Annotated in this window: 114 protein-coding genes, 1 tRNA gene, 1 other RNA gene and 1 riboswitch (2 of these 117 cut by a window edge); of the genes, 26 read left to right on the forward strand and 90 right to left on the reverse strand. The window is 41.7% G+C overall.

All coding sequences use genetic code 11. From position 1 onward, the window contains the following. The 5 genes from ABEQ24_RS18195 to ABEQ24_RS18215 form a co-directional block, all read right to left on the reverse strand. Positions 1 to 151, reverse strand: the 5' portion of a protein-coding gene (locus tag ABEQ24_RS18195; RefSeq protein WP_430008121.1) for a hypothetical protein. It extends 62 nt beyond the left edge of the window; 151 of the gene's 213 nt are visible here — the first part of the coding sequence; the start codon lies at positions 149 to 151; its stop codon lies beyond the left edge, outside the window. A gap of 59 nt (positions 152 to 210) precedes the next feature. Then, positions 211 to 2,055, reverse strand: a complete 1,845-nt coding sequence (locus tag ABEQ24_RS18200) for a PAS domain S-box protein (RefSeq protein WP_430008122.1) — start codon at positions 2,053 to 2,055, stop codon at positions 211 to 213. Positions 2,056 to 2,186: 131 nt separating this feature from the next. Beyond that, entirely contained in the window at positions 2,187 to 3,299 is a 1,113-nt protein-coding gene (locus tag ABEQ24_RS18205) for a Ger(x)C family spore germination protein (RefSeq protein WP_430008123.1), read from the reverse strand. Next, positions 3,283 to 4,383: a GerAB/ArcD/ProY family transporter gene (locus ABEQ24_RS18210; RefSeq protein ID WP_430008124.1), complete on the reverse strand. Its 1,101-nt coding sequence runs from the start codon at positions 4,381 to 4,383 to the stop codon at positions 3,283 to 3,285. The genes ABEQ24_RS18205 and ABEQ24_RS18210 overlap by 17 nt, the downstream gene beginning before the upstream one ends. Then, a complete protein-coding gene (locus ABEQ24_RS18215) occupies positions 4,367 to 5,911 on the reverse strand; it encodes a spore germination protein (RefSeq protein ID WP_430008125.1) in 1,545 nt (514 codons plus the stop codon). The genes ABEQ24_RS18210 and ABEQ24_RS18215 overlap by 17 nt, the downstream gene beginning before the upstream one ends. Before the next feature lie 477 nt (positions 5,912 to 6,388). Beyond that, a riboswitch (TPP riboswitch) is annotated at positions 6,389 to 6,498 on the forward strand. 120 nt (positions 6,499 to 6,618) lie between these two features. Between ABEQ24_RS18215 and thiC the strand changes: the two genes are divergently transcribed. Beyond that, complete coding sequence (gene thiC, locus ABEQ24_RS18220) at positions 6,619 to 8,322, forward strand: phosphomethylpyrimidine synthase ThiC (RefSeq protein WP_430008126.1); 1,704 nt, start codon at positions 6,619 to 6,621, stop codon at positions 8,320 to 8,322. Between the two features lie 214 nt (positions 8,323 to 8,536). Here the strand turns inward: thiC and ABEQ24_RS18225 are convergent, their stop codons facing one another. After that, a complete protein-coding gene (locus tag ABEQ24_RS18225) occupies positions 8,537 to 9,871 on the reverse strand; it encodes an FAD-dependent oxidoreductase (RefSeq protein WP_430008127.1) in 1,335 nt (444 codons plus the stop codon). A 225-nt stretch (positions 9,872 to 10,096) separates the two neighbouring features. On the opposite strand from ABEQ24_RS18225, the gene ABEQ24_RS18230 reads away from it, so the two are divergent. Further along, the gene (locus tag ABEQ24_RS18230; protein WP_430008128.1) at positions 10,097 to 11,029 is read left to right on the forward strand and encodes an ABC transporter permease subunit; all 933 of its coding nucleotides are present in this window, start codon (positions 10,097 to 10,099) and stop codon (positions 11,027 to 11,029) included. Further along, on the forward strand, positions 11,026 to 11,910 hold the full coding sequence (locus ABEQ24_RS18235) for an ABC transporter permease (RefSeq protein WP_430008129.1): 885 nt from the start codon (positions 11,026 to 11,028) through the stop codon (positions 11,908 to 11,910). The genes ABEQ24_RS18230 and ABEQ24_RS18235 overlap by 4 nt, the downstream gene beginning before the upstream one ends. A 50-nt stretch (positions 11,911 to 11,960) precedes the next feature. On the opposite strand, the gene corA is transcribed toward ABEQ24_RS18235, so the two are convergent. The 5 genes from corA to ABEQ24_RS18260 all read right to left on the reverse strand — a co-directional run bounded on the left by corA (position 11,961) and on the right by ABEQ24_RS18260 (position 15,876). Further along, positions 11,961 to 12,917, reverse strand: a complete 957-nt coding sequence (gene corA / locus ABEQ24_RS18240) for a magnesium/cobalt transporter CorA (RefSeq protein ID WP_430008130.1) — start codon at positions 12,915 to 12,917, stop codon at positions 11,961 to 11,963. A gap of 15 nt (positions 12,918 to 12,932) precedes the next feature. After that, positions 12,933 to 13,700 (reverse strand): ABC transporter permease, encoded by a 768-nt coding sequence (locus ABEQ24_RS18245; RefSeq protein WP_430008131.1) that lies wholly within the window; start codon positions 13,698 to 13,700, stop codon positions 12,933 to 12,935. Next, positions 13,684 to 14,601, reverse strand: coding sequence for an ABC transporter ATP-binding protein (locus ABEQ24_RS18250; RefSeq protein ID WP_430008132.1), 918 nt, complete (start codon positions 14,599 to 14,601; stop codon positions 13,684 to 13,686). Before ABEQ24_RS18250 ends, ABEQ24_RS18245 begins: the two co-directional genes overlap by 17 nt. Positions 14,602 to 14,715: 114 nt before the next feature. Next, positions 14,716 to 14,937 carry a DUF3231 family protein gene (locus ABEQ24_RS18255; protein WP_430008133.1) on the reverse strand — a complete coding sequence of 74 codons (222 nt, stop codon included), beginning with the start codon at positions 14,935 to 14,937 and terminating at the stop codon, positions 14,716 to 14,718. 303 nt (positions 14,938 to 15,240) lie between these two features. After that, positions 15,241 to 15,876, reverse strand: coding sequence for a lysozyme family protein (locus tag ABEQ24_RS18260; protein ID WP_430008134.1), 636 nt, complete (start codon positions 15,874 to 15,876; stop codon positions 15,241 to 15,243). A gap of 238 nt (positions 15,877 to 16,114) precedes the next feature. On the opposite strand from ABEQ24_RS18260, the gene ABEQ24_RS18265 reads away from it, so the two are divergent. Continuing rightward, positions 16,115 to 16,552: a GNAT family N-acetyltransferase gene (locus ABEQ24_RS18265; RefSeq protein WP_430008135.1), complete on the forward strand. Its 438-nt coding sequence runs from the start codon at positions 16,115 to 16,117 to the stop codon at positions 16,550 to 16,552. Between the two features lie 136 nt (positions 16,553 to 16,688). Here the strand turns inward: ABEQ24_RS18265 and ABEQ24_RS18270 are convergent, their stop codons facing one another. Further along, positions 16,689 to 16,838, reverse strand: coding sequence for a substrate-binding domain-containing protein (locus tag ABEQ24_RS18270; RefSeq protein ID WP_430008136.1), 150 nt, complete (start codon positions 16,836 to 16,838; stop codon positions 16,689 to 16,691). Between the two features lie 107 nt (positions 16,839 to 16,945). Between ABEQ24_RS18270 and ABEQ24_RS18275 the strand changes: the two genes are divergently transcribed. Further along, positions 16,946 to 17,614, forward strand: a complete 669-nt coding sequence (locus ABEQ24_RS18275; protein ID WP_430008137.1) for a DNA alkylation repair protein — start codon at positions 16,946 to 16,948, stop codon at positions 17,612 to 17,614. 898 nt (positions 17,615 to 18,512) lie between these two features. Here the strand turns inward: ABEQ24_RS18275 and ABEQ24_RS18280 are convergent. From ABEQ24_RS18280 to gnd, 3 genes are all read right to left on the reverse strand, one after another. Further along, on the reverse strand, positions 18,513 to 19,319 hold the full coding sequence (locus ABEQ24_RS18280) for a 6-phosphofructokinase (protein ID WP_430008138.1): 807 nt from the start codon (positions 19,317 to 19,319) through the stop codon (positions 18,513 to 18,515). 209 nt (positions 19,320 to 19,528) lie between these two features. Beyond that, positions 19,529 to 21,061, reverse strand: a complete 1,533-nt coding sequence (gntK, locus tag ABEQ24_RS18285; protein WP_430008139.1) for a gluconokinase — start codon at positions 21,059 to 21,061, stop codon at positions 19,529 to 19,531. A 97-nt stretch (positions 21,062 to 21,158) separates the two neighbouring features. Further along, positions 21,159 to 22,058, reverse strand: coding sequence for a phosphogluconate dehydrogenase (NAD(+)-dependent, decarboxylating) (gnd, locus tag ABEQ24_RS18290; protein WP_430008140.1), 900 nt, complete (start codon positions 22,056 to 22,058; stop codon positions 21,159 to 21,161). Between the two features lie 237 nt (positions 22,059 to 22,295). On the opposite strand from gnd, the gene ABEQ24_RS18295 reads away from it, so the two are divergent. Further along, positions 22,296 to 23,141 carry a MurR/RpiR family transcriptional regulator gene (locus tag ABEQ24_RS18295; RefSeq protein ID WP_430008141.1) on the forward strand — a complete coding sequence of 282 codons (846 nt, stop codon included), beginning with the start codon at positions 22,296 to 22,298 and terminating at the stop codon, positions 23,139 to 23,141. Positions 23,142 to 23,549: 408 nt separating this feature from the next. Further along, positions 23,550 to 24,899: a GntP family permease gene (locus ABEQ24_RS18300; protein ID WP_430008142.1), complete on the forward strand. Its 1,350-nt coding sequence runs from the start codon at positions 23,550 to 23,552 to the stop codon at positions 24,897 to 24,899. 39 nt (positions 24,900 to 24,938) lie between these two features. Here ABEQ24_RS18300 and ABEQ24_RS18305 read toward each other — a convergent pair whose 3' ends face one another. Next, entirely contained in the window at positions 24,939 to 25,241 is a 303-nt protein-coding gene (locus ABEQ24_RS18305; protein WP_430008143.1) for a hypothetical protein, read from the reverse strand. Between the two features lie 145 nt (positions 25,242 to 25,386). Here ABEQ24_RS18305 and ABEQ24_RS18310 point away from each other — a divergent pair, with 145 nt between their 5' ends. The 3 genes from ABEQ24_RS18310 to ABEQ24_RS18320 all read left to right on the forward strand — a co-directional run bounded on the left by ABEQ24_RS18310 (position 25,387) and on the right by ABEQ24_RS18320 (position 28,283). After that, positions 25,387 to 25,821 carry a MarR family winged helix-turn-helix transcriptional regulator gene (locus ABEQ24_RS18310; RefSeq protein WP_430008144.1) on the forward strand — a complete coding sequence of 145 codons (435 nt, stop codon included), beginning with the start codon at positions 25,387 to 25,389 and terminating at the stop codon, positions 25,819 to 25,821. 4 nt (positions 25,822 to 25,825) lie between these two features. Further along, a complete protein-coding gene (locus ABEQ24_RS18315) occupies positions 25,826 to 27,049 on the forward strand; it encodes an MFS transporter (RefSeq protein ID WP_430008145.1) in 1,224 nt (407 codons plus the stop codon). A 220-nt stretch (positions 27,050 to 27,269) separates the two neighbouring features. Further along, the gene (locus ABEQ24_RS18320) at positions 27,270 to 28,283 is read left to right on the forward strand and encodes a YeiH family protein (RefSeq protein ID WP_430008146.1); all 1,014 of its coding nucleotides are present in this window, start codon (positions 27,270 to 27,272) and stop codon (positions 28,281 to 28,283) included. Between the two features lie 33 nt (positions 28,284 to 28,316). On the opposite strand, the gene ABEQ24_RS18325 is transcribed toward ABEQ24_RS18320, so the two are convergent. Beyond that, a complete protein-coding gene (locus ABEQ24_RS18325) occupies positions 28,317 to 28,796 on the reverse strand; it encodes a TlpA family protein disulfide reductase (RefSeq protein ID WP_430008147.1) in 480 nt (159 codons plus the stop codon). A gap of 109 nt (positions 28,797 to 28,905) precedes the next feature. Here ABEQ24_RS18325 and ABEQ24_RS18330 point away from each other — a divergent pair, with 109 nt between their 5' ends. Further along, a complete protein-coding gene (locus ABEQ24_RS18330) occupies positions 28,906 to 29,229 on the forward strand; it encodes a hypothetical protein (RefSeq protein WP_430008148.1) in 324 nt (107 codons plus the stop codon). 36 nt (positions 29,230 to 29,265) lie between these two features. On the opposite strand, the gene ABEQ24_RS18335 is transcribed toward ABEQ24_RS18330, so the two are convergent. Then, positions 29,266 to 30,036 (reverse strand): ImmA/IrrE family metallo-endopeptidase, encoded by a 771-nt coding sequence (locus ABEQ24_RS18335; protein WP_430008149.1) that lies wholly within the window; start codon positions 30,034 to 30,036, stop codon positions 29,266 to 29,268. A 1-nt stretch (position 30,037) separates the two neighbouring features. Continuing rightward, entirely contained in the window at positions 30,038 to 30,418 is a 381-nt protein-coding gene (locus ABEQ24_RS18340) for a helix-turn-helix domain-containing protein (RefSeq protein ID WP_430008150.1), read from the reverse strand. A 109-nt stretch (positions 30,419 to 30,527) separates the two neighbouring features. On the opposite strand from ABEQ24_RS18340, the gene ABEQ24_RS18345 reads away from it, so the two are divergent. Together ABEQ24_RS18345 and ABEQ24_RS18350 are read left to right on the forward strand one after the other, a co-directional pair. Continuing rightward, complete coding sequence (locus ABEQ24_RS18345) at positions 30,528 to 31,730, forward strand: BtrH N-terminal domain-containing protein (protein ID WP_430008151.1); 1,203 nt, start codon at positions 30,528 to 30,530, stop codon at positions 31,728 to 31,730. Continuing rightward, complete coding sequence (locus tag ABEQ24_RS18350) at positions 31,727 to 32,167, forward strand: SRPBCC family protein (RefSeq protein ID WP_430008152.1); 441 nt, start codon at positions 31,727 to 31,729, stop codon at positions 32,165 to 32,167. Before ABEQ24_RS18345 ends, ABEQ24_RS18350 begins: the two co-directional genes overlap by 4 nt. A gap of 176 nt (positions 32,168 to 32,343) precedes the next feature. Here the strand turns inward: ABEQ24_RS18350 and ABEQ24_RS18355 are convergent, their stop codons facing one another. The 10 genes from ABEQ24_RS18355 to ABEQ24_RS18400 all read right to left on the reverse strand — a co-directional run bounded on the left by ABEQ24_RS18355 (position 32,344) and on the right by ABEQ24_RS18400 (position 43,472). Then, positions 32,344 to 33,171: a carbohydrate ABC transporter permease gene (locus ABEQ24_RS18355; RefSeq protein ID WP_430008153.1), complete on the reverse strand. Its 828-nt coding sequence runs from the start codon at positions 33,169 to 33,171 to the stop codon at positions 32,344 to 32,346. 15 nt (positions 33,172 to 33,186) lie between these two features. Beyond that, a complete protein-coding gene (locus ABEQ24_RS18360; RefSeq protein ID WP_430008154.1) occupies positions 33,187 to 34,086 on the reverse strand; it encodes a carbohydrate ABC transporter permease in 900 nt (299 codons plus the stop codon). Positions 34,087 to 34,229: 143 nt separating this feature from the next. Further along, positions 34,230 to 35,480 carry an ABC transporter substrate-binding protein gene (locus tag ABEQ24_RS18365; protein WP_070877049.1) on the reverse strand — a complete coding sequence of 417 codons (1,251 nt, stop codon included), beginning with the start codon at positions 35,478 to 35,480 and terminating at the stop codon, positions 34,230 to 34,232. Between the two features lie 71 nt (positions 35,481 to 35,551). Next, on the reverse strand, positions 35,552 to 37,666 hold the full coding sequence (locus tag ABEQ24_RS18370) for an amylo-alpha-1,6-glucosidase (protein ID WP_430008155.1): 2,115 nt from the start codon (positions 37,664 to 37,666) through the stop codon (positions 35,552 to 35,554). A gap of 100 nt (positions 37,667 to 37,766) precedes the next feature. After that, a complete protein-coding gene (locus ABEQ24_RS18375; protein WP_430008156.1) occupies positions 37,767 to 38,786 on the reverse strand; it encodes a LacI family DNA-binding transcriptional regulator in 1,020 nt (339 codons plus the stop codon). 358 nt (positions 38,787 to 39,144) lie between these two features. Beyond that, positions 39,145 to 39,456 carry an iron-sulfur cluster biosynthesis family protein gene (locus ABEQ24_RS18380; RefSeq protein ID WP_430008157.1) on the reverse strand — a complete coding sequence of 104 codons (312 nt, stop codon included), beginning with the start codon at positions 39,454 to 39,456 and terminating at the stop codon, positions 39,145 to 39,147. A 12-nt stretch (positions 39,457 to 39,468) separates the two neighbouring features. Beyond that, on the reverse strand, positions 39,469 to 40,359 hold the full coding sequence (locus tag ABEQ24_RS18385; protein WP_430008158.1) for a YegS/Rv2252/BmrU family lipid kinase: 891 nt from the start codon (positions 40,357 to 40,359) through the stop codon (positions 39,469 to 39,471). A gap of 111 nt (positions 40,360 to 40,470) precedes the next feature. Continuing rightward, positions 40,471 to 41,202: an exonuclease domain-containing protein gene (locus ABEQ24_RS18390; RefSeq protein ID WP_430008159.1), complete on the reverse strand. Its 732-nt coding sequence runs from the start codon at positions 41,200 to 41,202 to the stop codon at positions 40,471 to 40,473. Next, positions 41,199 to 42,179, reverse strand: coding sequence for a DUF294 nucleotidyltransferase-like domain-containing protein (locus ABEQ24_RS18395; protein WP_430008160.1), 981 nt, complete (start codon positions 42,177 to 42,179; stop codon positions 41,199 to 41,201). Before ABEQ24_RS18395 ends, ABEQ24_RS18390 begins: the two co-directional genes overlap by 4 nt. A gap of 27 nt (positions 42,180 to 42,206) precedes the next feature. Beyond that, positions 42,207 to 43,472, reverse strand: a complete 1,266-nt coding sequence (locus tag ABEQ24_RS18400) for an ammonium transporter (RefSeq protein WP_430008161.1) — start codon at positions 43,470 to 43,472, stop codon at positions 42,207 to 42,209. Between the two features lie 270 nt (positions 43,473 to 43,742). Between ABEQ24_RS18400 and ABEQ24_RS18405 the strand changes: the two genes are divergently transcribed. After that, positions 43,743 to 44,693: an L-lactate dehydrogenase gene (locus ABEQ24_RS18405; RefSeq protein ID WP_430008162.1), complete on the forward strand. Its 951-nt coding sequence runs from the start codon at positions 43,743 to 43,745 to the stop codon at positions 44,691 to 44,693. A gap of 218 nt (positions 44,694 to 44,911) precedes the next feature. On the opposite strand, the gene ABEQ24_RS18410 is transcribed toward ABEQ24_RS18405, so the two are convergent. Then, positions 44,912 to 47,053, reverse strand: coding sequence for a heavy metal translocating P-type ATPase (locus ABEQ24_RS18410; RefSeq protein ID WP_430008163.1), 2,142 nt, complete (start codon positions 47,051 to 47,053; stop codon positions 44,912 to 44,914). Next, complete coding sequence (locus ABEQ24_RS18415; protein ID WP_430008164.1) at positions 47,031 to 47,414, reverse strand: ArsR/SmtB family transcription factor; 384 nt, start codon at positions 47,412 to 47,414, stop codon at positions 47,031 to 47,033. Before ABEQ24_RS18415 ends, ABEQ24_RS18410 begins: the two co-directional genes overlap by 23 nt. Before the next feature lie 144 nt (positions 47,415 to 47,558). Between ABEQ24_RS18415 and ABEQ24_RS18420 the strand changes: the two genes are divergently transcribed. Continuing rightward, positions 47,559 to 47,879: an ArsR/SmtB family transcription factor gene (locus tag ABEQ24_RS18420; protein WP_430008165.1), complete on the forward strand. Its 321-nt coding sequence runs from the start codon at positions 47,559 to 47,561 to the stop codon at positions 47,877 to 47,879. A 534-nt stretch (positions 47,880 to 48,413) separates the two neighbouring features. Here ABEQ24_RS18420 and ABEQ24_RS18425 read toward each other — a convergent pair. Then, positions 48,414 to 49,334 carry a cation diffusion facilitator family transporter gene (locus tag ABEQ24_RS18425; RefSeq protein ID WP_430008166.1) on the reverse strand — a complete coding sequence of 307 codons (921 nt, stop codon included), beginning with the start codon at positions 49,332 to 49,334 and terminating at the stop codon, positions 48,414 to 48,416. Between the two features lie 264 nt (positions 49,335 to 49,598). Here ABEQ24_RS18425 and katA point away from each other — a divergent pair, with 264 nt between their 5' ends. Then, a complete protein-coding gene (katA, locus tag ABEQ24_RS18430) occupies positions 49,599 to 51,056 on the forward strand; it encodes a catalase KatA (protein ID WP_430008167.1) in 1,458 nt (485 codons plus the stop codon). Between the two features lie 544 nt (positions 51,057 to 51,600). Here katA and ABEQ24_RS18435 read toward each other — a convergent pair. From ABEQ24_RS18435 to ABEQ24_RS18445, 3 genes are read right to left on the reverse strand one after another with little or no spacing between them, the layout of a single operon-like run. Beyond that, positions 51,601 to 52,581: an ABC transporter permease gene (locus ABEQ24_RS18435; RefSeq protein WP_430008168.1), complete on the reverse strand. Its 981-nt coding sequence runs from the start codon at positions 52,579 to 52,581 to the stop codon at positions 51,601 to 51,603. Then, entirely contained in the window at positions 52,574 to 53,491 is a 918-nt protein-coding gene (locus ABEQ24_RS18440; RefSeq protein ID WP_430008169.1) for an ABC transporter ATP-binding protein, read from the reverse strand. Before ABEQ24_RS18440 ends, ABEQ24_RS18435 begins: the two co-directional genes overlap by 8 nt. Beyond that, a complete protein-coding gene (locus ABEQ24_RS18445) occupies positions 53,484 to 54,290 on the reverse strand; it encodes an SGNH/GDSL hydrolase family protein (protein WP_430008170.1) in 807 nt (268 codons plus the stop codon). Before ABEQ24_RS18445 ends, ABEQ24_RS18440 begins: the two co-directional genes overlap by 8 nt. Positions 54,291 to 54,479: 189 nt before the next feature. Between ABEQ24_RS18445 and ABEQ24_RS18450 the strand changes: the two genes are divergently transcribed. Beyond that, the gene (locus ABEQ24_RS18450; protein WP_430008171.1) at positions 54,480 to 55,145 is read left to right on the forward strand and encodes a haloacid dehalogenase type II; all 666 of its coding nucleotides are present in this window, start codon (positions 54,480 to 54,482) and stop codon (positions 55,143 to 55,145) included. A 517-nt stretch (positions 55,146 to 55,662) separates the two neighbouring features. Here ABEQ24_RS18450 and ABEQ24_RS18455 read toward each other — a convergent pair. The 11 genes from ABEQ24_RS18455 to ABEQ24_RS18505 form a co-directional block, all read right to left on the reverse strand. Next, entirely contained in the window at positions 55,663 to 57,099 is a 1,437-nt protein-coding gene (locus ABEQ24_RS18455; RefSeq protein WP_430008172.1) for a hypothetical protein, read from the reverse strand. A 103-nt stretch (positions 57,100 to 57,202) separates the two neighbouring features. Then, positions 57,203 to 58,126 carry an FTR1 family iron permease gene (locus ABEQ24_RS18460; protein ID WP_430008173.1) on the reverse strand — a complete coding sequence of 308 codons (924 nt, stop codon included), beginning with the start codon at positions 58,124 to 58,126 and terminating at the stop codon, positions 57,203 to 57,205. Positions 58,127 to 58,150: 24 nt separating this feature from the next. Further along, positions 58,151 to 58,903, reverse strand: a complete 753-nt coding sequence (locus ABEQ24_RS18465) for a hypothetical protein (protein ID WP_430008174.1) — start codon at positions 58,901 to 58,903, stop codon at positions 58,151 to 58,153. A gap of 74 nt (positions 58,904 to 58,977) precedes the next feature. Beyond that, positions 58,978 to 59,742: a glycosyltransferase family 2 protein gene (locus ABEQ24_RS18470; RefSeq protein WP_430008175.1), complete on the reverse strand. Its 765-nt coding sequence runs from the start codon at positions 59,740 to 59,742 to the stop codon at positions 58,978 to 58,980. Then, the gene (locus tag ABEQ24_RS18475) at positions 59,739 to 61,217 is read right to left on the reverse strand and encodes an alkaline phosphatase family protein (protein WP_430008176.1); all 1,479 of its coding nucleotides are present in this window, start codon (positions 61,215 to 61,217) and stop codon (positions 59,739 to 59,741) included. Before ABEQ24_RS18475 ends, ABEQ24_RS18470 begins: the two co-directional genes overlap by 4 nt. After that, positions 61,205 to 62,146 carry a lysylphosphatidylglycerol synthase transmembrane domain-containing protein gene (locus tag ABEQ24_RS18480; protein WP_430008177.1) on the reverse strand — a complete coding sequence of 314 codons (942 nt, stop codon included), beginning with the start codon at positions 62,144 to 62,146 and terminating at the stop codon, positions 61,205 to 61,207. The genes ABEQ24_RS18475 and ABEQ24_RS18480 overlap by 13 nt, the downstream gene beginning before the upstream one ends. After that, positions 62,112 to 63,059, reverse strand: a complete 948-nt coding sequence (locus ABEQ24_RS18485; RefSeq protein WP_430008178.1) for a GDP-mannose 4,6-dehydratase — start codon at positions 63,057 to 63,059, stop codon at positions 62,112 to 62,114. Before ABEQ24_RS18485 ends, ABEQ24_RS18480 begins: the two co-directional genes overlap by 35 nt. Before the next feature lie 78 nt (positions 63,060 to 63,137). Continuing rightward, positions 63,138 to 64,331, reverse strand: a complete 1,194-nt coding sequence (locus ABEQ24_RS18490) for a hypothetical protein (protein WP_430008179.1) — start codon at positions 64,329 to 64,331, stop codon at positions 63,138 to 63,140. A 117-nt stretch (positions 64,332 to 64,448) separates the two neighbouring features. Next, the gene (locus ABEQ24_RS18495) at positions 64,449 to 66,056 is read right to left on the reverse strand and encodes an ABC1 kinase family protein (RefSeq protein WP_430008180.1); all 1,608 of its coding nucleotides are present in this window, start codon (positions 66,054 to 66,056) and stop codon (positions 64,449 to 64,451) included. A gap of 30 nt (positions 66,057 to 66,086) precedes the next feature. Further along, positions 66,087 to 66,683: a TetR/AcrR family transcriptional regulator gene (locus ABEQ24_RS18500; RefSeq protein WP_430008181.1), complete on the reverse strand. Its 597-nt coding sequence runs from the start codon at positions 66,681 to 66,683 to the stop codon at positions 66,087 to 66,089. A gap of 216 nt (positions 66,684 to 66,899) precedes the next feature. Beyond that, positions 66,900 to 67,514: a PH domain-containing protein gene (locus ABEQ24_RS18505; RefSeq protein WP_070874478.1), complete on the reverse strand. Its 615-nt coding sequence runs from the start codon at positions 67,512 to 67,514 to the stop codon at positions 66,900 to 66,902. Between the two features lie 203 nt (positions 67,515 to 67,717). On the opposite strand from ABEQ24_RS18505, the gene ABEQ24_RS18510 reads away from it, so the two are divergent. Next, positions 67,718 to 68,251, forward strand: coding sequence for a DUF6944 family repetitive protein (locus tag ABEQ24_RS18510; protein WP_430008182.1), 534 nt, complete (start codon positions 67,718 to 67,720; stop codon positions 68,249 to 68,251). Between the two features lie 57 nt (positions 68,252 to 68,308). On the opposite strand, the gene ABEQ24_RS18515 is transcribed toward ABEQ24_RS18510, so the two are convergent. Beyond that, positions 68,309 to 69,721, reverse strand: a complete 1,413-nt coding sequence (locus ABEQ24_RS18515; protein WP_430008183.1) for an MBL fold metallo-hydrolase — start codon at positions 69,719 to 69,721, stop codon at positions 68,309 to 68,311. 189 nt (positions 69,722 to 69,910) lie between these two features. On the opposite strand from ABEQ24_RS18515, the gene ABEQ24_RS18520 reads away from it, so the two are divergent. Next, positions 69,911 to 70,270 carry a YidH family protein gene (locus ABEQ24_RS18520; RefSeq protein WP_430008184.1) on the forward strand — a complete coding sequence of 120 codons (360 nt, stop codon included), beginning with the start codon at positions 69,911 to 69,913 and terminating at the stop codon, positions 70,268 to 70,270. A gap of 35 nt (positions 70,271 to 70,305) precedes the next feature. On the opposite strand, the gene ABEQ24_RS18525 is transcribed toward ABEQ24_RS18520, so the two are convergent. The 10 genes from ABEQ24_RS18525 to ABEQ24_RS18570 all read right to left on the reverse strand — a co-directional run bounded on the left by ABEQ24_RS18525 (position 70,306) and on the right by ABEQ24_RS18570 (position 75,461). After that, positions 70,306 to 71,082, reverse strand: a complete 777-nt coding sequence (locus ABEQ24_RS18525; RefSeq protein WP_430008185.1) for a sulfite exporter TauE/SafE family protein — start codon at positions 71,080 to 71,082, stop codon at positions 70,306 to 70,308. 49 nt (positions 71,083 to 71,131) lie between these two features. After that, a complete protein-coding gene (locus ABEQ24_RS18530) occupies positions 71,132 to 71,359 on the reverse strand; it encodes a sulfurtransferase TusA family protein (protein ID WP_430008186.1) in 228 nt (75 codons plus the stop codon). A gap of 25 nt (positions 71,360 to 71,384) precedes the next feature. Next, complete coding sequence (locus ABEQ24_RS18535; RefSeq protein WP_430008187.1) at positions 71,385 to 72,512, reverse strand: MBL fold metallo-hydrolase; 1,128 nt, start codon at positions 72,510 to 72,512, stop codon at positions 71,385 to 71,387. A 46-nt stretch (positions 72,513 to 72,558) separates the two neighbouring features. Further along, positions 72,559 to 73,125, reverse strand: coding sequence for a sulfurtransferase TusA family protein (locus ABEQ24_RS18540; RefSeq protein WP_430008188.1), 567 nt, complete (start codon positions 73,123 to 73,125; stop codon positions 72,559 to 72,561). A 50-nt stretch (positions 73,126 to 73,175) separates the two neighbouring features. Next, positions 73,176 to 73,463 (reverse strand): rhodanese-like domain-containing protein, encoded by a 288-nt coding sequence (locus ABEQ24_RS18545; RefSeq protein WP_430008189.1) that lies wholly within the window; start codon positions 73,461 to 73,463, stop codon positions 73,176 to 73,178. 13 nt (positions 73,464 to 73,476) lie between these two features. Next, a complete protein-coding gene (locus ABEQ24_RS18550) occupies positions 73,477 to 73,836 on the reverse strand; it encodes a rhodanese-like domain-containing protein (RefSeq protein ID WP_430008190.1) in 360 nt (119 codons plus the stop codon). Positions 73,837 to 73,863: 27 nt separating this feature from the next. Next, complete coding sequence (locus tag ABEQ24_RS18555; RefSeq protein ID WP_133312639.1) at positions 73,864 to 74,343, reverse strand: DsrE/DsrF/DrsH-like family protein; 480 nt, start codon at positions 74,341 to 74,343, stop codon at positions 73,864 to 73,866. Between the two features lie 177 nt (positions 74,344 to 74,520). Then, positions 74,521 to 74,742, reverse strand: coding sequence for a sulfurtransferase TusA family protein (locus ABEQ24_RS18560; RefSeq protein WP_430008191.1), 222 nt, complete (start codon positions 74,740 to 74,742; stop codon positions 74,521 to 74,523). A gap of 84 nt (positions 74,743 to 74,826) precedes the next feature. Then, positions 74,827 to 75,087 carry a metal-sensitive transcriptional regulator gene (locus ABEQ24_RS18565; protein ID WP_070874466.1) on the reverse strand — a complete coding sequence of 87 codons (261 nt, stop codon included), beginning with the start codon at positions 75,085 to 75,087 and terminating at the stop codon, positions 74,827 to 74,829. A gap of 17 nt (positions 75,088 to 75,104) precedes the next feature. Continuing rightward, the gene (locus ABEQ24_RS18570) at positions 75,105 to 75,461 is read right to left on the reverse strand and encodes a hypothetical protein (protein WP_430008192.1); all 357 of its coding nucleotides are present in this window, start codon (positions 75,459 to 75,461) and stop codon (positions 75,105 to 75,107) included. A gap of 236 nt (positions 75,462 to 75,697) precedes the next feature. On the opposite strand from ABEQ24_RS18570, the gene ABEQ24_RS18575 reads away from it, so the two are divergent. Together ABEQ24_RS18575 and ABEQ24_RS18580 are read left to right on the forward strand one after the other, a co-directional pair. Continuing rightward, positions 75,698 to 76,225 (forward strand): sigma-70 family RNA polymerase sigma factor, encoded by a 528-nt coding sequence (locus ABEQ24_RS18575; protein WP_430008193.1) that lies wholly within the window; start codon positions 75,698 to 75,700, stop codon positions 76,223 to 76,225. Continuing rightward, positions 76,209 to 77,510, forward strand: coding sequence for a DUF4179 domain-containing protein (locus ABEQ24_RS18580; protein WP_430008194.1), 1,302 nt, complete (start codon positions 76,209 to 76,211; stop codon positions 77,508 to 77,510). The genes ABEQ24_RS18575 and ABEQ24_RS18580 overlap by 17 nt, the downstream gene beginning before the upstream one ends. Positions 77,511 to 77,645: 135 nt before the next feature. On the opposite strand, the gene ABEQ24_RS18585 is transcribed toward ABEQ24_RS18580, so the two are convergent. Then, a complete protein-coding gene (locus ABEQ24_RS18585; protein ID WP_430008195.1) occupies positions 77,646 to 78,380 on the reverse strand; it encodes a PIG-L deacetylase family protein in 735 nt (244 codons plus the stop codon). Positions 78,381 to 78,500: 120 nt separating this feature from the next. Between ABEQ24_RS18585 and ABEQ24_RS18590 the strand changes: the two genes are divergently transcribed. Further along, a complete protein-coding gene (locus ABEQ24_RS18590) occupies positions 78,501 to 79,640 on the forward strand; it encodes an acyltransferase family protein (protein WP_430008196.1) in 1,140 nt (379 codons plus the stop codon). 464 nt (positions 79,641 to 80,104) lie between these two features. Here ABEQ24_RS18590 and ssrA read toward each other — a convergent pair. The 5 genes from ssrA to secG form a co-directional block, all read right to left on the reverse strand. Further along, positions 80,105 to 80,468: a transfer-messenger RNA gene (ssrA, locus tag ABEQ24_RS18595) on the reverse strand. Between the two features lie 167 nt (positions 80,469 to 80,635). After that, the gene (smpB, locus tag ABEQ24_RS18600) at positions 80,636 to 81,106 is read right to left on the reverse strand and encodes an SsrA-binding protein SmpB (RefSeq protein ID WP_070874458.1); all 471 of its coding nucleotides are present in this window, start codon (positions 81,104 to 81,106) and stop codon (positions 80,636 to 80,638) included. Between the two features lie 115 nt (positions 81,107 to 81,221). Further along, positions 81,222 to 83,606, reverse strand: coding sequence for a ribonuclease R (rnr, locus tag ABEQ24_RS18605; protein WP_430008197.1), 2,385 nt, complete (start codon positions 83,604 to 83,606; stop codon positions 81,222 to 81,224). A 20-nt stretch (positions 83,607 to 83,626) separates the two neighbouring features. Then, the gene (locus tag ABEQ24_RS18610; RefSeq protein ID WP_430008198.1) at positions 83,627 to 84,370 is read right to left on the reverse strand and encodes an alpha/beta hydrolase; all 744 of its coding nucleotides are present in this window, start codon (positions 84,368 to 84,370) and stop codon (positions 83,627 to 83,629) included. Between the two features lie 169 nt (positions 84,371 to 84,539). Further along, positions 84,540 to 84,773 carry a preprotein translocase subunit SecG gene (secG, locus tag ABEQ24_RS18615; RefSeq protein ID WP_133312645.1) on the reverse strand — a complete coding sequence of 78 codons (234 nt, stop codon included), beginning with the start codon at positions 84,771 to 84,773 and terminating at the stop codon, positions 84,540 to 84,542. 183 nt (positions 84,774 to 84,956) lie between these two features. On the opposite strand from secG, the gene ABEQ24_RS18620 reads away from it, so the two are divergent. Next, the gene (locus ABEQ24_RS18620) at positions 84,957 to 85,886 is read left to right on the forward strand and encodes a DMT family transporter (protein WP_430008199.1); all 930 of its coding nucleotides are present in this window, start codon (positions 84,957 to 84,959) and stop codon (positions 85,884 to 85,886) included. 154 nt (positions 85,887 to 86,040) lie between these two features. Continuing rightward, positions 86,041 to 86,892 (forward strand): nuclease-related domain-containing protein, encoded by an 852-nt coding sequence (locus tag ABEQ24_RS18625; protein ID WP_430008305.1) that lies wholly within the window; start codon positions 86,041 to 86,043, stop codon positions 86,890 to 86,892. 1,496 nt (positions 86,893 to 88,388) lie between these two features. On the opposite strand, the gene eno is transcribed toward ABEQ24_RS18625, so the two are convergent. From eno to rpoN, 8 genes are all read right to left on the reverse strand, one after another. Further along, positions 88,389 to 89,681 carry a phosphopyruvate hydratase gene (gene eno / locus ABEQ24_RS18630; RefSeq protein ID WP_430008200.1) on the reverse strand — a complete coding sequence of 431 codons (1,293 nt, stop codon included), beginning with the start codon at positions 89,679 to 89,681 and terminating at the stop codon, positions 88,389 to 88,391. Between the two features lie 25 nt (positions 89,682 to 89,706). Then, positions 89,707 to 91,242, reverse strand: a complete 1,536-nt coding sequence (gene gpmI, locus ABEQ24_RS18635; protein WP_430008201.1) for a 2,3-bisphosphoglycerate-independent phosphoglycerate mutase — start codon at positions 91,240 to 91,242, stop codon at positions 89,707 to 89,709. Continuing rightward, positions 91,235 to 91,996, reverse strand: a complete 762-nt coding sequence (gene tpiA, locus ABEQ24_RS18640; protein ID WP_430008202.1) for a triose-phosphate isomerase — start codon at positions 91,994 to 91,996, stop codon at positions 91,235 to 91,237. The genes gpmI and tpiA overlap by 8 nt, the downstream gene beginning before the upstream one ends. A gap of 114 nt (positions 91,997 to 92,110) precedes the next feature. Continuing rightward, positions 92,111 to 93,295 (reverse strand): phosphoglycerate kinase, encoded by a 1,185-nt coding sequence (locus ABEQ24_RS18645; RefSeq protein ID WP_430008203.1) that lies wholly within the window; start codon positions 93,293 to 93,295, stop codon positions 92,111 to 92,113. Positions 93,296 to 93,429: 134 nt separating this feature from the next. After that, positions 93,430 to 94,437 carry a type I glyceraldehyde-3-phosphate dehydrogenase gene (gap, locus tag ABEQ24_RS18650; RefSeq protein ID WP_430008204.1) on the reverse strand — a complete coding sequence of 336 codons (1,008 nt, stop codon included), beginning with the start codon at positions 94,435 to 94,437 and terminating at the stop codon, positions 93,430 to 93,432. Between the two features lie 50 nt (positions 94,438 to 94,487). Next, positions 94,488 to 95,516 (reverse strand): sugar-binding transcriptional regulator, encoded by a 1,029-nt coding sequence (locus ABEQ24_RS18655; protein WP_430008205.1) that lies wholly within the window; start codon positions 95,514 to 95,516, stop codon positions 94,488 to 94,490. 131 nt (positions 95,517 to 95,647) lie between these two features. Continuing rightward, positions 95,648 to 95,905 (reverse strand): glutaredoxin family protein, encoded by a 258-nt coding sequence (locus ABEQ24_RS18660; RefSeq protein ID WP_430008206.1) that lies wholly within the window; start codon positions 95,903 to 95,905, stop codon positions 95,648 to 95,650. A gap of 14 nt (positions 95,906 to 95,919) precedes the next feature. Continuing rightward, positions 95,920 to 97,239 carry an RNA polymerase factor sigma-54 gene (rpoN, locus tag ABEQ24_RS18665; RefSeq protein WP_430008207.1) on the reverse strand — a complete coding sequence of 440 codons (1,320 nt, stop codon included), beginning with the start codon at positions 97,237 to 97,239 and terminating at the stop codon, positions 95,920 to 95,922. 78 nt (positions 97,240 to 97,317) lie between these two features. On the opposite strand from rpoN, the gene yvfG reads away from it, so the two are divergent. Then, positions 97,318 to 97,536: a protein YvfG gene (gene yvfG / locus ABEQ24_RS18670; RefSeq protein ID WP_430008208.1), complete on the forward strand. Its 219-nt coding sequence runs from the start codon at positions 97,318 to 97,320 to the stop codon at positions 97,534 to 97,536. Between the two features lie 241 nt (positions 97,537 to 97,777). Here yvfG and ABEQ24_RS18675 read toward each other — a convergent pair. Further along, positions 97,778 to 97,853 (reverse strand) — tRNA-Arg (locus ABEQ24_RS18675). Between the two features lie 524 nt (positions 97,854 to 98,377). Between ABEQ24_RS18675 and clpP the strand changes: the two genes are divergently transcribed. Further along, positions 98,378 to 98,977, forward strand: coding sequence for an ATP-dependent Clp endopeptidase proteolytic subunit ClpP (clpP, locus tag ABEQ24_RS18680; RefSeq protein WP_430008209.1), 600 nt, complete (start codon positions 98,378 to 98,380; stop codon positions 98,975 to 98,977). A gap of 394 nt (positions 98,978 to 99,371) precedes the next feature. Here clpP and ABEQ24_RS18685 read toward each other — a convergent pair whose 3' ends face one another. From ABEQ24_RS18685 to ABEQ24_RS18770, 18 genes are all read right to left on the reverse strand, one after another. Further along, entirely contained in the window at positions 99,372 to 99,629 is a 258-nt protein-coding gene (locus tag ABEQ24_RS18685; protein ID WP_430008210.1) for an HPr family phosphocarrier protein, read from the reverse strand. Positions 99,630 to 99,654: 25 nt separating this feature from the next. After that, a complete protein-coding gene (gene whiA, locus ABEQ24_RS18690) occupies positions 99,655 to 100,605 on the reverse strand; it encodes a DNA-binding protein WhiA (protein WP_309193010.1) in 951 nt (316 codons plus the stop codon). Between the two features lie 127 nt (positions 100,606 to 100,732). Then, the gene (locus tag ABEQ24_RS18695) at positions 100,733 to 101,692 is read right to left on the reverse strand and encodes a gluconeogenesis factor YvcK family protein (protein WP_070876435.1); all 960 of its coding nucleotides are present in this window, start codon (positions 101,690 to 101,692) and stop codon (positions 100,733 to 100,735) included. Further along, positions 101,693 to 102,580, reverse strand: coding sequence for an RNase adapter RapZ (gene rapZ / locus ABEQ24_RS18700; protein ID WP_070876436.1), 888 nt, complete (start codon positions 102,578 to 102,580; stop codon positions 101,693 to 101,695). A gap of 52 nt (positions 102,581 to 102,632) precedes the next feature. Further along, the gene (locus tag ABEQ24_RS18705) at positions 102,633 to 103,091 is read right to left on the reverse strand and encodes an 8-oxo-dGTP diphosphatase (protein WP_070876437.1); all 459 of its coding nucleotides are present in this window, start codon (positions 103,089 to 103,091) and stop codon (positions 102,633 to 102,635) included. A 395-nt stretch (positions 103,092 to 103,486) separates the two neighbouring features. Beyond that, the gene (gene trxB / locus ABEQ24_RS18710) at positions 103,487 to 104,437 is read right to left on the reverse strand and encodes a thioredoxin-disulfide reductase (RefSeq protein WP_430008211.1); all 951 of its coding nucleotides are present in this window, start codon (positions 104,435 to 104,437) and stop codon (positions 103,487 to 103,489) included. Positions 104,438 to 104,540: 103 nt separating this feature from the next. After that, on the reverse strand, positions 104,541 to 106,010 hold the full coding sequence (locus ABEQ24_RS18715) for a tetratricopeptide repeat protein (protein WP_430008212.1): 1,470 nt from the start codon (positions 106,008 to 106,010) through the stop codon (positions 104,541 to 104,543). A 621-nt stretch (positions 106,011 to 106,631) separates the two neighbouring features. Continuing rightward, the gene (gene hisIE / locus ABEQ24_RS18720) at positions 106,632 to 107,264 is read right to left on the reverse strand and encodes a bifunctional phosphoribosyl-AMP cyclohydrolase/phosphoribosyl-ATP diphosphatase HisIE (RefSeq protein ID WP_430008213.1); all 633 of its coding nucleotides are present in this window, start codon (positions 107,262 to 107,264) and stop codon (positions 106,632 to 106,634) included. Further along, positions 107,261 to 108,019, reverse strand: coding sequence for an imidazole glycerol phosphate synthase subunit HisF (gene hisF, locus ABEQ24_RS18725; RefSeq protein ID WP_430008214.1), 759 nt, complete (start codon positions 108,017 to 108,019; stop codon positions 107,261 to 107,263). The genes hisIE and hisF overlap by 4 nt, the downstream gene beginning before the upstream one ends. After that, positions 108,016 to 108,753, reverse strand: a complete 738-nt coding sequence (hisA, locus tag ABEQ24_RS18730) for a 1-(5-phosphoribosyl)-5-[(5-phosphoribosylamino)methylideneamino]imidazole-4-carboxamide isomerase (protein WP_430008215.1) — start codon at positions 108,751 to 108,753, stop codon at positions 108,016 to 108,018. The genes hisF and hisA overlap by 4 nt, the downstream gene beginning before the upstream one ends. Then, the gene (hisH, locus tag ABEQ24_RS18735) at positions 108,750 to 109,385 is read right to left on the reverse strand and encodes an imidazole glycerol phosphate synthase subunit HisH (protein WP_430008216.1); all 636 of its coding nucleotides are present in this window, start codon (positions 109,383 to 109,385) and stop codon (positions 108,750 to 108,752) included. The genes hisA and hisH overlap by 4 nt, the downstream gene beginning before the upstream one ends. Continuing rightward, positions 109,386 to 109,973 carry an imidazoleglycerol-phosphate dehydratase HisB gene (gene hisB, locus ABEQ24_RS18740; RefSeq protein WP_430008217.1) on the reverse strand — a complete coding sequence of 196 codons (588 nt, stop codon included), beginning with the start codon at positions 109,971 to 109,973 and terminating at the stop codon, positions 109,386 to 109,388. 12 nt (positions 109,974 to 109,985) lie between these two features. Beyond that, positions 109,986 to 111,254 carry a histidinol dehydrogenase gene (gene hisD, locus ABEQ24_RS18745; protein WP_430008218.1) on the reverse strand — a complete coding sequence of 423 codons (1,269 nt, stop codon included), beginning with the start codon at positions 111,252 to 111,254 and terminating at the stop codon, positions 109,986 to 109,988. After that, on the reverse strand, positions 111,244 to 111,888 hold the full coding sequence (gene hisG, locus ABEQ24_RS18750; protein WP_430008219.1) for an ATP phosphoribosyltransferase: 645 nt from the start codon (positions 111,886 to 111,888) through the stop codon (positions 111,244 to 111,246). The genes hisD and hisG overlap by 11 nt, the downstream gene beginning before the upstream one ends. After that, entirely contained in the window at positions 111,881 to 113,056 is a 1,176-nt protein-coding gene (locus ABEQ24_RS18755) for an ATP phosphoribosyltransferase regulatory subunit (protein ID WP_430008306.1), read from the reverse strand. Before ABEQ24_RS18755 ends, hisG begins: the two co-directional genes overlap by 8 nt. Positions 113,057 to 113,638: 582 nt before the next feature. Continuing rightward, the gene (locus ABEQ24_RS18760) at positions 113,639 to 114,160 is read right to left on the reverse strand and encodes an acyltransferase (RefSeq protein WP_430008220.1); all 522 of its coding nucleotides are present in this window, start codon (positions 114,158 to 114,160) and stop codon (positions 113,639 to 113,641) included. Positions 114,161 to 114,162: 2 nt separating this feature from the next. Beyond that, a complete protein-coding gene (gene ppaX / locus ABEQ24_RS18765; protein ID WP_430008221.1) occupies positions 114,163 to 114,804 on the reverse strand; it encodes a pyrophosphatase PpaX in 642 nt (213 codons plus the stop codon). Continuing rightward, a protein-coding gene (locus tag ABEQ24_RS18770; RefSeq protein WP_430008222.1) for a nucleoside recognition domain-containing protein crosses the window boundary here: on the reverse strand, positions 114,794 to 115,343 show its 3' portion. 401 nt of this gene lie beyond the right edge of the window; only the last 550 of its 951 coding nucleotides appear in the window; its start codon lies off the right edge, out of view; its stop codon occupies positions 114,794 to 114,796. Before ABEQ24_RS18770 ends, ppaX begins: the two co-directional genes overlap by 11 nt.

Here is a 115,343-nt window from a genome sequence, read left to right on the forward strand (position 1 = left end):
CTGAGCATCTGAAATCCGGCTCAAGTCCATTGTCGAATCCGCCATCTTGATTTTGGTAAGCTTTAAGCTCCATTAGCACATCTTCTTTAGAGCCGTTCTCAAATTCAAATAGATATAAAGCACGGTCAACCTTTCGTGCTTTTTTAAGCATAAATTCCCGTGCTTTTAGAAATTGCCTCTTCGTAAACTGCTTTATAACTTCATCCCCCGCTATTTTTTCAATCTTATGATCACCTTTGTGCCCTTGCCAAGTTCACTTTCCATTTTGAATTCCCCGTTGTGCTCGGTAATGATTTTGTTGCTGATCGTAAGACCGAGGCCGATGCCTTTTTCTTTTGTGGTAAAAAAAGGTGTTCCGAGCTTTTCCAGCCGTTTTTCATCGATGCCTGTCCCATTATCTTCAAACGTCAGCTGATAATTGAACGCTTCTTTGCTTTCTCCTCTTATTTTAAGACGGCCGCCATCCGGCATAGCGTCCAGTGCATTTTTCATGACATTGATGAAAACTTGTTTAATTTGATTTTTTTCACATTCTATCTGTGCGGGATCTGAGTCAAACTGAAGGTCAATGTCCACATTTCTGAGGGAAGCCTCTGGACTCAGCAGAATCATTGTATCTTTAAGAAGCTGCACAATATTAGTGCTTTCTTTCAAATGGATCGCCTGCGGCCTTGCAAGTGCCATAAATTCATTGACAATCTGCTCAATCCGGTTTAATTCATCCATAATGACACTCTGATATTTTTTATCTTTCCCTTCACTGTCTTCTTCTGTCAGCAGTTTAAAAAATCCCTTTATGGATGTAAGCGGATTCCTGATTTCATGGGCAACACCTGCTGCAAGCTCACCTAATACCATAAGCTTTTCATAGTTGCGGATGTAATCCTCAACTTTTCTTTTTTCCGTTATGTCCCTCGATATAAACACAATGCTCTCAGGCTCCCCATGCTGATTCAAAACGGCCATTCCTTTTCCCTCAAACAAAACGGCCTGTCCTGATTGACTGATTTTGTGATAAGGAATTGTGACAGGTTCTTTTGTGGTAAAAAGAGTGCTCATCACTTCTGCTGCTTTTTCTTGATCTTCTAAAAGAATATACTTGAATACGTTTTGTCCTATCATACTCTCAGGCTCATAACCCAGAATTTTTTTATAGGAAGGTGATGCATATTTATAATTTCCTTTTAAATCGACTACACAAATTAAGTCGTTGCTGTGCTCTAAAATAATCCGGTATTTGCTTTCGCTTTTTCTCAGCTTTTCTTCAGTTTGCTTCCGCAGTGTAATGTTTCTGGAAATGACGATTGCATGTTTTAACGTTTCATTTTCAGTGACAGGAACTCCGTGCGATTCAAGCCATATATAAGTATTGTCCTTGCATAAATAACGATACTCAACCGTCAGCTGTCTATTTTCATTCAGCATTTTAAAAAATTGGTCTGCAATCTGTTCTCTGTCTTCCGGATGGACAAATTGAAACGGGCTATATCCTACTGCTTCTGCCATGTCATACCCAAGGACTTCTTTGTAAGAAGGCGAAACATAGGTAAACAGTCCATTTTCATCAAGAAGCCCTACGATATCACGCATGTTCTCCGTAATCAGCCGGAACTTTTTTATCGTTTCCTCATGCTCTTTTTCAAGCTTTTTCTTCTTAGTGACGTCTCTGATAATCACCTGGGTGGACTGCATGTCTCCCCATATGTTTGGGAGTGTCGTGACTTCCACATATATGGGCAAGCCTTTTTTGTTATACCAGATTTGTTCCATTGAGGTTGGCGTGAAACCATTTTTTGTATCCGTAATCCGCTGCTCGATCAATTCTCTATATTGCGGATCTATGGAATTCCAGATTGGTTTTCCGATTAGTTCCTCCATGCAGGTAAATCCAAGCAGCCTCATTGCAGAAGGGTTTATATATGTCCACTTTCTGTTTTCGTGAATTAAAAATGCGGTTGGAGAGTTTTCAAGCTGATTTAAGTAAACTTCCATTAATCCATCCAGTTTTTCCTTAGAAAGGACTTTCTCTTCATGAGTCTGCTCCAGATTCTTCATTGCGGTCCATCCTCCTCCAAGTACATTCATACCCATAATATATCAAATTTTCTGCTATTACTGAACTTTTATAAAAAAGCTATATGTAATAAAGCCAGGATCCTAAAGCAGATCCTGGCTGAAATCCATTGCTAATGCGTAATGCCATGATGAATAATTTCCACACTGAACTCGGGCTTGATGAGAATATTCGGATAGTCCTCCTCCCATTTTAACTTCTTCCAAAGAGAAGGATGATAGGCGATGAGTTCTCTTCCTATCCCGAGAAAATCGCAGTTTGCTTCCTGAAGCTTTGCAGCTGCATCCTCTGATTGCTGCTGAAGATGTTTTGTAATTTCAGTTTGGACTTTCTTTAAAAGCTTTGTGTCATATAAATGATCATGCGGGAATTCACTGATTTCTATTTTCACTTTTACAGGGAGGACAGCTTTCACTTTATGATTCAAATCCTTTTTAATTTTCATTTTTGCTTTGGTTTCTGCTACATCATAAGAAACAACAAGCTTTTCACCTTTATATGTTATCTTATGGCTCATATCCATCTTTTTATCTTTTCGATTTGCCATGATTAATAGCGCTTTTGATTGTGCCAAATCCATTGTCGTACCTGTAAATTTATCTTTGTGAAAAAGGGCCGTGCCGATTATTTCGGCTGTATGATTTTCTTTATCAAGCTTCATATATGGAAGCACAAGACCTTTCCCTTCATCGAATAATACCGTGCACATGGATTGAATGGTTTCAACAGGGATGACAGAAGACGTTTCAGAAGTATCAATAAGCCCCGCTAAATATTGTCCAATCAATTCTTCGCCAACCTTTTGCAGATTAAGTATTTCTTGAGGATTTTCCTCAACCACGACAAATTTCCCATTTAGAGGGTTTTCAGGCGTTCGGTATAGGACATCTGCTATTTGAAACAGCCCCTTTTCAGCGAGCTCATCCTCGATTAGAAAAATTTTATTTTTAGCGGTCATCACTGTTCCGGACATTTGCTGATTGAGCTTTATTTTTGCATTTCTTGTCGAGGTTGCTGTTACAAAAAATGTTTTATTGACCGGCTGCTGTTCTTTAGACGTATAGGAATGAATAGACGTAGTCGTCAAAATTTCATCATCTTCCGCGGTTTGAAAGGCAGTAGCGGACATAAACACTGTGTTTTTAAGCATTTTTTGATCCCAGCACCCTGTAATCACCGGCAGAATCAGGAGCACCGGGATCATCCGCTTAATAAGTCTGATCATGCTTTTTCTTCCCCTTTCTGAAAAAGGATACTATCAGCAAACAAACTGGGATTGCAAATACAAATATATAGGAGAGTTTGTCAACATAATCACCGAGTTTTCCTGCCAGCTGATCACTTTCAGCCGGGGATAAAGCAAGCAGGGATACAGCTAAAACGATTAACGGAACAAAAGAACGATGGTTTTTTTTATTAAACACATTCTGCATCCCTGTGCTTGCGATATATATGTACATCAGACCTGATGTAATAACAGAAACGACCCAAATGGCGAGGAAAACAAGATCCACCCTTTCAATAACAGAATAGGTAATGGCCTTAAGCAAATATAGAGTAGGTTCAGGTACAATCTTCATCTCTTTTGGGCTAAAAAAGACATAACTGGTAAATGCAATGTAGGAATAAAAAATGGTGACAATGATATTGCTCACCGTAACTGATTTCAATACCTGATTTGGCTGGCTGTTTATATATGGATAAAGAAACAGCATAATTTCAAAACCAAGAAAGGACATAATTGCTTCTTTGCTTCCCAGTAATATTTTTAACATTCCATTGTCTCCAATAGGAAAAATGTAGCGGATATCAGCTGTTTGGTAAGCGTTGAGTGTGAGCAAAAAAAGGAAAATCAGCAGAAAAGATACGATGACGAAAAAACGTGCCATTTTACGGATGTTCTCTTTTGCAAAATAGACCGCAACTGCCGCAAGGAGCAAAATCAACACCCATGCCGGAGTTTCATGGTAAATCCACCTCTTTAAAACATTTACATACAAGACAGCGATTAAGCTTGAAACAAAAATATAAAACAGGACATAGCCCAAATTAATCAAATTCCCTAAAATTTTGCCAAGCAACAGTTTATTGATGTCAAATAAGGACTTATCCGGATATTTTTTAACAAGCACCCAAAATAAAATCGTGAACAGCTGGGCAAATACACCTGCAATAATCACAGATATCCACCCATCAGTACCAGATACAAGATAGATATTATAAGGAAGCGACAAAACCCCGATGCCGATCTGAGTTTGAAGGACAAGGAAAAACATCTGTTTGTGAGTGATATTATGATTCGTTTTCATGCTTCGACCAATTCCTTAGCGCATTTTGTCTTCTCACCTTTTGAGGAGATGTATCTTTCGGACGATCATTCATATACCAATGATGCATTCTCAGCACAGAATCTTTAAGATTGCCAAATTGCATCGGAGCAAGGGGATAAAAGTATGGTGTTCCAAAGGATTCAAGGAGACTGAGGTGCATAAGCATAAGGACGAAAATAAAAACAATTCCCAGATAGCCAAATATCGCTGCACCAAACATCATTGGAAAGCTCATCAGCCTCAGTGCCGTGCTCATTTCATTTGAAGGGACTACAAAGGACGCAATAGCCGTTAAAGCAATGACAATAATCATCATATTGGAAACTAAATTTGCTTCTACAATCGCTGTCCCGATGACTAAACCGCCTACAACACCAATTGTTTGCGAAATGGATGTTGGCAGACGCAAAGCCGCTTCCCGCAGCAATTCCAAAATGATGACCATCAGGAGTGCTTCAGCTATTGGCGGAAGCGGAACATTTTCAAGCGAACTTTTAACAGTCAGTATTAAATCATTTGGAATAAGCTCATAATGATAAGAAATAGTTGCGATATACAAAGCTGGCAAACTTATGGAAATAAAGAAACCTAATATTCTTATAAGGCGATAAAATGACCCGAAAATCCAGCGGCTGTTATAATCTTCAGGAGTTTGAAAGAATGAAAAAAAATTAACAGGTGCAATCAGGGCAGAAGAACTTCCCGCCGGCAATATGACTGCTCTTCCTTCAAAAAGATTAGAAACAACCTTATCCGGACGCTCCGTACTTAAAATTTGCGGAAACAGGGAATAGGGTGAATCCTCAATCGATTCTTCTATAATTCCGGGTGCATCAACAGCATCAATTTTTATAGACTTTAATCTGGTGAGAACTTTCTTAATCAAATCTTTGTTTGTAAGATGGTTTAAATAAAGTACAGCTACCCTTGTTCTTGATATATTTCCAATCTCCAAGTATTTCACAACCAGACTTCCATCCATTATTCTTTGTCTGATTAAGTTGAGATTGATATCCATATTTTCCGTAAAACCTTCATGAGATCCGCGGACAACTTTTTCATTCTGAGGCTGTTCAACCGATCTTGCCTGATTGAGCGCAGAGTCAAAGGCATAAATACAATCCAAATCTTCTATCAAAAATAAACATGCACCCTTGCAAAGATAATGAATGGCTTCATGAATATCCTTCGTTTTTAAAATCGAGGCAATAGCAACAACATCCTCTACTTCTCCGGACTGTGCTTGCTGCAATGGTCCTAAAATATCCTGATTGATTTTTTCAGACTTCATGAGAGGCACAAAATACAGCAATAGCCCTTGCTTCCCTTTGAACATAACCTTTCTTTGCCCTAAATCATCCGTATGATCCAGGTGTGTCAGGATTTTTGCGATATTCACATTAAAATGGGAAGAAACAGGTATGTTGGTATCTCTGGGAGGTGCCGTATCATTAGGCTGCTGTGTCTTTTGCTTTGATTGTTTTTTTTTCTTGAATAAAGAAAACATAAGCTCACCCCTCCACTAGAATCTTTATTAGTTTCTTAGTATGTTGGTAAAAGTATGCATTCGAATATTTTAGAAAGAAAGCGGAACTGGCTGTTCTGACCGAGGGGTTAGGAGGTGGAGCCAGACACCACGAAAAGCGGAAGCCCTTGCTGATCCGTTCTGGCCGAGGAGTTGGGCGGTGTAGCTAGACACCACGAAAAGCGGAAGCGCCCGTTTAGCTCCGACAGGCAGATAAGGCTTCGACAGAAAAGGCGCTTTTTGCCTTTACTGGCGAAGCCGTTCTGGCCGAGGAGTTGGGCGGTGTAGCTAGACACCAATGCGTTATCCTTTCTTATCTCTAAAAATAGGTCAGTCAGAAAAACAGGCACAAGGAACCATAGCCTTGTTTCTGAATCATTTCCAACATTTTTAATTGTGAAAATACTCACTTGCATCTTGCTGTTTTTCCTGCTATATTGCTAACAAATGAATATTTTTTCATTCTGCTGGGGGAGTCCATGATGCTGGACTGAGAGAAGAACGCGAGTCTTTGACCCTTTGAACCTGATCTGGATGATACCAGCGTAGGGAAGCGGTGTGGCGTAGGGCGTTTTTTTGGCTTTTTACACATACTGTTCCAAGGGTTCTGTTTATAAACAGAACCCTTTTTCTATTCTTTCGCGGGTGCAGATCAAGACTCTACTAAACAATATGAGGAGGAGTTAAGATTGGATATCGCATTTACTAAACCGTTTGAGGGCAGCAAAAAGAGGTACAAAAAAGGATCTAGAGAGGACATTTGTGTACCTTTTCGGGAAATTGAACTCGCGCAAAATCATGAGCCTGTGCTTGTTTATGATACGAGCGGTCCTTATACGGATCAAGCCGCTGCCATTGATATTAAAAAAGGGTTGCCTGAAATCAGAAGAAGCTGGATTTTTGAACGGAGTGATGTGGAAGAATATTCAGGCCGCAAAGTGAAGCCTGAGGATAACGGCCGCCATATGACTTCAAATGAAAACGTCTTTACAGGCGAAAGAAGCGTACTGCGGGCAAAAAGGAATGCCGCTGTCACCCAGCTTCATTACGCCAGAAAGGGAATCATTACACCTGAGATGGAGTTTATAGCGATTCGCGAAAATATGGACCCTGAGTTCATAAGAAGTGAAGTTGCAGCCGGCAGAGCCATTATACCTGCAAACATCAATCATAGAGAAAGTGAGCCTATGATCATAGGCAAACATTTTCATGTCAAAATTAATGCAAATATAGGCAACTCTGCAGTAACCTCATCGATTGAAGAAGAAGTTGAAAAAATGACATGGGCAATCAAATGGGGCGCTGACAACATTATGGATTTATCGACTGGCAAGGATATTCACACTACCCGGGAATGGATTATCAGAAATTCACCCGTGCCGGTTGGAACAGTGCCCATCTATCAGGCGCTTGAAAAAGTAAAAGGCATTGCTGAAGATTTAACCTGGGAAGTGTACAGAGATACCTTAATTGAACAGGCGGAACAGGGAGTCGATTACTTTACCATTCATGCCGGTGTTTTGCTGCGGTACATTCCTTTAACCATTAAAAGAACAACCGGAATTGTATCACGGGGAGGATCCATTCTTGCAGGCTGGTGTTTAGCCCATCACGAAGAAAACTTTTTGTATACCCACTTTGAAGAGATTTGCGAGATCTTAAAGCAATATGATATTTCCATTTCCCTTGGCGATGGACTGCGTCCCGGTTCGATTGCAGATGCCAATGATGAAGCACAGTTTGCAGAATTAGAAACACTTGGAGAGCTTACAAAAATTGCATGGAAACATGATGTTCAAGTGATGATTGAAGGTCCTGGCCATGTTCCGATGCACATGATTCGGGAAAATGTAGAAAAGCAGCAGGAGATTTGTCAGGAAGCGCCATTTTATACACTTGGACCCTTAACAACTGATATTGCACCTGGCTATGATCATATTACTTCTGCTATAGGTGCAGCGATGATCGGCTGGTTCGGAACGGCGATGCTTTGCTATGTGACGCCGAAAGAGCACTTGGGATTGCCTAATAAAAATGATGTCCGTGAAGGGGTCATCGCTTATAAAATCGCTGCGCACGCCGCGGACCTCGCCAAAGGGCATCCAAATGCACAATATCGAGACGACGCTCTGTCTAAAGCAAGATTTGAATTCCGGTGGGAAGATCAATTTAATCTAGCTCTTGATCCTGACCGGGCAAAAGAATATCACGATGAAACGCTCCCGGCTGAAGGAGCCAAAACCGCTCATTTCTGCTCGATGTGCGGACCTAAATTCTGTTCGATGAGAATATCCCACGATTTAAGAAATACTGTTAAAGAACAGGAAATTGAAGAAGGACTGAAGCAAAAGTCGAAAGAATTTGTTGAAAAGGGTTCAGCGATCTATCAGTAGAACAATTTTGGCTGTGAACGTTGTACCGTTTTATTGAATTTAGGGCGGGGACATTGTATTACTTTCCAAAACGGCCCATTTACTGTCCGAAATGTCAGGAATACTTGCGAAATAAGGTAAAATACTTTCTAATTTGAATGAAATACTTTCTTTTTTACAAAAATCTCCTAAATCATAAAAAAACAGCGGAATGCACGCATTCCGCTGTTTTCATCTATTGCTGTATCGCCTGCAAACCAGCCTGATTCAAGAAGTTCCAAGGCTTGTTGTAATGCGGCTGGAAGAAAAAGTCGACAAAACCAAGCTCATCAATCGTCATCCCATTTTGGATGCAGACAGATAACGTATTGATTGATTGAGTCAGATCCGCTTTTGACATCACTTGTGCACCGACAATTCTTCTTGATTCTTCTTCATAAACGACTTTCAAAGTGACAGATTCATAGGATGGCATGAACTCAGGACGATCATTCTCTAAGATTGTGATACTTTTCACATTCATATCCATAAAAGAAGCGGCTGTTTCTGTCATTCCAGTTGAAGCGATATTGTTTTCATAAATCTTAATGCCTGATGTGCCTTGAGTACCCATATATTTGATTGTTTGTTTCACTAAGTTTTTTGCAGCTAAAGTTCCCATGCGTACAGCATTTGTAGCAAGCGGAATATATGCATGCTTTCCAGTTGGGTTATATAAAATCGCGCAGCTGTCGCCTGCTGCAAAAATATCTTCATTGCTTGTTTGCATATACTCATTGACGATAATAGCGCCATTATCCAGCATATCTACCTGTCCTTGCAGCAAACCAGTATTCGGTTTAAACCCAATGCAGAGTACAACTAAATCTGTTTCGTATTCGCCTTTTGTTGTCACCACTTTTGAAACATGGCCATTTTCGCCTTCAAATTTGCTGACTGTCTCACCAAGAGCAAGAGTAATGCCGCGGTCTTCAAATTCATTTTCAATGACTTCGGTATATTCCGGATCCAGATATTTGCTTAAAATGCGGTCTGAACTGTCTATTAAAGTCACTTCTTTTCCGTAAGCTTCAAACGCTTCTACAAGCTCAATCCCAATATAGCCTGCCCCAACAACTGTGATTTTCTGGGCATCCTTCGCTTTTTCAATAATCGTATTTGCATGAGTATAGTTTTTTGATAGGACGATATTATTCAATTGGATTCCTTCTAAAGGAGGAACAATCGGCCAAGATCCTGTCGTCATCACTAATTTGTCGTACGTATCTTCAATGACCTGCCCTGTTTCAAGGTTTTCAGCTGTCAGTGTTTTCGCTTCTGAATCAATAGAAGTTACGGCATGCTTCATTTTCATCGTAACGCCCATGTTCTCAAGTTCTTGAGGTGAAGAGTAAAATAAGCCCTGTGCGTCTTGGACAACTCCTCCTACATATAACGCGATCCCGCAAGATAAGAATGAAACATTATCATTTTTTTCATAAACCGTAATTTCTGCTTCCGGATAAAGCTTCGTCATATTTGAAACTGCTGCTGTTCCAGCATGTGTACATCCAATCACTGCGATTTTCATAAAGTAGTTCCTCCCCTGAGATTATCATTTGTGAATATTTTCACATAGTATTGTGAAGTGATTCACATACATTTCTTAATTCATATTATATTCCCCTATTTTTAAAAACGCAAGGGATATTGTGAAGTTTTTCACATAAAGTTTTTTCACTGCTCCTATCTATTCATCATCCAAACGTCATGGTAAAATTTTTATAATAATCTGAAAAGTACGCGAGGTTTTGAAATGAAATCTGTCATAGAAATCAGCAAGCACATTTTTCTGTTTCTCCTGATTGTTCTATCTCTCATTCTAGTCGTTCTTTTCCCCAGAGATGTTGAAATCAGAGCCGAGGGCAGAGCACAGACAGTCATATTTGACTATCAGTTTTCATGGTCTGCCTATCAAGAAAACATCACATCCTTTTTCAGCGGCCTTTATCAGGATAAAAGCCTTGGACTGACAAAATATGAACGTCCAGTAGAAGAAGAAATGAAACTGTATTTTTCCAGAAGCGTAAAAATCATTATGACTGCATTCCTCCTGAGCTTAATTTCAGGAATATTGAAAGGTGTATATGATGCCGTGCACCCCAGCCCGCTCGGAATGATTTTTGGAAAAGGATTTACATGGATGCTGCAGGCCGTTCCTGATTTCTTTCTGTTTCTCTGTCTGCAGTGGGTTCTCATCATCTATTTTAAAGACTATGTCGATCTTTTTGGACACGATAACCGGTACAGTTTTTTGTATCCCGCTCTTTTGGTGTCCATTTATCCTGCTCTGTACATGAGCCGCATTACTGCTGCATCCTTTCAGGAACAGTCAGGAAAGCAATATATTACGGTAGCCCGTTCAAAGGGTTTGCCTCAAGCTGTTATCACATTTAAGCATGTACTAAAAAACAGTGCGGTTCCAATCTTAAATCATACAGGCTCCATGATGATCTATATTCTTTCAAATTTATTAATTGTCGAATATCTGCTTGATTACAAAGGGGCTGCATACCGTCTGTTCGAAGCGTTTAATGTAATGCCTGTCATTAGTGTCGGCTTGAACACAGCAATTGAACCAAACGTCATTATTGCATTTGGCACTTGTTTCATGATATTCGTGCTTATTGTTCAAATCACGAGCTTGCTTATTAAAAGAATAATAGATCCAAGGGAGGGAGGGGTATGAGAAATAAATCCTTATTGTTCGGAACCATCATGCTTGCTGCCTTTATATTGATTTCTCTGACTGGTCCTCTTTTCCCAAATGTGCAGGAAGGGACCAAAGAACAGAGAATGGTTTTTATAAACAGCACGACCTATGAACGGGCGCCGTTCCCTCCCTCACTTCAGCATCCGTTTGGAACTGATGAAGACGGGAGAGACATCATCAGCCTCATTATCATGGGAGCTAAAGACACACTGCTCCTTATTTTCAGCATTACCGCCATCCGTTATCTTGCCGCCATTGTGCTTGCTTTTTTAGGCTCCAGTAAAAAAAGTCCTTTCAGGCTGCTGATTTACGGCTTAAACGGTTTTGCCGCAAGTCTTCCCTTAATTTTTGCAGCCGTACTTTTTATTACAATGCCCATGTTTACCTTCAGCCCTAATCGCGTCTTGTGGATTATTCTCTTTCTCTCGCTGACTGATGTCGGTAAAGCTGCTTATATCATTCAGGAATCAATGAGCAGCCTTTCGCATTCTCAATTTGTTGAAGCAGGAGTGACTGTCGGCAATAAACCATTAGGTCTTTTCACCCGCTATTATCTTCCGAATTTATTGCCGGAGCTGATTGTCCAATTTTTTATGGACCTCGGAAAAGTGGCTCTTTTACTCGGACAGCTCGGAATTTTATCTATCTTTGTTACACAGGTTTTCGTTCAGACGAACTACGGATACGGTGAACTGCAGAATACAAGCCTGAATTGGTCAACTCTGCTTGGGATGGCAAGGTCTGATATACTAAGAGGCTTCTGGATTCCATTTTTCCCCGCGCTTGCCCTTACATTCCTGATCTTCACTTTCAACTTCATCGGTGAAGGTCTTAGGCAGCATTTCAGCCGTGTATAAACGATTTTTAAAAAGCAAATGCCTGACTGCAGAAACAGTCAGGCACTCTCCTATATTTGGTCTTTATCAAACCATCCTTTCCGTTTAAACCAAATAAACATCATGAAACTTAGGAAGCCCATTCCTCCAAGGACATAAAAATAGCCGTATTCCCATCTGAGTTCTGGCATGTTGTCAAAATTCATGCCATAAACCCCGGCTATAAATGTCAGCGGCATAAAAATAGTTGTAATGACAGTCAGTGTCATCATTACCGTATTTGCACGATAAGAGTTGACCGAAATATAGTTTTCCCTTATTTCAGCAGTGAAATCCATATTGGCAGCAATCAGCTCTGACAGCTTTATCAGATGATCATACACATTCATGAAATAGGTTCTTTCACTCTTTGGGATATTCAGTCTTTCTGAATTTAATAGACGGTAAAGCAAATCTCTCATAGGATAGATAGTCCGCTTTAACTTAAGCAAGCCTGAACGCGTTTCAAACACCTGCTTCATAATCTGCTTGATTCGGAATTCCCCGCTCTCAAGCGCATTCAGCGTCTCTTCTATTTCCGTTATACACGGAAAATAGAAATCAACCAGTTTATCCAGCAATTCATAAAAGACAAAATTGGGTGTAAGAGATTTCACATGATTTACTTGTTTTATTTTTTCATAAAGAAGCGCTGTTTCTTCCGACTGATGTAAATGAAAAGTTACAATATACTTATCAGACAGGAAAACATCCACTTCCTCAGCGTCCATCGTTTCTTTATTAATAGAATGAAGAACAAAAAAATGATACCCGTCATAATAGTCAAGCTTAGGCCTCTGCAGAAAATGAAAACAATCTTCAATAGCTAAAGGATGAAAGTTGAAAAGATCCTTCAGCACTTTTCCTTCCTCATCTTTTTCAGGATAAATATCAAGCCATACCATTTTATAGGCTTCTAGTGAAAAATTCTTTAAATCGACTGAGTGAATGATGCTGCCGCTATGATCGACTGCCATCGTTTTAATCAAAATGTTCCATCTCCTTTAAATCGATACATCCCGCTTCGTAAAAGCTGCCCATGCCGCTGCAAAAAAGAGGCATAAATAAATACACAAAACAGCAATGGAAAATCCCATTGTTGTCCCCTCAAATAACGGTCTGTTCCCTTCAAGATGCTGCTTTAGGCTTGTATTGGCAAACAGGATGTACTTTCCCCACTCCAACTTGTAGTGTGCAAGCAGCTGTACGAAGGTTTTCCCCGAAAACGTGATGAACATTGACAATCCTATAGCAAGAGAGCTGTTCCTGAAAACAGCAGAGATCATAAAAGCAAATGTTGAAATCAAGATCATTTCAATGAATACGGTAAGGTAATTCAGACCGATGCTCTTTATTAACTGCGGCTCCCACGTTTCGCCTGCTGTCCCAAAGAAAATGAGCCCCAATAAAACAGACAGGGCAAAATAGAAGAGTAAAAAGTACAAGCCGAACAAAACAGAAGTCATGTATTTCGAGAGAAGAATTTTCGTGCGGACTGCAGGACGGATGAGCAGAAATTTAATTGTCCCCCAAGTAAATTCATTTGCCACAATAGCCCCTGCGATCACAAGTGCAAAGAAAGGCAGAACAAATAAAAAACCTGTAGTCAGTGATATATATCCCAATATATATTCATGTGTTCCTGCACCGGAAAACATTCGTTTTGATATGACTGCCATTAAGATGCTGACCACAGCAAGTGTAATAAAAAGGGCGCTTGTACTTTTCTGAAAAAGCAGTTTCATATGCTCGATTTTAATTAACTTCATCATGGAACATTTCCTCCGTAAGCTCGATAAAGGAGTCTTCCAATGACTTATAAACAGGCTGGATGGAATAGACATCGATTTTTTCCTGCACGAGCAGTTGATTGATCTTTGGAATCTCATTTTTATTGATTAATAGAGAGAGGCCATTATTGTAAATGACTGCAGAGTATCGGGGCTGTAAAATTTGCATAGCCCGTTTGCCATCTGATAATTCAAACCATACTTTAAGCTGTTCATCCTTCTGCCTGCCAATTTCATTTACTGCAGCGATCTGCCCTCTTCTGATAATGGCAGCTCTTGTACACAGTTCCTCTACTTCTTTAAGAAGATGAGAGGCAATAATAACGGAAACATTTTCTTTTTCACAAAGTTCTCTTAAATAGGTTCTAAGCTCTCTGATGCCGGATGGATCCAGTCCGTTTGTGGGCTCATCGAGTATGAGCAGCTTAGGTTTATGTAAAATGGCCTGTGCAATTCCAAGACGCTGTCTCATCCCAAGCGAGTACGTTTCCACTTTGTCGTGAATTGCATTCTTCATATGAACTAGACTGACAACATCATCAATCCTCTTTTTACTGATGCCCTCGTGCATATGGGCAAAGTGCGAGAGGTTCTGATAACCCGTCATAAAGGGATAGAATTCTGGATTTTCAACAATGGCTCCAGCATATGAAATCGCTTTTTCAAATTCTCTGTGAACCGAATACTGATTGAGTGTGATTTCTCCGGAATCGATCTTAACGAGTCCAAGTATGGACCTGATTAATGTCGTTTTTCCTGAGCCATTTGGACCCAAAAGCCCAAATATTTCTCCTTCAAATACGTCCAGGCAAATTTGATGAAGCAGCTGTTTTTGACCAATTGATTTGTCTACATTTTGAACGCTGAGAATGACCTTCTTCATGCAGCTTCCCTCCTCCTATCAACAGTATATACCGGAAGATAAAGATTCGGAAAGGTGCGGAACGGTGAACGAAAAACTGCCGATGCGAATGACTCAGACAGTTTTAAGGGATATTTATGCATCTTGAGGATGACCAGGAGGCCGAAAATAAGGCGGCACCTTAAGCAAGCTTCTCTCGATCATCAACCTTTTTAAATTGTCACTATATTGAATGACAGCAGTTAAAAAAGATAAAAACATGACGGCCACATCGTTCCGGACAGTCTGAGCGGGAGCTGTTCCGCAAAACGTGATATAGGTTGCAGTTTTCACACTAAGGAAATTGGCAATTTTCATTGTCAGTAAACCGGACTCCGTATGGAACATTGCCTGGATTTGATAACGGCTTCTCTTCTGAAGTAGAAGCCAGCGATATAGAGAACTAAAAAGGGAGCACGCTCCGTCACCTAAATGACATTTGCATACTCCCTGATCTAAACTATATCTCGGCTAGGCTCTTCTCTGTTCCGCTTTTAAGCGTTTATGCTTTTAAGCAATAAAGTAACTTCCTTTATGATAACTCTATCTTCTACTAGCGTCAAGGTCTTTTTTCCATTAGCATATACAAAAAAAAAGAGACACCACGCAGTCTCTTTAAGATTACATTTGATCATTCTTTTGTGCTGATGCTGTTTCAGTCAGAGTATTCACATTTTCCTGCACCTTCGTGCTGTAAGTAAAATCGCCATAGCAGTAAGGATAGCGGAAATTCTCTTTATCTCCGCCGCAATTGTAGAGATCCGGCTGCTTTTTGACCTGAAGCATCGAAAATTCTTTTGCAAGTTCCTCGCTGTGTTTGCCGCCATTTTTCACAATAAAATCAATGTAGCCAATTCCCATATTATAAGCTTGAATGACCGTCAGCTCGTCCACATTTCTTTCTTTTCCATACTGTAAGCTTTTTTGAAAATAATTGACGCCCTGTTCAATGCTTTTAGCCGGATCGTCAATCGTATTCCTCGGAAGCCCCGCAGATTCTGAGGCCTGCATGGGGTCCCCGCCTACTCCTCTGCTTTCCTGCTGCATCAAAGCAAGAACCAGCGGCGTATAGTCTTCAAGCTGATACTCAGCAAGCTCCTGTTTAATCAGCGGCTCATACTTCTTTACATTTTCAAATGTGTCACTTGGATAGAAGACCTGCTGCTTATTTTCTGATGAATAAAAAATGGTCAGCGCAAAAAACGCAAGAAACAAAACCAGAATAAAGCCTATACTATTTTTAAGGAATTTTATCATTTTTCATACTCCGTTCCCTTTTCCCCTTGTATCTATCATTATAAGGATTCTGGCAATCTCATCAATAGCGGGCTTGCTGCCTGCTTCTAATCATTCTAAGAATAAGGTAGAATAGGAGGGAAGGATACGGCCTGAAGTCTTTCCATCCATAAGACCAGAGTCTGATATGAAACTTTTTTGACCTTGCCTTCGTCTTAACTCTATGAAACTTCTTGTACATCAAAGTGAGGGATACTGCATGTTTGAAATAAAACAAATTGAAGCAGAACATACATACGCCTTAAGGCAGAAAGTGCTCATGCCTGACCATTCTATTGATGAATGCGGGTATACACGTGATAAAAAAGAAGAAACGCTCCACATTGGTGCTTTCAAGGCAGAAACATTGATTGGAACAGCATCTTTTTTTAAGGAAACACATGAAAAAGTGAAACAAAAAAACGTCTACCGTCTCCGGGGGCTTGCAATCGATCCTCTGCACCGCAACCAGCTCAGGGGGCAAACACTTCTATTATTCGCTGAAAATAAACTGACTCAGCTGGATGCATCCATGCTTTGGTGCACAACAAGCGTGAAAAATGTTGAGTATTATCAGCACTTGGGATTCAGAGAAACGGATCACCGATTTCATTTGCCTTCAAAAGGGTTAAACGTTTTGATGATAAAACCATTGTAGAACCGCATAACGGGTTCCGGTTTGGAGGAGAAAATTTCAATTTGACGTGAAAAATGGAATTGAATGTGAATGTAAAGCGGCACACCATTTTGTAGTTTAAATGGTGTGTTTTTTCATAAGGCAGGATATCGGACAACTATGATAAAATGGAAATATCAGTTATCCCATTAAATAGAAGGTCATACTGTTCTGTCATTAAAGGAACAAAATCAATTCCACCTGTTTTTGCTGCTTTTTCAATGCCCACACCTACATCAGCTATTCCACTCGAGACAGCGGAAGCCACATTGGAGGCAAACCACTGCCAATAAGACTTATAACGATATTAAGTTCTTGATATATCCCGTCAAGGACATATTATGAAACAGTGCTTTAATAAAGGAGTTGTATAAAATGGATGAAAAAAAAGATACAGAAATAAAACGCTCTTCAAAAGCAGAAAACATTCTACATCAAATCAATAGTAAAACTAAGCTAGGCGACTTACGAAAATTTGCGAAGGACATTAAAAAAGATCACGAACTAGCTATGGAACTTTGGTCAACCGGAGAGTTTTTGCCCAGACTATTAGCAATCTTAATTATGGACAAAAAACTTCTTTCACAAGATGTGCTAAGTAAGCTTGATAAGGATATGCAGACTCACACTTTTGAGGAGCGAAATAACTTAATGGATTGGTTAATGGCTAATCAGCTCACCAAAGACAAGAAGAACATTGCATTGATGGAGTCATGGGGAAATAGTCCTTCTGCACTTCAAAGGAGAGCTTTCTGGTATTATCAAGGGCGATTGAGATGGACTGGACAAACACCGCCTGATAACACAGCAGACTTGCTATCTGCATTAGAAGCTAATATTAGGCAGGAAGAACCGGAAGTTCAATGGGCTATGAATTTCACCGCAGGCTGGATAGGCGTTTATAATGAAAAGTATCGAGCACGTTGTATTAAACTTGGTGAGAAAACGGGTCTTTACAAAGATGAAATGGTATCAAAAGGATGTACTCCCAATTATTTGCCGGAGTTCATTACGATTGAAGTTAACAAACGACATAATAATTAGTTACCTCTGAAAAATTTATTAGGGTTTATGCAAAAAATAAAGGAATTCAAAGCCTCAATATGAAAATGGTAATAGGCTAGGACCGAAAAATAAAGAAAACAACGCTTTAGGGCAGCTAGTTAGTGAAATATGCAAGGAAGATGTAAAGATTAACCCACTATCTCTTTTTGATCTGTATGGCGCTTATCTTTAAAAAGATAAGTGTTTTTTTATGGAAAAAAGATTGAGTTAATCACCTGTTTTTGAAATAATTGGTATTAAGCAATCGGGCAGGATTGTGGAATAAGTACGCGTGGATAAAAGTAAGAAAGTGAGATATGGAGTAGGAGAAAGTATGAAGATGAGAAAAAGCAGATACAGGAGATTTATTAGAGGTATATTCAGGGAAATTAGTAGTGAATTATTAGTTGAATTAATATGGAATATCTTAACTTTCATTCCGAGAATGATGCTCCGATTAATAAAAAGCATTTTTAACCACTATTAAACATTTGGTAGCGATTGTTGAATAAACATCTTTATTATTTTTGGCTCGGAGTACAAACTCTGAGCCCTTTCTGTTTTTCAAAGCTGTGCTTCGGGATGAATCTGCAAGGCAATAACAATAGCAATTTGCAGCCCATTTTGCAAAGTGTACATAAAGTTATTCCACCTCTACAAAACACCTGGCATTTTCACTGCTAACTATGTCAAAAAACAACTTTAAACCCCATTATAACAACAAAAAAACGGGTACAAATTGCTGTGCAATTTAGTACCCGTTTTCTATTGATTTTTGATGTTTTCTTCCTCAAAACGGAACCCGCTTAGGCGGTTTTTTTGTTTGCTGTGGAGCCTGATATTCAGCTGTTTTTACTGTCAAAAAAGCCTGCAGCATCAACCGCTTGCAGGCTTCTCTTTATTTCACTTCTTTATTTTCGATTGTCAGCTGTCTTGTCTCATCTTTGCTTTTCAGCCATTCATATACAGACTGAGACAGGTTTTTTTCAATAATCCGGTCAGCGGCAGTCGGACGTGAGCTCATGCACTGTGATTCATCAAAGATAAGCTCTTTAAAATCAAGGTCCATCTGCTGCTGCAGGAATGCCCCCAGCTGCTCCGGGCGGATGGACTCGTTAATAATCAAGAAAGAGTAAGTCACTCCTTTTTGATCTTTTTTCTTGAGATAATCTGCAGCGTGCATCCACACAGATTCTCCTCCAGTAACGACAAGACCATCAACGGCTGATGCCGCATCACCCATTAAATCAGACAGTTCCTCTCCCGGGAGCTGAACACAGCACACTCTCTGCTTCATATATAAAAGAGAGCTGATAGTATCTTTCACCTTAAGGACATTTGTTACAACTTCATTCAAAGCAGTATCATATCCCAGTGAACTGTCAGATAAAATAGAGATTGGGAGAAAAAGCAGCTTCACTTGTGCCAAAGACAATAAGTCGTAAGCCTTCTTGCTTCCGCCGAATACGATGACAGCGTCATATGTTTCGATGACTTTGAGAAAACTTTCCTTGTTCTCAATGATTGTTTTTTCAGATACTGAGCGAACCCAGCTTTCTAGTGATTCAGCCCTTAGTTCTGATAAAACAGTGTGCCATTCAAGTCGTTCTATTACGCTGTTTGTTTCAGAAGCATACTGTGTAATAGCCTTGGTGATAGACTTCGTTTCATTTATAGTATCGATGCCGAGAACTCCGATGCGCATGCTATCCCTCTTTCTTTTCTATAAGCTCATTTCGTAAAACTTATTTCTGAAAGGAGTATGTGAAAAATCGAATGTTGGATTTTTCACATTCCTTACGTCCACTTAAACAGCTCTGTAACCTCCCTTTTAGGAAAAGAGCATAACCGTGAACTTCCTTCGCGTGAAATAACGATACACAAAGCAGCAATTAAAACGAGCTCATCCTTTTTTTATATATGCTTTTGCTGATAAGCCGCTATGCTTGCGTACTCCTCTTTCAGAAGGCGTGAAAGACGAATATAGATTGGTGTTAATTCTTTATAAACCTCAACATGTTTTTGGTTCGGCTTATGATGGTGGGTACCGCCAACCATATCTGATACTACATCAAGAGAATCAACATGTCCAAGTCCATATAAACCAAGAAGCGCAGCACCTAAGCATGAGCTCTCAAAGCTTTCAGGAACAGAAACCTCCTGATCAAAAATATCCGCCATCATTTGGCGCCATAATTCTGAACGGGCGAATCCGCCTGTAGCCTGAATACTTTTCGGCTCGCCGATCAGCTCTTCAAGGGCAAGCAGCACAGTATATAAGTTAAAAATAACGCCTTCTAATACAGAACGTATCATATGTTCTTTTTTATGGTGAAGGGAAAGCCCAAAGAAGGAACCTCTCGCGTTTGCATCCCAAAGAGGAGCTCGTTCGCCGGCAAGATAAGGATGAAAGAGCAAACCGTCAGATCCCGGCTTTACAAGTGATGCGATCTCAGTCAGCACTTCGTACGGATCTTTGCCTAAACGCTTGGCTGTTTCCATTTCAGATGACCCTAATTGATCGCGTACCCATCTGAAAATCATTCCCCCATTATTAACCGGACCGCCGATGACCCATTTATCATCAGTCAGAGCATAGCAAAAGATCCGTCCTTTTGGATCTGTCACAGGTTTGTCCGTAACTGTCCGAATAGCCCCGCTTGTACCGATTGTAACTGCAACAACTCCAGGCTGAATCGCATTCACGCCAAGGTTTGACAAGACTCCATCACTTGCTCCGACCACAAACGGAACTTCTGCAGGAATTCCCATTTCTGCAGCATAAACAGCATCCAGTCCCGTTAATGAAAATGTAGTATTTACGGGTTCTGAAAGATGTTCAGGCGTTATTCCTGCTACTTCAAGGGCTTCTTTATCCCAGTCCAGGGACTCCAGGTTAAACAGCCCTGTTGCTGAAGCAATTGAATAATCGATAACAAAACGCTTAAACAGCTTATGGAAAACGTACTCTTTAATGGAAATAAATTTAAACGTTTTCATAAATAAGTCTGTTTGTTCATTTCGGATCCACGTAATTTTAGACAGCGGGGACATTGGGTGAATAGGTGTGCCCGTGCGTAAATAAATCTCATGTCCATTCCTATCATTTGCAATTGATTCTGCCCATTTGGCACTGCGGTTATCTGCCCATGTCATGCAATTTGAGAGCGGTGTTCCATCCCGGTCAACAGCGATGACACTGTGCATCGCAGAGCTGAAAGACACGCACAGCAAATCCGCCGGATCCACTTTGCTGCTTACTTCCTTGATTGTTTTAATGACAGCTTGAAAGATCTCATGCGGGTTTTGTTCTGCTGTTTCAGGATTAGGCGAGTACAGCGGATACTCCACTCCAAATGTTGAAACGATTGTTCCGTCTGTTTTAAATAAAACGGATTTAGTGCTTGTTGTTCCTATATCGACCCCGATTACATATTTCTGACTCATGGTGACTCCTCCTTACAATGCCCAAATCATTATTAGAAATGAAAAAGAAGATGCTTGTTACTAAGCCTCTTCCCGAATCATTTCAATGCTTAAACGTTTAGTCTTTATTTACGACAGCATGTCCGCCAAACTCATTGCGAAGCGCTGCAACTACTTTTCCTGAGAATGTATCTTCATCAAGCGAGCGGTATCTCATCATTAAGGATAAAGCGATAATCGGCGTTGCAGTCTGAAGATCAAGTGCTTCCTCAACTGTCCATTTTCCTTCACCTGATGAATGCATAACTCCCTTAATGCCATCAAGTCTTGAGTCTTTAGAGAAGGCATTTTGAGAAAGCTCCATTAACCATGATCTAATAACAGAACCGTTGTTCCATACTCTTGCTACCTGCTCATAATCAAAGTCAAATTGGCTTTTCTCAAGAACTTCAAAGCCTTCTGCAATTGACTGCATCATGCCGTATTCGATACCGTTATGAACCATTTTCAAGTAGTGGCCGCTTCCCATAGCTCCTGCATATAGATAGCCATTTTCAACACAAATATCTTTAAACAGAGGTTCGATTGACGCAAACACTTCTTTTTCTCCGCCGATCATCGTGCAGGCACCATTTCTTGCGCCTTCCATTCCCCCGCTTGTTCCTACATCAAAGAAGTGGATGCCAAGTTCCTTCAATTCGTTTCCGCGGCGAATGGATTCCTTGTAGTTGGAGTTTCCGCCGTCAATGACGATATCGCCAGGAGCAAGAAGATCTTTTAATTCTGAAAGCACATTTTCTGTAATAACGCCTGCAGGCACCATCATCCATACCGTTCTTGGAGATGGAAGTTTAGAAACTAGATCTTCAATCGAAGATGAACCAGCCGCACCCATATTAGCGATTTTATTTACAGCATCTGCATCGATGTCAAATGCGACAACCTCATGTTTATGATCTATTAAATTAAGTGAAAGATTATAGCCCATTTTCCCTAAACCGATTAAACCTACTTGCATGTTGTAAAACTCCTTTATATCTTGTTTTTGTCCTATTACCATTATACGAAAATTTTTTTCTTGTGCAATCGTTTTCAAGAAATTTTTTTTCATATTCTTTTTATGCTATACTTTTTTAAAGTATTGAATTGCAAAGAAAATTCCGTATTCATGTCTAGCTGCAGCGCCTGACTCCCAGGTCAGAACGGATTAAGGCGCTTCCGCTTTTCTTAGTAAATGTAAGCGAGGTCATACTCTATGGGGCAAAATTGTTTAGGAAGTATTCGTTCTCATTATGCAAGGTTAAGTGAAAAAGAAAAAAAGATTGCTGATTATATTTTGGAGAACCCGAAAGAAATTATTCATAGCACGATCAATGAAGTGGCAGATAATCTTGGTGTTGCAGAAGCAACTGTTTTCCGTTTTTGTAAGCGCATAGATTTTAAAGGCTATCAGGCGATGAAAATTGCGCTTGCTTCTGAAATTATGAGCCCGATTCAGCAGATTTATGAAGAAATTAATGATAATGACAATGAAAAGGCTGTTGCTGAAAAAGTTTTTCACTCCAATATCCGTACACTTGAAAACACCCTTCAAATCTTGGATTTTACCTCCATTCAAAAGGCTGCAGGCATCCTTTCAAATGCAAACCGCGTTAATTTCTACGGGACGGGAGGATCAGCCATTATCGCGATGGATGCATACCATAAGTTTATTCGGACTGGAATTTCAGCCTATGCGTTTATTGACTCACACTTTCAGCTGATGTCGGCTTCACAGCTGACTGACCGCGATGTTGCCGTCGTGATTTCTCACTCAGGAACGAATAAGGATACCATCAAGGTGATGAATACAGCTAGAAAAAATGGGGCAAAAACCATTGGCATTACTGGATTTCCAAAATCTCCAATCGGTCAAAATGCGGATGTCTCTCTATATACTAGCTCAGAAGAAACCGAGTATCGGTCAGAGGCGCTCGCTTCAAGAATTGGCCAGCTCAGTCTAATTGATGCTCTGTATGTAAACATGATGATTTCAAATAAAGATGACGCAAAAAAATCATTGGAAAAAGTCAGGGATGCCATCTCGGAAACACGTGTATAAGAAAAGCGGAAGCGCCCGTTTAGCTCAGGCATGACAGATAAGGATGTGCTAGTAAAGGTGCTTTTTGCCTTTACTAGCACATCCGTTCTGGCCGAGGAGTTGGGCGATGGAGCTAGACATCGAAGCGCAAAATTTTATATTTTCTTATGTCTTTAGAAAAGCGGAAGCGCCCGTTTAGCTCAGGCATGACAGAACTGTTCTGGCGGAGGAGCCGGGTGATGGAGCTACGCATATAAAAAAATAATTATTCCACTCTAAAGAGAGAACCTCCTTGGTTCTCTCTTTTTTTGGCTCTTCAAAATAAAATATTTTTTCATAAATCTATTGATTTTAAAAAAATTTTTTCATATAATCAGAGTCACTAGTTGAAAGTGCTTTCAAATTTTCAAACAAGAAAGGATTTTATCCATGTTATTACTTATTGTCTTTGCAGCAATCGTTGCTCTTCTTCTGCTCATAACTGTGGCAAAGCTGAATCCTTTTGTCGCTTTAATTGTAACCGCTATCGGTGTTGGTCTTGCGACTGGAATGCCGCTTATTTCTGCAAATCCCGAGGTGCCTGGCATTATTGACTCGATCAAAGCAGGTATGGGAAATACGTTAGGATTTCTTGCAATCGTTCTTGCACTTGGTACAATGCTTGGCAAAATGATGGCAGAATCAGGCGGTGCCGAGCGCATTGCCAACACTTTGATTGCAAAATTCGGAGAAAAAAATGTTCACTGGGCGATGATGTTTGTTGCTTTCATCGTTGGCATACCTGTATTCTTCCAGGTTGGTTTCGTTCTTTTGATTCCGCTTGTATTCACAATTGCACGCCGAACTGGAGTTTCCCTCGTCAGTCTTGGAGTTCCGCTTGTAGCCGGTTTATCGGTTGTGCATGGTTTAGTGCCGCCGCATCCAGCCGCAATGGCAGCTGTCGGAATCTTCAAAGCTGATGTAGGCATGACCATTCTTTATTCGATTATTGTCGGTCTTCCGACTGCTATTTTAGCAGGTCCTGTTTATGGTAAATGGATCGGAAAACGCATCCACAAAACCGTTCCAAAAGAAATTGGCGACCAGCTGACAGAACAAAAAGATGAAAAAGAGCTTCCAGGCTTTTTTAATACCGTTATTACAGTATTAATTCCTGTTTTCTTAATGCTTTCTGCTTCGATCGCCGAACTGTTTTTATCAAAAGAAAGCACAGCATTTGAAGTATTCCGATTCCTTGGAGATCCTGTTGTTGCTCTATTAATCGCAACCGTTTACTCATTCTTCAGTCTCGGTTTCTTCCGCGGCATGAACCGTGATAAAATTCTGAAACTGACGAACGACTGCCTGGCTCCTACTGCTACAATTCTATTAGTAATCGGTGCAGGAGGCGCGTTCAATAAAGTTCTTCTCGATTCAGGCATTGGCGATTACATCGCACAGCTTGCACAAGAATCAAACGTTTCACCTATTCTTCTTGCATGGGGAATTGCTGCAATGATTCGTGTTGCAACAGGTTCTGCCACTGTGTCTATGATGACAGCAGCCGGCATCGTTGCTCCAATTGCAGCTGTCGTGCCAGGTGTAAACCTTGAGCTGCTGGTTTTAGCAACAGGTGCAGGCTCCCTCATTCTGTCTCACGTGAATGATTCAGGTTTCTGGATGATTAAAGAGTATTTTGGAATGACAGTTAAAGAAACGCTTCAAACATGGACAGTGCTTGAAACGATCATTTCAGTTGCGGCACTTGTATTTATCTTATTGCTAAGTATGTTTGTATAAAGATGAAAAATCCTCAGGCGATTGCCCCTGAGGATTTTTTTATGGTTTGATTTTAATTAATTGAAACACAGTCTTATTAATAATCTGTTTCCCGCGAAAAAAACTGACAGAATAAACAGCAGCTGCAATAATTATAGAGATAAGCAAATAGATTACCCAGTACATTTGTGTCCCTGCATGATAGATGCTCAGTGCAAATGCACCCATGAACCATATGAAAATATGCAGAAGATGCTGAAGTTTGTATCGCTTTCGCTCCGCTATGGCCTCAATAAAAAAGACCGTATAGACGGCAGCAAGAAGCGCATAAATAAAAGAAACTACTACAAGCATAACAAACATGCATCATCACGCTCCTTTAAAAGCTCCTTTATTTTCTCACAATTGATGTCTGCTTTAAAGAAATATATCCAATAGTTACCCAGGTAACTTATTTATGAATGTATGTTATAATTACCTAGGTAACTAATTTCCGAGGAGAAATGAAATGTCAGACATAAATCAAAATATCTTCCACTCCATCCAGCAGCTTTCAAGGCAGCTTACAAAACGCCTGAATGAGGTCCTGCAGCCTCATGGACTTTTCAGTGCTCAATGGACTGTTTTATTCACATTAAAAAAATATGGAACACTGACACAGACAGAGCTGTGCGACTATCTCTCAATTGAAGCTCCGCCTATGACCCGAACGATTCAGAGGCTTGTGAAGCAAGGATATGTTCTGCAAATTCCAGGTTCAGATAAACGGACAAAGCATATTAAGCTTACAGATAAAGCAATAAATGAGTATGCTCTATGGGAAAAATCCGTTTTAGAAATGGAGAATGATTTACTAAATGGAATTCCTGATGATATGCAAGCTCCTCTCCGGACATACATCCAGCAATGGCTTCAGCACATAAGAAAGACAGAACGGGGATGAAAGAATGAAAGAACAAAAACTATGGACGAAAGATTTTCTCTCTATTTCATTAAGCAGCTTTTTTCTATTTTTAACATTTTATTATTTGCTTGTCACACTTCCGATTTATTCTCTTCATGACTTAAACGGCAAGCCAGCTCAAGCAGGCCTGATTGTGACCATTTTTCTGCTTGCAGCGATTGTCATCCGCCCTTTTGCGGGCAAGTGGATTGAGCGCTATGGAAAAAGGATTGTGCTGATATCCTCTCTTTCTATCTTTGCTATAGGATCTCTTCTCTACTATTTAACAAATACAATGAACGGATTGTTTCTTCTCCGCTTTTTTCACGGGATTGGATTCGGCATGGCTACAACAGCTGCAGGAGCGATTGTTGCAGATATTATTCCTGAAACCCGCCGCGGGGAAGGAATGGGCTACTATGCGATGTCAATGAACCTTGCCATGGTTATCGGTCCATTTCTGGGACTTACCGCAATGGAAGAATGGGGAACAGCAGTGATGTTTTGCATCTGTATCTTTACTGCCTTTTTCTCTCTGTTCTCAGGTCTGATCATTAAGCTGCCAAAGACTGTAAAAGCAGGCAGCAAAGTGATTCCTTCAGCCGGCAATAAAGGGATGAAAGGATTATTCGAACCAACAGCGATTTCGATTGCCCTTGTTGCAGGATTATTTGCCCTTGTCTATGCTTCTATTCTTTCATTTGTTTCGGTTTATGCAAAAGAAATAGGCTTAATTGAGGCAGCAAGCTACTTCTTTGTCGTATATGCCATCGTAATGCTGATTGCAAGACCATTCACAGGAAAATGGTTTGATCAATACGGGGCAAACGTCATTATTTATCCTGCGATTGTTTGTTTTGCTGCCGGCATGGTGCTTTTAAGTATGGCGGATACATCGTTTACCTTTTTACTGTCTGCAGCTCTTATCGGCTTAGGCTGGGGTACACTGTTTCCAAGTTTTCAAACGATTGCTATACAGTCTGCTGAACCGAAAAAACGAGGACTTGCAACAGCAACGTTCCTCTCCATTTTTGATATCGGAATCGGAATTGGCTCCTTCCTTGTAGGTGTCATCACGACTAAAATTGCTTTTAGTTCTCTGTATTTCTTCAGTTCATTTTTTATCCTCGGATGTCTTGCCGTGTATTATTTTCTGCATGGCAAAACCGCAGCTTTTGCTCAAGATGAGAATTCAGAACCGGAAACTAAACTAAGAGCAAATGGATAATTGGAAGCCATCACTTCAAATAGGAGTGATGGTTTTTCTTTTAGCTCTTTTGTATTCTTTGTTGCTGTTAAACCAACTATTTAAAACTTGAGTGGATTGGAGCGGAAAGGAACGGGTATCATTTAAAATCCTAATAATAACGATAATTAATATTTATTTTACTAATAATAAATTCGCTGATAAAGTAAAAGGAGAACGAATTGCTTAGGAAGTGTACATCATGATAAAAAATCAAACAAAGGAAAAACAGCAGCGGTTTCCATTTATACAGGGAATTTTGCTGACATTAATATTTGCAGCTGCAGCTTCTTATCTATCAAGCTTCTCCTTATTTTCTGTTATCGGACCGCTTATTATCGCCATGATGATTGGAATCATGTGGAGAACTTTTGCCGGTATTAGTGAACCAGTGCTTGCAGGAGCAGTATTTTCAAGTAAAAAGCTATTGCGCTTTGGCATTATCTTGCTCGGAATGAGACTGAATTTGTCAGATCTCTATCATGCAGGATTCAATGTATTTATCCTGTCCCTGATTGTCATCCTCTTTACCATACCTCTTGTATATGCACTATCCCGATTACTCAAAGTGGATAAGAAAATCAGTATTCTCACCGCCTGCGGAACAGCGATTTGCGGTGCCGCTGCAGTTGCAGCCATCGCCCCAATAGTAAAAGCGAATGACGAAGAGACTGCTGTGAGTGCAGGAACCATTGCTATTTTAGGCACGGCCTTTACCTTTCTTTACACCTTTATCTATTCATTTATTAATCTAACACCCTATGGGTTCGGTGCTTTTTCGGGAGGAACGCTTCATGAAGTTGCACATGTCATAGCTGCGGCATCGATCGGAGGAACCGAAGCAGAGGATATGGCCATAATCGTAAAATTAACCCGTGTCGCCCTGCTTGTACCCGCTGCTTTAATAGTCGGAATCCTATTTAGAGAAAAAAAGACAGATGGGACTCCCTCATCCTTGCCAATCCCATGGTTTATTCTTGGATTCCTTTTCATGAGCGGATTGAATACAGCCGGGATTGCATCAGAGGAAACGGCTGCTTTTATTGTCTTCTTATCCTACCTATTAATTGGCATGGCCATGGCCGGACTTGGATTGAACGTCAACTTAAAGTCTTTTAAAAAGCTTGGCGCTAAGCCGCTGATTGCCGGTTTGACAGGGTCGCTGGTGCTGTCTGCAGCGGGGTATGGGTTAGTATTGTTATTGGGGTTGAATTAAACAAATAAAGCCGGTCATTGCCTGACCGGCTCTTTATTTACCTATCAACTCTCTTACCCTCTTCTCAAGCAATTCTGCCCCGCCATACCCAGTCAGCACACTCACTATTTCTCCATTCCTGTCTATAAAAAAAGTAGTAGGCACTGCTGCCACTCTGTACAGGGAAGAAGCTTCCCCTGTTCGATCAAGCAATACTGGAAATGAAAATCCATGGTCTTTAGCGAACATATACGCTCCTTCCGCGGAATCCTGATTCGTCATGTTCACTGCATAAATCATCACCTGACCGTTATATTTCTCTGCAAGAGTCACTAAGTCAGGTGCCTCCATTTTGCACGGACCGCACCAGGATGCCCAGAAGTTCAGGACAATGGGCTGATTGTAGGGCGGTTTTAATTCGTGTTCTTTCTGGTTGATATCCGTCAGCTTAAGTTCAGGTGCTATTGCTGCAGCAGATTGTCCCAGCGGGATCCAAAAGCAGAAAAGAACAACTAGCAGAATCATTTGCCTCATAAAGATCACCTTCCTTTTTTATCCTTATCTTTCTCCTTGAAGAATGGACATATTCCTGTAAGACGAGCGTACATATGAAGTAAGAAGTTTTTGAAAGGAGCGGCTGGTGTTGCTGTCTAAAACAAGTTCAAAAATCTTCACCCTCTTTTTTCTCGTCCTCCTGATTGGAACGATGGCCTATTTAGATTCATTTCAGGCACGAAACACGGAAACCGGCACTTTTCCTATGGCTGCTGATGAAGAAGCAGAGACTTCAGCAAAGGAGCAGCTGCTTTTTACAGTGTTTGAGGATAAGAAAATTGCATCCGAAGTAAAAGATGGATATAGAGTGGAAACGTATCAGGAGTTTGAAGTTCTTAAAGATGCAGATGGAAAAACAGTTGAAGTGAAGCCGACAGAAAACTACAGTTATTTAAAGTATAAAGAAGAATAAATAACAAAAAGCTGATCTGTATGAAGATCAGCTTTATCATTTCGAAAGCATAATATATCCTTTGTTATACAGCTTTCCATTCTTCTGAAATTTTGAAGGATAGGTTTCCACAAGATATTCTCCCTGCACATGGCCAATCCCTACTTGCATTGTTTCCTCAAATGGCGCATTTTGATAAAACGAATCCGCCAGCTGCCGTTCTTTTCCGATTGAAAGTCCTTTAGGCACAAAAATGTCCCAATCTTCCAGTGGAATCACACCTGAGATCGCCAAATCCCGGCGGCCGGCAGCATGAAAATCTGTCACCATCAAAATAGTCCGCTTTTGATTTGCGGCACAGCCTGCAAATTTGACCGCAACGGCTTCTAATGAAGCATGAAAGAACTTAGTGAGCGGCTTAAAGGAGGACAATTTCTCCCCATGCTGATTCATCTGCCGCTTAAATTCATCTGTTGGAAGCAAGAGCTCAGACGCCACTTCATCACAAAGCCTCTCCATTTCATTTTGCTCACTTTCCTTTTTTCTGTACTGAATATGATCAAACTCATCCATCAGCGTATGAGCAATTTCATGGGCAATCGTAAAATTCTGCCTCCTCGGCGGATCAAAAATATTAACGTATGCAGCCAATTTCCCATCCTGAATAAGGAGCTTGCCGGATTGATCGTCCTCCATATATTTTTCCCGAACCGTAATCCCAGCCAGCGAAGCAAGCATTTTCATATTGACTGGAAATGATCCGCCAAAACTAAAATAATCGTCCATTAACTGTCGTGCCCTAAACAGTGCTTTTTCTCTGGAATTCATTCTATTCGCTCTCAATTGAGGTTTTTATGGCCAGGAAGATTTTCTCCCATTCATCTTCAGCAGTTGGCTGTTTCCCTCTATATTTAATGTTTGCAAGCATCTGAATCTGTTCTTCGTAAAGCCCGTTCTTCTCTGCAAAAGCAAGTAGACTTGCAGGTACATCCGCCTGACGGTTGAGAATAACCTCTTTTCCCATCAGCTGCCCCATTGTTACATCAAGCGCGATGGCGAGCTGATATAGCTTTTCAGCGGAAATTTGTTTGTTTGGCGTATTCTCAATTTGTGAAAGATAAGGTTTAGAGACTCCCGATTCACTCGAGAGTTTTGCTAAAGTCCAGCCTTTTTTTACCCTGAACTCTTTAACATACTTTCCAATATTCAACGAAACTCCTCCTCTTGCTCTTAATATAATAAATTTTGTTTGCAATAGCAAACTCATGTTGATATAGTAAAAGAAAGTTTGCAATAGCAAACACTCTGGAGGTACAAATATGGGATTTCATTCAGATACAAGCGCTCTATTCAATCTGCTGAAGCAACACTCGAAAAAGCCTTTACCGGATTTTCTGACAGAGGAAATGCTGCTTGGAATTGGCGGTGGTGCCGGATACGGATACTTTACTTTCTTTTATGAAAAAGAAGATTTTTCGAGCTTCTATTTAGGAACCAGGGCGTTATGGGAAAGCAGTGAACTGTTTATTTCCGGCGCATTAAAAGCGTTAGGTTTTCAGCCTGCTGTACAGCAGACAAAAGACCGCAAAGCTGCTTTTGAAAAATTAGATAAGCAGGTTTCAGGCGGAAATCCAGTCATAGTTGCAATAAACGAAGATGTTTTCCGCAAAAAAAGCATCTCTCCAAACGGTTACCAAATCTACGGTCTGGTCACAGATATCAACAAAGAGACAGGAATCGTTAAAATCGCTCTTCAAAAGAACATACCTATTGAAATTTCCATTGAAGATCTTATCCTTGGGCGCGATCATCTGGCAACAAGGAAAATCATTAATCAATCGATTTTCTTGAAAGAACCTGCTGATCAAGACCTTTCATTAAAGAATATTATAGCTGCTGCAAGAACAGGCATCGAAACAGGGATAAATAGCGCAAATAACCCGAGAATGAGCAACTTCGGCATTACCGCTTTGGACAGATGGAAGACAAGCCTGACAACTTCAAACAAGCAAAGCTTTGATAAAATCTTTTACAATACAAGCCATCTCGTCAACGCCCTTTACTATACGTATTATTGGATTGTGGAAAATACGGATGGCTATGCACTCCGCCGCTCCTATTCTGCATTTTTGAATACGGTTGGCGGGATTATTGATGAACCTCTGTTACTTGAGGCCGGCGGGCTATATGAAAAAGCAGGATTGATATGGAGACAAATTGCCGAGGACTCCTTAAGCAGTGAATACAATGAATTCCGCTTATTGAAAGAAAAATTTCAGGAGCTGAATACGTACTATCATAGTGAAGACTTCAGGCTGAAAGAATATAAACAAATAAACACGGACCTGTTTGAGCTGAAAGCAGAAGCAAGCGAGCAGCTGCAGTTTACTGAGACTGACCGCAAGGAACTGTTTACACACCTGGCCGGATTGATCAGCCAGATTCAAACACTTGAAAAGGAAGCTCTTATTAAACTAGAAGAAGCTCTTCCTTCAAAGAAATGGGAGGAATATCTATCTTGAAGCATACAGTCGTTATTCAAGCACCAACGGGCTTCGTCTTTGAACAATTATCCACTCCATCCGCACGCGAAACGTGGACAAAGGAAATTGAAAGCATTCGATATGAACATCCTTCAGAAGAAAAAACAGAGGGTGCAGCCTTTATTCAAACTCAAAAAGAAGGTGCGATGAGAACTTCTTTTCATGGAAAAAACGCTGCAGTGATTGAACCGGAAACTTATTCATATTCCTTAGAAAGCAAATCTTTTAAAATGGTGATTTCTTATCACCTTGAAGATAGGCAGGGAGACACAGCTGTTACTCAATCTTATGAGATCATTTATTTGTCGGCTTTTGCAAAAATGATGGGAAAACTGTCAAGCAAGCTGACGGAAAAGCTTGCTCACTCCCTTTTACAGCAGTTAAAAAAGCATTGTGAAACTATTATTAGAAGCTAATGAGCAAGTTATGACCATAAGAAAAAAATCCGAACTAAAACGAAATTCAAGTTGGAATTTCACATAATAGTTCGAATTTTTCTTTGGCTGAAAACTTTTTGTCCCAGCCTCAAATTACATTGCACTTAACTATTTTGCAGCTCTGAAAAACGGCTGCACCTGAACCAGCTTCCTTATTATTTTCCGCCTGTAAATGAAATTCCCTTAATGAAATAGCGGTTAAAGAATGCATAAATCAAAAGAACCGGCAGCGTAAACACCATGGATGCTGCCATTATATAGTTCCAGTAGCTGACGAACTGACCTTTAAAAGTATTCAGTCCAAGCGGGAGTGTAAACATTTCAATATCTGTCATTACAATCAGCGGTCTCATGAAATCATTCCAGAAGCCCATAAATACGAAGATTGCCTGTGCCGCAAGAGCCGGTCTTGCAAGCGGAAGCACAATTTTAAAGAACGTTCCAAGTCTGCTGAGGCCATCCATTTCAGCTGCTTCTTCCAATTCTTTCGGAAAGTTGATAAAAAACTGCCGCATCATGAAAATGAACGTTGCATTAATCATGGCCGGTACGATCATGCCCTGATACGAATTCAGCCAGCCCAGCTCTTTTAAAATCAGGTAGTTTGGGATCATCGTGACTTGAGCCGGAATCATCAGCACGGCAAGAATGGTAATGAACAGCGCCTTTTTACCGGGAAAGCTGAGTCTTGCAAGAGCATACCCGGCCATTGAATTAAACAAGAGATTTAATACCGTTCCAATGACGGCGATTAACACACTGTTAAACATCCATCTAGGGAAAAGCTCCTGCTCTATGAAAATCTGCTTATAGTTATCTAAGGTAAAGTTTTTCGGAATAAAGCTAAGTGTGCCGCTGACTATTTCCTGCAGCGTTTTAAACGAAGAGGAAAGAGCCCATAAAAACGGCACTAGTGTCGTAACAGCATAGAGTACCAGAATCGCATATACAATCGCTTTTCCAATTCCAAATTTCTTTTTCATCTTTCCATCCTCCTTTTAGTAGAGTGACTCTTCTTTTGAAAATTTCCGCTGCAGCAATGTCGCCACAAGAATCACAATCGCAAGCAGCAGAACTAGAGCCGCCGCGTATCCCATCGTTCCGAGATTTTTAAACGCATACTGATAAACTAAAAGAACAACGGTTAAGGTTGAATTATCCGGTCCCCCTGATCCTGCCGAGAAAATGTAGGACTGATCAAAAAGCTGGAATGTTCCGATTAAGCCCATGATCGCGACGAATGATGTGACCGGGCGCAAGTGCGGTACCGTAATTTTCAAGAATTTCTGTAAGGTATTAGCCCCGTCAAGCTCCGCTGCTTCATAAAGTGAGTCGGGAATATCCTGCAGAGCTGCCAAATAAATAACCATGAAAAATGGTGCTGTGGACCATATATTCATAATCATAATCGCGTTCAGTGCGATATTCGGGTCTCCTAGGAAGTTATAGGTCGGCAAACCGAGTGTATCTAATACATTGTTGATTAATCCATTCTTATTGTACATCCACATAAAAATCAAAGTTAATACAGCAGACGATGTCAGGGTAGGCAGAAAGTACACAATTCTAAAGAATGTTTGACCCTTCATTCCTGCATTTAATGTTGCCGCAAGGATCAGCGCGAGAATCGTCTGACAGGGAACAACAATTACTACATATTTAAATGTATTCCATAAAGCAATCTGCGCCCTTGTGTCATCAAGGATTCTCGTGAAATTTTCAAATGCTACGAAATCATAGCTTGCCGTTCCGAGCAGCTGCACTTTATGAAACGAAAGAAAGACAATATAAAAAATGGGACCGATGATAAATAATAGTAAGACAAACAATGAAGGCGACATGAAAAAGTAGCCTTGTCCAGCCTCTCTTAATGTTCGTTTGGAAAATTGATTTTTCATTTTGTTATCCACGCCCCCCACTTTAAGTAAATCCTGCACAAACTCTTTCTGAGGAAGTAAAAAGGACTTCGTCAGAAAGAACCAGTGCAGATTTTAAAGAAGAAAAGGGAAACAAGCATTTCCCTTTTCTCAGCCTCTTTTTCTTATTTTGAGTCGATTTCGCTGTTTGCCTGTTTTTCCGCTTCTTTTAATGCTTCTTCAAGCGGGCGGTCGCCAAGGAATGCACTCATGAATTGGTTGTTGAAGTTGTTCACGATAATAGGCAGGTTTGAGCCTTCTGACCATACAGTTGCATAAGAAGCGCCTGCTACAAGCGGTCCGCGCAGCTCGTCTTTGTCATAGCCAAGCTTTTCTGCAACGGATTTACGTGTAGGCAAAGCATAGCCTTTGCTGGTCCATGTCTCCATGCCTTCTTTTCCCGTCAGGTATGAAAGCAGCTCCCATGACGCTTCTTTCTTTTCAGAAGCAGCATTCATGACATAAGCAACACTGTAAGCCATCGTTGATTTTTCACCATTGATCGCCGGCAGCTCAGCTGTTCCGTACTCTACATCAGGGAATGTATCCGCTAAAAACGGGATTGCCCAGTTGCCTTCAATGACCATAGCCGCTTTTTGCTGGCCGAAAATCTCTCCGCCCCAAGTTGCACCTACTTCTTTTGCTTCAACCGCTGATTTATCGACATTGTGCATATCGATAACCGGTTTTAATGCTTCTACCACTTCGTCAGAGGCAAAATTTGCTTTATCCTCTTTTACCACATCGCCGCCAAGTGATTCAGCCACCCAGTATTGGCGTGCAAGCTCAGGCGCAACGCCAAATCCGTATTGCCCGTCTTTCGTTAGTTTTTTGGATGCCTCGCGAAACTCTTCCCACGTTTTAGGAACCTCTACGCCAGCATCAGCAAGCATTTTTTTGTTGTAAAAAAGCGCTAAAGTCGAATAGTCTTTTGGGAAACCGTACGTTTTATCCTCAGATATAAATGCTTCCAATAATGGCTTTTCAAAGTCTTCAACGTCAAAATCCTCTGTAACATACTCATCTAAAGGTTCAATAACGCCCGTTTCAATCAGACCAGGAGCTTCAAATGCGTCCAAATAAAAAACGTCCGGTCCTTCTCCGCCGATCAAGCGTGTTTTAATAACATCCATATACTGTTCTGTAATAACCTCAAGCTTGACATCAATTTTAGGATGCTTCGCTTCAAAATCTTCAATCGTTTGCTTTAACAGCTTTTCCTCAGTCGGATTTCCGCCCCATCCAGCAAGCGTCACTTCCACTTTTTCTCCGTCTGCGCCCTCTTTGGATGTTTCATCAGAACTGCATCCTGCCAAAGCTCCTGTAAATAACATAGAAGCAACTCCGAACCCCGCTAACCATTTTCTTGATTTCATTGCCGTTTCCCCTTCCATTGCTTTTTATGATCTAAAGGAAGCTGCCTTCCAAAAGATTGAAGTAAACCTGCTTATTTTTGGACAAGTGTTCCAGATGATTTTAAAGAATATCCTGTTGTGTTCTTTAGAACTTCCAATGTAAAGGTCTCTCCGCTGCGAGTGACTGCGATTGATAAGTGCCCTTCTCCGATTGAGATATTTTGAACATCCAGCGAATTCATGCCATCCAATAATACCGGCGATAAGGTGATTTCCTTCTTTAAGCTGTCTGGAAATAACCCCAGCATCGACTGGATAAAGACAAGCGGTGTACCTGCTGCCCATGCTTGAGGTGAACAGGCCACAGGGTATTTCACAGCTTTGCCGCCCAAGCTGTCGTATCCGCAGAAAAGTTCCGGCAGACGGTCATATTCGAAATGAGCTGCAGCATCAATTAGCCCGTTCATTACTTTGCCTGCTTCTTGCTGATACCCCGTCTTGCTCATCCCCAGAAGAGAGATGCTGTTATCATGCGGCCAGATGCTTCCATCGTGATAGCTCATCGGGTTGTAGCCTGCTTCGCCTTCAGCCATCGTCCGGATTCCGTATCCAGAAAACATCTTAGGGGAGACAAGCATCTCAGTTACAGCTTTTGCCCGATCTTCATTCAGCATTCCCGAAAATAAAACGTGACCTGGATTTGAGGTAATCGTTCCGACCTGTTCTTTCTTTTCATCAAGTGCGATGGCATAGAACTGAACATCCTCCATCCAGAATTCCTCATCAAATCTTTCCTTGAGCGAGTTCGCCTGTCTGCGAAGCTGCTCTGCACGTTCTGTTTGATTGATGTTTTCAAAGATATCAGCGAGTCCCATTTTGGCCTGATAAACATATCCTTGCACCTCTGCAAGTGCTATAGGCGTTTTTGCGTATTCTCCATTTCTGTGAACGACAGAATCGCCTGAATCCTTCCAGCCTTGATTCGCAATGCCTTTGCTTGATTCCTGATGGTATTCCACAAAAAGATCTTTGTCACGGTCTCCATATTCATCGATCCACATTAAAGCGTTCTCAATTGTCTTCTCAAGACTCAAAGCAAATTCCGTGTCACCTGTCCACTTCACATACTCTGATAAAAGAATCAAAAACAGCGGTGTGGCATCAACCGTTCCGTAATAAGGAGTAAACGGGATTTGACCTGTAGCAGCGAGTTCTCCGAAACGAATTTCATGCATGATTTTACCCGGCTGCTCATCTCTCCATGGATCCAAATTCTGACCTTGATAATGCGCCATCGTTAGCAGTGTTCCTTTTGCAATGTCAGGTTGAAATGGAAGGATCTGCAAAGCTGCAATTAAGCTGTCACGTCCAAATGGAACGCCAAACCAAGGCAGCCCGGCAACTGGAAATGGTCCAAATCCTACATCTGTCAGCAAAACCCTCATATCATTCAATCCGCGGTCCACAAGACGCTGAAGCGGGGCAAAATCGGTTTTGATGCTTGCTGCTTTTTCATTCCACACCTGATACGATTCTTCAAGCTTGCGCATTGCCTCATCTTTTTGTGCAGCAGTGTTTGGTTTTTCTTCCCCGATTTGCGGACGAATCGCAAGTGTGACTTTGTCTGTCTCAGAATGAGCTAATTCAAATTCAAAATCGATTTTTCCTTTTTCATCAACTTTTTTTGCTGCTTTATCCCACGTAATCAATGTGCTGCGATTCACATTGTCCGCTCCTGCATAGTGAAAGGAAAGGGTATTTCCTTCAGCCGATTGGCCAGTTCTGCTGCCAAGATCTCCATTTTGAAATCCGCGGACAACAAACATATCCAGAAAATCAGCATCAGCATGGATGCTGATTTCAAATTTAACAGGCTTTGGAAAATAGTTTTTCACTTTAATCTCTTCATATAGAACATCATCATAAATGAATCGTGACCGTTCGATCTCTACAGATTCCCTCCATAAAATCAGTTCTCCGTCATCTTCCATATGGGGATTTGTTAAGAGAATATTAGCTTTATAGTTTTGATCTGCGTCAGATGAAAGCAAAATAGGATCTTCCCCATTAATCTTCAAATCGAGTTTACTTAAAAAACGTGTGTCTTTTGTATAAAGCCCTAAACCGTAAGGATGGTTTTCAGGGATATTCCCATTTGTATCTGTCAGCAAAAATAAGTCATTTTCTTTTATCACACGGTAGTCCATCTTTGTCCTCCTTGATATTCCGAAACGTTTCGGATTTACAGAAAAAAATATAGGTGATTATTTCTGCTTCCGAAACGTTTCGGATTTTATGTGCAACCACTTATGATCTGTGGTTTTTTTTGGTTGAATCTCTAATGATCAAGTCCGTTTTAAGGGTTATGACATTTGATCCGCTTTTTCCTTCAAGCATATCAATCAGAGAATTTGCGGCCTGGTAGCCAAGTTCAAATTTATTCTGGGCAATTGTCGTTAGTGCGGGATTTGAGTAGGCAGCAAGCAGAATGTTGTCATAGCCGATAACAGACAGGCCTTCTGGAACATCTTTTCCTGATGCTTTCGCACTTTTCATGGCGCCAAGTGCCATTAAATCACTTGCACAAAAAACGGCTGTTATTTCAGGGTGTTCTAAGAGAAGCCTTTCAGTAACCAATTCCGCTTTCTCCTCAGAAAAATCACCGCTGACGATCCAGTCTTCTTTCCCTTCAAGCTTTGCTTCCTTTAGTGCATCTAAATAGCCTTTTAGCCTTTGTTTACTGACATATGCCTGATCATGGCCATTAATCAAAGCGATTTTTGTATGTCCCAGGCTGATTAAATGTTCAACAGCCCGCTTTGCTCCGAGCACATTATCTGTCGTCACATAGCCAACACTGTTTGATGCAATGGGGATATCAATGAGCATACAGGGAATATCACTCTCAACAACCTCTTTTAAATATGGATCATCGATTTTCATTCCTTGAAGGATGGCTCCATCTACCCGCCGTTCCCTGCAAAGCTGGGAATAGGTTTTCTCCCGCTGTTTTGTTGTCGTTGTACTGAAAAGCACCAGATCGTAATCCCGCTCAGAAATGCATTCATTAACCCCTGACAGGACTTCAAAGGTGAAATTATCCTTCGAACTGACGCGGTCCATGCCTGAAACGAGCATACCGATGGTTTTTGATTTCTTCATGACCAATCCCCGGGCAAGCGTATTAGGACTGTAGTTTAATTCTTTAGCGATTCTGGAAATTTTTTGTCTCGTCTTTTCATTCACATCCGAATAGCCGTTCAATGCTCTTGAAACAGTCGTAATGGATACTCCTGCGGCCTTCGCAATGTCCTTAATTGTCGTCAAAATACTTTCCTCCAAAACGTTTCGGATCCCTTTGATTGAATGATACTTCATCTTGATAACGTTTGCAATATCTTTTTTCTGAACAATTTGTCTTTTATAAAGTCTGTTTTCGCATAAATTGTTGTATTTGATTATTAATGCTGGCCGTTTCTTTCTGCTTCAGGAACTTGCTTTCCGCGGGGAGGGTGGGAGCCTTCTCGCGCCTGCGGGGTCTCCCATTTCCCTCTATTTTCCCGCATGAGTCAAGTTTATCCGCTGCAATCCACTTAAGAATTTAACATATAGTCTAAAAGCAGCAATATTCACTAAATGAGCCATTAATAAAAAGAACAAAAAGAAGGAAGCTCTCTTCCTTCTTTTAAACGTACCGCAGTCCTATTCTATTATTAAAAGTCTGATTCTTATTTTTAAAGACAAAAAAATGGTTCGAGTAATCAATCGTCAGCTCATGATCATAAGCATCTTCAAAGTCATCATCAACGATAAAATCCAGCTTTTCTGATGTAATCACTTTTTCATACGGTTCAGTTTCTCTTTTATTAATGACCTTTATTTCATACAGCGTATTCACAATATCACAGCTGCCCCGGTCAAAAGATAGCTGGATCAGCTTATCATCAGGTATTTCACTTAACTTGCTTTTAGCTTGTTCCGTAATCGTTATATTCATATAACGAACCTCCTATTCTTCCTTTGGAACCAGTATTTCAATGTGTCTTCTCAGATTTTCCACTTTTACCGGAAGCTTATCCCCTTCGTCACCGTCAACGTTCGCAATCATTTCATAAGTGGAGGAAGCTTCTATCATTGGCACCTTCAAGTATTCAACATGCTCGCTGCTTGCAAGCTCACCGGTCATGATTTTCGGAAGCAGGAGCAGAAATTGCGGCAGGGCAACATCTTTAATGATGATGACGTGAAGCATGCCGTCGTTTACCTCTGCTTCAGGTGCGATCGTTTCAAATCCGCCGACCGAGTTTGTCAGGGCTATAAGCATCAGCAAAGCCTCCCCCTCCCAGATACCCTCATCTGATTGGACCCGGAGTTCAAAAGGCTGCTTCTCCTTCATCTTTTTTACTCCTTCAATGATGTAGGCAAGCGGGCCAAGTTTTGTTTTCTGCTCAACTGGTGTAGAAAAAGATGCTTCAGCTAAAGCTCCGACAGCTACTATATTAATAAAATATCGATCATTGATTTTCCCAACATCTGTTTTTCTTGTGTGCTGCTGCTCCATAACAGAAATGGCCTCTTCAGGATCAAGCGGAATATTGAGGGCTCTTGCAAAATCATTTACCGTACCGAGGGGGATTAAACCGAATAAAGGCCGGTGATCCTGTTCCGCAATCCCGTTTATTGCTTCATTTATCGTGCCGTCTCCGCCCATTGCCGCAACAAAATCAAGCTTCCGTTCACAGGCTTCCCTGGCAAAATCCATAGCATCTCCCTCGCCTTTTGTTTCGCGAAGCTCTGTTTCATAACCCATGTTCCTCATCGTTTTTAAAGCATGTTCCGTATATTCAGTTCCTTTTTCTTTGCCTGAAGATGGATTTACAATTAACATTGCCTGCTTCAAACCTTTTCCCCCTCGACTTAAAATGTCTATAATTTACCTTACCCCTAAAATATACAATTTGAACCATCCATATAAAAAAACATTACTCCTTTTACTGAAGTAATGTTTTCATCACAGTATGGCAATCCGTTCGTAAATATCCCGCAGGTTTCTGCAGCCCAGTCCTTTTACGTCCTCAACGTATTTACACCAAAGTTTTGCTGTCAAAATCGCATCGCCTAATGCATGGTGACGGTCTATAACAGGAATCTCTTTATGATCACACCAGTCTTCAAGTCTTACAAACTCCGCATTTGGTTCAGCAATGCGGTATAAAAAAGACGTGTCTACAATCCGGTGCTTGAACGCTGCGCGGAACAGTTTCCTGCTTGCATGCTGCATGAAGTTTTTTTCATGCGAAGAGTGATGGGCAACAAGAGTATCACTTTTTACGAACTTAAAAAATTCAATCATGGCTTCTTCAAGGGAAGGAGCATCCTTTAAATCATCATTTCTAATCCCAGTTAACACACTGATTTCATCAGACATTCCATTTTCATGTCTGACAAGCGAGTAGAAACGTTCATCTTCCTGCAGCGTGCACCCGCTCACCTTCACTGCACCGATGGAAATGATTTCGTTCCCCTGCTCTGGAAAAAAACCGGTTGTTTCAATATCAAAAACCACTACATCCAATTCATCCAGCGGAACCGACAGCGCCTCTTCCGCTTTCATTTCGCGCTGCAGCTGACGCAGAAATGCGATTTGCTGGGAGTTTTGTCCGCTTTGAGCCGTTCCAAAAACGCTCGTTTGAAACTTCCCGTGCACCTCTCTAATAAAATGAACGAACGGATTCGACTTCATTGATGAACACCCTTTTCAATGATTCCCTGTACAAAGTGATGCAGTTTTTTTCCGTTTTTCAGAATGGTTTTCATTTCTTTTTTCTCTGCACGGCCGAGCTGCTTAATGGGAAGGTAATGAACATCATCGTATTCTTTGATTCTCTTTAAATTAGACATTCGAAATTGCAGCAGATTAACAAAACTCTTTTTATATTCGCAAAGCTCATTTCGATAAAACTCATCTTTGCTGAGCTCATCAATCCGCTCCAATGTGGAGGCAGCTAACACTCCTTCTTTAATGGCAAGAATTCTAACTGCATTTACATAAGGTAAAAAGGCCGCTTGCTTTAAATTGAGTGATCCCTGATAGGGACCGCTGCTTTCGGTGAAGATTTGCCCAAGTGGACCAACAGAAGGTTTGAGATGCATGATATTATCCATAAACCGTTTTAATAGCTTAGGAGACTTTTTCCGGCACTCATGAATTACTTTTTTTAAATGACCAATAAATGCTTCTTCTCCCGCAAGCACTCTTGCATCTACAAATATCTGCAGATACCTCATAGACTCAAAGCTGATTTCATCCATCCATTTTAAAAGCTGTTCTTCAAATGCTCCAAGTGTTTTGCACCAGACAGGATTTGAGCTCATGACTTTTCCTTCGCAATAAGGATACCCTGCAAGATGAAGTCCTAAGGAAATCTCTTTTCCAAACGCCAGAAAGTACTGATCTGTGTCCGCACCGCTTTTTTCATAAACCATTCCATGATCCTGATCACTGATGACCCCCTGTTCAAATCTCCCTGCACTCCCCATCACAAACCATGAAAAGGGTGAAGGAGGAGTCCCTTTTTCCTCCTTCAGCTTTTGCAGAGATACTTCAAAAACCGCCCGCATGACTTTATCATGAAATTGATTTAATGATTGCGTATCAGTTGTATATTTATAAATCTCTTCATCTTTCCATGAACGAATTGATTCGTAGCTTTCTCCCATTTACAGCACTTCCCTTTCGCTCCCGAATTAAGAGCTGATCTTATCCTCTTTTGATAAGAATACTTCAGGATAGCCGTAACTTCCATGCTCACTCATATCAAGCCCCATAATTTCTTCTTCTTCTGTTACACGCAGACCGCCCATCAGCTTTTTAGCAGCAAAAAGGATGATAAACGAAACGGCAAAGGCATAAGCTCCCGATACGCCGACACCCATGACCTGAACCCCTAATTGTTCAAAGCCTCCGCCATAAAATAATCCCGGCTTTCCAACTGTCGCAAGTTCAGGTGTTGCGAAAAACCCTGTTGAAATCGTACCCCATACCCCAGCTGCTCCATGAACAGATAGCGCGTAGATTGGATCATCTATCTTTCTCTTTTCGAAAAATCTCACACTATAAAAAACTAGGATTCCAGCAATAAAACCGATCAGAACGGCTGCCCACGTATCTACAAACGCACATGATGCTGTAATTGCTACAAGACCCGCGAGTGCACCATTAAGCATCGTCGGCACATCTGATTTCCCAAGTACTGCCCATGAAACGATGAGCGACGCAACTGCACCAGCTGCCGCAGCAAGATTCGTATTCAGCGCAACATATCCGAAAAATCCATCCTCAACTCCAAGTGTGCTTGCAGCGTTAAATCCAAACCATCCAATCCACAGCACCAAAACCCCTAAAGCTGTAAACACTTGATTATGGCCAAAAATGTTATTGGCAGAACCATCCTGATTGAATTTCCCAATACGCGGCTTCAGTAAAATGGTTGCAGCAAATGCAGCCATTGCACCTGTTAAATGGACAACCGTGGAACCGGCAAAATCTTGTTTACCGTGCTCAGCAAGAAAGCCTCCGCCCCAGATCCAATGTGCTACCACTGGATAGACAAGAGCTGAGAAAAGCACCGTAAAGACAAGATAAATTGACAATTTAGCCCGCTCTGCAAATCCTCCAAGCGCAATGGTTATCGCAATTCCGGCAAAAGCAAGCTGGAACAAAAAGAAGACAGATGAAGAAAGATTCATTCCTTCAAGTTCATATCCTGAATAGAAAAAGTGGGATAAACCTACAAAGAAATTGGCATTGTCCCCAAATATAAATCCAAAGCCCACAGCCCAAAACACAAGTGATGCAAGGCCAAATGTAAAAATCGTCTTACCGGCAATATGACCGGCATTTTTCATGCGTGTAGATCCTGCTTCAAGCAAAATGAATCCGCCCTGCATGAGAATAACCAAAATTGCCCCCAGAACCACCCATAAACTATTTAACAGATAAATAGAATCCAAATTAACGTCCTCCTATTGCTCTTCTTATAACATTGTATGTTATAAAATATAACACAAGTTAATTATTTTCTATTTTAACGTATATTTTTCTCAAGTCAACTAATTTTCTAAAAATTTTTATAATTATATGTTAAAAAACCTAACACCGCTGTAAATAAGTAAAGTTTTTATAAATCGATGACAATTTGTAATTTTAATAGACATTTCTTCCTTAATAAGGTAAAATTATATTGTGAAGTATTTCACAATTCAAGGAAAGGGTGTTGTACAATGGCACAAGAAAAGATAAACCGTGTAGTCTTGGTTGGTACCGGATTTGTCGGTTCCAGCTACGCATTCGCTCTCATGAATCAAGGAATAGCTGATGAACTGATTTTAATTGATGCTAATGCCGAAAAAGCGCTTGGCGATGTAATGGATCTTAACCACGGAAAAGTGTTTGCACCAAATCCTACCGCCATCCGTCTCGGAGAATACGGGGATTGCAAACACGCAGATATTGTTGTCATTTGTGCAGGAGCTAATCAGAAGAAAGGCGAAACCCGCCTTGATCTTGTAGCGAAAAACCTGGCCATATTCAAAGAAATTACCGAAAGCGTGATGAAATCCGGATTCCAGGGAATATTTCTAGTAGCAACGAATCCAGTGGATATCCTTGCCTACGCAACATGGAAATTCAGCGGACTGCCGAAAGAACGGGTGATAGGTTCAGGAACCATCCTTGATACTTCCCGCTTCCGCTATCTGCTTGGCGACTATTTTAAAATAGCTCCAAATAACGTTCATGCCTACATAATCGGTGAGCACGGAGACAGCGAGCTTCCTGTTTACAGCTCTGCAGATATCGGCGGAATCCCTGTCATGAAGATGATTGAACGCAGCGAAGCCTATAAAAAAGAAGACTTAGATGAAATCTTTAAAAACGTACGGGATGCAGCCTATCAGATTATTAATCGAAAAGGGGCAACCTATTATGGAATCGCAATGGGGCTTGTCCGCATGACGAAAGCCATCCTTCACAATGAAAATTGCGTCCTGACCGTTTCTGGCCATCTTGACGGACAATACGGAGAAAAAGATGTCTATATCGGAGTCCCCGCTGTAATTAACCGCGAGGGAATCCGCGACATTATTGAGCTTGACCTGAATGCTGAAGAACAGGATAAATTCAGGAAAAGTGCCGCGATTTTAAAAGAGATACTGACACCTCATTTTAATTAGAAAATCGGCTGTTTACTGATTCGTTAGAAAATGACCATTCTGCTCCGGCTCTAGAAGCTGGAGTTTTTCTTTTTAGCATATTGATTTTCTTCAGCCGGAAGATTTTCTGATTTAGCGGCTATCCCCGAATTCCAGCTGTCATTTTTCTCAAGCGGAAGGCCAAATTTCTTGCCATCCCAACAAAATAAAAAGGAGCATGAACCTCTAATCGGTTCATGCTAGCTGTCTTTCTTTTCCTTCACTCTTAAAAGCCTCAATCCATTAAGCGTGACAAGCAAAGTCGCTCCCATATCTGCAAAAATCGCAATCCATAATGTCAGCCATCCTGGAACAACGAGTAGCAGGGCAAGCAGTTTAAGCCCTAAGGCAAAGGCAATGTTCTGCTTAATAATGACAAGCGTTTTGCGGCTCAGTTCAATCGCAAAAGGCAGTTTTTTCAGATCATCTCCCATTAGGGCAACATCTGCTGTTTCAAGAGCCGTATCCGTCCCGGCCCCTCCCATCGCGATGCCAACAGAAGCTGCAGCAAGAGCGGGGGCATCATTTACGCCATCCCCCACCATTGCGGCTTTACCGTATTCACCTTGTATCTTTTTCACGGCATCCAGTTTATGCTGAGGAAGGAGCTCAGCATGAATCTCAGACACTTCCAACTGATGTCCGATTGCTGCCGCGGTACTTGCGTGATCACCCGTCAGCATGATGGTCTTTTGAATGCCTTGCTCTTTTAGCTGCTTCACAACGCGGACACTGCTTTCACGGATCTCGTCTGCAACGGCCGATACAGCAAGCAGCACTTCATTTGTACCAGCGAGCATGACTGTTTTCCCCTGTTTCTGCAAAGAATCAACCTTGTTTCTTACTTCTCCTTCTAGTGGACGCCCAGTCATCTCTTCAAACAGCGAAACATTTCCAACATAGTACCACTCTTGATCAATTTTTCCTTTGATGCCTTTTCCAGTGATGGACGCGAATTCATCTACGATTAGAGATTTATAATCCAGCTCCTGCTGCTCTGCTTTTTTTATAAACGCAGAAGCAAGCGGATGCTGTGACCTATATTCAAGCGCACTTACCAATTTAAATAAGTCATCTTGTGAAATTCCAGGCAGTAAAACGTCAAAATCGGTAACCACAGGTGCCCCTTTTGTTAAAGTGCCTGTTTTATCAAACGCCACCGCCTTAATTCGGCTTAATTCTTCAAGGTAAATACCGCCTTTGATCAACACTCCATTTCTCGCTGCGTTCCCAATGGCCGTAACAATGGAAACAGGTGTTGAGATAACAAGTGCACACGGACAGCCGACAACCAGGACGGCTAATCCCTGATAAATCCAAGTATCCCACATTCCGCCGAAAAACAGCGGCGGAAGAACAGCGACTAAAAAGGCAATCGCCATAATCACAGGTGTATACCACCTTGCAAACTTGTCTACAAATGCCTGCGATGGTGCGCGTTCCGCCTGAGCTTCTTCTACTAGATGAATGATTTTCGCAATCGTTGTATCATCAGCGAGCTTCGTAACCTTTACTTCAAGCAAGCCTTCTTCGTTAAGAGTTCCTGCAAACACTTCTGCCCCAGGTTCTTTTTCTGCGGGGAGTGATTCACCCGTGATGGATGCCTGATTAACAGCCGATACCCCTTTAACAACAACTCCATCCATGGCAATTTTCTGGCCCGGCTTCACGATCATGATATCGCCGGCTTCAATTTCATCAACGGAAATGGAGCTTTCAATACCGTTTCGTCTGATTAACGCTTCTTTTGGAGCGATATCCATTAACGAGCGAATGGACTTGCGCGCCCGGTCCATCGAATAGGATTCCAGAGCTTCACTGATGGCAAACAGGATAACCACAACAGCCCCTTCGCTCCATTCCCCAATAATGGCGGCACCGATAATCGCGATCGTCATGAGCGTTCGCATATCAAACTCAAGCCGAATCAAATTTTTAAACCCCGTGATAAACAGTGAGTATCCCCCAATGACGATGGCAGCCAAAAATGCTGCTATAGACGGGACACTTTCTTCGCCATAGGAAAACAATGAATAATAGCCCATCGCTATGAACAGTGCTGATACCAGAAGGGCTCCGTATTTTTTAAGGAATGTTTCTTTAGGAGCTTGAACGGCTCCCTTTTCAGGAAGAATCTTAAGATGCTCGAACGCACCTGCTTTTTCAATATCGCGAATGCTCGCATTGCCGATCACCGTTAATTTAGCGGCACCGAAATTCACTTTGGCATCACTAACGCCATCAAGTTCTTTTACATTGCGTTCGAATTTTCCGGCACAGCCTGCACAAGTAAATCCCTGAACCCGGTACACATTTTTTTCAGCCGTTTGTTCTGCTCCCACGAATGCTCATCTCCCCCTGATGTTCAAAAGCAAGCTGAATCAGCTGCTTTACATGATCATCATCCAATGAATAATAGACCAGCTTTCCTTCTTTGCGGAACTTAGCAAGCCCCGTATTTTTCAAAAGTCTTAAATGATGCGATGCAGTCGCGGTCGTAGCCCCGACGATATTCGCCACATCACAGACACATAGCTCCTCTTCTTCTAAAAGCGCATAAGCAATTTTCAATCGGGTATCATCAGCAAGGGCTTTATAGATTTTCGCCACATTAGCCGTTTCCTGCCCTCGAAGCTTATTCTTAACCCGTTCCACTTTTTCCGAATCCACACAGGTTATTTCACATACATCCTGCAGCTTCACTTCATCACATCCTTTTCATTCAAACGTTCATTTGATTAAAGTATATGCAGGGCAGCAGGAACAGTCAAACAATAATTTGAATGTTTGTATAAATAAATAATCTTTCCTATAATAATTACATAAGAAGTCAGAAGGAGACTCACAATGAAAAAAGAAAAAATAGATGCAGACACGTTTCAAGATCTGGACGAAGAAACCCTCTTCATCGCTTCACAGACCTTTAAGGCGCTGTCAGACCCGACACGGCTTCGTATATTAAACCTGCTTACCCAAGGGGAACGATCCGTAAATGAAATTGCCGAATCATTATCTCTTCTCCAATCAACCGTATCCCACCAGCTGCGCTTTCTGAAAAACCTGCGCCTCGTCAAATTCCGCCGCGAAGGGACAACTTTATACTATTCACATGACGACGAACACGTTATCGGGCTTTTGAAACAGATGATTGAGCATGCTCGTCATTAACCGAAAAGCGGAACCGCCCGTTTAGCTCCGAAAGACAGATAAGGATCCGACAGAAAAGGCGCTTTTTGCCTTGACTGGCGGATCCGTTCTGGCTGAGGAGCTGGACAAACCGAAAAGCGGAGCCGCCTAATCAGGCTGATATATCCAACCCTCGCATATTTTAAAAATGAAATTACACTAAGAACAGAACACCGTAAAAGGGGCTGTCCCGTGGCAGCACTAGGGATGATGATGCCACTTTTTGAGCTTTGAACCGTGAAAAATGGCTGCACTACTGAGAGTGACGCCACTTTTCAAGCTTTGAACCATTAAAATTGGCATCACTATTGAGAGTGACGCCACTTTTCAAGCTTTGAACCATTTAAAATGGCAGCACTACCGAGAGTGACGCCACTTTTCAAGCTTTGAACAATTTAAAATGGCAGCACTACCGAGAGTGATACCACTTTTCAAGCTTTGACCCTTGAAAAGTCGCAGTACTAATCGGACTGACACCATTCATCATTTTTACAGAAAAAAACAGGCGAAAACCTTCTAATTACAATGATCATCCCCGCAGCAGGCTGAATCTTTTCGATCAATCTGAATCGTTGTATGATGAAGTCCAAATTGATCATGCAAAATCTTGTTGGCTTTTTTCAATAAGTCCTGCTGATTCTCCCCGCTCTCTACCACTAAATGACAGCTCAGCGCTGGGAAATCTGACGTAATTGACCATACATGCAAATCATGTACGCCGCATACTTCCTCCATTGTCATGAGAGCAGCCCGTATTTCATCCGTTTTCAAATTCCCAGGTGCACCTTCCATTAAAATATGAAAAGAATCCTTCGTCACGCGGAAACCGCTGATGATTATCAGCACCGCAACAATAATACTTGCGATCGGATCTGCGAGGCCCCAGCCAAAAAACATAATAAGCAGAGCCGCGATAATTGCGCCCACAGAACCAAGCATATCGCCAATAACGTGCAGGAAAGCACTTCTTACATTCAGATTCTCATCCTTATCTCCGCGCATCAGGATAAAAGCAGCCGCAATATTGACAAGCAGGCCAATACTCGAAATCAAGAGCATGCCGGAACTGATGACCTCAGGCGGATCGATAAAACGCTGATAGGCTTCTGCAAATATATAGAGGGCAATAATGATTAATGTAAGACCGTTAATAAAGGCAGCCAAAATTTCAAACCTTTTATAACCGAACGTTTTAGATGCTGAAGCGCCTTTTGCTCCAAAAGTCATTGCAAGATAGCTTAAACCTAATGCTGCCGCGTCACTGAGCATATGTCCCGCATCAGACAGCAGCGCAAGACTATTTGTGAGTAATCCCCCGATCACTTCCACAATCATGAAAAGAGCGATAATGGAAAATGCAAGCAGGAGCGCCTTTTTATTGCTTGTATGGTGGTGATGATGTCCCTCATGGCCGTGATGATGATGTGAGTGCCCCATTTTCAACCCCTCCATTCCTTCTTTATATGAGTATATGTTCATATATTAATTATTTCAAATCATTTCAACATTTGCAAGATATATTTATGATTTACATACCCCATATTTTTCATTAATAAAAAGAGACAAAAATTTCATTGAATATTCAAACTATTTTACAAACTATTTATTTATAATAATTATAAAATAGTATTGATTTTTTATTGAGAGATGTTATCATTGTAAATGGGTTTAATACTATAAAACTATGAGGTGAATCGATTTATGAGTAATGAGAGAAAAAATCTTACTACTAGTTGGGGTGCTCCTGTCGGTGACAACCAGAATTCAATAACAGCAGGTTCTCGCGGTCCAACATTAATTCAGGATGTCCACCTTTTAGAGAAGCTTGCACACTTTAACAGAGAACGTGTGCCTGAGCGCGTCGTTCATGCAAAAGGTGCAGGAGCACATGGTTATTTTGAAGTAACAAATGATGTAACAAAATATACAAAAGCAAATTTCTTATCAGAAGTGGGTAAACGTACACCTATGTTCGTCCGTTTTTCAACGGTAGCGGGAGAAAATGGTTCAGCTGATACAGTGCGCGACCCGCGCGGATTTGCTTTGAAATTCTATACAGAAGAAGGCAACTATGACCTGGTAGGAAACAATACGCCGGTTTTCTTCATTCGCGATGCAATTAAATTCCCTGATTTCATCCACACACAAAAGCGCCATCCGCAAACACACTTGAAAAATCCAGATGCTGTTTGGGATTTCTGGTCTCTATCACCTGAATCTCTTCATCAAGTATCAATCTTGATGTCTGACCGGGGTATTCCGGCAACATTCCGTCATATGCACGGCTTTGGAAGCCATACATTTAAGTGGACAAATACGGAAGGAGACGGCGTGTGGATCAAATACCACTTTAAAACAGAACAAGGCATTCAAAACCTTGCTCCGGAGCTTGCAGCTAAAATTGCCGGAGAAAATCCGGACTACCACACAGAAGACTTGTTTAATGCCATTGAAAAAGGCGATTTCCCTGCATGGAAAATGTACGTGCAGATCATGCCTTTAGAAGATGCGGACACTTACCGCTTCGATCCATTCGATGTCACTAAAGTATGGTCTCAAAAAGACTATCCGTTAATTGAGGTTGGCCGCATGGTTCTAAACCGCAATCCGGAAAACTACTTTGCAGAAGTCGAGCAGGCTACATTCTCACCTGGAACACTTGTCCCTGGAGTCGACGTATCTCCGGACAAAATGCTTCAAGGCCGTTTGTTCGCCTACCATGATGCACACCGATACCGTGTAGGCGCGAACCATCAGGCCCTGCCGATTAATCGTCCTAAAAACGAAGTCAATACGTACCAGCGCGACGGTCAAATGCGTTTTGACAACAACGGCGGCGGGTCTGTCTATTACGAGCCGAACAGCTACGGCGGACCAGCAGAATCTGCTGAAAACAAACAGGCGGCATATCCTGTTCAAGGTTTTGCAGACAGTGTATCTTATGATCATAATGATCACTACACTCAGCCTGGGGACCTTTATCGCCTCCAAAGTGAAGAAGAGCGTGCCCGTCTTGTTCAAAACTATGTTGAAGCTATGGCTCCGGTCACGAAAGATGAAATTAAACTGCGCCAGATCGCGCATCTATATAAAGCTGATCCCGAATTCGGCCAGCGTGTAGCTCTGGGACTTGGACTACAGGTTCCGCAGGAGGTTTAAGTAATTTAAAGTAAAAGCTTTACAATTCGTTCTCAGGTTCTATTCTCATTTTTGCACCCGCTTAGTTGGCGGGTGCTTTTTTTATAGATTAATAACCCTGCAAGAACCATTTTTTTTATTAGATAAACCGAAAACTTCATTTTATAAATTTGGTTATTGTGAAGTAAAGTAGAATCAAATGCATGCTATGCTTCCACAATTTTGTTTTTTGCAGTGGAATCAACCACATGCTATGGTTCCACGATTTTGTTTATTGCACCGAAAAGTGGAATCAACCGCATGCTATAGTTCCACAATTTTAGTTTTTGCACCGAAAAGTGGAATCAACCGCATGCTATGTTTCCACAATTTTAGTTTTTGCACGGAAAAGTGGAATCAACCGCATACTATGATTCCTCGATATTGTTTTTTGCACTGAAAAGTGGAATCAACCACAAGTCAAATTCCTTCCGCTGCACCTCTTATGGTTATAACTTCTAACCTAAAAGCAACACCCCTTAAGAAAAGAGCCAAATAAAAAAAGCCGCTCCAAAGCGGCTGTCACTCAATAAATATCCCTGCGTGAAAACACGATAAACGAAACAATCAGTCCGGCTGCCGCCCAGATGCCGAGGACACTCATGGAGAAGCCCAGGGTCATCCCGTTGATAGGAGGGGCCATTCCGGCTACGTAATCGGTCAGTCTTAGGTTGACCATGAAAAAATACTTGGCTGAATCCCATGAGGAGACCATATTTGCCAAAATCGCTCCTGCAATCAATGCGGCAAGCATGACTCCCATTACAGAGGCAGTGCTTTTCATAAGTACGGAGAGTGTAAAGGTCAAGGTTCCGACGACAACGGCCACGAACCATACTAATCCAAGTTCCATTAAGATATACTGCCACTGTGCTATCAATCGTACCTGATCGGTGTTCAAATCCTCTCCCTGAACGGTAAACCCGGTCAGGATCGGCATGTTCCATCCTCCATATCCGAAAACAGTTCCTGATATGAGGTAAGACAGCACTCCGAGCGATAAGACGATAAAAGAGACCGATAAAATTAATGTGATGTACTTGCTTAATAAGATCTTCCACCTTTTAACCGGCCTTGTTAACAGCAGTTTGATTGTTCCCCTCGTTGCCTCTGAGGAGACAAGATCTGCTGCGATGACCATGACCATCAGCGGCAGCAGGAGATCAATTGAATTCTCGGCAAACATCCTCATAAAAGTGGGTGCTCCCGGAGCGCTCGGATTAATGTCATTATCCAAGTAGTACTGCTGCTGCTCCATCCGGATTTGGAGGTATTTCTTCCATTCTGCAGAGATGCCGCTAGAGCTCAATCTGTTTTGTGCATTGATAATTTCCTGCTGCAATTGAGAACGCCAGTCGGTTGTTCCCAATTCTTCCTGCAGGGTTTTCGCTTCTTTCATTTGTGCATATGTAAAGAGTCCGACGAGTACTGCTAATATGCCCGCAATGATAAAAAGGCGCTTTTTCCGGATGATTTTGATCATTTCATTGAAAACGAGATTAATCAATGGTTTCACCTTCAGTCAGCTCGATAAACAAATCTTCAAGTGTAGGCAATTTCGTCTGAATCTCACGCACTTTTACACCGGCTCCAACTAATTTCTCATTCCATACGGGAATGCTTTCTTCCTCATTATAAGTAACGATTCGGTCATCATATTCGGCTAGCAGGGCTGTTTCTCCCGACAAAATTGCCTTTCCTTTTTCAAAAGGATCGAGTCTCCAGATGACCCGTTCTTTTTCAGCAAGAAGATGCTCGACTGTGTCCACTTTAAGAATGGACCCTTTAGAAATGATTGCAACCCTGTCACACATTAACTGAATCTCACTGAGCAGATGAGAAGAAACAAGGACACTCAACCCCTCTTTTTCTGCTAAAAAGCGAATGAATTCCCGCATCTCTCTAATGCCGACGGGATCGAGTCCGTTTGTCGGCTCGTCTAAGATCAGCACGTTCGGCTTGCCTAATAATGCCTGTGCGATGCCAAGGCGCTGGCGCATTCCCAGCGAATACGTGCTCACCCTGTCGCCAATCCGGTTTTGCAGGCCGACAAGCTCTACAACTTCATCGATGCGCTCCTTAGGAAGGCCGGGAACCATTCTCCAGAAATAGTGAAGATTTTCAAGTCCTGTCAAATAAGGATACAGCTCCGGATTTTCAACAATGCAGCCGATATTTTTGATCGCATTTGAAAAATCGGATTTAAGATCATGGCCGCAGATGGTAATCCTGCCTGACGTTGCTTTAATCAATCCGACAAGCATGCGGATCGTTGTTGTTTTGCCTGCGCCATTTGGACCAAGAAATCCAAACACTTCTCCCCTTTCAAGCTGAAAAGAGATGTCTTTGATGATTTCTTTTTTGCCTATTTTCTTCCGGAGATTTTCAACCACCAGTGTTTCGTTTGAGCTAGTCATCCTGTTTCCCCTCCCTGCTGAACACGATTAAAGATGACAGCCGTTCTCCAATCAGCTTGTATCCTTCTGAATTTGGATGAAACTTGTCGCTGTACAAATAATCGTTTACATTTTGCTCAAAAAGATCAAATGTCGGAACCATGACAACCTTTGGATAGTTCGCTGCAATGTCAGCAGATTCAAAATTCCACTGCCTTACAATGGCAGAAGTTGTTTTTGCATCCTCCAGGTCATTAAAGGGATTGTAAAGACCCACATAATAGACAGCTGCTTCAGGATTTACTTTGCGAAGCTCCCCAATGATTTTGTTTAAGTTTGTTAAATAGTTTGCTTTAGCCTGATCATTTTCCGCTGATGACAAATTCTCAAGCGCCTGTCCGCCTTGAAAAAGGTCATTTCCGCCAATGGTCATAACAATTGTATCTGCGTCACTGACCTGTCTTCTGATTTCCGGTTTTTGAAGCTGCTTCACTACCTGATCAGAGACCTGACCTTTAATCGCTAAATTCGAAAGCTTAATATCCCGGTCTGTTTTATCTTTAAGCTCATCTACTAAATAGCCAATATACCCCTTGCCAGACTGGTCACCAGTTCCGCGCGTCAATGAATCGCCAAGTGCCACAATTTGATAGTCTTCATCTGATTTGCTGACTTCTGCTTCATTAGCAGCATCTGATTGGACTCCAGCATCCGGCTTGCTGAAAAAATAGCTGTTAATCGTCCAGCCCAGCCCAAAAATCCATAAGACTGTAGCCAGTACGGATAAAACCGCAATAAATTTCGCTGTATTTACCTTCAAACGATCACCTTTTCTTAAAAACTTGTTACCCATCAATTTACATGAATGTAAAACAAATAAGCAACTATGAATGCTTCCATTTTTTCAGATAATTAAAAGTCTTGTTCAAGTAATTGCCATAATTAGATTCTGTTTATACTTATGAAGTGAGAGGGTATTATTACAGTAAATCGGGAAAGGCGGTTCTCTATGAAAAAAGAAATAAAGGCATTTATTTTTGATGTATACGGAACATTATTCGATGTGCATTCCGTGAAGAAAAAAGGAGACGAGCTATACGAGGGCAAAGGAGAAGAATTAAGCAAAGTCTGGCGTCAGAAACAGCTGGAGTATTCCTTTTTACGGCAAATCATGGGCAGTTATGAACCCTTTTTGACCATTACGAGAGATTCATTAAGATATGCCATCCGTTCACTAGAGTTAAAGGATTCGAAAGAAAATGAGGACGCCTTACTAGCAGAATATACAAAGCTATCGCATTATCCTGAGACTGAAAAGGTGTTATCTCAGCTGAATCATAAAAAGCTTGCCATCTTTTCAAATGGATCACATGATATGCTGAATCCGCTGATCGAACAATCAGGACTTTCTCCATACTTTGATTATGTAATCAGCGTCGACGAAGGAAAGCAGTTTAAACCCTCACCGGCCGCTTATACACTTGTGCTGAAGGAGCTTGGAGTAAACCGTGAAGAAGTTCTTTTTATGTCATCAAACGGCTGGGATATTTCAGGTGCAAAAAACTTCGGATTCAGGACGGCCTGGATCAACCGCGGCGGACTGCCGGAGGAGGAACTTGGTTTGAGCCCTGACACGATTTATTCTGATTTAAATGGGATTCTTGAGTGGAAATAAAAGAAAGACTTGCTGACCGCATGAGTAGTTCCGTTAACGTGGAGAAAACTTAAAAACGCAACCTAAATAACATACGTTTTCGCAACATAAATAGCAAGCGAATTAACAATACAATTAACACACCAAAAAGCTTGGGTTATCCCAAGCTTTTGTTATTGAATGTGTTGTTCTTATTCAATTAAAACTCCCTTATATAGAATAAATCAGTAATAAAAACTACGTTCAGTAGTTGTCCCTCATTAAAATAATCAATCAAAATTGATGTCACCTTGTTGTTTCGTTTTTTTCTTAATAATACGTGCTATTTTCTCTGAATTCCACCATTCTTCAGCTTTAGGTAAGAGTGAGACAACTTCTTTGCTTTTTTATTGTTATTATCTTATAAAACGTTGATAAATCAACGAAAATAGCCCTGCGAATTACTGTGCTAAAATGTATGCTAATTTATATGCCATTTACAATGTTTCTCCACAAAAACTGAACTACTTACTGACCGCAGCAAGCCTTTTTTTTACCGCTACTTGAGCCTGTATAGAACAATCTCTCCATAAACCGGATCAAAAAGAGGGTTTGAATGAAATTCCTTAGTTTTTTCAAGCCGATCCGCTAAATCAATTCCCTGCTTTTCAAATCCTTCTGCAAGATGATTGGTCAAATAAATGGTCTTCCCTTCCTGATAGGATACATCCTTTTGAAAGTAAGGGTACGAGTAGTAGCGTTTATGATCATATGGGACAGATAAATAGGATAATACACGTGTCTCCTCCCATGTGTAAACGATTAAAGGCTCCTCCTGCTCATCCAGGTACTCAGCCATTTGATAAACGGCAGGCTTGTTTTCGGCCTGCTCTTTTAAAAGAGGGACACTTACACCAAGCTGCAAGGCTGCAAGCATAATAAAAACAATCTGTCCTTTTTTTGTCTTTCCTGCCAAAAAGACAAATATGGCAAACAGAAGCAGCATCGAAATCGGAAAGGAATGACGGGGTTTATCGATATTTTGCGCAAACAAATTCCAGAGAAAATAGACCAGCGTCAAACTTAGGAGCAGCTTATGACGATTGAAAAATTCCGTTCTTGATTCTTTGTTCAGGCTCATGAAAATCCAGACAACCACACCTGCTGCTGCCGCGAGCAAGAGATAGGATTGCGACATCATGCCTGTAAAACCAACATTCTGCACCGTTAATCGGTATAGACGGGACCAGATCGGTTCCCCAGATTCTGTAACCGCTCCTCCCCAGGATGTAAAATGGCCGGCAATAAAGCCATAAGAGAGTTTGATAAACCCAGAAAGGCTGCCTTCACTCATAATCAGCCCAGCAATCCAAATACTTTGAAAAAGCACGGCTGCAAACGCAAAAACAGCAATCCTTCTCATATTCTTGCTTTCTTTATAATCCTGAATCCATAAAAAAACGATGGCGAGCCCAAACGGAGCGTAAGAAAGCCGAATTCCCAGCAGCAGGCTGAACAGGAACAGCGGAAGAAGCTTCATCCAAATGGAGCTTTTTTTGAATGCGAGATAAACAGCCCATAAAAACCACCATAAAACTCCTATCGCAGCCCCTTCAGACATTGGCTGAGCGGAGAGAATGGATAAATAGCTGTTCGTTTGAAGAAGCATGACGACCATTAAGGACGGCAAAGCTCCGATGTACTGTTTTGCTAAAAAATAGATGGGGATGCATGCAGACAAAACAATCGTCTGATTAAAAATAGACAGTGCCTGCGCTGGGTTATCCACCCATATATGTGTAATCATTCCTCCGAGAATGAAATAAGGATAGCCTGGAAAATGCGGCTGCATGGCGAGCAGATCGTACCTGTCCAGCGCCAGCGCAAAATCAACCTGATCCCATGTGGCAGCATACGGACTGCTGTATATAAATCTAAAATAAACGGCTGCCAGCAGGATGGCTCCAGCGCTAATTGTCTTAAGGATCGTGCTCATGCAAAAACTCCCTTACTAAGTAGAAAACCGCAGAAACCAGTTCAGATGTGCAGCATTTCATATAAACTCTAAAAAAAATACAAGGCGGATCGCCTTGTATTTTTTATCCTATACGAGCCTCAGGCTTCAGTACTTTTTTATCTTTAGGCACTGTTTTCTCAGCTTTTACAGGCTTCTTTGTGAAAACAAGCAAATAGATTGTCGCGAAATAGCCCAGATACGCGAGGACTTCTTCTAATGAAGGCATGGATGAATATCCTAAGAAAGCTTTTAAGAAAATGCCGATATCACCGGACAGCAGCGGTGCTGTACCATGATCTCGCAAGTAGTGAGCATAGTCAATCGGATGCTCAGGCAAAAACCAGGTAATATTATAAACGTGCGGCATCACACTGCCGATTATCTTTAAATCCTGCAGCATGGATATTCCCTGAACGAGAAGACCGGCTGCAATTAAAACGATAAAGGCTCCCGTTATTCTAAAGAAAGCTTTAAGCGAAATTTTCATTGTTCCTTTAAAGAATAGGTAGCTGACGAGTGAAGCGGCAAGAAGCCCCGAAATAGCTCCCCATCCCTGCAGAGCCGCTCCAATGTTTCCTCCAGTAATAGCAGCGAAGAAAAACACCGTTTCTACCCCTTCGCGCACTACAACTAAGAATGAATGAATAACCATTCCGATTACACTGCCGGCCGTAATAAAATGATTAATCTTTCCTTCAACGGTCGATTTAATATTTTTGCTGTGCTCAGCCATCCAAAAGACCATTTGAGTTAATAGAATGGAGGAGATGAAAATAATTGAGATCTTCAGGTACATTTCACTGCCCATTGCCGCAAACCCTGTGAATACCACTTGAAAAACAAGAGCCACAAGGTAACTTGCAAAGACCGCCAGACCTGCTCCAAGCCAGACGAACTTCACAAATTTTTTATTATCTGTACGCTTTAAGTAAGTTGTAATAATTCCTACAATTAATAAGGCTTCCAAAACCTCACGGAATGTAATAAGAAACGCCTGAAGCTGCACGTTCATCCCCTCCTTCAAATATGGCTACTGCTTCCTTTTTCTCATTGCGTAGACAGCGACAAGCGCCAGGACTGCCACTATGATGACAATTGGAAGCCAGTTCTTTAAGCTAGCTAAATCTGTCCAGTCAGTCGTCTCTGAAGCTGTTGATTCCCCTTCATCAGCTGAGAAATGACCGGATGTAAAATCTTTTATGCCAAATTCTTTTTTAAGATCAGTTAAAATGATTTCTTTGCTTTCGTTAAATGCATCTTGACTTGCTTCTGACTTCCCGACTCCGAACAACCCTGGATTGCCTAGAGCTTCCAGTGCTTTATTGAATTCGTCTCTGATTTGACTGTCCATCTCTTTGCTGCTTTCAGCTACGCGCGGAGAAAGTGCCTCGTAAGTCGCAAATCCTTTTGCAAGCAGCCGTTTGCTTGTATCATAGTCCTTAAAATTTTCATCGACATTTTCTAGGCGTCGGCTGATATTCATCGCAAGAAGCTTCTCCATGTTTTGAACAAGTTCTTCTTTATTCTCATTTTCAATATTGTCCATGATGACCTCTGTAGGTTCCGGCCCCATGTGCATATCAATCTCTTCTTGAACAGTTTGATAGATTTTCTTTGCTTCAGCAAAGTCAGGGGGACTTTCATCCAGCTGAACCTGCATGTTTTTATAGGCTTCCGCAATTTTTTCTTCATTCGGATCTCCGTATGAATAAGCAAATGCGCTGTTATGTATAGGTAAACTGATAAGGATAAGTACAATTAGTGATAAAAAAGTTTTTTTCATTGTCTGCCCTCCCTAAACAATGATAATGATTCTCATTTTTATTGTCAATAAAAAATAAGAAAATAAAAAATACTCTAGGAGCATTTCTTATTTTCTCTAAATGAATGCAAAACATGTGCACTTTTATTTATGGACACTTTTTTAGCTGGACGGCGCATTTCTTTTATAATGGCCGGAATGACAGATGACACATACTTTCTGAATTTAATAAAGGATTGACCTTCAGTTCTGACTTGATAGGTAATCGGCACTTCCTGAACACGAAACCCTTTGCGGACAAGGTTCAGGGTGACTACCTGAGCGTAATTATAGTCATGAATAATCTCAGCATGCATGGTTGCCTGGCGGGAAAAAGCTCTCATTCCTGACTGGCCATCGTAAATCCATTTTTTAAGAAGCAGTGACTGCAGCAGGGTAAAACAGTAGTTTCCCAATCTGCGGTGCAGCTTCATCCCTTTAATTGAGCCGAGAAACCTCGATCCCATCGTATAATCCGCTTCGCCTGCAAAAATCGGCTGAAGCAGGCTCGGGATTTCATCCGCCGGATATTCATTATCAGCATCAATCATCACTGCAATATCCGCCCCAAGCTCATAGCTATGCTTGAGACCCGTTCGGACAGCAGCACCCAGACCCCCATTCTTCTTCAAAGAGAGGATATGGTCTGCGCCTGCTGCTCTGGCTGTTCTAACCGTATTATCTGTTGAACCATCATCTATGACGAGCACTTCCACGGCGACTTCTTCATGAAAATGACGCGGCACGTTCTTGATGACAGGCCCAATTGATTTTTCCTCATTGTAAGCCGGCAAAAAAACGACTATTTTCTGTTTCTTCATTCAGCGTTCCCTTCCTTCTGAAAGGCCTCAGTAAGCACAGGACCCCTGCTGTGCGAGGGATATGGCGCTCCAAGTAAATAAGCAAGCGTCGGCGCGACAGACACGAGGCTGTGCTTCTCCTCTACCACCCTGCCCTTTTGAATGGCTGGTCCATACATGAAAAATGGCACAATCCGCTCGCCTTCATCAAGATGGCCGTGACCGCCAATCCCATCAGCCTGTCCATGATCGGCACAAATGATACAGGTTGTATTCTCAGCTTTACCGGTCTCTTTTAAATGCTCTATAAAGTTTTTGACCAGCTGATCGGCCTCTTTTATTTTTTGAAGATATTCATCATAAAATACACCTCTGCTGTGACCCGTCTGATCGGTTGAAATCAGCTGGACAATAAAGAGCTCAGGATCCTGTTCATCCATGATCTGCTTCGCTTTTTCCATAATCTTATAATCCACAACATCGTTTTTCATCACAGCCGTGAATGTCTCCACATCATCACCGAACGCATCGACTAAATGGGCAACAGCAAGCATCTTTCCTTTTTTCTTAACACGTCTGAGCGAATCAAAGATGCTTTCTGTACGGACTCCGAAGCGCCAGACCATATTTGATTTGATCCCATGCTCAAACGGATAGGTTCCGGTGAACATTGATGAAAAGCAGACGACCGTTCTCGCAGGATAGACCGTCTCCATTTTCGCAAATTCTGTTCCGTTTTTACGGAGATAATCTAAATAGGGGGTATCCGCTTCTTCAAATCGTTCCTTTCTCATTCCATCAATGACAATCACCACTACCTTGTCATTGACTCCTTTTTCAGGCACTTCCGCATTATGGGTGTACGATGAAACCGGCTTTGGCTTCCAGTCAAACAGGTATTTATGAAGAATGAACGTATAAATCAGCAGTGATCCATAAAACAGGAGAAGAGACTGCCAGTTTAAATCCTGAACGGAACCTCCATTTGAAAGGATGTTGAAGGAATAATCCCATAAAGACAGAATGAGAATGAATTTTGGAAGCTGCTCCTGAGCATTTCCGCTGGTAGAATCACTGTTTTTAAGGACCAGTTTCCAAAAACGGGTGAAATTCATCCAGGACGTTCCGATTCGCAAATGATAATAAAACGTTCCCCAGAAAAAAACCGTGAAAAAGAAATATAAACCGGCTGCAAACAGGAGAAGTCCGATGTTAGCCCCTTCGAACACAATTAAATAAGCAATAATAGGAATCCATAAATAATTTCTTAAAAATAATGGAAAATCGTAAAGATAATAAATAACGAGCAATGGGACGATAAAAATAAGGGATATAGCAAAAGCTGGCCAAAACGCGCCTTCTCCTAATAGATAGAAGTGAAACAATAAAAAGGTTCCCACAGAAAAAATAGGAGTAAAGGGTTTGCCCTCATTTAACAAATTCCAGCACCACGCAGCTATTTTTTCAAACTTGGATGCTTGTTTTACTTTCTCCACCTCAACCTCTCCTTTCTCTTCATAAAATAGGTCAGCTCTCTTACCTGGAGCGGCAATAATAGAAAAGCTGCAATTCCTCCTGCATAAGAGAAAACAAACTTAAATCCGTGACTGATCACGGCATATTCATAGGCTTCCTTCATGCTTGCTCCCGTTATATTAAGAGCAAATGTCATCACGGTTTCGTATGTGCCGACGCCTCCAGGTGTGACCTGAAATACCTGTCCGGAAATGGTTACACTATTAACCCAGACAGCCTCCATAAAAGAAAGGCTTTCAGGTGAGGCGATGCCAAAAATGACAACTGCTTCAAAAATCCAGCTTAAGGAAATAAGGAGGATAATGACTGCACCAAGCAAACCTCTGAATCCTTGTTTCACTTGACTAATCTGTTCTTTCAGAAAGCCTGGAAACTTTATCTTTACAGTTATAAAAACAGCTGCTGCCCCCATTGCCAAAACGGCGAGGACCGGTAAATTCACCTGTAATTTTCCATACAGGTACAAAAGGCCGGTCCCTGAGAAAATAACAAGAATTAGCATATCCAGTATCCTTAGGACAACCACCGAATGTGCCGCTTGCAAAAGCGTCACTTCTTTATCATTTTTAAATACGGCTGCCCGGACAGCATCTCCGACTTTTAATGGTGATAAATGATTAATGAACAAACTGTACAGCAGACCGGCAAGACATTTTTGCAGAGAGACTTTATTCTGCAAATAAAGTCTCCAGGCAAAAGCACGAAGGACAAAAGCTGCTGAATAAAAAATGACAAGCGCAAGCAATAAAAAAGGCTTTTCCAAAAGCGACATCAGCTGCTTATATAAAGAAGCCGGCTGAAAAACCAGTATGCTTAACCAGATAAACAGCAGGGTTAAAGCAATTCCAATCAGTTTAAATAATATCGGGATGTTCCTTAGCCCACGCAACGGTTTGTTCAAATCCTTCCTTAAAAGATATAGAAGGGTTATATCCAAGCTTTAACCTTGCTTTGGAGATATCTGCCCAAGTAGAGGTTACATCGCCTTTTCTCGCTTTTCCGTATTGAAGCTCAACATTTGGAAAGTGTGATCTCAGCTGATTAATAACCTCCGTCATGAGCACAGGACGTCCTGAACCGAGATTATATACATCACTTTCAGAAGACCCAAGCGTGAGCATAATTCCCGTCACAATATCATCAATATATGTATAGTCACGCCCTGTTCCTTGTCCAAAAATGGACAGGTTCTGATTGTTCATGATTCGTCTTATAAATGTGGAAAATGCCATATCCGGCCTTCCCCAAGGCCCATAGACAGTAAAAAAACGAAGAATGTTCAGTTGAAAACCATACATGTGGCGATAAGCGTGACAGAGGGATTCTGCCCCCATTTTCGAGGCTGCATAAGGGGATAGAACTCTTCCTGTAACCATATCTTCCGACAGCGGCACATCAAACTGTTCCCCATAGACAGATGAGGAGGAAGCAAAGATGACATGTTTAACCTGATGTTCACCTGCACATGCCAGAATATGATTTGTTCCTTGAATATTAACATCAATATAAGCGGATGGATTCTGCAGGGAGGGGCTTACTCCGGCAAGCGCTCCTAAATGGACAATCGCCTCAGGCTTCTCCATCTTAGTGATACTCATAAGCTTTTCTCTATCCAGCAAGTCACATTCATAATAAGGAACACTGCCCGCTCTATTTACTTGCTGTAATTGATAAAGCTTTCTTGGATTCCGTTCGGCAAGGTCCAGATTGTCCAGCAGGATAGGCTGGTTTCCGCTCTTCAAAAGCCGAATGGCAAGATGGCTGCCGATAAACCCTGCACCGCCAGTAATAAGTGTTTTCATATTTTCTCCTTATGCCTTGCGTTTTGTGTAAAAAGAAGAAACCTTGTCCGCAAACAAGGCTCCTTCTTTTATAACATATTATTTTGCTTTTTCAATGAGATTATTTAAGCTCTCTTCTAAAAGCGGCATGTATTGATCTGCAGCTTCCTTGTCATTTGCTTTGGCAGCATCTAAATAGCCTTGAGCATTTTCAGTAAGCTTAGTCGTTTCTTCTTCTCCAAGAATCGTTTTGATGTCATTTTCAATGATGTTAATGAATAATGCACCTTCAATGGCTGTGATCGAACCTTTTTCCTCACCGAAGGCTTCTTTGCTTTCTTCATACTCATGAAGGGCAATCTTTGCAAAGCCACGTACAAATGCTTTGTTGATCATTTCTGCATCAAGTGTTTTAGTGTCTGTCTGCAAATCAAGCTGTTTCAGGATGTAATCAGCATCTTCAGCTGCATGCTTTTGCAGGTAAGGATAAACGGATTGATAAAACGCCCATCCTTCAGCCTGTTCGATTTTTGCTTCTGTTTCATCTGTTTTAGCCGCTTCAGATGCCTTTGTTGCATATCCGTTCGGCAAAGCGCCTACCGCATAATAGAATGTCTTCATTAAAGTTTTATCAACCACTTGTTTTCCAAGTGAGAACGAAAGCTTATCTTCGCTTTCAATTGCTTTTTTCATTTCATCAAAGCCGCCTGCGATGACATCCTGCATATTTGATTCATAGGCAGCATCCCTTTTCTCAACCGTTCCTTCAATGGCTCCATAAAAACTCATTGCTTCTTCGTATTCTTCCATGACTTCTTCTTTATTGCCCCAGTTTTCATCAATCTCTGTGAACTCATGGCGCATCGTCTGGAAGAATTCTTTTTGCATCAATTTATCAAAAAGCTGTCTGACAACGACAGGATTCATTTCTTCATTTTTTCCTGCTTCTAGGGCAGCAGTAATCGTTTGATCGATATCCTCGCCAAATTCCGCGTCACGCTGTTTTACGAGCGTTTGCAGATCGCTTTTATATAATTCTTCTACTTTAGAAAAATCAACTTCTTGATCTTCCTTCGCTTTATCAAGCTCAGCAACAGCATCTGTATATGCCTTCACAACCGCTTCCGGCTCTGATGATGCTTCTTTTTCAGTTTTTTCTTCAGCAGTTGATTTAGTCTGTTCTTCGGTACCCGCTTTTTCCTCTTTATCGTTTGACGCAGTTTCCTTTGCGCAACCGCTGATTAGCAGTGCTGATGCAAGTGCTGCAGATAGAATCGTCCACTTAAATGACATGTTGTTTTCCCCCTGTAATGTCGTTGATAATAATTTTCAATAAGTCCTCCGTCATTATAATAGAGAACGATTCTCATTGTCAATGTAATTTTGATATTCTGTCAATGGGGTTAAGCCTTAGTTCAAAGCTTTCAGCCACTTTCTCTGCCTGATTCCGCATGAGAAATACATGAAAGCCGAAAACCCGGCAATACCTGAAGATCCATACAAGATAACAGGATTCTGCAAATGGTATCCAGCAAAGAAACCAGCAGCTCCAAGCAAACCTAAAAAGAAATACTGCCGTTTTTGATTTTCATAGATTCTAAAAACAAATTCCGTTTTCTGCTTTCTTTCTTCAAGATCCAGTCGTCTCTTTGGCGATTCTAACAGCCCGGCCAGCAAAGGGACAAACTGAAAAATCTGGAGAGAGGATACCCACTTTAACAGGAGCTTCCATTGATTTTGCGAATTTTTTTTCATCCAATCTATAAAAACAGGTTTAATGACTTCCAGAGTTTCTTTTTCAGGCAAAAGAGTATGAATGATCCCTTCAATAGTCGCAATGGAGCGCCCTAAAAATACAAATCTTGTGGGAACCTGAACAGGAAGTGATTTGACCATATGATTCAATTCTTTATTTAATGCAATCATATCAAGCTCTTTCAGCTTGTTGAATTGAAATGACAAGGCCTCTTCCAGAAGTTTTTCAATTGCCGCATGGTTTGCGCCTGGAAGCAAAAAACCCAGCTGCGATAGACTGTCAGCAGCCTTAGAATAATTCTTCAGCAATATTGCCTCCAGGAGATCCTGAAAAAGAGCTGCATCTCTTTTAGATATTTCTCCAATCATTCCAAAGTCAAGCAGGATGATGGTTCCATCCTCTTTTAACAGAACATTTCCCGAATGAGGATCAGCATGGAAGATGCCCGCCTCAAGCCACTGCGGAAGAAAGATCCCAGCTAAATTTTCTGCTGTGTCTAACCTGTTAATTTGATTGGCTTCAACAAACTCAGTATCCGTTATCCGTGTTCCTTCCACCCATTCCATAACAAGAACTTCTGATGTGGAAAGCTCATCATAGACGGCGGGAATGACAAGCTTATCCGCGTCTTTAAATCGTTCCCGGAAGAAACAGGCAGACTCCTTTTCTTTTACAAAATCAAGCTCCCTTTCAATGACCTGCTTAATCTCTTTATAAAGCAGATTAAAATCAATAAAACCTTTAGGAACTGGGGCAAATCGGCGGGCAAACCACATTATCATGGCAAGAGAGCGAAAATCCACGTCTACAATCGATCTGATCGCTGGACGCTGCACTTTTATGGCAACCTCTGATCCATTAAGCAGTCTTCCTCTGAAAACCTCTCCAATTGAAGCGGAAGCGACCGCTTCAGGATTGATGAATTGCAAATGGGCTTTAATCGGGCAGCCCCACTCCCTTTCAAGAACTTCTTTTACTTCATTCCATTGTGAAGGAGGAACTTGATCAACAAGATCCTGAATTTGCCGTACAAATCCATTCGGCAGCAGATCTGCACGAATACTTAGGAGCTGTCCTACTTTAATCAGCAGCCCTTCTAATTCGAAGAGGATTTCACGAAAACGGCATCCTGCCTTTTCCCAGAATCTTTCCCACTCTTCTTCGGATTTTCTGCTGATCCTGAACCAATAGACCTGAATAAAAATCGAACACGCAAATGAGAGCACCTTCCACATCCGGTATGCCTTGCTGTGATTTTTCATAGATTTTCTCCTCCGCTCAGTAAGCCATTGTTATTCCTTAATTAAAAACTGACTCATCATCGCAAGCATCATATCCATCATCCGCACGTATTCAGAACCGATTTCCTCCTGCTGAAGCGCCAAAAGAAAAATGCTTTTCAGCAATGCTGCCACAGTCTCAGGAGGATGATCGTTCAAATATCCGTCCTCTTTCCACGAAAGAACTAATGCACGGATTTCAAGATCATCATTTTGTGAGTGAGCGTCCAATTGTTCCTTGGGCAAAGTTCGCATAAGATGATTCATTTCTTCCGAATTAACCTTGTTCATCAACGGATTTTCTTCAATATATGAAAGTGCTCCTTTCATTTTTGATTGAAAGCTTTCCCTCGGTGAAAGTCCCGGAATGAGTAATTCACTAAAAAATTGCGTGCGCATTTCGTTTTCAAGTTCCTCCAGAATTTCGAAGAACAGCACTTCCTTAGACGGATAAAATTTATAAAAAGCCCCTTTAGAGATCCCGGCTGCTCTTGTTAAATCTTCTACATTTGTTTTTCGTATTCCGTGAAGTTCCAGCATTTCTTTGCCTTTCTCAAGTAAAACTTTTTGGATTCTTTGTTTTTCATGTACTGTAAATGCTCTTGGCATCTGGTTCAATCCTTCCTGAATCTCTGTGACTGATTTGTTTTCATAGTCACATAATACTTACAAAATCCAATTTAATCCATCATTTTCTTTCGACAAATAAACAAAAGCGCAGGCGCTTGACGAATATATCCTTTTTGCGAGATCCACCATCTTTATAATGCTTATTTCTCTAAACAACAAAAAAAGTCTGCCCGAATAGGAGCAGACTTTCTATCATCAGTTATTAATATATTTTTCAAAAACTTCGCCGAAATCTTTAATATGATACTGCTCGCGGACAGAAGTCATCCAAGTAAAGCCAAAATCAGTCAGATCTCTGTATGTATCAGAGAGCTTATTGTTGTCTGTTCTGGAGTTTTGAAGGATGTTTACGGCTTTATCAAGACTGCTTGATGCCATATCTATGTATATAGCATTTTCATGAGTGATTTCAGCAATTCGAAGAAGAGATTTATATAAGTCTTTCAGCTGTTCAATTTGATCTTTTCTTACATCAATATCAAACCTTTGGCTGCCGAGGCTGAATTTAATTTCTACATCCATATCAATTTTACCTGCTGTCTCAAGCATTACATCTGAAAATTTATACTGTGCATAAGGATAGCGTTTGAGTGTTCTTTTAGAAGAAACGGCATTTGCTCCATCTACATGAATAAAAGAAAGATTTGTAAAGCAATATTCATCTGCCTTTGTCTTAATTAAAAAATAGATCTTCTCATTATCCTCATGCATCACATAATCATCTGCATCCGTTTTGTCATAATCAGCCGGACTGATAATCGTACCAATATCGGATAACCCTAATGCCTCTGAAGCTAGTTTTTTAAACATGGCTTTTTCATCCTTCCTTTTTTGCATCTCCCTAATTTTAACAAGAGACTGCGAGAATGAAAACTCTTTTCTTTGCGTGTCAGGAACACTTTTTTGTTAAAAATGAGACAAGCGCCAATTTATTGACCGAAAAGTTACACTCATATTCGACATTGCATATCTTATAAAATAGAATCGGAGAACTGTAGAGTAGGCGGTAAACGATGAGCAATAAAGAGAAAGCGGTATTTGGAGCGTGGATTCAGGCAATCGGGACAGTTACTGCAGCTGTTGGAAGCACACCCTCAAATGTCCTCACAGAGCAGCAGCTTGAAAACTTAAATTTATGGGGGAATGTTCTGCAGGGCACTGGCAATGCAATCCTTGCAGATACAATTGACTCATTTAACTTAAATAAAATCGGCAATATGATTCAGGCAATCGGGAACTCAACAGTTGTCACAGGAATTATCATTGATTTCAGCGAACGCACTCAGACACTTCTTGATGTTCAAGGAAATCTCCTTCAGGCGACAGGAGGGGGTTTAAGCATTGCCTATTCATTAGAGCAGGAGAAGTCGATCGAACAGCTGTACAGTATATACGGCAATCTTCTTCAGGCAATCGGAAATTCCATGCAGGCCATTTCAGGCGGCATGCAGCTTCGGAATGAAGATCCTGGAAACCTCAACACCGTCGGAAGCTGGATTCAGGCGATTGGATCCATTATCTCAGCCATTGGAGAAACGAAATACTGAATACCTGCTAAGGAAAGAAGGGCAGCATCATTTTAGACACTGCCCTTTCTTTATTTATTACTCACCTTTTGTCGTTGGAAGATTTCCGTTTTCCCATGATGCGTATCCGCCTTTTATATTGATGGCATTTTTAAACCCTTCCGCCTGCAAAAGACTCATCGCAATCGCTGATCGAACACCAGATTGACAATGGACAAGCAGCTGTTTACCTTTAGGAATTTCATCGATTCGATCGCTGATCGTGCCTAACATAATATGTTTGGCTTCCAGGATATGACCCTCTTCCCATTCAGCATCATTTCTGACGTCAATTACTGCGTACTCATCAGGGTTCTTCCTCAGCTTTTCATCAGCTTCTGCTGCAGTAATCTCTTTGTAGGATTCATACTCATCAAGCTTACCAATTGCATCCGGCTCAATATAAGCTTCAGTTCCGTCCAACCCCACTGATTCAAGCATTCTTACAGCCTGTTCCAGCTGGGTCCTTTCACAGATTAAAATGGCGGGCTGATCATAATTTAATAACCACCCTGACCAATTAGCAAAAGTTTTATTAAAAGGAATATTGAGACTGCCTTTATAGTGCTTTTTCTTGAACGATTCAGCAGGTCTTAGATCGATAATCTGAGTTCCTTGGCGTTCTGCAAGCTCTTTTGCGGAAGCTAATTTGATCAGTTCTTTTTCTTTCAGAAACTCCGGACCTTCTTTGTTTACTTTTTTCATTAACGCAAAATATTTTGGAGGCTCTGGCTGCCCTTTCAGGAGTTCTTCTGCAAACTCGTCCTTATTTTCAAGCTGAAAGGCCCAGTTGTTCATCTTTTCGTATCCGGCTGTTGTAACAGGGACCGCCCCAAGCGACTTACCGCAGGAACTGCCTGCTCCATGGGCAGGCCATACCTGCAAGTAATCAGGCAGTTCTTTAAATTTTCGAATAGAATCAAACATCGAAGCCGCACCTGATTCAGCAGTTCCTGACACCCCCGCTGCCTTTTCAAGAAGATCAGGCCTCCCGACATCGCCGACAAAAACGAAATCTCCCGTAAAAATCCCCATTGGAACATCTGAGCCTCCGCCCTTATCTGTCAGCAGAAATGATAGACTCTCCGGTGTATGGCCTGGTGTATGTATCACTTTTATCTCGATTTTGCCTATCATGAAGTGCGAACCGTCTTTGATTAATTGATGATCGAGCTCACCTGCAAACGCATATTTCCAATTTTCATCGCCTTCATCTGATAAAAATAACTTGGCATTTGTCATTTTTGCAAGCTCTCTGGAACCAGAGACGTAATCCGCATGAATATGAGTTTCAGTGATTGCCGATATATCAAACCCCTCTTTCTTTGCCGTTTCAAGATAAGGAGCAATGTGCCGCGCAGGATCTACCACCAAAGCCTCACCTGTTTTTTGGCACCCGATTAAATAGGACATGTGTGCAAGGTTTTCATCAAAAAATGAACGAAAGAACATATTGAAGCCTCCTATGCATTTTTTCAGAGAAGAAAATACCCCCCTCTGTATACATTCTATTTCCTTTATGGTTTCTTCCAAAACATTATTTATTGAAACAAAGGTATTCTAAGAAAAGATAAAAACATTTGTAAAAATACCCTATATAGTATTTAATGGAAGTAGAAGTCCTTTAATGGAGTGAGTGCATTGAAAAAAACAGTCAGTTCAAATTACATACAGCAGCATCTTGCGAATGAAAGAACCTACCTTGCCTGGATCAGAACCTCGATTGCCATTATCGGTATTGGTTTTTTGATGACGAACATCCATTTCACCTTTTTGTCTAAGCTCTCCTCTCTTGCAGACACTATTACAATGGGCACTGGGATCGTTTCAATCATCTCGGGAATAGCGATTGTCCTTTTTTCGACTTATGACTATTTGAAAAAAATGAAACAGATTGATGCTCAGACGTTTGAGCCCTCGAAGAAGATTGTTATTTTTCTCTCGTTTATTATCTTAATATTCATCTTGGGGTTTGCCTTTTATTTTATGATCATTATTTAACCTAAAAAGCAGCGGAATTTTCCCCGCTGCTTTGTTTATAAAATATCCATCCAAATCTTCACTGCAGTCGCAAAAATCAGGACCGCGAGGATGATTTGAAGCACTTTCGTGTTTACTTTTTTTCCTGCAATCGCTCCAAGAGGAGAAGCAATTAAACTTGCCGCAACCATGATGAGCGCAGGGTAGTAGTCAACCTGTCCCGTGGTGATTTTCCCGACTGTTGCGCCAATCGATGAAATGAACGTGATGGCGAGAGATGACGCTATCGTCATGCGTGTAGGAATCTTCAGCACCACAAGCATGATCGGCACCAATAAGAAGGCTCCTGCTGCGCCTACAATCCCAGACCCGACACCTACGATTAAAGCAAGGACAGCTGCAAGCCATTTATTAAAGGTCACCTGATCAAGAGGAATATCATCGATCCCCTTTTTAGGTATAAACATCATAATAGCCGCAATCAGTGCGAGGATGCCATAGAAGAGGTTGATTCCCTCCTCAGACATCGTCTTCGAACCGAATCCTCCGATAAAGCTTCCGATCAGAATACTTGCACCCATATAAATGATCAGCGTTTTATTTAAGTATCTGCCTTTTCTGTAGGCCCATACCCCGCCTATAGTGGCAAAGAAAACTTGAACCGCACTGATGCCTGAAACCTCATGTGCGCTGAAAGCTGCTAAACCAAACAGCGGCGGTATATAAAGAAGCATCGGATATTTGATGATGGAACCGCCAATTCCGAGCATGCCGGAAATGTAAGAACCAATAAATCCGATTAAGAAAATGGTTATGATAAATGCAAAATCCACGGTTGTACCTCCTTATAAGTGAAGGGAACCTTTCATGGTTCCCTTCTTCTTATGCTTTTTTAATCCAGAACTTGAATACATTGCTTTCTTCTTCATGTTTTACAAGTTCATGTCCTCCCGATTTTGCCCATGCAGCGAGGTCATTTTTAGCCCCTTTATCTGTTGCATGAATTTCAAGCACCTGACCGCTTTCAAGGTCGTTCATTGCTTTCTTTGTTTTCACGATCGGCATCGGACATGCAAGTCCTTTTGCATCTACTATTTTTGCTGATTCCATGTCTAAATTCCTCCTATTTGTTTAATTATCGTACTGCACAGCGATTTGGACCAATTTCCATTTCACGCTGTTTTTCCTCATCAGGATTGATTTTTCCCATGTTGGTTTCACGGATTTCCTGATAAGCATTCGGCTGAGGCGGTAAATTCTCCGTAACAAGCTTTCTGAATTCGTTTTCGTCTTCAATGTTCAACCCGTGGTTCTTTGCAAACAGGTCACCCAATTTTTCAGAAACACTGCCGTCATCATTCAGTTCATCCATGATCATAAAGTGTGCCGGAAGGACGATTAACTCTTCAGATAACTCTTTATAGCGTGTATAAAGACTTTCTCTCAAATCACCTACCCAGTCTTCTGCCATACCGGCAAGATCAGGTCTTCCAATTGAATCAATGAATAAGATATCTCCAGATAAGAGGAACTTCTCATCAATCACAAATGATGTCGATCCGATCGTGTGGCCAGGAGAATACAATGCATGAATATTAATTGTTGTTCGGCCGATTGTGACATCTGTTCCGCCTTCTAATGGCTTGTATTCAAATGTAACTTCTCCTGCATCTTTAGGAGGCAGCCAATATGCTGCATTCGTTTTTTCAGCGATGATTCTTCCGCCTGAAATATGATCGGCATGAAGGTGCGTGTCAAATACATGCTTAATTTCTGCGCCCTTATCCTTTGCAAACTCAAGGTAAACATCAGTCATACGCGTAGAGTCAATAATTGCTGCTTCATTATTTGAGATAATCATATATGAAAGACAGCCTTTACCGATGCGAACGAATTGATAAATTTCGCCGCCATCCTTTAAATCTCCAACTTTTACAGGCTCTAAATGCTCACTCCAGGCTTTCATTCCGCCTTTTAGATAAGATACAGACAGCCCTTCCTCTGCAATCATCTCCCCTACCATAATGGATGATCCTTCTTTAGCACATACAACTAATACTTCTTGATCTGAAGGAATGCTGCCCATAATTTCTTCTACGCCATCAAGCAAATCAAAATAAGGGACATTCAGATAGCTGAAATTTTCACCTTCGATTTTCCAATCCTGAAAATCACTTTCGTTGCGCACATCCAAAATAAATAATGGTTCTTTGTTAAACACTTTTTTTGTTACTTCTTTTGCAGTCATAGCTTGTAAAGTCATTTCCTTTTACCCCCTAAGGTATATTTCCAGTTAAAAAAATTTACACTTAAATCTTTTCCGCTTTTCCAGACCATTCACTCATGCCCGGCACTACGTTTACTACGTTCGTGAAACCATTGTCAGCAAGCTTTTGAGCGGCAAAATCACTTCTGCTTCCTGTACGGCAAACTACGTAGATTTCATCTTCTTTATTTAACTCGTTCAAACGGTCTTCAAGTTCTCCAAGTGGAATAGAGACTGCATTTGGAATGTGATTAAATGCATATTCTGCTGCTTCACTCACATCCAGTACGACAATGTTCCCTGCTGCAAGTTTCTGTTCAAGTTCTCCATTGCTGCTTACATTTGGATACGTTCTTTCAGCCGTTTCTTCGCCTGATGATTTTCTTAAATAATGCTTTAAAACGTCTCCATCTTCAATCGTGCCTAAATACTGATGGCCTGAACTTCCTGCCCATGCCTTCAAGTCAGCCTTTGATCCTTTATCTGTTGCCAGAACCTCTAGAACCTGGCCTGCGTCTAAATCCTTCATTGCTTTTTTCGTTTTTACAATTGGCATTGGACATGCAAGTCCTTTTGCATCTAAAGTGATATCTGTTTTTAATGAGTTCATGAAGTATTCCTCCTATTTACCTGCTGGGGTATATATTAAAGTAAAAAAATTTATTCTGTTTTTCCATCCCAATCAAGCATACCGCCTGTCATATTAATGACCTTAAAACCTTGGCCTTCAAGGAATTGCGCGGCAAGTCCGCTTCTTCCTCCAGAACGGCAGACCATTGTGTATTCCTTTGATTTATCAAGCTCATGCATGCGGAATTCCAAAAGGCCCAATGGAATGTTTACTGCTCCAGGAATTTTCCCTGACGCTACTTCATCCGTTTCACGCACATCAATGACATTTAAAGTATCTAAAGCAGCTTCAACTTCTTTTGCAGTCAATTGTTTCATGTTCATTTCCTCCTTAATTCCAGGCGTTCATTCCGCCTTTTACGTTAGTTACCTCTTTAAATCCTAACTTTTTCAGTGTTTTGCTTGCTTTTTGGCTTCTCATTCCGCTTTGGCAGATGACGATAACCTCTTTATCCTTCGAAAGCTGGTTTGCTTTTTGTGTTAATTGGTGGATAGGAATATTTGTGAATCCTTTTAGATGATTCCCTTTAAACTCCCCTGGTGTACGCACATCAATCAGCTGTTTGTTTCTATTTTTCAATTCGGATTTCAGCTGCTCAGCTGATATTGATTTGATTCCTTTAACAGGAATGAAACGTTTGATGATGAAAAGAAGCAGCAGACCAATCAAAATATAATTAGCGATCTCCAAGCATGTTCACGCCTTTCTGGATTCATCTTAGATAAACAGATTGACATTGCCGTCTTCTGCATCTGCTAAATAAGCAGCAACACCTGCATATTCAATATTGTCCAAAAGCTCTTTCTCCTGAAGTCCGAGCAGATCCATCGTCATTGTACAAGCAACAAGCTTAATGTCCTGTTCCTGCGCCATTTCAATAAGCTGCGGAAGCGGAATCGCATTGTGTTTTTTCATGACGTCTTTAATCATCTTAGGCCCCATTCCGGCAAAGTTCATTTTTGAAAGCCCCATTTTATCTGCGCCTCTTGGCATCATTTTACCGAACATTTTCTCCATGAAGCCTTTTTTAACTGTAATAGGTTCATCTTTTCGAAGCGCATTTAAGCCCCAGAATGTGTGAAAAATTGTTACTTCATGGTCGTAAGCAGCTGCACCATTTGCAATAATATAAGCTGCCATTGCTTTATCATAATCACCGCTGAATAGAACGATTGTTGTTTTTTTTGTTTCAGTCATGTTGTTTTCCTCCTTGGTTATCCTTTTTTAGTAGAAAAGCGGAAGCGCCCGTTTAGCGCAGGCATGACAGATAAGGATCCGACAGAAAAGGCGCTTTTGCCTTTACTGGCGAAGCCGTTCTGGCCGAGGAGCCTGAGCGATGGAGCTAGACATCGAAGCGCAAAATTTTATGCTTTCTTATCTATTCAAAAAAACAAAAACATTATCTTCTTCTTTCATATCAACCATTTCATTGCCTGTAGAAGCAGCCCATGCCGTTAAATCATTTTTGGCGCCTTTATCTGTTGTAAGAACTTCTAAGATCTGGCCTGTTTCAAGATCATTCATCGCTTTTTTTGTTTTAACGATCGGCATCGGACATGCTAATCCTTTTGCATCTAAAACTTTATCAATATTCATTTCTTTTTCCTCCCTTTTTAAATTACCTTTACCCCTATGGGTATAATGTTAGTTAAAAATAAAGAGGGTGTCAACCCTTTTATTTTATCTGCTTCGCACAAGCAGATTTACGGCTTCTTTCACAAGTTCTTCTGTGTTTTCGCCTTCTTCATTTGCAGCACGGACGCATTCAACCAAGTTTGAGCTGACGACAACTCCAATTGTGCGGTCAATGGCTGTTCTGGTGGCAGAAAGCTGTGTAATCACATCTTTACAGTCTTTTTCTTCTTCCATCATACGTAAAATGCCCCTTAACTGGCCTTCAATCCGTTTCACCCGGTTTTTCATTTGATCGTTGTACTCCATATTGACTCTCCTTTCAATTATGCTGATTTCATCTCAGCACACTGTGTATTTGCAATCGTACATCCAGTGACCTGAAATCCTTTTTGCTTCAGAACGCGGATGCCAAAATTTCTTTGCATTTTATCCGATGCAATCACATGGATATTCTTTTGCTGGATCTCCATATAGTATCTGTTTAAATAGGCAATCGGAATGTTCATTGCACCAGGAATCGGATCTTTATATGACTCATTGTAGTCTCTTAAGTCTACAACATCTATTTTCCCCAAATCCTGCTCGGGCATCTTGCTGCAGCGGATTCCCCGTACCGGAAAATACCGATTATATATAAAAATAAATGTAAGTACTATTATACTTGTAATAAAATAAATCATCTATACCCTCCAAATTTCCTTGATGAAGGAATTGATGTGAACAAGACTTATAATATACCCCTTTGGGTATTTTGTCAACACCCAGGGTTTTTAAAAAAATCGATTGTTGTTTTTGATGATAAATGTTGCCCGCTCCACTTATAGTTTTAAACATTTAGTCTAAATGCAACAAAGTTTTCGAAAAAAATGAACTTTTTACCATAGTTGTTACTCTTATAAAGGAGAGAGGTGAAAGGATGGACGCAGGACGTTTAATGAAAAAGGCCAAGAAGGGCAATAAAGAAGCATTGCTTCAATTAATCATGTCTGAAAAAGATGCTTATTATAAGCTGGCTCTAACATATATGGGAAATACACATGATGCGCTGGATGCAATGGATGAAATGATTGTACGAGTATATGAAAAACTGGAGCAGCTGAAAAAACCAGACGCGTTTTACAGCTGGAGCAAAACCATCTTGGTTAATTGCTGTAAATCCCTGCTGCGCGAGCAAAAGAGGGCGATTTTATTAGAAGACTGGACTTCTGCAGAAGGGAAAGAAACAAATGCCTTGATTCAAAGTGAGCAGCAAATGGAGATTCAGGAGCTTCTTATCCATTTAAATGATGAGCAAAAAGAAGCAGTCACCTTAAAATATTTGCATGATCTCGACTATCAAACGATTGCGGAAATCACTAATACCCCTATTGGCACAGTAAAATCAAGAATCTTTCAAGGTCTTAAAAAGCTGAGAAAGCTTTACGGAGGTGAACATATTGGATAACATCGAAAAACAATTTGAAGATGCTAAAAGTAAATTGGAATCCATTCAAGTTCCTGAAGAATTAGAAACAAGATTGTGGAACTCGCTGCAGTCAGCTTCAGTTAAAAGAAGAAAACGTTCAGCCTCTCTTTTCTTAACAGCCGCCGCGGCCATATTCCTGCTTGCCTTCATCACGTTTCAATATAATGCTTTTGCATTCTACGGCAAGAAGCTTTTGGGATTTGATGTACTGAGTTCAGGTACACTAAATGAGCTCAATGAAAAAGGATTGGGGCATATGATCGAAAAAAAGACCGCCCTTGGCAACGGAACGATATTTGAATTAAATGGGGTGATGGCAGATGACAATCAGCTTGTTATGTTTTACACCCTGTCAAACCCTGATGGAATGAGAGAAGATTACAGTATCTACGACACGAATCCTGCTAGGATCACTGGCCTTTTTACAAATTCGCATTCAGAATACGGTACCTCTCAGTTAAATGAAGCTGGTACTGAATTAAAGGGAATTTTGTCATTCGAACCCGTCAGTCCCTTTTCAAAAGAGCTAACGCTTCATTTTTCGCATCTAACGGAAAATGGACAAGTAAAAGAAGAAAAGCTCACCTTTCCTTATAATCCAAACAAAGCCATGCAATCAATTGTAAAACAATCGATTAATCAAACACTAAAAGTAGATATGGGCACCATCACATTCGATTCTATAAAAGCTACTCCGACCATGACACTTATGGAGGGAAAACTGAATGTTGAAAACTTTGACAGGGTTGACTTTGCACTTGGCGGGGTTGAACTAAGAGCAAATGGCAAACCTGTTCCATTAATAGGAGGCGGCAGTAAATCCTCTCTTATGGGCAAAACCTTTGATATCCGCTTCGATGCGTTGCCTGAAAAGCTTGCGACGTTAGAACTTGTATTAAATGAATTTGCAGGCTATCAGAAGCTGAATGAAAAAATTCCGCTTGATTCCATTGAAAATGAAGTGATCAAACGAAAAGGGAAAGAATTGATTGTTAAAAAATTATCTATAACATCTCAAGGAGCTGAAATCACCATTGCTACAGATGATGACGTCATGCTTGACGGGGTATCCATTGCATCGGACGATAAAAAAACCCCTTTAAAAACTACAATCAGACAAACCAGCACAAAGCAAGAAAACGGGCGTTTAATGAAAGAAAGAACGTTGATTTTTAAAACAGAAACAACACCAGAAGTTCTGTTAATAGAAGGGTTTCATTTCATGAAACCTTATAATGATTCTATTATGATTCCAGTTGATTAGATGTTAAAAACACAGAAAAAAACGCTTGGCGGCAAGCGTTTTTTCTGTGACCTTACCTCCTATAATAACTGTACTTTTAAATAGAGGAATTCATGCAAATGAAAAAACTCATCACGAAGATGAGTACCGAATGAATTATTGATGCCATTTGCTCTCCAAAATCTCTTCGGCAGAACGGAAATAGGAATCTACAGACGTAAATCCGATTGCATAAAGTCCATTTTCCGGATCCCAGATCTTATAGCTGTCCAGGCTTTCTCTATAGTTTTCTGCAAGGTCGTCCGGAACAGCGAAAGCATTCTTAAAGTCGATTGTCTGGTGTTCCTGAATAGGAAGATAAAAATACCCGGCAGTGATCACATCTTTTTCTACTAAATCTTTAAGAGCCATGCCAGAGGCAGCGTGATCAGGATGAGGATCTTTATAAGACATGGCATGATGTGATGCATTTGGGAACTTCTTGTTCATTTTTTCCATAATCTTCGAAACAGCTTCTGGCCTAATGTCCCCATCCGGGAGGTCATAAATGAAAATGTTTTTAGGATCAACCCCAAGGGCTTCAGCTGATTTTTTGAACTCTTTTACACGGGCATCTCCAAATTCCTCTACTGAAAGGACAGGCTTAGCTTCTTTTTCCAGCCTGCTGTTCACAAGATCTCTCGCTCCGCTTGCTTTACCTTTAGACAATAAGACAACTGCAACCTGATCTCCCTTTTCTAAAGACGCAAGCATCGAACCGCCCATACTGAGAGCTTCATCATCTGCATGCGGTGAATAATAGACGGCAGCAGCAGGCTCATCACCCAAAGGCATACAGCCGCTTATCATTGACAGCGGAAGCATGAAGAGCAGCAAATATACAATTTTCATAAAATCCCCCATATATAGATAAGCATTCCTTTTTATTAAATGTATTGTACCAAAGATTCCTGTTCTCATGTATACTTTGCTTGTAGGAAAACGATTTTGATGTGATGAAAGGAACGTTATATGGAACAGCTTCAAGAAAAAATAGAACCCCTTCAAAAGAAGAAAATCAATAAAAAAAGAGTGTATTCTCTTGATATGTCGAGAGGATTCATCGTTATGCTGTCAGTTTTTTTAAGCACCATCCCATCTGGGGGATATGAAAACCTCCGTCATGCAACTTGGTACGGAGTAACAATTATTGACCTTATTTTGCCTTCATTTATTACAATCTTCGGTACAAGTATGGCGATTGCTTATCAAAGGGGCGTATCCTGGGGGAAAATTATAAAACGCACTATCCGGTTAGTTATCTATGGTCTGCTTTTCACCATAATTGTTTCCTGGAGCTTCGATTTATCAATCATGCGATTTACAGGTGTTTTGCAGATGTTTGCTTTTTTAGGCATCTCAGCTGTATTCATTACCAGATTTATTAAATCTCCAATTCAGCTTATTCTTTCCGCTCTTTTTCTATGGAGCCTGTACGGAGGAATTCTCTTATATACAGCACAATCCTGTGAAGGGGGACTCCCGCAGGAGCAGTGTAATCTCTCCGGTCCGGTTGATGGAGCCATTTTCGGTGAAAATCATATATATCAGCAGGGACAAAGAGGATTCGATCCTGAAGGAATGGTCACCAGTGTTGCTGCACTTGGAAATGTTTTAATGGGATTTGCAATTGGCAGACTCATCCTGACCAGAAAAGAAACAGGGGCCTGGAAGGAATTATTAGTTTTAGGAGCAGTTTTAATTCTATTCTCATTAATATGGGATCAATTTCTTCCCTTCAATAAAAGATTGTGGACACCTGCATTCGCTATGCTCGCCGCTGGTACTGTCTCAATCATGATCTCCGTTTTCTATCTCATATTTGATAAACGGGAAGTCGATGCTAAACAAACTGGGCTGAAACCATTTGTCTGGTTCCTGGAAGCATACGGACGAAACAGCTTTTTAATTTATTTTGGAAAATTTATTATTGCTGCGGTGCTGACACATGTTACAGTCACAGCGGACGCGCGCACCTTAAACTCGTACCTTCTTGAATGGGTAAACACACTCAGTCCTTTCCCGCAGATGACATATGCTTTGATCATGCTCTTGTTTTGGACAATAGTTGCGATGGTTTTACATAAGAAGGGGCGTTATATAAAAGTTTAGGAAAATTGCCAGAATTGATAAGATCCCCATTTAAGTAACAGTGCCTCTTGTCATGCGAGGGTGCTGCACTTACTTGAAGGGGATTTTTTTTGGTACAGAAGATTTTAATATGGAAGTCAAAATACGCATTACTTCGCCAAGCTTACCCTTAATTTAGGAGAGATCTGGAAAAAAGAAAGTATTTTCTTATTTCCGGCAAGTATTCATCCGGTTCCCGCTACTTAAAGAGGCATTCCGGCAAGTAAAAGTCCCTTTTTGGAAAGTAATAGTTCAAACCGCCATATGGATCCAAAGTAAAAACCTTATATATCAGACAAACATCATTATGTGCTTCTAAAATAGGCAAGCCAGCATTTTTTTTTCTGATGAGACTGTTCTTATCCATTTATCTAAACCAAAAACGGACCTGCCTCATCGGCAAGTCCGTTATCTATATTGTATTATAATTAGTCACCAAATATGTATGGTGGAGACGGTGGGAGTCGAACCCACGTCCAGAAACATCGCCACTAAAGCGTCTACGAGTGTAGTTGATATATTCGCGATTCGCTGACTCTTATGCCTATCAACGGGCGTCGGAGCAGCTAGTCTGATTGGTCTCTTCCTTTATCCCCAGACGGAGGCATCAGGCGTAGCCCACTTAGAGTGAGTCCCTTACCCTACCACATGGGCGATGGAGGGAGGAACCGCTATAGTCTGTTATTAAGCAGCTAAAGCGAAGTTGTTGTTAGTTTTGCCAGTTATTATTGGCGTGACGTTTTAACGAGGACGATCCCCTCGACTCGCAACTAAAGCTCGAACTATCCCTGTCGAATCCGTAACGTCCCCAGAATAATAAGTTCAGCATGGAAGTTAATCCAGCTTCACTACGGGAAGTCCCTTAAAGGGAAACGGAAACGCTCATGAAAGATCAGAGCGGATATGAAATTGTGGTTTGTCTTACAAGTTCTATTATATCAGATAGAGACAAGAAATCAATTGTAAGTTATTGTCAATCAATAGTCCTTCTGACGATCGCGGAAAGCTCGTTCCACTTCGCGTTTCGCTTCTTTTTTCTTTAAGTCTTCACGTTTGTCATATTTCTTTTTACCCTTACCGAGTCCAAGCAAAACCTTGGCAAAGCCGTTTTTCAGGTAAACTTTCAAAGGAACAAGCGCATAGCCCTCTTCTTTTGTAAGTCCGATCAGCTTGCTGATTTCTTTGCGGTGAAGCAAAAGCTTTCTAGTCCTCAGGGGCTCATGATTATAACGGTTGCCTTGTTCGTACGGCGAGATATGCATGTTATGAAGGAAAACCTCTCCCTGCTGCACTCTTGCAAAAGCGTCCTTTAAATTCACGCGTCCAGCACGGATCGCTTTGATTTCCGTTCCCTGCAAAACAATGCCTGTTTCATACGTTTCTTCAATGGAATAATCATGGTTTGCTTTTTTATTTTGAGCAACGACTTTTCCGGCTCCTTTTGGCATGCTGCATCCCCCTTTCTCTCTCTATAGCGATAGGCTCTATTTTATCAAAATATGAATGGAAAAGGAAGCCTGAGAGGCTCCCATCCTTCACGTTTTCTATTCAGCATACTAAAGCTTAACGTTTTTTCTTTTTCACTTTTCGTTTGCTTGCAGGAGCATTTTGAAACGATTTTTTCTTCTTCTTCTTTTTGTTCGGGTTTTGATTGCTCCAGCCATCATCAACACTGCCGCTTCGCTCTGCAGGTGCTTTTCTGTCATCTGATGATTTTCTTCTGCCTCTGCCTTCTTTAGCACCGCTTCGTTTGCCGCGGTCTCCTTTAATCACTTTAGGAGCATCATTCGGCTGACGGCGTCTTGTGCCTTTCATCCCGACGATTTCAAAATCAACAGCGCGTTCATCTTTGTTTACATTGACTACGCGTACTGTAATCTCGTCGCCAATTCGGTAGACAGTTCCTGTCCGTTCGCCGATCATCGCGTAATTGCGCTCATCATAACGGTAATAATCGTCGGTCAGATAGCTCACGTGAACAAGGCCTTCTATTGTATTAGGAAGCTCAACGAACATTCCGAAATTTGTTACTGAGCTGATAATGCCGTCATATTCTTCCCCGACTTTATCAAGCATGTATTCTGTTTTCTTAAGGTCATCTGTTTCACGCTCTGCATCAACTGCACGGCGCTCCATATTTGATGACTGATCCGCGATCATATCCATTTTTTCTGCCCATTTAGTTTTCGTTGCTTCATCCATCTTGCCTTCAATTAAGTAGGTGCGGATTAAGCGATGGACAATTAAATCAGGATAACGGCGGATCGGTGAAGTGAAATGAGTATAGAACTCCGTTGAAAGACCAAAATGCCCCAGACTTTCCGGATCATACTTAGCCTGCTTCATTGATCTCAGCATGACAGTTGAGATGACCATTTCCTCAGGCTGCCCCGCTACATCATCTAGGATATCCTGCAGGGCACGAGGGTGAATCGTATTTGCTGTTCCTTTTACGGAGTATCCAAAGTTAGTCACAAATTCTAAGAACCTCTGCAGTTTTTCAGTATTTGGCTCCTCATGGATACGGTAAATAAATGGCACGTTCATCCAATGGAAATGCTCTGCAACTGTTTCGTTGGCGAGCAGCATGAATTCTTCAATCAGGCGTTCTGCGACTGTTCTTTCACGTATAACCACATCTTGAGGCTTTCCTTCTTTATCAACCAGCACTTTTGCTTCTTTAAAATCAAAGTCAATTGCACCGCGGGTCATCCGTTTATTGCGGAGAATTTGCGCAAGCTTCTCCATTCGCTTAAACATCGGCACAAGTGCTTCATATTTCTCAAGCAGTTCAGGTTTTTGATCAACCAGGATTTCCTTCACATCAGAATACGTCATGCGTTCCGTCGTTTTAATCACGCTTTGGAAAATTTCGTGCTTTACGACTTCCCCTTGACTGTTGATCTCCATCTCACAAGAAAGCGTCAGACGGTCTACTTTTGGATTAAGAGAACAAATGCCGTTTGATAAACGGTGAGGAATCATTGGAATAACGCGGTCAACTAAATAAACGCTCGTTGCGCGCTCTAATGCTTCCTTATCAATTGGAGAGTTCTCTGTTACATAATGACTGACATCTGCGATATGAACGCCTAATTTGTAATTTCCGTTTTCAAGCTCTGTAACTGTAACCGCATCATCAAGATCTTTTGCATCCGCACCGTCAATTGTGACAATGACTTCATTGCGAAGATCCCTTCGGTCCTTGATATCCTCTTCACTGATCGTTTCAGGAACATCATTTGCCTGTTCTAAAACCTCCACTGGAAAAGCCTGAGGCAGCCCATGTTTATGAATGACAGACAAGATATCAACGCCTGGATCGTTTTTATGTCCAAGGATCGCAGTAACTTCGCCTTCTGCGCTCATTCTTCCTTCTGGGTATGTTGTCAGATGAACGACCACTTTGTGTCCTTCAATCGCTCCATTTGAAGCTTTTTTAGGGATAAAAATATCATTTGGAATCTTTTTATCATCAGGAATAACAAAACCGAAGTTTTTGCTTTCTGTATAGGTTCCGACAACCTCTTTCAACCCGCGCTCAACGATGCGGATAACTGTGCCTTCCTGCCTGCTTCCGCTGGATTCCGTGCTGACTCTGACCAGGACAGTATCTCCGTGCATAGCGTTATTAAGCTCGCTCGGAGGAATAAACACATCTCCCTGAGCTGGATCTTCTGTAATAACAAAGGCAAATCCTTTCGCATGTCCGCTGACTCTGCCGCGGATTAAATTCATTCGTTCAGGCAAACCATAGCGGTTGCTTCTTGTGCGCACAATAAGACCTTGTTCCTCCATCATGACAAGAGCTTTTACAAACTCCTTGAATTCAGAAGAATCCTCAATTCCAAACGCTTCTTCAAGCTCCTGGACGGTTAAAGGCTTGTACGCCTCTTCCTTCATAAAAGAAAGCAGTTTATCAATATGTATCTTCATATTATTATCCATTTGCGTCCCTCCTTTTGGGATTATTGCCAATCAAGACTTTCTAAAAACTCATAAACATCTGCATGGAGCTGATCGCGCTCTTTATCCAGTGTGATGACATGTCCTGATTCTTCGTACCATTTTAAATGCTTGTTATCAGATTCTACTTCGTTATAAATAATATTTGCACTGTCCGTATTAATCATGTGGTCGTGTCTCGCTTGAGCGACAAATGCAGGCGAATAAACCATATCCACATTGTTTCTCACATCTGCAATCAGTTCCTGCAGAGCCCTAAGTGTGTTCATCGGCGTTTTCTCAAATTGCTTCATTTCCTCTTCAATCTCTGCCTCTGATTTTCCTTCGAATTTCTTAAAGTTGCGGGCATACTCTAAAATACCCTTGTACATCACTTCTTCACTCTTGATATACATAGGGGCGCACATCGGAACAATACCCTTTACAGGTACAGTGTAACCCAATTTCACAGAAAACACACCGCCAAGGGATAACCCGGCAACTGCAATCGATTCATGGCCCCGCTCTTTCAGCAGATTATAGCCATTCATTACGTCCTTCCACCAGTCTTCAGGACCAGTGTGCACGAGCTCTTCAGGCGGCACGCCATGACCTTTGTATTGCGGGGCATGGCAAGTATATCCTCTTTCATTTAAATAGCGTCCAAGCATCCTGACGTCAGCTGTATTGCCCGTAAAACCGTGAAGCAGCAGGACAGCGCGGTCTCCGCCTTCAAATGTAAATGGTTTTGGCAAAACTCTCTTCATAGTAAAAACTCCTTTTATGTAAGCATCTATTTATAAGGTTCCATCATCTGTTTCTATTTAAACAAACGTTTGATTAAAGGGCAAAAATGTTGATTCGGCAAGGGATTCTGGATAAATGACAAAAGGGAGCCTGATAAGAATCAGACCCCCGTTCGATCAATGTCATGTATTAAAATCCGGCGTATGACACCGCAATCGTCAATAAGAAGAAAAGTACAGACAATACGACTGTCGCACGATGAAGAACCAAATCCATTCCGCGTGCTTTTTGTTTTCCGAAAAGCTGTTCAGCTCCTCCGGAGATAGCACCTGATAAACCAGCACTTTTGCCTGACTGAAGTAAAACAACAGTAATAAGAGCAATACTTACGATTACAAGTAATGTGATTAATAAAATGTGCATGGACGACACCTCCTAGAACCCGGTTAGCATTATTTTCAATTTACCATATTGACGGCCAAATGTCACTATCATTCGAACGTTTGTCCAATCATTTATTATTAGTTTTCCGAAACAATTCTTTTGAGGGAAAAGCTTCCTATATGGTATGCTACTTAGATAGTTTTGCAGAAAGAAGGGAAAACCTTGAAAAACACTCGCATCTATCTTATCTTGATCGGTGTTATGCTCATATGGGGACTTAATGTGCCTTTACTCAAAATCATCGTAGACAGCTTTATGCCCGTTACAGTTACAGCCGTACGAATTTTCACAGCCAGTATTTGTGTACTGATTATCTTATCTTTTTTAAAACTTCTCCGCAAACCGACTCTTAAGGAAACCCTGTATATTGCAGGGGGCGGCCTGCTGAACGTTGTGTGTCATCATTATTTCCTTTCTGTAGGACTTACAATGACTACTTCTACAAATGGCGGTTTAATACTCGGCCTCGGTCCAATGCTTACAGCGATCTTATCGATTTTTTTTCTTAATCAAAGACTGACATTCATCCGTTTTACAGGGTTTGTCCTGGGTCTGACAGGAGTAGGGTTTACCATTTTAGCAGGAAGCAAAGGCATCAGCAGCATGAATACGGGAGATATCTATATCTTCATCTCCATTTTCACCCAGGCCTGCAGCTTCATAATCATTAAAAAAGCGTGCCGAACGCTCGATCCTCGTTTAATGACAGGCTATATGCTGTTCTTTGGGTCTCTTATTTTATTTACCATCAGTCTGATTACAGAGCCTCGAGGAATTGAGAGCCTGTTTCACGGAACGCCTGCTGTATGGGGAGTCTTTTTCACTTCTGCCATTCTTGCTACAGCAATTGGACACATGACCTATAACTTTGCCATCGGAATGGTCGGTCCGGCCGAAACATCAATCTTTATGAATTTAAGTACATTCTTTGCACTCGCTGGATCGGCTCTGATCCTGCATGAGGCGATTTATCCGTCGCATTTAATAGGGCTCTTGTTTATTGTATCCGGGGTTATATTGGGCTCAGGAGCGTATGAGGAGTTTCGGCACAGGCACCGTCATCATAAGAATGAAGCATCTTCCTCAGGCTGAGGGAGGTGCTTTTTTGCATACAAAATTTCATTTTCGTGATTTGCCTGATAGATGTACTTGGTTTTATCATGAAAAAAAGGAGGTGATATTTTTGATTTTAAAAGAAAGAACAGAATCTGCGGAACTAAGAACGTACAGAAGTTTGAATACACGAATGGAATTAGCTGCATCAGACCAGAAACTGCGCGAAAATCTAGAAAGCGGCTATGAGGGAGAGAAGATCTTTGATGGATGGATAGAGCACACAGGAGAGGGGCTTATTTTAAATGATCTCCTCTTTGTCACAGGCGGAAGCCACTATCAAATGGATTCCTTATACATCGCGCCGCAAAAAATCTATCTTTTTGAAGTGAAGAATTTGTCAGGCGACCACTTCATTGAAAAGGAAGAATGGATCTCGTGCACCACAAAATCCGAGATCAAAAACCCTATTTTGCAGCTTAAAAGATGTGAATCTCTGCTCAGAAGACAGCTTCAGATTTTAAAATGTTCACTGCCGGTCGAAGCCTACGTGGTATTTGTAAACCCCGAATTTCACCTGTATCACACTCCATTAAACTCCCCTCTGATTTTCCCCTCCCAATGGAACCGTTTTTCTCAAAAGCTTAAAAATGTCCGCTTGCATAATGGGTATCACTCGAAGCTTGCGGAGAAGCTTTTGTCACTTCATGTGGAAAAGTCCCCATACGAACGGAGGCCTGCGTTTAAATATGAGGATCTGCGGAAGGGAATTGTATGCACCGGATGCGGGAGGCTGGGGATGGAGGTATTTAATAAGACTCAGTTGATATGTGAAAGATGCAGGCATATGGAAAGGTATAAAGACAGCATTTTGAGGAGTGTGGAGGAGTTTCGTCTGTTGTTTCCTGAAAAAAAGATTACTTCTGAACAAATACACAATTGGTGCGGAAACATAAAAAATACCAGATCCATTCAAAAAATACTAAAAGAGAATTTTGTAAAAGTGGGACATGCAAGAGGTAATTATTATGAAGAGGTAAAATAATTGGTTTTGTGTTAGAAACTCTGTTTTGATATATACAGATTCTAATTTTGAAGCTATAAACTCCGGGTTGGATCACTTCCGGCAGGACGCATCTTCACTTTGTGGCTGTTAACTCCGGGTTAGCGCACTTCTGGCGGGACCGCTTATTCACTTTGTGCTGTTATCCCTGGTTTACCACACTTCATGCTGAGCGATATCTTTAGTTCGTGCTGTTAACCCCGGGTTAGCGCACTTCCGGCGGGACCGCTTATTCACTTTGTGCTGTTATTTCTGGTTTACCACACTTCAAGCTGAGCGATATCTTTAGTTCGTGCTGTTAACTCCGGGTTAGCGCACTTCCGGCGGGGCCGCTTCTTCACTTTGTGGCTGTTAACTCCGGTTTACCACACTTCATGCTGAGCGATATCTTTAGTTCGTGCTGTTAACTCCGGTTTAGCGCACTTCTGGCGGGACCACTTCTTCACTTTGTGCTGTTATCGCTGGTTTCCCACACTTCAAGCTGATCGAAATCTTTAGTTCGTGCTGTTAACCCCGATTTAGCGCACTTCTGGCGGGACCGCTTCTTCACTTTGTGCTGTTATCCCTGGTTTACCACACTTCATGCTGAGCGATATCTTTAGTTCGTGCTGTTAACCCCGGGTTAGCGCACTTCCGGCGGGACCGCTTCTTCACTTTGTGCTGTTATCCCTGGTTTGCCACACTTCAAGCTGAGCGATATCTTTAGTTCGTGCTGTTAACCCCGGGTTAGCGGCACTTTCGGCGGGGCAACATTTTCACTTCGTGCTGTTAACTCCGGGTTAGCTCACTTCCGGCGGGACCGCTTCTTCACTTTGTGCTGTTATCCCTGGTTTACCACACTTCATGCTGAGCGAAATCTTTAGTTCGTGCTGTTAACCCCGGGTTAGCTCACTTCCGGCGGGGCCGCTTCTTCACTTTGTGCTGTTATCCCTGGTTTACCACACTTCATGCTGAGCGAAATCTTTAGTTCGTGCTGTTAACCCCGGGTTAGCGCACTTCCGGCGGGGCCGCTTCTTCACTTTGTGCTGTTATCCCTGATTTACCACACTTCAAGCTGAGTGAAATCTTTAGTTCGTGCTGTTAATCCCGGGTTAGCTCACTTCCGGCGGGGCCGCTTCTTCACTTTGTGCTGTTATCCCTGATTTGCCACACTTCAAGCTGAGTGAAATCTTTAGTTCGTGCTGTTAACCCCGGTTTAGCGGCACTTCCGGCGGGGCCGCTTCTTCACTTTGTGCTGTTATCCCTGGTTTACCACACTTCAAGCTGAGCGAAATCTTTAGTTCGTGCTGTTAACCCCGGTTTAGCTCTCTTCTGGCGGAGCGCCATTTTCACTTCGTGCTGTTAACCCCGGTCTAGCACACTTTCTGCAGACATTTGGTACTGTAAACTAACTAGCCATCAACAATGCGTTACACCACCCATACCAACACAAAAAAACCGCCCAAGATCAAAATCCCGGGCGGTTTCCTATTCATTCATTATTTTTTAATGTTGTAGAAAGTGTGGATTCCATCGTAGCGAGCTGTGTCACCAAGCTGATCTTCGATGCGAAGAAGCTGGTTGTATTTTGCAACACGGTCTGTACGTGATGGAGCACCTGTTTTGATTTGGCCAGCGTTTGTTGCTACAGCGATGTCAGCAATTGTGCTGTCTTCTGTTTCACCAGAACGGTGAGAGATTACAGCTGTGTAGCCAGCACGTTTAGCCATTTCGATCGCATCAAATGTTTCAGTTAATGTACCGATTTGGTTTACTTTGATAAGGATTGAGTTGCTGATTCTTTTTTCAATCCCTTCAGCAAGCTTCTTAGTGTTTGTTACGAATAGATCGTCACCAACTAATTGAACTTTGTCGCCAAGGCGCTCAGTTAATAGTTTGTGGCCTTCCCAGTCGTTTTCATCCAAACCGTCTTCGATTGAGATGATTGGGTATTTAGAAACTAGATCTTCGTAGAAGTCTACCATTTCAGCAGATGTTTTTACAACACCTTCGCCAGATAAGTGGTATTTGCCGTCTTCTTTGTTGAAGATTTCAGAAGCTGCAACGTCCATAGCAAGTTTTACTTGCTCGCCTGGTTTGTAGCCGGCTTTTTCGATTGCTTCGATGATTGTTTGAAGAGCTTCTTCGTTAGATCCAAGGTTTGGAGCGAATCCGCCTTCGTCACCTACAGCTGTGTTAAGGCCTTTGCCTTGAAGAACTGATTTCAGGCTGTGGAAAATTTCAGCACCCATGCGAAGTGCTTCGTGGAAATCTTCTGCTCCAACCGGCATAACCATGAATTCTTGAATGTCAACGTTGTTATCAGCATGCTCTCCGCCGTTGATGATGTTCATCATTGGCACTGGCAATGTTTTAGCGTTGAATCCGCCAAGATATTGGTAAAGTGGAAGACCAAGGAATTCAGCTGCTGCACGAGCTGCTGCCATAGATACGCCAAGGATTGCGTTCGCACCTAATTTACCTTTATTTTCCATGCCGTCAAGTTCGATTAAAAGGTGATCGATTGCAACTTGCTCAGTTACGTCGAAACCTAATAATTCAGGAGCGATTACTTCGTTTACGTTTTTAACAGCGTTAAGAACGCCTTTTCCAAGGTAGCGTGATTTGTCGCCGTCACGAAGTTCTACTGCTTCATATTCACCAGTAGATGCGCCAGATGGAACCAATGCACGGCCCATTGCACCTGTTTCTGTGTGTACTTCTACTTCAACTGTCGGGTTACCGCGTGAGTCTAATACTTCGCGAGCAAATACATCAACAATGTATGGCATAATTTATTTCTCTCCTTTTAAATGGTTATTTTTTGATTAATGATTTACCTGTCATTTCTTTCGGAAGGTCTACTCCAAGCAAGTCGAGCACGGTTGGCGCTAAGTCGCCAAGAATTCCATCTTCTCTTAAGCCTGCAACTTCCTTTGTTACGATTACAGGAACCGGATTTGTAGTATGTGCTGTCATTGGTGTACCTTCTAGAGTTGTCACTTCGTCAGCATTACCGTGATCCGCTGTAATAATAGCTGTTCCGCCTTTTGCAAGAATCGCATCTACGATTTTGCCAAGACATTCATCAACTGTTTCAATCGCTTTAATCGTTGGTTCAAGCAAGCCTGAATGTCCAACCATATCCGGGTTGGCGAAATTCAGAATGATCGCGTTATGCTTGTCAGCTTCGATTTCGCCAAGCAACGCGTCCGTTACTTCGTAGGCACTCATCTCAGGCTTCAAGTCATAGGTTGCGACTTTTGGTGAATCAATCAGGATGCGTTCTTCACCAGGGAATGCTGCTTCACGTCCGCCGCTCATGAAAAATGTTACATGAGGGTATTTTTCCGTCTCAGCAATCCGAAGCTGGGTTAACCCGTTTTGCGAAAGAACTTCACCAAGTGTGTTATCTAAGTTTGTTGCTTTAAATGCAACATACCCGTCAACCGTTTCACTAAAATGAGTCAAACAGACAAAATGCAGGTTTTTCGGATGCATTGGTCCACGGTCAAATGAACGGAAGTCTTCATTTGTAAATGTGTTCGAAATCTGAATTGCGCGATCCGGGCGGAAATTGTAGAAAATAACCGCATCGTTATCGCTGATTGTTGCAACAGGAGAGCCGTCTTCTTTTGTCATAACAGAAGGAAGAACGAACTCGTCGTGGATTCCATTTTTATATGAATCCTCCACTAAGTCAAGCGGATTTGTATAAGTTGGGCCCTCGCCGTATACCATTGCGCGGTACGCTTTCTCTACACGATCCCAGCGCTTGTCGCGGTCCATCGAGTAATAGCGGCCTGAGAGGGTTGCTATTGCACCAACACCATACTCTTCAATTTTTTCGTTCAATTGCTTAATATATCCTTCTGCTGTTTGCGGACCAACATCACGCCCGTCAAGGAAGCCATGGATATAAACATTTTTGACGCCTTCTTCTTTTGCCAGTCTGAGCAAAGCAAAAAGGTGATCAATATGGCTATGAACGCCTCCATCAGAAAGTAATCCAAAAACATGAAGGTTTGTGCCGTTTTCTTTCACGTGATTCATTGCTGAAAGGAAGGTTTCATTTTTCTCAAATTGGCCTTCACGGATGGCTACGTTCACGCGCGTCAAGCTTTGATAAACGATGCGGCCGGCACCGATATTTAAATGCCCGACCTCTGAATTCCCCATTTGTCCTTCTGGCAGGCCGACTGCTTCGCCGCTTGCCGTTAAAGTAGCGTGAGGATACTGATTCCAGTATCGGTCAAAGTTTGGTTTTTTTGCGTGAACAACCGCATTACCCTTCTCTTCGCTGCGAAGTGCAAACCCGTCAAGGATAATTAAGGCTACCGGTTTCTTACTCATGTTTCCCTTCCTCCAAAAGCTGTAAGAAAGATTGAGGCAGAAGACTTGCTCCGCCGACTAAAGCGCCGTCGATGTCAGACTCAGCCATGTATTCTTTGATGTTTTCAGGCTTTACGCTGCCGCCGTATTGAATGCGGACTGCTTCAGCCACTTCATTTGAAAATTGCTCTGCTACAACTGAACGGATGTGTGAACAAACGTCATTTGCATCTTTTGCAGAAGAAGATTTGCCAGTGCCGATTGCCCAGATTGGCTCATATGCGATGACAACTTCTTTTAATTGCTCGTCTGTTAATCCAGCAAGTGCTTTTGTTACTTGATCTCCAACAAGATCGTTTGTTTTGCCTGCTTCACGCTCTTCAAGCGTTTCGCCGCAGCATACGATCGGCACTAGACCATGTTTGAAAGCAGCAGCCGTCTTTTTGTTAACTGTTTCATCTGTTTCAGCAAACATTTCACGACGCTCAGAGTGACCGAGGATCACGTAGCTTACGCCTAAGTCTTTAAGTGCAACAGGACTTGTTTCGCCTGTAAATGCACCATTTTCTTCGAAATGCATGTTTTGGGCGCCGATTTTGACATCTGTTCCTTTAGAAGCCTCAACAAGGCGGTCTAAAAAGAGTGCAGGTGCACAAACTACAGCATCAACTTTGTCAGCGGAAGGAACTAATCCTTTTACTTCTTCGATGAATGCTGCTGCTTCGCCCATTACTTTGTTCATTTTCCAGTTACCAGCGATAATTGGCTTTCTCATCACGCACACCGTCCTTAACACACAAGAATTTATTTAGGCTCTTTTACAATCAGGGCTGCATGCAATGGAAAAAACCATCAGATTGGTGCACACAAACTCTATTTGTTAAAGAACTTATTTATCGTTTAAAGCGACAACTCCTGGAAGCTCTTTGCCTTCCATAAATTCAAGAGATGCTCCGCCGCCTGTTGAAATGTGATCCATTTTGTCTGCCATGTTGAATTTCTCAACTGCAGCCGCAGAATCTCCGCCGCCGATGACTGTGTATGTATCTTTTGCTTCTGAAAGTGCCACAGCCACAGACTTTGTACCCTCAGCAAATGCATCTAATTCAAATACGCCAAGCGGTCCGTTCCAGATCACAAGCTTTGAATTCTTAATAACATCTGCATAGATTTCACGGGATTTCGGTCCTGCATCTAAGCCTTCCCAATCACTTGGAATGCTGTCGATCGGCACAACTTTAATGTTTGCATCATTTGAAAAATCATCCGCGACAACGACGTCAACAGGCATGTAGAAATTAACGCCATTTTTCTTCGCTTTATCCATGAACGATTTAGCAAGCTCAACTTTATCTTCTTCAAGAAGCGATTTTCCAACCTCGTGGCCTAAAGCTTTAATGAATGTGTAAGCAAGTCCGCCGCCGATGATTATGTTGTCTACTTTATCTAAGAGGTGATCGATGACACCAATTTTGTCTTTTACTTTAGCTCCGCCGATTATTGCTGTGAACGGACGCTCCGGGTTTGATAATGCTTTGCCCAATACTTCTAATTCTTTTTCCAAAAGGAATCCTGCTACAGCCGGAATGTGGTCTGCAATGCCTGCAGTTGAAGCATGTGCACGGTGTGCTGCTCCGAATGCGTCATTTACATAGACATCAGCAAGCTCAGCGAATGCTTTTGCAAGCTCAGGATCATTTTTCTCTTCTCCAGGGTAGAAACGGACGTTTTCTAATAGAAGTACGTCGCCTTCCTGCAACTTAGAGATTTCAGCTTTCACAGAGTCGCCGTAAGCTTCGTCTGTTTTCCCTACATTTTTGCCAAGTAATTCTTGAAGACGCTCTGCAACTGCGTTTAAACGAAGCTCCTCAACAACTTGTCCTTTTGGACGGCCTAAGTGGCTTGCTAATAGAACCTTTGCACCTTGCTCTGTTAAGTACTGGATGGTGGGTATTGCTGCACGAATGCGCGTGTCATCTGTTACTTGGCCATCTTTCATCGGCACATTGAAGTCTACACGGCAGAAGACAACTTTCCCTTTTACTTCGATGTCTTTTACTGACTTTTTGTTCATCTTCAGGAATTCCTCCTTTAATTGGAATGGTATGGCATACAAAGCAAAAGGGAGGGGGCCTGTATTCCCCTTCCCCTTTACTCTCATTATAACCTTAGTTTTGGTTGTAATCCAAGTCTCGGGAGACTTATGGATTAAAGACCTTTAGAAGCGATGTAATCAACAAGGTCTACTACACGGTTAGAGTAGCCAGACTCATTGTCATACCAAGAGATTACTTTTACCATGCTGTCTTCCATTACCATTGTTGATAAAGCATCAATAGTTGAAGAAGCTGGGTCGCCATTGTAGTCTCCAGAAACTAATGGCTCTTCGCTGTAGTTAAGAATTCCTTTTAATGCGCCTTCAGAAGCTTCTTTGAATGCTGCATTTACTTCTTCAGCTGTTACGTTAGCGTCAAGCTCAGCAACTAAGTCTACTAAAGAAACGTTTGGAGTTGGAACACGCATAGCTCCGCCGTTCAATTTGCCTTTAAGTTCAGGCAATACTAGAGAAACTGCTTTAGCTGCTCCAGTTGAAGTAGGGATGATGTTTTCAGCTGCTGCACGAGCACGACGGTAGTCTTTGTGCGGCAAGTCAAGAATTTGCTGATCGTTTGTGTATGAGTGAACAGTTGTCATCATACCGCGTTTGATGCCGAATTTGTCGTTTAGAACTTTAGCGAATGGCGCTAAGCAGTTAGTAGTACATGATGCATTAGAAATAACATCGTGGCTTGCAGCGTCATATTTGTCATGGTTAACACCCATAACGATTGTGATGTCTTCATCTGTTGCAGGAGCAGAGATGATAACTTTTTTAGCGCCAGCTTCTAAGTGCTTAGCAGCATCTGCACGTTTTGTGAAGAAACCAGTTGATTCAACAACAACTTCTACTCCGCGCTCGCCCCAAGATAATTTCGCAGGATCGCGCTCTGCTGATACTTGGATTGTTTTGCCGTCAACAACAAGGTTGTTTCCGTCTACTTTCACGTCAGCATCTAATCTGCCATGAATTGAGTCATATTTTAAAAGGTGAGCAAGCATGTTAGCGTCTGTTAAGTCGTTAACCGCTACAACGTCCACGTTAGGATTTTTAAGTGCTGCACGGAATACGTTACGTCCGATACGTCCAAAACCGTTAATACCAATTTTTACTGCCATGTTGAAATTTCCTCCTTTAAATAAGTGAGAGATTTTTTAAAACTATATAATTAGGGATTAAGCTCCCTTATTAACTCTTTCGCGGCGCCTTCATCCGTAATTAGAATGGAGCCCGCAGCCTGCTTCAGGTAAGCCCGGATTGCCTTGGCCTTTGAAGCTCCGCCAGCTACTGCGATGACGTTTTGAATCTTGTCAAGATCGTTCAGCTGCATGCCTACTGTCTGCACTTTATGGACAACTGCGCCTTCCTGGTTGAAATAATACCCGAACGCTTCTGCAACTGCCTGACCCTGCTCTATTTTTATGTAATCATCAGGCTTCGTTTTGCGGCGTTCCGCCATTGTCTTAGCGTCTCCTATTCCATGAACAACCATACTTGAAGATTTGATGAGCATGAGCAGCTCTTTAATCGACGGTTCCTCAACAATAGAGAGATAGGCTTCCTTGCTTAACTGATCTGGAACGTGAAGCAGACGGTAGTTTCCCATCGCTCTCTCAGCCATCTTTGCACAGATTGTATTGGCCTGGTTTTCAACATTCTCCCCAAGCCCGCCTCTGGCAGGTACATACAGCTGTTCGCGATTTTTACTGTCCGGCGTCATCATTTCAGCTACAGCGGCAATGGTTGTGCCGCCAGTGACAGCGACGATATTTTCCCCTGTAAGCCGCTCTTTTATGCATGCGGCACAGGCTCTGCCCATTTCTTTCTTTACCCATGAGAACTGATCGCTGTCTCCGGATACGACGATAACGTTTTTAAGATTTAAACGTTCCATTAATGTATTTTCCAAAAACGTTAAACCTAAAACATCTTTCATCGTTTCTTCGAGAATTCTTAACAGAGATGATCCTTCCTTCGTTAATGTCATGCCAGAGGAAAAAATATCGATCAGGTTCTGATCTTTCAAAAACTGTACTTCCCCTCTTAAAACCCGTTCACTGATCCCAAGACTAGATGAAAGACTTCGACGTCCGATTGGCTGCATTAGTCGTATATACTGAAGGATCTGATAACGTTTTTGCATAACTTGAAGCAGATCAGGCAATAATTTTTTTTGGACTTCTATAATTGACCTCATGTACAAATTCCCTTTCAAATAGAAAAGCGGATCCTACGGGACGAAAAACGTCCCTCTATGACGTAATATGTCCCACTATCCCTAAAAAAAATCATCCCTGCTATATTTTCATTTTAGCAGGGTGAAAATGCTTATTCAACTATTGTTTCTTGCTTTTTATCAAGTAACCGCTTTCTTATAAAATCTTTTTTAATTTTACCGTATCCAAGCACCATTCCCTCATATTCAACGACAGGAATCATGAGCTGATACTGTTCAAGCAGAGCATCGTCGCTGTAAATATCAACGACCTCGATTTCTAAATCCATGCTCTCCTTCAGCTTTTCAAGTTCTTCAAGAGCTTCCACACAAAGTGGACAGCTGGTTCTCGAATATATTTTTATAAGCATCCTATATACACATCCTAATATCGTTTTCTTGCAGAAGACGAGGCAATGCCTAATTGATCCCTGTATTTAGCCACCGTTCTTCTTGAAACCTCGATTTGATGATCATCAGCAAGCCTGGATACAATTTTCTGGTCAGACAGCGGCGCAAGCTTATCTTCTTGTTCGATCATCTGTTCAATGATTGTTTTTACAGTCGAAGAAGTAACCTCCTGCGATGATTGCTCTAATCCATTCGAGAAAAAAAACTTCAGCTCATATAGTCCATGTGGAGTCTGAACATACTTTTCTCTGACTGTCCGGCTTACAGTAGATTCATGAACTTCGATTACATCTGCGACAGCCTTTAATGTCAGCGGTTTCATGAATAATTCGCCTTTTTCGAAAAAGTCCGTCTGTCTCCGGACAATTTCTTTCATGACTTTCATCATTGTCTCTTTCCGCTGATTGAGCGTTTTTATCAGCCATCTGCATTGATTGAGCTTAGCAGACAGATAATGCTTTACTTCTGTATCTTCTATAGAAGAAAAATTAGATTCATAGGCAGCGTTGACGGCAACTTTGGGAGAAATCTCATCGTTGTACATTACTTGCCATTCCCCGTGAACTTTAGCTACTGTCAGTTCTGGAACAATATAGTTATCATGTACGTGATGATAGGCAAGTCCAGGGCGCGGATGCAGCGTTTTTATGAAATCCTGGACGCTCTGGATTTCTTTTAAATCAAGCTTAGTTAGTTTCGAAAGCTCTTTCCATGATTTTTCCGCGAATAAGTAAAAGTAATCGTTCACGATTAATTCGGCTGTTTTATTTCGTTTGGGCAGCCTTGCAAGCTGAATGGATATGCATTCCTGCAGATTTCTGGCCCCTATTCCAGCAGGGTCAAGCTTTTGCAAGACGGCAAGCTGCTCATTTAATTCTTCGGCACTTAAATTGAATTTATGAGAAAGCACACTTAGATCTGCCTCTATGTAGCCGTTGGGATCAAGGGCCTGGATCAGAATATGAAGAGCGCGCTTTTCTGATGGAGTAAGCTTCATTCCGAGCAGCTGTGCTTCCAAATGCTGCTGAAGTGTTGTCCCATTGCTCGATACGTTTTCAATTATATCGCTGTTCTTTGATGAACTTGTCATATTTGCCCGTGATGAGGTATGATACAATACGCCTGATTCAGGCTTTTCTTTTAATTCAATGAGGGGATTTTCAAGGGTAAGATCCTCTAAATAGGAGGCAAGCTCCATAGAAGAATATTGAAGGAGAGTAATCGCTTGCTTTAATTCTTGAGTCATATTGAGTTTTAAAGATTGCTCTTGAAATAAACCGACTTTCATATCCATAGTTCGTTCCCCCTGCTTCTCATTTTACACGAAAACGGTCCATCTTTGTATGGAAAGAACTTCAAAGGAGAGATATCAATGAGTGAGTTATTTTCAGTGCCCTACTTTGAGCAAAATTTTAAAGAGCACATTAAACAAAATGAAGGCCTTGTTCCGAAGCTTGATGCCATGAACCGCTATTATCGTTCAGTTGTATCCGCACTGGTCCAGGATCAGCTTACAAAAAACTCAGTGGTTTTAAAACGGATTCAGAATTTGGACGAAGCTTACAATACGATTAAGTCTTTAAATAATTGAAAAATTTACCTGTTCACAAACTGCAATCCATGCCTTACAATAGGAATTGTTGAGTCGTCAAGCACGGCAATATACACTTCTTGTCCAGTGCGGCTTACTGGACTCTTACATATTATTTCTAATTCCATTCAAACATGCCCCGCCAGGTTAATCTGGCGGGGCTTTTTTTCTTTTTTAATTATATTCCGCAACAAAAAAAGAAAGAGCTGGTTGACAATCAACCAGCTCTTTCTTATAGTGACGCGCTCGAGAGGATTCGAACCTCCGACAGACGTGGTACCGGAAACCACCGCTCTATCCAACTGAGCTACGAGCGCATATAAAAGTTTATTAGTCAGTAGCGCTATTATACGATAAAACCAGTTCATGTATCAAGCGGTATTTTTGCACCTGAGTAAATTAATGAAGAAAACCGGGTAATATATTTTTCTTGCACTAAAAACGGCAGGCAGTTGAACAGAAATATAAAGGATTTTTCAAAGCGTCTGCCGAATACATTTGTAACAAAAGTTCCGATGGAAGTATGAACTATGAACCTTGCACGAGAAGGACGCTAGCAGCTCTCCTCCCGTTTGAAAAAAAGAAAAATTGGGTAACATGGTTACAGTCGGCAAAAGGGACATATACATAGAAAAGCGGAATCGCCCGTTCTGGCCGAGGAGCTGTGCGATGGAACTGGACACCGTGTAAAGCGAAATTTCCTGTTCAGCTCCGATAGACAAATCCGTCAGTTAAGTGCAAGAAAAAGCATCAAAGAACAGCGTTTCGTTTGACCTTTATTGACCATAGTTGTATGATGAGAGTACATAAAATTTACCTTTATTTAAAAGGAGGAAATACGATGAATTTAATCCCTACAGTTATTGAACAAACGAACCGCGGTGAACGTGCATATGACATTTACTCACGTCTTTTAAAAGACCGCATTATCATGCTTGGAAGCGGAATTGACGATAACGTGGCAAACTCAATTGTATCACAGCTTTTGTTCTTGGAAGCTGAAGATCCGGAGAAAGACATCTCTATCTACATTAACAGCCCTGGCGGCTCAATTACAGCCGGTATGGCGATTTATGATACAATGCAGTTCATTAAACCGCAAGTATCAACAATCTGCATCGGTATGGCCGCTTCAATGGGAGCATTCCTTCTTGCAGCAGGAGCTAAAGGCAAACGCTATGCTCTTCCAAACAGTGAAGTTATGATCCATCAGCCTCTTGGCGGAGCTCAAGGTCAGGCAACTGAAATTGAGATCGCTGCAAAACGCATCTTGTTCTTGCGTGATAAACTGAATCAAATTCTTGCTGACCGCACTGGCCAGCCAATCGAAGTGATCGCGCGCGATACAGACCGCGACAACTTCATGACGGCAGAACGTGCGCTTGAGTACGGCTTGATTGATAAAGTGATGACTCGCAATACCTTGCCTGATAATAAATAAGCAGATACAGCAGAACGGCCTTAGGCCGTTCTGTTTTTTTGTTTTGGGGCATTTCTGCCTTTCATAAATGATTTCACTTGCTAAATCGCGGCTTATTTTTGTCCGATATTTGCCGGTATAGACTGATTTACTTTCTAAATCGTGAATTTTACTTTCCAGAATCTCCTTTTACTAGCGAAAACCCGTAAAATACTTACCAAAGTCAGTGAAATACTTTCATTTTTCCAAAAATATCCTATTTGCATAAAATATGCACAAGCGCCCGTTTAGACCCGCCAGAAAAAGCTCTTTTTTCCGATCCGTTATGGCCGAGGAGCTTGCCGATTCCACCCGCCATCGAAGCGCAAAATTTCAGATTATCTTATCTCTCAAAAAAAAACGGCCAAAGGCCGTTTTATGCTTCTTGCTTCACATATTGAGATAGAACTTCTAAAGCTTCTGATTCGTCATGGCCTTCTGCAATAAGAGTAACCACTGAGCCCGTGCTGATTGCAAGGCTCATTAACCCCATGATGCTCTTTGCATTCACCTTTTTCCCGTCTTTCTCTAAAAAGATGTCTGATGAATAGCGATTAGCCTCTTGTACAAATAGTGCTGCTGGACGGGCTTGCAAGCCTGTCTTCAAACGAACTTCGACCTGTTTCTGAGCCATTTGGATCCCCTCTTCTTTCCCCTTATTATTTGATCGTTACCGGCTGGCCATTTCTTAGTTGTTCTGCAATTTCATCAAGCTTTCTCAGGCGGTGATTGATGCCTGACTTGCTGATTTTGCCGCTTGAAACCATTTCACCCAATTCTTTAAGCGTTACATCCTGATACTCTACCCGAAGACGTGCAATTTCGCTTAATTTGTCGGGCAGTGCTTCAAGACCCATTTTTTCATCGATGAATTTAATATTCTCGACTTGGCGTATGGCTGCTCCAATTGTTTTATTTAAGTTAGCGGTTTCACAATTGACGAGGCGGTTGACGGAGTTTCTCATATCGCGGACAATCCGCACATCTTCAAAGCGGAGAAGTGCCTGGTGTCCCCCGATGATGCTGAGAAAATCAGATATTTTTTCTGCTTCCTTCAAATAGGTAATGTATCCTTTTTTCCGTTCGAGCGTTTTGCTGTTCAAATGGAAGGAATTCATTAATTCGCACAGAGAGTCATTGTGCTCTTTATATAATGAAAAAATCTCTAAATGATAGGAGGAAGTCTCCGGATTATTAACCGATCCTCCTGCCAAAAAGGCACCTCTTATATAGGATCGCTTGCAGCATTTCTTTTTAACAAGCTCTTCGGAAATACTTCTTTCAAACGTAAAGTTCTCTCCGAGTATTCCAAGGTCCTCTAATATTTCACGAGCTTTTTCTATCAGCCGAACGATATAGACGTTATTCTTTTTCAAACGCATTTTCTTCCGCACAAGCAGCTCGACAGAAACGTCATACTGCTTTTTTAAGAGAGTATATATTCTTCTAGCTATTGCTGCATTTTCGGTTTGAATGTCCAGGATTAATTTTCGATTCGAAAAAGAAAGAGAGCCGTTCATTCGGATGAGTGCAGATAACTCTGCTTTTAAACAACAGGCTTTAGATTCTATGTTGGTTAATTCTTTTTTTGTTTCAGAAGCAAAGGACATCTTTTCTGCACCCTCCAATCCTTATGAATGCATTCGTTTGCACTCTTTATTTTTTTGGCTTTTTAGCATAAATTGCTGCTGGACTTCAGGCTGAATGGCAGTAATTCCCCTGAAAAAGCCTTGTTCTTTAAGTGATCATATCATACAGCAGTTTGGCAACTTTCACCGTATCATGACGTATAACGTTATTTTCATAGGAAACAATCTTGTCATGAACAATTTCGAGTCCTAAATCCCGCAATGCTTCAATGTCATAATAAACCGGTTTCGCCAGTTCTTCTGCATATAATGCTTTCATCATATCAGGTATTTCTTCATCATTCACTAATATTGTATCGATGAACGTGCATTTCATATGTTCATTCAAAGCTTTTACATGATCGCTTGCAGTGAAGTCGAGGGTTTCACCAGCCTGAGTCATAACATTGCAAATATAAACCTTTTTCGCTTTCGCCTTGCAGACCTCATCGCCGATTTTTGGAACGAGAAGGTTCGGCAGGATGCTCGTATACAGGCTTCCCGGACCAAGGAGAATTAAATCTGCCTGGCGAATCACTTCGATTGTCTCTTCAAGGGGCTCAATGGATTCAGGAGATAAAAAAACACGTTTAATCTTCTTGCCGGAGTATGGAATTTTCGATTCTCCTGAAACAATCGTTCCATCCTCCATTTCAGCATGAAGGACGACGCTTCGATTTGCAGCAGGCAGAACCTTTCCGCGCACATTCAGGACTTTGCTCATTTCCCTCACAGCATGGAAAAAGTCGCCTGTAATATTCGTCATCGCTGCCAAGATAAGATTCCCAAGAGAGTGGCCTGTAAGACTGTTTCCTTTGTTAAAACGATGCTGAAATAAATCTTCTACTAACGGCTCAACATCTGAAAGCGCAGCTAACACATTGCGAATGTCACCTGGCGGCGGTATTTTGAGTTCATCACGGAGCCGGCCTGAGCTTCCGCCATCATCTGCAACTGTAACAATTGCCGTAATATCTACAGGGTATACCTTTAACCCCCGCAAAAGTACAGACAAACCGGTACCTCCGCCGATTATGACAACCTTTGGCCTATTTGCAGTATCAGTCATCTAATGACGGTTTCTGCGCTCAATATCACGATGTGATACGTGCGTCTGATAATCATCTTTGTAGTGCTTCGCAATGTGTTCCGCCAGTGTAACCGAACGGTGCTGGCCGCCTGTGCATCCTATTGCAATGACAAGCTGGCTTTTTCCTTCTCTTTTATAATAAGGCAGCATGAAAGTAAGCAAATCGAGAACCTTCTCTAAAAACTTCTGAGTCTCCGCCCATTTTAGAACATATGAAGAAACTTCCTCTTCAAGGCCTGTTTTCGGTCTCATATGATCGATATAATGCGGATTCGGCAAGAATCTGACATCAAATACTAAATCAGCATCGATCGGCACGCCGTATTTGAACCCGAATGAAAGCACATTTACCGAAAAAGTATGCTCTGCATCTTCCGCAAACTGCTTTAATATTTTTTCTCTAAGTTCACGGGGCTTCAATTCAGATGTGTCAAAAATCATCTGCGAGCGGCCTTTCAGCTCCTCAAGCAATTCTCTTTCGTTTTTAATCCCTTCTAAAGGCAAGCCTGTCGTGGCTAATGGATGAGACCTGCGCGTTTCCTTGTATCTAGTAACAAGGGTAGCATCCTTAGCATCCAGAAAAAGAATTTGAGGATTAATCCAAGTCTTTTCCGCCATATCATCAAGGGCCTGAAACAGGCTTTCAAAAAATTCGCGTCCCCGCAAATCCATTACCAGTGCAACTTTGTTCATTTTAGAGCCTGATTCCTTCATCAGCTCAAGAAACTTTGGCAGCAGATTAGGCGGCAGGTTGTCTACACAAAAATAACCAAGATCTTCAAAGCTTTGAATGGCAACCGTCTTGCCTGCTCCTGACATGCCTGTAATAATCACCATCTTAATATCCTGAACACTGCCTGTACTCATGCAGATTGCCTCCTCTCTCTTTTTCGCACTTTTATATAAATGAATGGATCGTTTACTGCGGATCTAATCGATATGCCAGCAGTTCAAAATCAGGTGTGTATGTAAAAGTGCCATAAATCAGCCCTGCACCCTTCATCATGAATTCAAGAATATGATGATCGCCGGGAGCCATCGGAAGAACACTTACTTCATCCAGTGAATGCCACTTAAGCTTTCCTTCCTCAGACTCTGCCACATTCTCACCTGTAAACTCTGTAGCAAAAAATGTAAACATCATCCACTCTGACACAATTTCATTTCCGTCTTTAATAATAAAGGTGAAGATCCCTTTAATTTTTGGGTTTTTTAAATATATGCCTGTTTCTTCGCGATATTCTCGGATGACAGTGTCTTTAATCGATTCACCCTGTTCCATTTTTCCGCCAGGCGCCACCCACCATCCTCTTCTCGGTTTTTGCAGGAGAAGAATTTTATTGTCCTGTACTAAAACGCAATTCGTTACTCTTTGCAAAAGTCTTTCACCTCTGGATTCGTTCGGGTAGTCTAAACATGTTTTCTCACCTTTTATTATACTATTTCAAAGACAGCCTCACAATGAACGGAGGCTGCTTACAGACTTATTTTTTAATGGAATGATGTGTATAGTTTATATACGTGTTTGTCCGGATAAAAGTTTCATAGGAAAATAAACATCATAAAAGCGGATGCGCCTTGTTTAAAGAAGGCATGGCGGATTATCTTATTACAAAAAAAAGGAGTACGGGAAAGGGCGCCCGTACTCAAAAGTTTATTTATAAAAGGGGGTCAATTACTATTTATATAGTACCCCATTATTATTTCAGTGGTGTTACAGGATAGTTAAAACCGAGTTACGTTTTTGTTAACTCTTTAAAGCATTAGCGAAAATCAGCTGCCGGCTTTGATTTTTTCCATTAACTCTTCCACAAAATGCTGAGCACTTTGCGCTGCAATTGAGCCATCGCCTGTAGCTGTGACGATTTGACGCAATGATTTTTCACGGATATCGCCTGCTGCAAAGATGCCGGGCACCTTCGTTTCCATGCGCTCATTCGTTTCGATATACCCGTTTTGGTTTGTTATGCCGATCGATGCAAACGGTTTTGAAAGAGGCAGCATTCCGATATAAATGAATACGCCTTCCGCACTCATTTCAGTTTCTTCGCCTGTTTGAGTGTTTACAAGTGTTGCACTGCCGACCTTGCCGTCTTTTTCGTTGATTTCTTTAATCGTATGGTTCCAGATGAAATCTACTTTCTCGTTATCAAATGCGCGCTGCTGAAGAATTTTTTGTGCACGAAGCTCATCGCGTCTGTGGACAATTGTTACTTTAGATGCGAATCGTGTTAAATAAACGCCTTCTTCTACTGCAGAATCGCCTCCGCCAATAACGATAAGCTCTTTGTTTTTAAAGAAAGCCCCGTCACAGACAGCACAGTAAGAAACTCCGCGGCCGCCAAGTTCTTTTTCTCCCGGAACGCCGATTTTCTTGTACTCGGCACCCGTTGAAATAATGATGGAACGTGCTTTGTATTGTTTGCTTCCAGCGATAACGGTTTTGTATTCTTCACCGTCAATAATTTCTTTTATATCTCCGTATGCATATTCAGCACCGAATTTTTTCGCATGATCAAACATCTTTGTTGATAAGTCAGGTCCAAGAATATGGTCAAAACCAGGATAGTTTTCAACGTCCTCTGTATTGGCCATTTGGCCTCCCGGAACACCGCGCTCTATCATTAAAGTTGAAAGATTTGCTCTGGATGTATAAACAGCAGCGGTCATTCCCGCAGGACCTGCACCAGCTATAATCACATCGTAAATTTTTTCCTCAGACATCGTTCTTCACTCCTTGTGTTCACAACAATTGATTGTTTACGGGAGATCTCGTTTCCCATACTCTTATCCTATAAAAGAATAGAGCTTCATGCTATTTTTTTGCTCACGTCCATAAATTCTTGATGAAAGCTGAGTACTTTGAAAGAGTTTTGCCTGAAATGGAGTATTGCTTCGCAAGCTCTGTCTGCGTCACTTTATAGCCATTCTCTTTTTTCCACACATACTCCAGAGCTCCGGCCCATGCAAGATGGTTTTTAAGCGGCATCTCTTCTCTTTTTGCTTTTAACGCTGTTTGAAAGAAAAACAAATAAAGTCCTTCGTTCAGAGTTTTATTGTTTTCAAACAGGACTTGCGCTGCCTGGTAGGTGAACTTTGATTTCTCAGAGACACTTTTTTTAATCTCTCCATTAACATGCGCAATTGCAAGATCCATAAACTCTTTTTCGAAGACTGATTGAGGAACTTTCGCTGATTGGAAAAATTGAATCTGATCAAGCTGCTTTGTTTCAGCTGCCATAAAAATGGCAAATAGACGCTCTTCAATCGGCATCGTCATTGGACGTTCCACTGATTTCTTATCTGACTTCCATGGTTCTGAACCGGCTTTTTCCGGATTGATGTCAATGACTCGATCCCAGCTTGTTCTGGCAAGTTCTTCTTTTCCGGTAAAATATGCGGAATAAGAAAGCCAGTAATAGAACGTATCATCGCCTTCAAACCCTTGTCTGTAGATCGCTCTCAGCCATTTAAAGGCAAGTTCATATTGTCCGACCAATGCAAAAGTCGCACCAAGCTTATAGCGGTGTTCAAAAAGAATCGGGTAGATGTGTCCAAGTCTTTGCGCCAATTCTTCCACTTTCTCATCCTGACGTTCATAGTAGTAGAACACGAGAAGATTGCATAGCGCATGGAGATTGCCCGGATTTTTGTCCAGCACCATATCTAAGTAATCTTTAGCCTGCTGAACGTCGCCCATGTAAAAATAAGCTAATGATAAGTTGTTATAAGCAGACCAGAATTCCGGGAAATCCGTGACGATTTCTTTTAATAATGAAATCGCCTCTTCTAATTTCCCATTTTCCAAAAGGGATTTTGCCGCATCCTGCTTTACAATTAATTCATCTGAATCTAAAAAAGGATCCTCTTCATCTGCCCCTTCAATTGTCAGCAAATCAAGGAGATCTTCTGTTTCTTCGATGAACTCTCCACTCGGCTCTTTTGTCTGATATTCGATTGCGCATTTGTAGGCTTCATGAAATAGACCTAAATGTGCGTAATTATTCGCCATAAAGTAATGGCATTCCGTCAAATCTTTATCAATATTCTTAAGAATGTATGTTAAAAGCTCATTAGATTGCTGGTATTTTCCAAGCTCGGTATAAATGGCTGCAAGCTGGCTTAGCATGACAATATGATTCGGCTCAAGCTGAATCGCACGCTGTATCCACTTGCCCGCTCTTAAAAGATCGCGTTCCCGATAGGCTTTCATGCCCTTACGGTAAAAGTACTGTCCGTCTTGGAAGAAAGGGACAATCTGTGCTTTTTGCTTAGTGTTACTTGATTGTTTTCCCACTGAAATCCTCCATTTCTTTACTTCTGCCGTAGGTTAGTATACCACACTGGGGAAGTACAACAATAGGAATGGTAAAAATTATTAAACCGTTTGAAAAAACAAGAATATTGCCTCATGCACATGGTCTAAGCTTAGTCAAAATGGCTGGAGGACAAAACGGGATGGAAGGAAGCAGTTGAGTTTTGGGGTGGCACACTGGTCCGCTTTAAGTATCGATACAAGGGCGTAACAAACTAATCCGATTCACTGGGAGTGATTTGGAAAAAAGAAAGTAAATTCTTAAAAACGGAAAGTATTTCACAGGTTTTCGACAGTAAAGATGCTGTTTGGCAAGTAAAAGGGCGATTCTGGCAAGTAACTGTAAAGTTCATTCAAAATTGCGGCTCACTATCCAATATCGGTAAGAACTTTTCACCACTCAAAACAGATTCCTGACATTCCATCGCTTAACAAGTGCCGAAACAGAAGAAAATTACAGGCGTTAAGGACCGGTCCCGACTTTTCTGACCGAAGAACTAGGCGCTTACACTTGACGCAGATATTTTTCAAATTATCTCAAGCCTCCTAACTTTTATAATTTTCTTAACCATAAAAAAAGCCCTCATAACGAGGACTGTTCCACTACTTTCTCGGTAAATGACGCTCTTGCAATACATTTAATACTTCATCAAGCGGAAGCTTTTGTTCACGGAGCAGCACCATCAAGTGGAACAACAGGTCTGCAGCTTCCCATTTGAGTTCATCCGCGTCTCGATTCTTCGCTGCGATGATGACTTCTGATGCTTCTTCTCCCACTTTTTTCAGAATTTTATCGACGCCTTCTGTAAAAAGGTACGTTGTATAAGAGCCTTCAGGCATTTCTGCCTCACGTTCCGCGATCAATTTTTCCAAGGTGTTTAGGATTTCAAAGCGGTCTGCTTTAGATTGCTTAGTATCGCCAAATATCTGTTCTGAAAAACAAGAGTAAGAGCCCGTGTGGCAAGCAGGACCCGCAGGCTTCACCAATACCAGCAGGGCATCCTGATCGCAGTCGTATTTTAAACCGACTACCTCCTGGGTATTGCCGGAAGTTGCCCCTTTGTTCCAAAGCTCCTGTCTGGAACGGCTGTAAAACCATGTTTCTTTTGTTTCAATTGTTTTTTGCAGAGACTCTTCATTCATATAGGCTAGAGTTAAAACTTCTTTGCTGACGGCATCCTGAACAATTGCAGGGACTAAGCCATTTTGATCAAACTTTACGGATTGAAGATTCATCTGACATTCACTCCCTGCTTTTTTAAATAGTCTTTAACTTCTTTCACCGATGTTTCTTTATAGTGGAAAATCGAAGCGGCAAGAGCAGCATCCGCTTTGCCTTTCATGAATGCTTCTGCGAAATGTTCAGCATTTCCCGCTCCGCCTGATGCAATGACAGGAACGGAGACAGATTCACTGACCATTTTATTTAATACAAGATCAAAGCCGCTTTTTTCACCATCGCTGTTCATGCTTGTGAGCAGAATTTCGCCCGCGCCTCGCTTAACAGCTTCTCTTGCCCAGTCTGTCACTTCCCACTCTGTTTCTTTTCTCCCGCCATGAGTGTATACCTTATAACTGCCGCTTTCTTCGTCAAACCTTGCATCAATGGCTACAACAATGCACTGGGAACCAAAGAACCGCGCACCTTCTGAAATCAGTTCGGGGCGCAGTACTGCTGATGTATTGACAGATACTTTGTCAGCACCGGCACGAAGTATTTTCTTCATATCGGTAAGCGAATTGATGCCGCCGCCCACTGTAAACGGAATCGCAAGCTGCGCTGCAACTCGTTCCACTACATCCACCATTGTTTTTCTGCCTTCATGAGAAGCTGATATATCTAAAAAGACAAGCTCATCTGCACCCTCTTTATCATAGAAGGTGGCAAGTTCAACAGGATCTCCTGCATCTCTCAGCCCTAAAAATTGAATTCCTTTTACAACCCTGCCGTCTTTTACATCAAGACAGGGAATGATCCGTTTTGTGATCATGCCCGCGTCACCTCTTCTAAGGCCTGTGCAAGATCAAATTGGTTTGTATAGAGCGCTTTACCCACAATTGCGCCTGCCACTCCTTCTTTTTGAAAAGCAGAAAGCTCCACCAAATCATTCAGAGCACTGACTCCGCCTGATGCGATCACATCTTTGCCGGTAGCCTTCGCCATTTCGCGCACAGCTTGAATGTTAGGTCCTGACAGCATGCCGTCTGTAGCGATATCGGTGAAAATAAACACCTCTGCACCTGCAGCAGCAAGCTCCACGCCAAGATCAGAAGCCTTTACTGTTGACGTTTCAATCCATCCTTCAGTAGAAACATAGCCATCCTTTGCATCGATCCCAATGGCTATTCTGCTTCCGTATTTCGCAAGCATTTTTTTCACAAAATCCGGATTTGAGATAGCGGAGCTGCCAAGGATAACGCGGGATACCCCATTTGATAAGTAATATTCCACGTCCTCTTCCGTGCGGATCCCGCCTCCGATCTGAACGTTTACATTCAGCTTTTCAGCGACTTCAAGAACATGATGATCATTGACTCTTTTACCTGCTTTGGCTCCATCGAGGTCCACCATGTGAATCCATTTCGCCCCTTTATCAGCAAATACTTTTGCCATCTCGTAAGGTGAATCGCCGTATACTGTTTCTTTTGCATAATCGCCTTGTATAAGCCGGACACATTTCCCTCCGCGCATATCAATTGCCGGATAAATAATAAATTCACTCATGATTTCACCTTCTCTTGAACGATTTTTACGAAGTTTCTCAAAATCCCTATCCCTAAGTGACTGCTTTTTTCTGGATGAAATTGCGTGCCGAATATATGTTTTTCACCAACAACTGCCGGAACATCCACACCATAGTCAGCACTTGCTATGACGGTGCTGCTCTTTTCAGCTTTCACATAGTAAGAATGCACGAAATATGAATAGCCTTCTTCAAGACCTTCCAGGAGATCGCTCTGCTGGTGCATGAGTAATCGATTCCACCCCATGTGCGGCACCTTCAGCTGCTCTTTTTTCATCAGATCTTCAGGAAAATGCACGACATTCCCTTTTAAAAGAGAGAGTCCTTCTGTTACTCCATTTTCCTCGCTCGATTCAAATAATAATTGCATCCCTAAACAAATACCAAGCAGCGGCTTCCCTTCACTCGCGATTTTCTGAATATAGTCTGTTAACTTTGTTTCATTTAAAATCGCCATTGCATCCTTAAAGGAACCGACTCCGGGAAGAATATAGCCATCCGCTTTTTCAAGTTCTTCAGGATTTTCTGAAATGAAATAACCGATATTCAAACGTTCAAGCGCTTTGCTCACGCTGTACAAATTCCCCATGCCGTAATCAATAATTCCGATCATTTATAACATTCCCTTCGTAGACGGGACTCCTTTAATCCGCGGATCAATTGTTGATGCCTCGTCAAGTGCTCTGCCTAAAGCTTTGAAAACCGCTTCAATCATGTGATGGGTGTTTCGGCCGTAGTGGACGATGACGTGAAGATTGATCCGTGCTTCAAGCGCAAATTTCCAAAGAAATTCATGCACAAGCTCCGTGTCAAAGTTTCCTACTGTAGCACTTGGAAACTCGCCTTTAAGTTCAAAGTGAGGACGGTTGCTTAAATCAACGACTACCTGAGCAAGAGCTTCATCCATCGGAACCATCGCCTGGCCATATCGCTTGATTCCTCTTTTGTCGCCTAATGCTTCTCTGAATGCCTGTCCGAGACAAATACCGATATCTTCTGTCGTATGATGGCCATCAATCTCCGTATCTCCAATCGCCGCAACAGATAGATTAAATTGGCCATGTTTAGTAAACAAATCAAGCATATGTGTCATAAATGGAACGCCTGTATTTAATTCAGAAATCCCTTCTCCGTCAATTGAAAGGGAAAGGGAAATATCTGTTTCATTTGTTGTTCTTTGCAGACTTGATGTTCTTTCCATTGTCAGTTCCTCCTATTTTAAGCGCTCTTCGATGGCGCGTGCATGTGCTTCTAAGCCTTCTAAACGGGCAAATGCCGCAATCTTATGGGCTGAGTTCTGAAATGCTTTTTCGCTGTATGAGATGATGCTGGATTTTTTCACAAAATCATCGACGTTCAGCGGACTTGAAAAACGGGCTGTGCCATTTGTAGGCAGCACATGATTTGGTCCGGCAAAATAGTCTCCGACAGGCTCTGAGCTGTATCTTCCGAGGAAAATAGCGCCTGCATGTCTAATGCTGCTCAAAAGCTCCATCGGATTCTCTGTCAGCACCTCAAGATGCTCCGGTGCGAGCTCGTTTACAGCGTTAATCGCTTCATCCAGCGATTCGGCCACATAAATAAATCCGTATTGATCAATCGATGGACCCGCTATCTCTTTTCTCGGAAGAGTTTCAAGCTGACGGGTGACTTCTGCTGAAACAGCTTCTGCAAGCTCCATTGAATCTGTTACAAGTACGCTTGAGGCAAGAACATCATGCTCAGCCTGGGACAGCAGATCGGCAGCTACTTCATTTGCTTTAGCAGTCTGATCAGCTAAAACAACAATTTCACTTGGACCGGCAATCATATCTATATCGACATCCCCAAATACTTCCCGCTTCGCAAGAGCAACATAGATATTCCCGGGACCAACAATTTTATCAACCGGTTCGATCGTCTCCGTACCATATGCAAGGGCAGCTACAGCCTGGGCACCGCCTGATTTATAGATTTCTTCTATCCCAAGTTCTTTTGCCGCTGCAAGTACACCTGCCGGCAGCGTTCCTTCCCTGTTCGGCGGTGAAATCAGCACAATCCGTTTTACCCCTGCCGTTTGTGCAGGTATGACATTCATTAAAACGGACGAAGGATAAGCGGCAGTGCCTCCAGGTACATATACCCCGACAGCATCAAGAGGTGTGATCTTCTGGCCCAGCATTGTTCCGTCCTCTTTATATGTAATCCAGGACTCGCGCTTTTGCTTTTCATGGAAAAAACGGATATTTTCAGCTGCTTCCCTGATAACCTCAACTAAATCCTGATCTAGCTCTTGATAAGCTGCCTCAACTTCCGCTTCAGATACTTTAAGACTTGATAAACGGACTGTATCGAATTTTTCCGCATAGGTGAAAAGAGCGGCATCCCCTTTTTCCTTAACATCTGCAATAATGTTTTTAGCTGCCTCTCTCTGTGCTTCTGTGCCAGATTCAATGGAACGCTTTAGAGAGGTCAAATTTCCTGAAATTCTCTCAATCCTCATCTGCTTCTCCCTCCACAACTTCTGATAAACGGCTGACCAATTCATCAATCTGTGCGTCTTTCATTCGGTAGCTGACAGGATTCACAATGAGTCTTGATGTAATGCTGCAGATTCTTTCAAGTTCAACCAAACCGTTTTCTTTTAACGTTCTTCCTGTTGAGACAATATCGACAATGCGGTCAGCAAGCCCGATTAAAGGAGCAAGCTCAATTGAACCGTTCAGCTTAATGATTTCCACCTGTTCTCCCTGTTCACGGAAATATGATGACGCAACGCCCGGATACTTTGTTGCAACCTTTGGTGCAACATCCGTTGTTCCTGTATTAGGCAAACCCGCAACAGCCAAGTAGCAGCCGCTTATTTTCAAATCCAGCACCTCATAAACATCACGCTCTTCCTCAAGCATGACATCTTTGCCGGCAATACCTATGTCTGCAACTCCATGTTCAACATAGGTTGCAACATCCATGGGCTTCGCTAAAATAAAGCGCATGTTTTCAGCCGGCACTTCTAGAATAAGTTTTCTGGACTCATCGAATTCAGGCGGCAGCTTATAGCCTGCTTTTCTGAGCAAGTTCGCTGCTTCTTCAAATATTCTTCCTTTCGGCATCGCGATTGTAAGCATATTACCCATCCTGCTCTTCCTTTCTCGAACCAATAAAATAAGCCACATCTGCAAACTGTTTTGTATAGGCATCCACATCATTTACTCCGGATATATCCTGTAAAATGACTCTCTTTCCCTGTCCGCGAAGCTTAGCCGTACACTTTAGAGCCTCTGCTCTTCTTTCCTGACTGTATAAAACGCAGTGAATATCAGGGGTTTCTTCCTGTTCTCCAAGAGATTCGATCAGCCTGTCTAAGCGGATTCCAAAGCCAGTAGCCGCCGCAGGTGTTTCAAACCGTTCGAACAGCTGATTGTAACGGCCGCCGTTTCCAAGCGGAAAGCCTACATTCCCAGCATAAACCTCAAATAAAACGCCTGTGTAATAGCTCATATGACTGACAAGATTTAAATCAAGCTTTACAGACGCAAGTACACCGAAATCCTCAAGATGCGACCAAAGCTTGCCAAGTTCTGCAGCAGCCTCTTTTCCTTCCCTGCTTGAAACGAGGTCTGCTGCAATCGACAGCTGGTCTTCTCCGCCTCTCAGCTGCAAAAGCTGAAGCAGTCTTCCTTTATCAATGGACGACAGCGGCAGCGACTTCACATGCTCGCGATAGCCGACATAATTCTTTTCATATAAGTATCTTCTCAAAACATCGGCACGCTCCTGATTGCCGAGGATCTCTTTGAACAAAGCATCCGCAAATCCAATATGCCCGATTGCAACCTTAAAGTCATGGAGACCCGCTTCTTTTAGAACGGCAATCATTAGAGCAATTACTTCTGCATCACCGCTTGTAGTTGCATCACCGATCAGCTCAGTCCCAATTTGTTCAAACTCAGCCGGACGTCCGCCTTCACGCTGCTGCGCACGGAAAACATTCGCATCATACGCAAGTCTGAGCGGATAATTTTCCTGATAAAACCTCGAAGCCGCCACCCTTGCAATCGGCGCTGTCATATCCGGTCTAAGAACTAAGGTGTGCCCCTCCTGATCAAGCAGCTTAAAAAGCTGGCCTTCCAGAATGGCTGATTGAACACCTACCGTATCGTAAAATTCAAGCGTCGGCGTTTCAATAAATTGAAAGCCCCATCTCTCTATCGCACCCGTCATCTTTTGACGAAGCTGTTTTTTCATTTCATACAATAATGGCAATGTATCTCTCATTCCGAGAGGTTTTTCAAACATAAACACGCTGACTTGCACCTCTTTCACAAAAAGTTCCGAATCCTTTAGTTCGCTAATATAGTAACATGCTACCAAAATAAAGATAGGTACGCAAGTATGAATATTCCTTTATCATTCTCTTTATTTGAAGAATTTCCTCTAATTATCAAATTTTAAACAAACGTTTGATTGGTATCTGTTGGAACCTTGTTGGGAAATTCGAAAAGAATCATTTGGTGCGATAATTTCTGAATTCACTCGAGAAAACCTTTACTTTTATTGCAGAATTATTTGATTTTAAAACCCTTTGGAATGCCTTGTTTCCAGTGGGATGGAACCTTGTTGAGAAATTCGGAGAAAATCATTTGAAGGGTTAATATATAAATTCACTTAACTTGCAAAGAAACCAACCGATTGGGAAATCAAATCATAGATCACCGGCACAATTTCAAAGCAATTTTACACAAAAAAGCCTCATCATTCTGCAAATAATATAAAGGTTTTCTCGTGTGAAAGTATAAATAAACTGACCAAATTGCTCTTTCCGAACTGCCCAACCAAGTTCCCGCTGAATGCAATCTAAATTACACACAAAAAAAGAAACCAGCTTCAAAAGCTGGTTTCTTTTTTGTTCCTAATATCCATCTGTTCCTTCGTATATATAACCCTCATCGGATTTCCGCCTACAAAGGCTCCCGCAGGAACATCTTTATGGACGAGCGTTCCCGCTGAGACGATGGCTCCGTCTCCGATTTCAACACCTGGCAGTACCGTGGAATTGGCTCCGATCATGACTTCGTCGCCGATGACGATGTCGCCAAGTCTGTACTCGCGAATCAAATATTCATGTGCAAGAAGCGTTGTGTTGTAGCCGATCACTGTATTTCGTCCAACTTTGATTTTTTCAGGAAACATCACATCCAGCATGACCATCAGGGCGAAGGAAGTGTGCTCCCCCACCTTCATTCCAAGAAAATTCCGGTACATCCAATTTTTCATTGCAAGAAACGGAGTGTAGCGGGCAAGCTGAATGACAATGAAGTTGCGGACGACCTTCCAAAAAGGGACGGTTTTGTAAACATGCCAAAGCGAATTAGGGCCTTCAACGGGGTATCTTGTCGTTTTTCTCACACTTATTCGTCTCCGAGCACGTTCAGTAAATCACTCATTTTGTTCAGCATATAGTCAGGCTTAAATCCTGCCAAATACTCGACACCTTTTATTGTCCAGGCAACGCCTGCCGTTTTAGTGCCTGCTGCCTTGCCGGAATCTATATCATGGTGGTTATCGCCGACCATAATGGCTTCATCCGGAGAACTGCCCAGTTTTTCTAAAGCAAGCAAGACCGGCTCTGGGTGGGGCTTTGCGTTCTGTACATCATCAAGGGTGACTACTGTTTCAAAAAACTGGCCAAGACCAGTAAGCTTAAGGCCCATATTAACGGTATCCCGTATTTTAGTTGTAACAATGCCGAGCTTATAGCCCTTTTCGTGCAGGGTCTGTACGGTTTCAAAGACTGTTTCAAATTGTGTGACCAATTGATCATGCTGATCATGATTAAATTTCCGGTAGGTGCTGATCATTTCATCAACACGGATCGGATCCATTTTCACAAATGTTTCATGAAGAGTAGGTCCGAGAAACGGGAGGACATCCTCGCGTCCATATTGATTTGGATAATAGAGATTCAATGTGTGCAGGAATGATTCTATGATCAAATCGTTTGTATTTATTAAGGTTCCATCCAAATCAAACAATACGGTGTTAATTCTCATAAGTTGCTTCCTTTCTGCTTGTATGTTCAAATCGGCTCCAAATGAATCCTACCGCCATTGTCAGAACGACCGCTGTTACAATCCGGATTATTAACAGCGGCAGCACCGGAATGCCAAGCGGCACGAAAATCAAAGTATCCTCCACTACAGCATGACAGGAGACGAGAAAAATAAAGGCGAGCGTTAAATCTTTATAGCTGACGCCGTCTTCTTCGACTGCCTGAATCATCACTCCAGCTCCGTATGCAAGGCCAATCGTTAAACCGGCTACCAATGTCATCGAGGTGTTTTCTTTCATCCCAAGCATTCTTGTTATTGGAGCCATCCATCTTGAAAAGACCATTAAAAACCCTTTATCTTTAAGCACTTGAATAATAATCATCAGCGGAATGACAATTAAAGCGAGCTGCACAATGCCAAGGCCTGCTTTCTGAACAGCGCTTAGACCAATTTCAACGTATCCGGCGGGATCAGCTGTATCATTTGGAATAAACCCATACTGTGCCGTTTCCTGTCCGCCATGCCAAAATAAATTGATC

Source organism: Metabacillus idriensis, assembly GCF_050483325.1.
GTDB lineage: Bacteria > Bacillota > Bacilli > Bacillales > Bacillaceae > Bacillus_P > Bacillus_P idriensis_A.

Coding starts and splice junctions, on each gene's coding strand:
- ABEQ24_RS18200 (WP_430008122.1), bottom strand. CDS start 2,055: ATGAAGAATCTGGAGCAGACTCATGAAGAGAAAGTCCTTTCTAAGGAA.
- ABEQ24_RS18205 (WP_430008123.1), bottom strand. CDS start 3,299: ATGATCAGACTTATTAAGCGGATGATCCCGGTGCTCCTGATTCTGCCG.
- ABEQ24_RS18210 (WP_430008124.1), bottom strand. CDS start 4,383: ATGAAAACGAATCATAATATCACTCACAAACAGATGTTTTTCCTTGTC.
- ABEQ24_RS18215 (WP_430008125.1), bottom strand. CDS start 5,911: ATGTTTTCTTTATTCAAGAAAAAAAAACAATCAAAGCAAAAGACACAG.
- ABEQ24_RS18225 (WP_430008127.1), bottom strand. CDS start 9,871: ATGAAAATCGCAGTGATTGGATGTACACATGCTGGAACAGCAGCAGTT.
- ABEQ24_RS18230 (WP_430008128.1), top strand. CDS start 10,097: ATGAAATCTGTCATAGAAATCAGCAAGCACATTTTTCTGTTTCTCCTG.
- ABEQ24_RS18235 (WP_430008129.1), top strand. CDS start 11,026: ATGAGAAATAAATCCTTATTGTTCGGAACCATCATGCTTGCTGCCTTT.
- ABEQ24_RS18245 (WP_430008131.1), bottom strand. CDS start 13,700: ATGATGAAGTTAATTAAAATCGAGCATATGAAACTGCTTTTTCAGAAA.
- ABEQ24_RS18250 (WP_430008132.1), bottom strand. CDS start 14,601: ATGAAGAAGGTCATTCTCAGCGTTCAAAATGTAGACAAATCAATTGGT.
- ABEQ24_RS18255 (WP_430008133.1), bottom strand. CDS start 14,937: ATGAAAATTGCCAATTTCCTTAGTGTGAAAACTGCAACCTATATCACG.
- ABEQ24_RS18260 (WP_430008134.1), bottom strand. CDS start 15,876: ATGATAAAATTCCTTAAAAATAGTATAGGCTTTATTCTGGTTTTGTTT.
- ABEQ24_RS18265 (WP_430008135.1), top strand. CDS start 16,115: ATGTTTGAAATAAAACAAATTGAAGCAGAACATACATACGCCTTAAGG.
- ABEQ24_RS18275 (WP_430008137.1), top strand. CDS start 16,946: ATGGATGAAAAAAAAGATACAGAAATAAAACGCTCTTCAAAAGCAGAA.
- ABEQ24_RS18280 (WP_430008138.1), bottom strand. CDS start 19,319: ATGCGCATCGGAGTTCTCGGCATCGATACTATAAATGAAACGAAGTCT.
- gntK (WP_430008139.1), bottom strand. CDS start 21,061: ATGAGTCAGAAATATGTAATCGGGGTCGATATAGGAACAACAAGCACT.
- gnd (WP_430008140.1), bottom strand. CDS start 22,058: ATGCAAGTAGGTTTAATCGGTTTAGGGAAAATGGGCTATAATCTTTCA.
- ABEQ24_RS18295 (WP_430008141.1), top strand. CDS start 22,296: ATGGGGCAAAATTGTTTAGGAAGTATTCGTTCTCATTATGCAAGGTTA.
- ABEQ24_RS18300 (WP_430008142.1), top strand. CDS start 23,550: ATGTTATTACTTATTGTCTTTGCAGCAATCGTTGCTCTTCTTCTGCTC.
- ABEQ24_RS18305 (WP_430008143.1), bottom strand. CDS start 25,241: ATGTTTGTTATGCTTGTAGTAGTTTCTTTTATTTATGCGCTTCTTGCT.
- ABEQ24_RS18310 (WP_430008144.1), top strand. CDS start 25,387: ATGTCAGACATAAATCAAAATATCTTCCACTCCATCCAGCAGCTTTCA.
- ABEQ24_RS18315 (WP_430008145.1), top strand. CDS start 25,826: ATGAAAGAACAAAAACTATGGACGAAAGATTTTCTCTCTATTTCATTA.
- ABEQ24_RS18320 (WP_430008146.1), top strand. CDS start 27,270: ATGATAAAAAATCAAACAAAGGAAAAACAGCAGCGGTTTCCATTTATA.
- ABEQ24_RS18325 (WP_430008147.1), bottom strand. CDS start 28,796: ATGAGGCAAATGATTCTGCTAGTTGTTCTTTTCTGCTTTTGGATCCCG.
- ABEQ24_RS18335 (WP_430008149.1), bottom strand. CDS start 30,036: ATGAATTCCAGAGAAAAAGCACTGTTTAGGGCACGACAGTTAATGGAC.
- ABEQ24_RS18345 (WP_430008151.1), top strand. CDS start 30,528: ATGGGATTTCATTCAGATACAAGCGCTCTATTCAATCTGCTGAAGCAA.
- ABEQ24_RS18355 (WP_430008153.1), bottom strand. CDS start 33,171: ATGAAAAAGAAATTTGGAATTGGAAAAGCGATTGTATATGCGATTCTG.
- ABEQ24_RS18360 (WP_430008154.1), bottom strand. CDS start 34,086: ATGAAAAATCAATTTTCCAAACGAACATTAAGAGAGGCTGGACAAGGC.
- ABEQ24_RS18365 (WP_070877049.1), bottom strand. CDS start 35,480: ATGAAATCAAGAAAATGGTTAGCGGGGTTCGGAGTTGCTTCTATGTTA.
- ABEQ24_RS18370 (WP_430008155.1), bottom strand. CDS start 37,666: ATGGACTACCGTGTGATAAAAGAAAATGACTTATTTTTGCTGACAGAT.
- ABEQ24_RS18380 (WP_430008157.1), bottom strand. CDS start 39,456: ATGAATATAACGATTACGGAACAAGCTAAAAGCAAGTTAAGTGAAATA.
- ABEQ24_RS18390 (WP_430008159.1), bottom strand. CDS start 41,202: ATGAAGTCGAATCCGTTCGTTCATTTTATTAGAGAGGTGCACGGGAAG.
- ABEQ24_RS18395 (WP_430008160.1), bottom strand. CDS start 42,179: ATGGGAGAAAGCTACGAATCAATTCGTTCATGGAAAGATGAAGAGATT.
- ABEQ24_RS18405 (WP_430008162.1), top strand. CDS start 43,743: ATGGCACAAGAAAAGATAAACCGTGTAGTCTTGGTTGGTACCGGATTT.
- ABEQ24_RS18420 (WP_430008165.1), top strand. CDS start 47,559: ATGAAAAAAGAAAAAATAGATGCAGACACGTTTCAAGATCTGGACGAA.
- ABEQ24_RS18425 (WP_430008166.1), bottom strand. CDS start 49,334: ATGGGGCACTCACATCATCATCACGGCCATGAGGGACATCATCACCAC.
- katA (WP_430008167.1), top strand. CDS start 49,599: ATGAGTAATGAGAGAAAAAATCTTACTACTAGTTGGGGTGCTCCTGTC.
- ABEQ24_RS18440 (WP_430008169.1), bottom strand. CDS start 53,491: ATGACTAGCTCAAACGAAACACTGGTGGTTGAAAATCTCCGGAAGAAA.
- ABEQ24_RS18450 (WP_430008171.1), top strand. CDS start 54,480: ATGAAAAAAGAAATAAAGGCATTTATTTTTGATGTATACGGAACATTA.
- ABEQ24_RS18455 (WP_430008172.1), bottom strand. CDS start 57,099: ATGAGCACGATCCTTAAGACAATTAGCGCTGGAGCCATCCTGCTGGCA.
- ABEQ24_RS18465 (WP_430008174.1), bottom strand. CDS start 58,903: ATGAAAAAAACTTTTTTATCACTAATTGTACTTATCCTTATCAGTTTA.
- ABEQ24_RS18470 (WP_430008175.1), bottom strand. CDS start 59,742: ATGAAGAAACAGAAAATAGTCGTTTTTTTGCCGGCTTACAATGAGGAA.
- ABEQ24_RS18485 (WP_430008178.1), bottom strand. CDS start 63,059: ATGAAAACACTTATTACTGGCGGTGCAGGGTTTATCGGCAGCCATCTT.
- ABEQ24_RS18490 (WP_430008179.1), bottom strand. CDS start 64,331: ATGTCATTTAAGTGGACGATTCTATCTGCAGCACTTGCATCAGCACTG.
- ABEQ24_RS18495 (WP_430008180.1), bottom strand. CDS start 66,056: ATGAAAAATCACAGCAAGGCATACCGGATGTGGAAGGTGCTCTCATTT.
- ABEQ24_RS18500 (WP_430008181.1), bottom strand. CDS start 66,683: ATGCCAAGAGCATTTACAGTACATGAAAAACAAAGAATCCAAAAAGTT.
- ABEQ24_RS18505 (WP_070874478.1), bottom strand. CDS start 67,514: ATGTTTAAAAAACTAGCTTCAGAGGCATTAGGGTTATCCGATATTGGT.
- ABEQ24_RS18510 (WP_430008182.1), top strand. CDS start 67,718: ATGAGCAATAAAGAGAAAGCGGTATTTGGAGCGTGGATTCAGGCAATC.
- ABEQ24_RS18515 (WP_430008183.1), bottom strand. CDS start 69,721: ATGTTCTTTCGTTCATTTTTTGATGAAAACCTTGCACACATGTCCTAT.
- ABEQ24_RS18530 (WP_430008186.1), bottom strand. CDS start 71,359: ATGGAATCAGCAAAAATAGTAGATGCAAAAGGACTTGCATGTCCGATG.
- ABEQ24_RS18535 (WP_430008187.1), bottom strand. CDS start 72,512: ATGACTTTACAAGCTATGACTGCAAAAGAAGTAACAAAAAAAGTGTTT.
- ABEQ24_RS18540 (WP_430008188.1), bottom strand. CDS start 73,125: ATGAACTCATTAAAAACAGATATCACTTTAGATGCAAAAGGACTTGCA.
- ABEQ24_RS18545 (WP_430008189.1), bottom strand. CDS start 73,463: ATGAAACAATTGACTGCAAAAGAAGTTGAAGCTGCTTTAGATACTTTA.
- ABEQ24_RS18555 (WP_133312639.1), bottom strand. CDS start 74,343: ATGACTGAAACAAAAAAAACAACAATCGTTCTATTCAGCGGTGATTAT.
- ABEQ24_RS18560 (WP_430008191.1), bottom strand. CDS start 74,742: ATGAATATTGATAAAGTTTTAGATGCAAAAGGATTAGCATGTCCGATG.
- ABEQ24_RS18565 (WP_070874466.1), bottom strand. CDS start 75,087: ATGGAGTACAACGATCAAATGAAAAACCGGGTGAAACGGATTGAAGGC.
- ABEQ24_RS18570 (WP_430008192.1), bottom strand. CDS start 75,461: ATGATTTATTTTATTACAAGTATAATAGTACTTACATTTATTTTTATA.
- ABEQ24_RS18575 (WP_430008193.1), top strand. CDS start 75,698: ATGGACGCAGGACGTTTAATGAAAAAGGCCAAGAAGGGCAATAAAGAA.
- ABEQ24_RS18585 (WP_430008195.1), bottom strand. CDS start 78,380: ATGAAAATTGTATATTTGCTGCTCTTCATGCTTCCGCTGTCAATGATA.
- ABEQ24_RS18590 (WP_430008196.1), top strand. CDS start 78,501: ATGGAACAGCTTCAAGAAAAAATAGAACCCCTTCAAAAGAAGAAAATC.
- smpB (WP_070874458.1), bottom strand. CDS start 81,106: ATGCCAAAAGGAGCCGGAAAAGTCGTTGCTCAAAATAAAAAAGCAAAC.
- rnr (WP_430008197.1), bottom strand. CDS start 83,606: ATGGATAATAATATGAAGATACATATTGATAAACTGCTTTCTTTTATG.
- ABEQ24_RS18610 (WP_430008198.1), bottom strand. CDS start 84,370: ATGAAGAGAGTTTTGCCAAAACCATTTACATTTGAAGGCGGAGACCGC.
- secG (WP_133312645.1), bottom strand. CDS start 84,773: ATGCACATTTTATTAATCACATTACTTGTAATCGTAAGTATTGCTCTT.
- ABEQ24_RS18625 (WP_430008305.1), top strand. CDS start 86,041: ATGGAATTAGCTGCATCAGACCAGAAACTGCGCGAAAATCTAGAAAGC.
- eno (WP_430008200.1), bottom strand. CDS start 89,681: ATGCCATACATTGTTGATGTATTTGCTCGCGAAGTATTAGACTCACGC.
- gpmI (WP_430008201.1), bottom strand. CDS start 91,242: ATGAGTAAGAAACCGGTAGCCTTAATTATCCTTGACGGGTTTGCACTT.
- tpiA (WP_430008202.1), bottom strand. CDS start 91,996: ATGAGAAAGCCAATTATCGCTGGTAACTGGAAAATGAACAAAGTAATG.
- ABEQ24_RS18645 (WP_430008203.1), bottom strand. CDS start 93,295: ATGAACAAAAAGTCAGTAAAAGACATCGAAGTAAAAGGGAAAGTTGTC.
- gap (WP_430008204.1), bottom strand. CDS start 94,437: ATGGCAGTAAAAATTGGTATTAACGGTTTTGGACGTATCGGACGTAAC.
- ABEQ24_RS18655 (WP_430008205.1), bottom strand. CDS start 95,516: ATGAGGTCAATTATAGAAGTCCAAAAAAAATTATTGCCTGATCTGCTT.
- ABEQ24_RS18660 (WP_430008206.1), bottom strand. CDS start 95,905: ATGCTTATAAAAATATATTCGAGAACCAGCTGTCCACTTTGTGTGGAA.
- rpoN (WP_430008207.1), bottom strand. CDS start 97,239: ATGGATATGAAAGTCGGTTTATTTCAAGAGCAATCTTTAAAACTCAAT.
- yvfG (WP_430008208.1), top strand. CDS start 97,318: ATGAGTGAGTTATTTTCAGTGCCCTACTTTGAGCAAAATTTTAAAGAG.
- clpP (WP_430008209.1), top strand. CDS start 98,378: ATGAATTTAATCCCTACAGTTATTGAACAAACGAACCGCGGTGAACGT.
- ABEQ24_RS18685 (WP_430008210.1), bottom strand. CDS start 99,629: ATGGCTCAGAAACAGGTCGAAGTTCGTTTGAAGACAGGCTTGCAAGCC.
- whiA (WP_309193010.1), bottom strand. CDS start 100,605: ATGTCCTTTGCTTCTGAAACAAAAAAAGAATTAACCAACATAGAATCT.
- ABEQ24_RS18695 (WP_070876435.1), bottom strand. CDS start 101,692: ATGACTGATACTGCAAATAGGCCAAAGGTTGTCATAATCGGCGGAGGT.
- rapZ (WP_070876436.1), bottom strand. CDS start 102,580: ATGAGTACAGGCAGTGTTCAGGATATTAAGATGGTGATTATTACAGGC.
- trxB (WP_430008211.1), bottom strand. CDS start 104,437: ATGTCTGAGGAAAAAATTTACGATGTGATTATAGCTGGTGCAGGTCCT.
- hisIE (WP_430008213.1), bottom strand. CDS start 107,264: ATGAATCTTCAATCCGTAAAGTTTGATCAAAATGGCTTAGTCCCTGCA.
- hisF (WP_430008214.1), bottom strand. CDS start 108,019: ATGATCACAAAACGGATCATTCCCTGTCTTGATGTAAAAGACGGCAGG.
- hisA (WP_430008215.1), bottom strand. CDS start 108,753: ATGAGTGAATTTATTATTTATCCGGCAATTGATATGCGCGGAGGGAAA.
- hisH (WP_430008216.1), bottom strand. CDS start 109,385: ATGATCGGAATTATTGATTACGGCATGGGGAATTTGTACAGCGTGAGC.
- hisB (WP_430008217.1), bottom strand. CDS start 109,973: ATGGAAAGAACATCAAGTCTGCAAAGAACAACAAATGAAACAGATATT.
- hisD (WP_430008218.1), bottom strand. CDS start 111,254: ATGAGGATTGAGAGAATTTCAGGAAATTTGACCTCTCTAAAGCGTTCC.
- hisG (WP_430008219.1), bottom strand. CDS start 111,888: ATGGGTAATATGCTTACAATCGCGATGCCGAAAGGAAGAATATTTGAA.
- ppaX (WP_430008221.1), bottom strand. CDS start 114,804: ATGAGAATTAACACCGTATTGTTTGATTTGGATGGAACCTTAATAAAT.